76 protein-coding genes and 1 pseudogene are annotated in these 109,185 nt (G+C 70.0%); 41 read left to right on the top strand and 36 right to left on the bottom strand.

Translation table 11 applies throughout. The features are described 5' to 3' along the window. Positions 1-86: 86 nt before the first annotated feature. The 3 genes from FMQ63_RS13045 to FMQ63_RS13035 all read right to left on the bottom strand — a co-directional run bounded on the left by FMQ63_RS13045 (position 87) and on the right by FMQ63_RS13035 (position 4,120). Positions 87-980, bottom strand: coding sequence for a biotin-dependent carboxyltransferase family protein (locus FMQ63_RS13045; RefSeq protein WP_011551678.1), 894 nt, complete (start codon positions 978-980; stop codon positions 87-89). Further along, on the bottom strand, positions 977-2,266 hold the full coding sequence (locus tag FMQ63_RS13040) for a LamB/YcsF family protein (protein WP_026113813.1): 1,290 nt from the start codon (positions 2,264-2,266) through the stop codon (positions 977-979). Before FMQ63_RS13040 ends, FMQ63_RS13045 begins: the two co-directional genes overlap by 4 nt. A 252-nt stretch (positions 2,267-2,518) precedes the next feature. Beyond that, positions 2,519-4,120, bottom strand: a complete 1,602-nt coding sequence (locus tag FMQ63_RS13035) for a cytochrome c (RefSeq protein ID WP_020477730.1) — start codon at positions 4,118-4,120, stop codon at positions 2,519-2,521. Positions 4,121-4,259: 139 nt separating this feature from the next. Here FMQ63_RS13035 and FMQ63_RS13030 point away from each other — a divergent pair, with 139 nt between their 5' ends. Then, the gene (locus FMQ63_RS13030) at positions 4,260-5,396 is read left to right on the top strand and encodes an aminotransferase class V-fold PLP-dependent enzyme (RefSeq protein WP_011551681.1); all 1,137 of its coding nucleotides are present in this window, start codon (positions 4,260-4,262) and stop codon (positions 5,394-5,396) included. An 11-nt stretch (positions 5,397-5,407) separates the two neighbouring features. Here FMQ63_RS13030 and cysK read toward each other — a convergent pair whose 3' ends face one another. Both cysK and epsC read right to left on the bottom strand, forming a co-directional pair. Beyond that, positions 5,408-6,328, bottom strand: coding sequence for a cysteine synthase A (gene cysK, locus FMQ63_RS13025; RefSeq protein ID WP_011551682.1), 921 nt, complete (start codon positions 6,326-6,328; stop codon positions 5,408-5,410). Between the two features lie 21 nt (positions 6,329-6,349). Continuing rightward, complete coding sequence (gene epsC / locus FMQ63_RS13020) at positions 6,350-7,195, bottom strand: serine O-acetyltransferase EpsC (RefSeq protein ID WP_011551683.1); 846 nt, start codon at positions 7,193-7,195, stop codon at positions 6,350-6,352. 210 nt (positions 7,196-7,405) lie between these two features. Here epsC and FMQ63_RS13015 point away from each other — a divergent pair, with 210 nt between their 5' ends. After that, a complete protein-coding gene (locus tag FMQ63_RS13015; RefSeq protein ID WP_026113812.1) occupies positions 7,406-9,055 on the top strand; it encodes an AMP-binding protein in 1,650 nt (549 codons plus the stop codon). Here the strand turns inward: FMQ63_RS13015 and FMQ63_RS13010 are convergent. Both FMQ63_RS13010 and FMQ63_RS13005 read right to left on the bottom strand, forming a co-directional pair. Continuing rightward, positions 9,042-9,443 (bottom strand): TfoX/Sxy family protein, encoded by a 402-nt coding sequence (locus tag FMQ63_RS13010; protein WP_011551685.1) that lies wholly within the window; start codon positions 9,441-9,443, stop codon positions 9,042-9,044. The two genes, FMQ63_RS13015 and FMQ63_RS13010, sit on opposite strands and share 14 nt — an antisense overlap. 62 nt (positions 9,444-9,505) lie before the next feature. Then, entirely contained in the window at positions 9,506-10,441 is a 936-nt protein-coding gene (locus FMQ63_RS13005; RefSeq protein WP_011551686.1) for a LysR family transcriptional regulator, read from the bottom strand. A 100-nt stretch (positions 10,442-10,541) separates the two neighbouring features. Between FMQ63_RS13005 and FMQ63_RS13000 the strand changes: the two genes are divergently transcribed. Next, a complete protein-coding gene (locus FMQ63_RS13000) occupies positions 10,542-11,885 on the top strand; it encodes an MFS transporter (RefSeq protein WP_011551687.1) in 1,344 nt (447 codons plus the stop codon). 17 nt (positions 11,886-11,902) lie between these two features. On the opposite strand, the gene FMQ63_RS12995 is transcribed toward FMQ63_RS13000, so the two are convergent. Continuing rightward, on the bottom strand, positions 11,903-13,099 hold the full coding sequence (locus tag FMQ63_RS12995) for a serine/threonine-protein kinase (protein ID WP_020477727.1): 1,197 nt from the start codon (positions 13,097-13,099) through the stop codon (positions 11,903-11,905). A 29-nt stretch (positions 13,100-13,128) separates the two neighbouring features. Continuing rightward, positions 13,129-14,286, bottom strand: coding sequence for an MBL fold hydrolase (locus FMQ63_RS12990; RefSeq protein WP_011551689.1), 1,158 nt, complete (start codon positions 14,284-14,286; stop codon positions 13,129-13,131). Between the two features lie 219 nt (positions 14,287-14,505). Here FMQ63_RS12990 and FMQ63_RS12985 point away from each other — a divergent pair, with 219 nt between their 5' ends. Continuing rightward, complete coding sequence (locus FMQ63_RS12985; RefSeq protein WP_011551690.1) at positions 14,506-14,976, top strand: YqaA family protein; 471 nt, start codon at positions 14,506-14,508, stop codon at positions 14,974-14,976. Between the two features lie 160 nt (positions 14,977-15,136). Then, on the top strand, positions 15,137-16,870 hold the full coding sequence (locus FMQ63_RS12980; protein ID WP_216608478.1) for a lamin tail domain-containing protein: 1,734 nt from the start codon (positions 15,137-15,139) through the stop codon (positions 16,868-16,870). 75 nt (positions 16,871-16,945) lie between these two features. Here the strand turns inward: FMQ63_RS12980 and FMQ63_RS12975 are convergent, their stop codons facing one another. Further along, positions 16,946-18,133, bottom strand: coding sequence for an AI-2E family transporter (locus FMQ63_RS12975; RefSeq protein WP_011551692.1), 1,188 nt, complete (start codon positions 18,131-18,133; stop codon positions 16,946-16,948). A gap of 121 nt (positions 18,134-18,254) precedes the next feature. Here FMQ63_RS12975 and FMQ63_RS12970 point away from each other — a divergent pair, with 121 nt between their 5' ends. Beyond that, positions 18,255-18,671: a hypothetical protein gene (locus FMQ63_RS12970; RefSeq protein ID WP_011551693.1), complete on the top strand. Its 417-nt coding sequence runs from the start codon at positions 18,255-18,257 to the stop codon at positions 18,669-18,671. Position 18,672: 1 nt separating this feature from the next. Here the strand turns inward: FMQ63_RS12970 and FMQ63_RS12965 are convergent, their stop codons facing one another. From FMQ63_RS12965 to FMQ63_RS12955, 3 genes are all read right to left on the bottom strand, one after another. After that, positions 18,673-19,932: a threonine/serine exporter ThrE family protein gene (locus FMQ63_RS12965; RefSeq protein WP_020477726.1), complete on the bottom strand. Its 1,260-nt coding sequence runs from the start codon at positions 19,930-19,932 to the stop codon at positions 18,673-18,675. A 137-nt stretch (positions 19,933-20,069) separates the two neighbouring features. Continuing rightward, the gene (locus FMQ63_RS12960; RefSeq protein ID WP_020477725.1) at positions 20,070-20,291 is read right to left on the bottom strand and encodes a hypothetical protein; all 222 of its coding nucleotides are present in this window, start codon (positions 20,289-20,291) and stop codon (positions 20,070-20,072) included. 14 nt (positions 20,292-20,305) lie between these two features. Then, positions 20,306-20,743 carry a hypothetical protein gene (locus FMQ63_RS12955; RefSeq protein WP_011551696.1) on the bottom strand — a complete coding sequence of 146 codons (438 nt, stop codon included), beginning with the start codon at positions 20,741-20,743 and terminating at the stop codon, positions 20,306-20,308. Between the two features lie 187 nt (positions 20,744-20,930). Here FMQ63_RS12955 and FMQ63_RS12950 point away from each other — a divergent pair, with 187 nt between their 5' ends. After that, complete coding sequence (locus FMQ63_RS12950; RefSeq protein WP_011551697.1) at positions 20,931-21,731, top strand: pseudouridine synthase; 801 nt, start codon at positions 20,931-20,933, stop codon at positions 21,729-21,731. A 32-nt stretch (positions 21,732-21,763) separates the two neighbouring features. Continuing rightward, a complete protein-coding gene (locus tag FMQ63_RS12945; protein ID WP_011551698.1) occupies positions 21,764-23,311 on the top strand; it encodes a hypothetical protein in 1,548 nt (515 codons plus the stop codon). A gap of 18 nt (positions 23,312-23,329) precedes the next feature. Here FMQ63_RS12945 and FMQ63_RS12940 read toward each other — a convergent pair whose 3' ends face one another. The 9 genes from FMQ63_RS12940 to FMQ63_RS12900 form a co-directional block, all read right to left on the bottom strand. Continuing rightward, positions 23,330-24,154, bottom strand: coding sequence for an aminotransferase class IV (locus tag FMQ63_RS12940; RefSeq protein ID WP_011551699.1), 825 nt, complete (start codon positions 24,152-24,154; stop codon positions 23,330-23,332). A 17-nt stretch (positions 24,155-24,171) separates the two neighbouring features. Next, positions 24,172-24,741 (bottom strand): aminodeoxychorismate/anthranilate synthase component II, encoded by a 570-nt coding sequence (locus FMQ63_RS12935; RefSeq protein ID WP_011551700.1) that lies wholly within the window; start codon positions 24,739-24,741, stop codon positions 24,172-24,174. Beyond that, on the bottom strand, positions 24,738-26,192 hold the full coding sequence (locus FMQ63_RS12930) for an anthranilate synthase component I family protein (protein WP_011551701.1): 1,455 nt from the start codon (positions 26,190-26,192) through the stop codon (positions 24,738-24,740). The genes FMQ63_RS12935 and FMQ63_RS12930 overlap by 4 nt, the downstream gene beginning before the upstream one ends. 94 nt (positions 26,193-26,286) lie before the next feature. Continuing rightward, entirely contained in the window at positions 26,287-29,772 is a 3,486-nt protein-coding gene (locus FMQ63_RS12925) for a DUF87 domain-containing protein (protein ID WP_011551702.1), read from the bottom strand. 20 nt (positions 29,773-29,792) lie between these two features. Then, a complete protein-coding gene (locus tag FMQ63_RS12920) occupies positions 29,793-30,794 on the bottom strand; it encodes a hypothetical protein (protein ID WP_020477724.1) in 1,002 nt (333 codons plus the stop codon). After that, positions 30,781-32,004, bottom strand: a complete 1,224-nt coding sequence (locus FMQ63_RS12915; protein WP_011551704.1) for an endonuclease domain-containing protein — start codon at positions 32,002-32,004, stop codon at positions 30,781-30,783. Before FMQ63_RS12915 ends, FMQ63_RS12920 begins: the two co-directional genes overlap by 14 nt. Positions 32,005-32,195: 191 nt before the next feature. Then, complete coding sequence (locus FMQ63_RS12910; protein WP_011551705.1) at positions 32,196-33,773, bottom strand: bifunctional 3-(3-hydroxy-phenyl)propionate/3-hydroxycinnamic acid hydroxylase; 1,578 nt, start codon at positions 33,771-33,773, stop codon at positions 32,196-32,198. Positions 33,774-33,812: 39 nt separating this feature from the next. Next, entirely contained in the window at positions 33,813-34,760 is a 948-nt protein-coding gene (locus tag FMQ63_RS12905; RefSeq protein WP_011551706.1) for an SDR family oxidoreductase, read from the bottom strand. After that, positions 34,757-35,578 (bottom strand): lysophospholipid acyltransferase family protein, encoded by an 822-nt coding sequence (locus FMQ63_RS12900; protein WP_141590145.1) that lies wholly within the window; start codon positions 35,576-35,578, stop codon positions 34,757-34,759. The genes FMQ63_RS12905 and FMQ63_RS12900 overlap by 4 nt, the downstream gene beginning before the upstream one ends. 114 nt (positions 35,579-35,692) lie before the next feature. Between FMQ63_RS12900 and FMQ63_RS12895 the strand changes: the two genes are divergently transcribed. From FMQ63_RS12895 to FMQ63_RS12880, 4 genes are read left to right on the top strand one after another with little or no spacing between them, the layout of a single operon-like run. Then, positions 35,693-36,643 carry an ABC transporter ATP-binding protein gene (locus tag FMQ63_RS12895; protein WP_011551708.1) on the top strand — a complete coding sequence of 317 codons (951 nt, stop codon included), beginning with the start codon at positions 35,693-35,695 and terminating at the stop codon, positions 36,641-36,643. Next, entirely contained in the window at positions 36,643-37,668 is a 1,026-nt protein-coding gene (locus FMQ63_RS12890; RefSeq protein WP_011551709.1) for an ABC transporter permease, read from the top strand. The genes FMQ63_RS12895 and FMQ63_RS12890 overlap by 1 nt, the downstream gene beginning before the upstream one ends. A gap of 14 nt (positions 37,669-37,682) precedes the next feature. After that, a complete protein-coding gene (locus FMQ63_RS12885; RefSeq protein WP_011551710.1) occupies positions 37,683-39,182 on the top strand; it encodes a class I SAM-dependent methyltransferase in 1,500 nt (499 codons plus the stop codon). Between the two features lie 18 nt (positions 39,183-39,200). After that, entirely contained in the window at positions 39,201-40,367 is a 1,167-nt protein-coding gene (locus FMQ63_RS12880) for a pyridoxal phosphate-dependent aminotransferase (RefSeq protein ID WP_011551711.1), read from the top strand. 9 nt (positions 40,368-40,376) lie between these two features. On the opposite strand, the gene FMQ63_RS12875 is transcribed toward FMQ63_RS12880, so the two are convergent. Then, complete coding sequence (locus FMQ63_RS12875; protein WP_011551712.1) at positions 40,377-41,354, bottom strand: fatty acid desaturase; 978 nt, start codon at positions 41,352-41,354, stop codon at positions 40,377-40,379. Positions 41,355-41,468: 114 nt separating this feature from the next. Next, a complete protein-coding gene (locus FMQ63_RS12870; protein WP_026113811.1) occupies positions 41,469-42,971 on the bottom strand; it encodes a class I SAM-dependent methyltransferase in 1,503 nt (500 codons plus the stop codon). Positions 42,972-43,058: 87 nt separating this feature from the next. On the opposite strand from FMQ63_RS12870, the gene FMQ63_RS12865 reads away from it, so the two are divergent. The 4 genes from FMQ63_RS12865 to FMQ63_RS12850 all read left to right on the top strand — a co-directional run bounded on the left by FMQ63_RS12865 (position 43,059) and on the right by FMQ63_RS12850 (position 51,391). After that, on the top strand, positions 43,059-47,171 hold the full coding sequence (locus FMQ63_RS12865; protein WP_176973849.1) for an SDR family NAD(P)-dependent oxidoreductase: 4,113 nt from the start codon (positions 43,059-43,061) through the stop codon (positions 47,169-47,171). Between the two features lie 95 nt (positions 47,172-47,266). Continuing rightward, complete coding sequence (locus FMQ63_RS12860) at positions 47,267-49,315, top strand: FtsX-like permease family protein (protein ID WP_225909796.1); 2,049 nt, start codon at positions 47,267-47,269, stop codon at positions 49,313-49,315. Positions 49,316-49,319: 4 nt separating this feature from the next. Beyond that, positions 49,320-50,612: an ABC transporter permease gene (locus FMQ63_RS12855; RefSeq protein WP_011551716.1), complete on the top strand. Its 1,293-nt coding sequence runs from the start codon at positions 49,320-49,322 to the stop codon at positions 50,610-50,612. After that, positions 50,612-51,391: an outer membrane lipoprotein-sorting protein gene (locus FMQ63_RS12850; RefSeq protein WP_216608476.1), complete on the top strand. Its 780-nt coding sequence runs from the start codon at positions 50,612-50,614 to the stop codon at positions 51,389-51,391. The genes FMQ63_RS12855 and FMQ63_RS12850 overlap by 1 nt, the downstream gene beginning before the upstream one ends. Here FMQ63_RS12850 and FMQ63_RS12845 read toward each other — a convergent pair whose 3' ends face one another. Together FMQ63_RS12845 and FMQ63_RS12840 are read right to left on the bottom strand one after the other, a co-directional pair. After that, positions 51,392-68,188: a non-ribosomal peptide synthetase gene (locus tag FMQ63_RS12845; RefSeq protein ID WP_020477723.1), complete on the bottom strand. Its 16,797-nt coding sequence runs from the start codon at positions 68,186-68,188 to the stop codon at positions 51,392-51,394. It lies immediately after the preceding gene. 28 nt (positions 68,189-68,216) lie between these two features. Beyond that, entirely contained in the window at positions 68,217-70,166 is a 1,950-nt protein-coding gene (locus FMQ63_RS12840; protein WP_228556414.1) for a hypothetical protein, read from the bottom strand. Between the two features lie 143 nt (positions 70,167-70,309). Here FMQ63_RS12840 and FMQ63_RS12835 point away from each other — a divergent pair, with 143 nt between their 5' ends. From FMQ63_RS12835 to FMQ63_RS12815, 5 genes are all read left to right on the top strand, one after another. Further along, positions 70,310-70,480, top strand: a complete 171-nt coding sequence (locus FMQ63_RS12835) for a Xan family putative trans-acting RiPP leader peptide (RefSeq protein ID WP_011551720.1) — start codon at positions 70,310-70,312, stop codon at positions 70,478-70,480. Between the two features lie 5 nt (positions 70,481-70,485). After that, positions 70,486-71,484, top strand: coding sequence for an aromatic ring-hydroxylating dioxygenase subunit alpha (locus FMQ63_RS12830; protein ID WP_011551721.1), 999 nt, complete (start codon positions 70,486-70,488; stop codon positions 71,482-71,484). Between the two features lie 14 nt (positions 71,485-71,498). Further along, the gene (locus tag FMQ63_RS12825; RefSeq protein ID WP_011551722.1) at positions 71,499-72,473 is read left to right on the top strand and encodes a c-type cytochrome; all 975 of its coding nucleotides are present in this window, start codon (positions 71,499-71,501) and stop codon (positions 72,471-72,473) included. A 105-nt stretch (positions 72,474-72,578) separates the two neighbouring features. Beyond that, entirely contained in the window at positions 72,579-74,462 is a 1,884-nt protein-coding gene (locus tag FMQ63_RS12820) for a hypothetical protein (RefSeq protein ID WP_225909798.1), read from the top strand. A 17-nt stretch (positions 74,463-74,479) separates the two neighbouring features. Next, complete coding sequence (locus FMQ63_RS12815) at positions 74,480-75,577, top strand: hypothetical protein (protein WP_020477722.1); 1,098 nt, start codon at positions 74,480-74,482, stop codon at positions 75,575-75,577. 22 nt (positions 75,578-75,599) lie between these two features. Here the strand turns inward: FMQ63_RS12815 and FMQ63_RS12810 are convergent, their stop codons facing one another. Continuing rightward, positions 75,600-76,877, bottom strand: coding sequence for a TldD/PmbA family protein (locus FMQ63_RS12810; protein WP_216608474.1), 1,278 nt, complete (start codon positions 76,875-76,877; stop codon positions 75,600-75,602). Positions 76,878-77,170: 293 nt separating this feature from the next. Between FMQ63_RS12810 and FMQ63_RS12805 the strand changes: the two genes are divergently transcribed. The 4 genes from FMQ63_RS12805 to FMQ63_RS12790 all read left to right on the top strand — a co-directional run bounded on the left by FMQ63_RS12805 (position 77,171) and on the right by FMQ63_RS12790 (position 80,146). Beyond that, the gene (locus tag FMQ63_RS12805) at positions 77,171-78,517 is read left to right on the top strand and encodes a metallopeptidase TldD-related protein (RefSeq protein ID WP_228556413.1); all 1,347 of its coding nucleotides are present in this window, start codon (positions 77,171-77,173) and stop codon (positions 78,515-78,517) included. Between the two features lie 168 nt (positions 78,518-78,685). After that, positions 78,686-79,330 (top strand): hypothetical protein, encoded by a 645-nt coding sequence (locus tag FMQ63_RS12800; RefSeq protein WP_026113810.1) that lies wholly within the window; start codon positions 78,686-78,688, stop codon positions 79,328-79,330. 351 nt (positions 79,331-79,681) lie between these two features. Next, entirely contained in the window at positions 79,682-79,888 is a 207-nt protein-coding gene (locus FMQ63_RS12795) for a cold-shock protein (protein WP_011551728.1), read from the top strand. A 75-nt stretch (positions 79,889-79,963) separates the two neighbouring features. Next, positions 79,964-80,146, top strand: a complete 183-nt coding sequence (locus tag FMQ63_RS12790; protein ID WP_011551729.1) for a hypothetical protein — start codon at positions 79,964-79,966, stop codon at positions 80,144-80,146. A gap of 138 nt (positions 80,147-80,284) precedes the next feature. Here FMQ63_RS12790 and FMQ63_RS12785 read toward each other — a convergent pair whose 3' ends face one another. Further along, entirely contained in the window at positions 80,285-80,929 is a 645-nt protein-coding gene (locus FMQ63_RS12785; RefSeq protein ID WP_011551730.1) for a YafY family protein, read from the bottom strand. 138 nt (positions 80,930-81,067) lie between these two features. Here FMQ63_RS12785 and FMQ63_RS12780 point away from each other — a divergent pair, with 138 nt between their 5' ends. Next, complete coding sequence (locus FMQ63_RS12780; RefSeq protein WP_011551731.1) at positions 81,068-83,482, top strand: DNA polymerase domain-containing protein; 2,415 nt, start codon at positions 81,068-81,070, stop codon at positions 83,480-83,482. Positions 83,483-83,498: 16 nt separating this feature from the next. Here the strand turns inward: FMQ63_RS12780 and FMQ63_RS12775 are convergent, their stop codons facing one another. Then, positions 83,499-84,383 carry a hypothetical protein gene (locus FMQ63_RS12775; RefSeq protein ID WP_011551732.1) on the bottom strand — a complete coding sequence of 295 codons (885 nt, stop codon included), beginning with the start codon at positions 84,381-84,383 and terminating at the stop codon, positions 83,499-83,501. Continuing rightward, positions 84,380-84,598, bottom strand: coding sequence for a hypothetical protein (locus FMQ63_RS12770; protein WP_002639318.1), 219 nt, complete (start codon positions 84,596-84,598; stop codon positions 84,380-84,382). The genes FMQ63_RS12775 and FMQ63_RS12770 overlap by 4 nt, the downstream gene beginning before the upstream one ends. A 317-nt stretch (positions 84,599-84,915) precedes the next feature. On the opposite strand from FMQ63_RS12770, the gene FMQ63_RS12765 reads away from it, so the two are divergent. The 3 genes from FMQ63_RS12765 (at position 84,916) to FMQ63_RS12755 (ending at position 88,498) form a co-directional block, all read left to right on the top strand. After that, complete coding sequence (locus tag FMQ63_RS12765; protein WP_228556412.1) at positions 84,916-85,500, top strand: hypothetical protein; 585 nt, start codon at positions 84,916-84,918, stop codon at positions 85,498-85,500. A 127-nt stretch (positions 85,501-85,627) separates the two neighbouring features. Beyond that, on the top strand, positions 85,628-87,064 hold the full coding sequence (locus tag FMQ63_RS12760) for a pitrilysin family protein (RefSeq protein WP_011551734.1): 1,437 nt from the start codon (positions 85,628-85,630) through the stop codon (positions 87,062-87,064). Positions 87,065-87,076: 12 nt separating this feature from the next. Further along, on the top strand, positions 87,077-88,498 hold the full coding sequence (locus FMQ63_RS12755) for a pitrilysin family protein (protein WP_011551735.1): 1,422 nt from the start codon (positions 87,077-87,079) through the stop codon (positions 88,496-88,498). Between the two features lie 54 nt (positions 88,499-88,552). Here FMQ63_RS12755 and FMQ63_RS12750 read toward each other — a convergent pair whose 3' ends face one another. Next, on the bottom strand, positions 88,553-89,206 hold the full coding sequence (locus tag FMQ63_RS12750) for a hypothetical protein (protein ID WP_020477719.1): 654 nt from the start codon (positions 89,204-89,206) through the stop codon (positions 88,553-88,555). A gap of 61 nt (positions 89,207-89,267) precedes the next feature. Between FMQ63_RS12750 and FMQ63_RS12745 the strand changes: the two genes are divergently transcribed. Then, complete coding sequence (locus tag FMQ63_RS12745; protein WP_011551737.1) at positions 89,268-89,879, top strand: hypothetical protein; 612 nt, start codon at positions 89,268-89,270, stop codon at positions 89,877-89,879. A gap of 43 nt (positions 89,880-89,922) precedes the next feature. Next, a complete protein-coding gene (locus FMQ63_RS12740) occupies positions 89,923-90,471 on the top strand; it encodes an SMI1/KNR4 family protein (RefSeq protein WP_011551738.1) in 549 nt (182 codons plus the stop codon). A 51-nt stretch (positions 90,472-90,522) separates the two neighbouring features. Here FMQ63_RS12740 and FMQ63_RS12735 read toward each other — a convergent pair whose 3' ends face one another. The 3 genes from FMQ63_RS12735 to FMQ63_RS12725 all read right to left on the bottom strand — a co-directional run bounded on the left by FMQ63_RS12735 (position 90,523) and on the right by FMQ63_RS12725 (position 95,508). After that, positions 90,523-90,960, bottom strand: coding sequence for a hypothetical protein (locus tag FMQ63_RS12735; protein WP_228556411.1), 438 nt, complete (start codon positions 90,958-90,960; stop codon positions 90,523-90,525). 686 nt (positions 90,961-91,646) lie between these two features. Further along, complete coding sequence (locus FMQ63_RS12730) at positions 91,647-93,566, bottom strand: glycosyl hydrolase family 18 protein (protein WP_225909799.1); 1,920 nt, start codon at positions 93,564-93,566, stop codon at positions 91,647-91,649. 430 nt (positions 93,567-93,996) lie between these two features. Continuing rightward, positions 93,997-95,508 (bottom strand): right-handed parallel beta-helix repeat-containing protein, encoded by a 1,512-nt coding sequence (locus FMQ63_RS12725; protein WP_216608472.1) that lies wholly within the window; start codon positions 95,506-95,508, stop codon positions 93,997-93,999. Positions 95,509-95,964: 456 nt separating this feature from the next. Here FMQ63_RS12725 and FMQ63_RS12720 point away from each other — a divergent pair, with 456 nt between their 5' ends. Next, the gene (locus FMQ63_RS12720) at positions 95,965-98,565 is read left to right on the top strand and encodes a right-handed parallel beta-helix repeat-containing protein (RefSeq protein WP_225909800.1); all 2,601 of its coding nucleotides are present in this window, start codon (positions 95,965-95,967) and stop codon (positions 98,563-98,565) included. Positions 98,566-98,606: 41 nt separating this feature from the next. Then, on the top strand, positions 98,607-99,236 hold the full coding sequence (locus FMQ63_RS12715; protein ID WP_011551744.1) for a GNAT family N-acetyltransferase: 630 nt from the start codon (positions 98,607-98,609) through the stop codon (positions 99,234-99,236). 9 nt (positions 99,237-99,245) lie between these two features. On the opposite strand, the gene FMQ63_RS12710 is transcribed toward FMQ63_RS12715, so the two are convergent. Both FMQ63_RS12710 and FMQ63_RS12705 read right to left on the bottom strand, forming a co-directional pair. Continuing rightward, a complete protein-coding gene (locus FMQ63_RS12710) occupies positions 99,246-99,428 on the bottom strand; it encodes a hypothetical protein (protein ID WP_020477716.1) in 183 nt (60 codons plus the stop codon). Positions 99,429-99,558: 130 nt separating this feature from the next. After that, positions 99,559-101,526, bottom strand: coding sequence for an APC family permease (locus tag FMQ63_RS12705; RefSeq protein WP_011551747.1), 1,968 nt, complete (start codon positions 101,524-101,526; stop codon positions 99,559-99,561). Between the two features lie 211 nt (positions 101,527-101,737). Between FMQ63_RS12705 and FMQ63_RS12700 the strand changes: the two genes are divergently transcribed. The 8 genes and pseudogenes from FMQ63_RS12700 to FMQ63_RS12665 form a co-directional block, all read left to right on the top strand. After that, positions 101,738-102,091 (top strand): NAD(P)-dependent oxidoreductase, encoded by a 354-nt coding sequence (locus FMQ63_RS12700; RefSeq protein WP_011551749.1) that lies wholly within the window; start codon positions 101,738-101,740, stop codon positions 102,089-102,091. Next, on the top strand, positions 102,088-103,188 hold the full coding sequence (locus tag FMQ63_RS12695; protein ID WP_011551750.1) for an NAD-dependent epimerase/dehydratase family protein: 1,101 nt from the start codon (positions 102,088-102,090) through the stop codon (positions 103,186-103,188). Before FMQ63_RS12700 ends, FMQ63_RS12695 begins: the two co-directional genes overlap by 4 nt. Positions 103,189-103,335: 147 nt before the next feature. After that, entirely contained in the window at positions 103,336-105,408 is a 2,073-nt protein-coding gene (locus FMQ63_RS12690; RefSeq protein ID WP_011551751.1) for a glycosyltransferase family 39 protein, read from the top strand. Between the two features lie 327 nt (positions 105,409-105,735). Next, a complete protein-coding gene (locus FMQ63_RS12685; protein WP_011551752.1) occupies positions 105,736-106,695 on the top strand; it encodes a hypothetical protein in 960 nt (319 codons plus the stop codon). A gap of 53 nt (positions 106,696-106,748) precedes the next feature. Next, entirely contained in the window at positions 106,749-107,294 is a 546-nt protein-coding gene (locus FMQ63_RS12680) for a hypothetical protein (RefSeq protein WP_011551753.1), read from the top strand. 76 nt (positions 107,295-107,370) lie between these two features. After that, entirely contained in the window at positions 107,371-107,826 is a 456-nt protein-coding gene (locus FMQ63_RS12675) for an Rrf2 family transcriptional regulator (RefSeq protein ID WP_011551754.1), read from the top strand. 54 nt (positions 107,827-107,880) lie between these two features. After that, on the top strand, positions 107,881-108,837 hold the full coding sequence (locus FMQ63_RS12670; protein ID WP_011551755.1) for an alpha/beta fold hydrolase: 957 nt from the start codon (positions 107,881-107,883) through the stop codon (positions 108,835-108,837). 73 nt (positions 108,838-108,910) lie between these two features. Continuing rightward, a pseudogene (locus FMQ63_RS12665) lies at positions 108,911-109,185 on the top strand (lysoplasmalogenase); the annotation flags it as partial.

The following is a 109,185-nucleotide window of genomic DNA, read 5'->3' as shown; positions in this document are numbered from 1 at the left end:
GGGGCGCGGAAACCGATTTTTGGGGGACTCATCTTCTCCAGTATCGGTTGAAACCGGAAAAAGTTGCGTCCCCTGGATGCTGGAACTCAGGGGGGCGGGGTCGGCCTTCCACCGACACCGAAGTGCTCCGCGTGGTGCCGCCACGCTTCCCGTGCCTCTTCCAGGCTCACTTCCTGGAACCGGACAGCGGCTCCTGGACGGCGGGCGCACAGCCGTCCCCAATCGGCGCGAATGACTGTCGCGATGAGTGGATAGCCACCTGTCGTCGGATGGTCGGGGCCCAGCACGATGGGCGTTCCTGAAAGCGTCACCTGGATGGCCCCACGAACCATGGGGCGCGACGTGCCCGTGCCTTCGTCGCCATGGGTGAGCGATGGCCCTTGGAGCCGCATCCCCACACGGTCGGTGGCGGCGGACACGGTGAAGGCGCCCGACAGCAGGGTGGCCACGGTTGCGGGTCCGAAGCGGCGGTTGTCCGGTCCGAGCGTCACGCGGATGGGCGCCGCTGCATCCAGTGACGCACCGGGCGCTCGTGCCTCGGCGCGCTCGTTCGTGTCACCCAGGGGCAGGCTGTCTCCCGAACGCAGCAGGCGGCCTTCGTGTCCGCCCAGGCGCGCGACCAGCAGTGTGCCGCGTCCTCCCAGCACTTCCGGCACGGCGAGCCCGCCGTCCACCGCGACATAGCGCACGCTCGTCGACTCGGGCGCGGGGACGGTGAGGCGCTCTCCATCCGCCAGCGCGAAGGCGTGTCCGCCCATGGACACGCGAACGCTTCGGCCTCGGGCGCGCAGCTCCAACCGACCGAAGGCTTCCAGCGCCGCCGTTCCACTCGCGTTGCCCACGGCGAGATTGGCCAGGGCGAGCAGCTCCGGGACCAGCGGTCCTCCCGGAGGCACGCCGTGGTGCATCTTCCCCGGCCGTCCCGCGTCCTGCACCGTGACGGGCGCACCCACGCCCGTGATGTCCAGCCAGCCCGTCATCGGTCCACCCGCTTGAAGCGCACCCGGTCCCCGAGCTGAAGCACCGAGCCCTCCTCGGGTGTGAAGGCGGTGAAGTCCAGCGCGGTGCCGATGAGGTTCCAGCCTCCAGGTGATGCGAAGGGATACACCCCCGTGCGCCCACCCGCGATTCCCACCGCGAGGGCAGGCACTCGCGTGCGGGGCGTGGCCAGCCTGGGGACCGCGATGCTCGGGTCGACTTCGCCCAGATAGGCAAACCCGGGGAGGAATCCCACGCAGCGCACCGTGTACTCGCGCGCGGTGTGGCGCCGCGCCACTTCGTCCTCGGTGAGGCCCGCGCGTTCCGCCACTGCGTGCAAGTCCTGCCCGTCGTAGCGCACGGAGATGGTCGTGAGGGGCCGGCCGGCCACTGGGGCGGGGATGCGCAGCAACCGCGCCAGCGCGAGCCGAGGCTCCTCGGGTGGCGCATCCGGGGCGAAGTACACGCAGGCGTGCTCCTCGGTGATGACGGCGTCGAGGACGCCGGGCATGGCACAGAGGGCCTCGCGCGTGGCGCGTCGCTCCAGTCCCTCGGGAAGGACCAGTCGCAGGGCGCCTTCACCCAGAGGCTCGGCGCGAAGCGCGAGCGCGTCCAAGGTGGCGCGGACCTCGCGCGCCAGCTCCACCGCGCCGGGCGTGTCGCCGTGAACGCAGACGGTGTCCACGCTGCCGCTGGTGGCCAGGCGCACGGTGTTGGCCCGCGCCTGGGCGTGGTCGGTCAGCACCGCGCCGGGCTGTCCTCGGGGAATCAGCGAGCCGTCTGGCCGGGTGCCTCGGTCCGCGAAGCCTTCGCGGGCGTAGGCCAGACCCGCCGCCAGGGCCGCGTCGTGCAGCGCGCCCGTGCCGGGGCCAATGAAGGTGACGGCGGTCCCCAGCGCTTCCACGATGCCCGCCACCACCGCGCGGGCCAGGGCCGGTGTTGCATTGGCCGCGTGGTACAGGGCGCCGTGGGGCTTGGCGTACGCCACGGGCAGATGACGGTCAGCCGCCAGCTTTGCGAGCCGGCCGCACTGCGCGGCCACTTGCGCCCGGAGGTGCTCCGGCGTGACGTCGAGCGCGCGGCGGCCGAAGCCCTCTCGGTCCTCGTAGGACGGGTGCGCGCCCACGCGCGTGCCGTGCCGCTCGCACCGCTCCAGCGCCCGGCGCATGGAGGCATCGTCCCCGGCATGCCCGCCGCAAGCGATGTTCGCCACATGGGCCAGCGCGTAGAGCTGTTCGTCTTCACCAGGAAGCTCACCCAGGTCGACGTTGAGGAGGCACTCCGTCATGCGGCGCACCGTACGCGAGCGGCGGCGCGGGTGCAGCCGTCCCTGTAGCCGGAGACGCTGGCGTGCCAGCCGACGGTGCGCTGGGAAGTCCCACGCACCACCCCGGGGCTGGGGCCGGTTGGCACCGGGGTGGTACGCGCCCAGCGGGTGCCTCGACGAGGTGCCCGCTGAGAACTTCCAGACGGGATACGCCAGCAGGGGTTTTCCTCGGTCATTTCCGGGTCGTTTTTTCCGCGTGCGTCGGGGCGCGGCTCAGCGCGAGGTGGAGGGCAGCGTGGCCAGGCCTCCCGCCTTCACCCAGCGCACCAGCGCACGCGCGGTCTTCTCGTCAATCAACTCCGCGTAGGTGGGCATGGGCGTGCCGGGGAGGAACTGCTCGGGGTTTCGCACCCATCGGACCAGCTCGGCCTCGCTGCGCGAGGAGACCTTGGCGAGCCGGTCGTGATACCGCGCGCCAGGCGCGTGGCAGCTCGCGCAGCCGAGCTTCACGAAGAGGGCGGGGGCGTCCACCTTGGGCGCAGCGGGGCGCGGCTTACGGGTGGGGGTGGGCTTGCTGGCCAGCGTCGAGGGACCGGCCGCAGCGGTGTTGGCCGCATCGTGTTTCGCGGACGGTGCCGATGCCGCGCTCTTGTCGGTGGCTCCGGGCGCTGTGTGCATCGCCGAGCCGGAAGCGGTCGCCGAGGCCGAAGACGTCACTGCGGCATGGGCGTCTTCTCCCCGTGTGCCCTCATGGTTGGCCGGAGGTTGCGCGGGGGAAACCAGCGGACCCGAGGTTTCTTCCCCTGCTCCCTTCACGGAGGAGCTGGCGTTGGGAACAGCTCCCGTGCGCGTCTCATCGGGCGCGCTGGCCTGCACCGCATCAGGGAGTGCCTCCGCGCTCTGCTCCTCCATCTCCTCCGCGCCCCAGTCCGGGCGGACTGACTCCGCGGTGAGCCGCGGCCGCGCGCCCTTCACCGCGTTCTTCCTGTGCGGCACCGAGCGCAGATAGTCGTAGAGCGCTCGCGCCTCCACCTCGTCCATGCCCCGGAAGCGAGGCATGGGCGAGCGCAGCACGGAGCCATCCGGTGCCAGTCCGTCACGCACCGCGCGGGTGAAGTCCTCCAGCGTCCAATGCGCCAGCCCCGTCTCGTGGAACGTGATGTTGCTGGAATGAACGTTCCTTCCCTCCGGGTCGACGAACGCCATGCCTCCCGCGAACACGTCATCGCCCTCCGTCTTCCGAGGACTGAAGCCATCCGTGTGACACGAGGCGCAGTCATAGACGTCATGCGCCATGTAGTGGCCGTACTCCCGGGTCGCCGCCTTGGGCGGCACGGGGATGCCCGAGGCGGGCCGTTCCACTGGCTCATTCCCGGTGATGAAGCGGAAGCCAATACCGCCGAAGAAGCTGAACTTCGACAGGGGCGCGGGCACTGAATCCGGCGTGAAGAGCGGGTGCCCGGAGCGCATGAAGCCCAGCACCGCCGCCAGGTCCGCGTCGCCCATGCCGTAGCTGGGCATCACCATCAACCGCCCGTCGCGGCTCACGGCGTAGCGGATGGCTCGCGCCAGCGCTTCATCCGTCATGGCGCCGATGCCCGCCTCGGCATGTGATGTGAGATTCGCCGCGTAGAAGCGCCCCATGTACGAGGGCAGTTCGCGCAGCGGCGCGCCCGATGCCGTCTCCGCGTCGCCCCCTCGGTGACATGACTCGCAGCTTGCGTGGAAGATGGCGGCCCCTCGCTCCAGGGCGGCGGGGGACATGTCCGCGCGGATGGGCGGGTAGGGGGCATGAACGGTTCCCGCGCAGCCCGCCAGCAGGGCGGCGCCCACGAACAACGTGTTCCTCATGGCGTCCAGGATGGTGCGGCGCATGGGTCCTCCGCGGCGAGCAGGACCCGACGCATATCGCATCCCAAGGTGGGACGGAAAAACCACCGCGTCTGTCCACGGCGGACACCCGGCCTTCACGAAGTACGGCGCGGCGCGGCGACGTGGCTACACTCCGGGCACCATGACGCGCTCGCTCGAGTCCTACCGAGACCTCTTCCCCGTGCTGAAGGAGCAGCTCTACCTCAACCACGCCGGTGTGGCTCCCACCAGCCTGCGCGCCGCCGAGGCCGTGCGCGGGTGGATGGAGGACATCGTCCACCACGGCATCAAGCACGAGCGCGGCTGGGAGGCCCACTGCGAGCGCGTGCGGGGCCTGGCCGCCCGCCTCATCAACGCCGAGCCCGGCGAGATTGCCTTCGTGCGCAACACCAGCCACGGCCTGGGCCTGGTGGCCGAGGGGCTGGACTGGACGCCCGGCGACGAGGTCGTCGTCGCATCCTCGTTGGAGTACCCCTCCAACGTCTATCCCTGGCTGCACCTGAAGGACCGCGGCGTCACCGTGCGCGAAATCCAGACGCCCGAAGGGGGCGTCACGCCGGAAGCCGTGGCCGCCGCGCTCACCCCGAGCACCCGGCTGGTGGCGGTCTCCTCCGTGCAGTTCGCCACCGGCTACCGCACGGACCTGGATGCGGTGGGCGCCCTGTGCGAGCGGGCGGGCGTTCTGTTCTGCGTGGACGGCATCCAGAGCGTGGGCTGCATCCCCGTGGACGTGAAGAAGAGCCGCATCCACTTCCTCAGCGCGGACAGCCACAAGTGGATGCTGGGCATCGCCGGCATCGGCTTCCTCTACGTGGCCAAGGACGTCCTGCCCAGGCTGCGGCCCGTGCTGGTGGGCTGGCGCAGCACCACCGACGCCTGGAACTTCAACCGCAGCCACTTCGAGCTGCGCCCGGACGCGGGCAAGCTGGAGGAGGGCAGCGCCGCGTACACCGGCATCTACGCCCTGGGCGCCGCGCTGGAGCTGCTGCACGAGGTGGGGGTGGACGCCATCTCCGCGCGCATCCGCGAACTGCTGGGCCAACTGGAGACAGGGCTGCGTGGGCTGGGCTGCGACGTGGGGCCCGCGCCGGAGCACCGGGCGGGCATCCTCACGTTCCTGCCTCCGGAGGGCGAGGCCCGCGCGCTCGGCGCGTGGCTCGCCGGACGAGAGGTGGCCCTCTCGGTGCGCCGCGGGCGCGTCCGCCTCTCACCCCACTTCTACAACCTGCCCGAGGAGATGGACCGGTTGGTGGAGCTGGTGCGGACGCACCGCGGCTGAGGGCCCCGGGACTACTGGGCCGGGAAGAGCGGCTCGATGGAGAGGTAGCGCTCGCCCGTGTCGTAGTTGAAGGCGAGCACGCGGCTGCCGTCGGTCATCTCGCCCAGCTTCTGATTCACGGCGGACAGCGCGGCGCCGGTGGAGATGCCCACGAAGATGCCCTCCTCACGCGCGGCGCGGCGGGTGAACTCGAAGGCGTCCTCCTCGGTCACCTGAATGGCGCCGTCCAGCGCGTCCTTGTGCAGGTTCTTCGGGATGAAGCCGGCGCCAATGCCCTGGATGGGGTGCGGGCCCGGCTGGCCGCCGCTGATGACGGGCGACTTGGTGGGCTCCACGGCGAAGACCTTCAGCTTCGGCCAGACCTTCTTCAGCTCCTCGGCGCACGCGGTGATGTGCCCGCCGGTGCCCACGCCGGTGATGAGGTAGTCCAGCCCTTCCGGGAAGTCCTTGAGGATTTCCTGCACCGTCGTGCGGCGGTGGACCTCGATGTTGGCCTCGTTCTCGAACTGCTGCGGCATCCACGAGTTGGGCACCTGCGACAGCAGTTCATTGGCGCGAGCGATGGCGCCCTTCATGCCCTGCGCGCGCGGGGTCAGCTCGAAGGTGGCGCCGTAGGCGGCCATCAGCCGGCGGCGCTCGACGCTCATGGACTCCGGCATGACGAGCACCAGCTTGTAGCCCTTCACCGCCGCCACCATGGCCAGGCCGATGCCGGTGTTGCCGCTGGTCGGCTCGATGATGACGCTGTCCTTCTTGAGCAGGCCGCGCTGCTCCGCGTCCTCAATCATGGACAACGCGATGCGGTCCTTGATGCTGCCGCCCGGGTTGGCGCGCTCGAGCTTCATATGGACCGTCACGCGGGACGGAAACAGCCGGTTGATGCGCACGTGCGGCGTGTTTCCGATGGTCTCCAGGATGTTGTTCACCTTCATGTCGGGGGCCTCGTCGGTGGGTCAGATGTGGAATTCGAGTGCGTCCAGCGAGCCATTCTCGCCGCGCTGACGCACCTCGCTGCGGCGGGTAACCACGGATTGAGAAGGGATGCTCTGCGTGAGCCAGGCGTTGCCGGCGATGATGCTGCCCCGGCCCACCACGGTTTCTCCGCCCAGGATGGTGGCGTTGGCGTACACCACCACGTCGTCCTCGATGGTGGGGTGACGCTTCTTGTCCGTCAGCCCCTTCTCCACGACGAGCGCGCCCAGGGTGACGCCCTGATAGATTTTGACGTTGTCGCCAATGAGCGTCGTCTCACCGATGACGACGCCAGTGCCATGGTCGATGACGAAGCGCCGGCCAATGGTGGCACCCGGGTGGATGTCCACGCCGGTTCGCTGGTGCGCGTACTCCGTGAGCAAGCGAGGCAGCAGCGGGAAGCCCAGGGCGTGCAGCGCGTTGGCCACCCGGTAGATGGCGATGGCGGTGAAGCCCGGGTAGGTGAGGATGACCTCGTCCACGGTGCGCGCGGCCGGGTCCGCCTCGAAGATGGCGTCCGCGTCCTGTCGCAGCCAGTCATAGAGGCCGGGCAGCCGCTCCATGAAGCGCGCCGGCAAGTCCCGTTCAATGCCCGGGTACAGGGGCGCCAGCGTGTCCCGGATGCGGTGGAGGCTGGCCTCCACGGTGGTGACGTCGCGGTGGACGGCCGCGGCCGTACACTCCAGGCGCTCGGCGAAGTGGGGGAAGAGCAGGCCGAGCACCTGGCCTACGAATTCGGGGGCAGCGCGCCGTACGTCCGCAGGGAAGCAGTGTCGCTGCCGGGCTTCCAGCAGGGCCGCGACCAGCCTGGCGTTGGAGTCATCCATGAGTCCCGGTTTCTAACGCGGTGCGTGGGCTGGCTGCACGGCGTAATGGCTGATTTCAGGGCTGACTGTCGTTTCCCAGGAGGGGACTGGCCCCCCGGGGGCCCTCGCTGGCAGTGCATGCCGCCTTCCCCCATGCCCCCCTGCCACGCGCTGGACAGCGGTGGTTCGCGGCGCTTGCCGCGTGTCCGCCTGGGCGGGACGATGACGCCCATGTCCCAAAACCCGGTCCCTTCCTACGCCCATGGCACCAGCACCACCCCGCTGCTGGGGGAGACGATTGGCCAGAACCTGCGCCGCACCGTCGAGCGCCACGGCGACCGGGAGGCCCTGGTGGTGGCGTCCCAGGGGTTTCGGGCCACGTATCAACAGCTCTGGGCGCTCACCTCGCAGGTGGCCCGGGGGCTGATGGCCCTGGGCGTTCAGAAGGGGGACCGGGTGGGGCTCTGGTCACCCAACCGCTTCGAATGGGTGGCCGTCCAGTACGCCACGGCCCGTATCGGCGCCATCCTGGTCAACATCAACCCGGCCTACCGCACCTCGGAGCTGGAGTACGCCCTCAACCAGTCCGGCACCAAGGTGCTGCTCCACGCACGGGGCTTCCGGCAGACGGACTACCGGGGCATGGTGAAAGAGGTCCGGCCGCGCTGTGCCGGCCTGGCGGCGGCGCTCGTCCTGGAGGACGACTGGCAGCGGCTGCTCGATGGCGCGGAGGATGTTTCGGAGGACGCGTTGGCCGCCCGCGAGGCGTCGCTCCAGTTCGATGACGCCATCAACATCCAATACACGTCGGGAACGACAGGCTTCCCGAAGGGCGCCACGCTGTCGCACCACAATGTCTTGAACAACGGCTTCTTCATCGGGGAGGCCCTTCGCTACGGCCCCGAGGACCGGGTGTGCATCCCGGTGCCGTTCTACCACTGCTTCGGCATGGTGATTGGCAACCTGGCCTGTACCAGCCACGGCGCCACCATGGTGATTCCCGCCGAGGCGTTCGACCCGCTGACGGTGCTCCAGACGGTGCAGGCCGAGCGCTGCACGTCGCTGTACGGCGTGCCCACGATGTTCATCGCGGAGCTGGACCATCCGCGCTTCGGTGAGTTCGATTTGTCGACGCTGCGCACCGGTGTCATGGCGGGCTCGCCGTGCCCGGTGGAGGTGATGAAGCAGGTGCAGTCGCGCATGCACATGCGCGAGGTGACCATCTGCTACGGCATGACGGAGACGTCGCCGGTGTCCACGCAGAGCGCGCTGGACGAGCCGCTGGACAAGCGCGTGTCCACCGTGGGGCGCGTGCATCCGCACCTGGAGGTCAAGGTCATCGACGCGGGCTCGGGTGAGGTGGTTCCTCGCGGCTCGCCGGGCGAGCTGTGCACGCGTGGGTACAGCGTCATGCTGGGGTACTGGGCCAACCCCGAGGCCACCGCCGCGGCCGTGGACGCCGCCGGGTGGATGCACACGGGCGACCTCGCGGTGATGGACGACGAGGGCTACGTGAAGGTGGTGGGCCGCATCAAGGACACCATCATCCGGGGCGGTGAGAACATCTCCCCGCGCGAGGTCGAGGAGTTCCTCCACGCGCACCCGGGCGTCAGCGAGACGCAAGTCATTGGCGTGCCGAGCAAGAGGTACGGCGAGGAGGTCATGGCCTGGGTGCGGGTGAAGCCCGGCGCGACGCTCACCGCCGAGGAGCTGACCCGGTTCTGCGCGGGCCGCATCGCGTCCTTCAAGATTCCCCGCTACTTCAAGTTCGTGGACGCGTTCCCGATGACGGTGACGGGCAAGGTGCAGAAGTTCAAGATGCGCGAGGCGTCCGTCGTGGAGCTGGGGCTGGAGGACGCCGCGGCCATCAAGACGGCTTGACGCGCGAGGTGCGCTTCTTCGCCGGTGCCTTCTTTCGTGCCGTCTTCTGGGCCTTCTTCAACGCGGCCCGGTTCGCCGCGTCCACGGCCTTCCGGGCCCAGGGCAGGAGCGCGTAGGCGTCATCCGCCGCGTCCGCGGGCGGCGTCCAATAGCCCATCTCCACCGGGGTCTTCATGCCTTCGTAGATGAACGGCCGGCATCCGGCGGCCTGGAAGTCCGGCTTGGTGACGTCATCCACCTTCAGGAACAACTGACCGCCGCCGATGAGCCCGAACATCCGTCCGCCGAGGTAGAGCCCCCAGCCGCCGAACATCGACCGGGACTTCACGGGCCCCAGCTTCTCCAGCAGTTCCACCGTGTACTCAACGAAGCTGTCCGTCCGGGCCATCGTGCGTCTCCGTGTCCCGATGGGCCTCGCCTCGTGAAGACGGCGCCATCGGCCGCGGCACGCTAGCGCACCCGAGCGCCTGGAGCCGCCTTCCTCGTGCCCCAGGGTTCGGGCATGGCGCGCACGCTCTCCACGATGAAGGACTTGAGCGCCCGCGCCGCGGCCGTGAGGTAGCCCTCTCCCCGGTGTATCAGCGCCACCTGCCGCTTCACCCCGGCGCGCGCCAGGGGCACCACATCGAAGCCCTGGGCATGGTGGTCTCGGGCCATCAACTGCGGCACCATCGCCACGCCCAGGCCGCGCTCCACCATGCGGCGCATGGCCTCCGCGTTGTCCGTCTCCACCGCCAGGCGGGGTGTCACGCCCCGCGCCTCACAGGCGGCCTCCATCGCTCGGGTGCCGCTCATGCCGGGGATGACGACCCAGGGCTCTTCCACGGCCTCGTCCATCGTCACGGGCTTGCCTGACTTCGTCAGCCGGTGTCCACGCGGGACGGCGAGCACCAGGGACTCCTCCCACAGTCGCTGCGCCACCAGGTCCGCGCGCCGCACGGGGAGGGAGAGGATGGCCAGGTCCAGGGCGCCGCGTGCCACGCCTTCCTCCATGGCCGGTGCCAGTCCCTCGCTCAGCCGAGGCCGGACCTCCGGGAACTGGCGCGCGAAGGCCGGGATGATGTCCGGCAGCAGGTACGCCCCCACGGTATGCAGCGTGCCGAGCGACACCACGCCGTGTGGCGTCCCCGACAGCCGCTCCAGCTCCGAGGTGCCCGCCGTCAGTGCGTCCAGGGCGCGCTGGGCATGAGGCAGGAAGCGCTCTCCCGCGTCTGTCAGCACCGTGCCCCCTGGCGTGCGGACGAGCAAGCGCGTGCCCAGGGCGGCCTCGAGTGATTGGAGCTGCCGGGAGAGGCCGGACTGGGACAGACCCAGCCCACGCGCGGCGGTGGCCAGGCGTCCCGCCCGGGCGACTTCGAGGAAGGCTCGGAGCTGTTCGGAGGTCATGCGGATTCCGCAAAAAGCCTATGCGGAAGATGCGGTTTCCGCATGGGGGCCTGGGGCGTACAGAGAGGTAATGGACGGAAGCGGCGTCACAGCGGAGCCCATGGTCAGCGCGCGTCCAGGCGTGGCGCGGCGGACAGCGACAGGCGCGGTGTTGCTGGCCCTGGTGGTCAGCGCGTTCGAAGGCACCGTCGTGACGAGTGCCATGCCCACCATCACCCGGGAGCTGGGAGGTCAGCACCTCTACTCGTGGGTGTTCTCCGCCTTCCTCTTTGCCTCCACCGTCGGCGTGCTCGTCTCCGGGAAGCTGGCGGACCGGCTGGGACGCAAGCCCGTCTTCTTCTCGGGCATGGGGTTGTTCCTGGTGGGCTCCGCGCTGTGTGGCCTGGCGGACTCGGTGCCGGGGCTCATTGCCTTCCGGGTCATCCAGGGCTTGGGCGCGGGCGCGTTGCAGCCCACCACGCTCACCATCTCCGCCGACCTCTACACGCTGCGTGAGCGCGTCGCCGTGCAGGGGCTGTTCACAGGGGCCTGGGGCGCGGGCAACGTCGTGGGGCCGCTCATTGGCGGCTGGCTGGTGATGCACGCCTCGTGGCGCTGGGTGTTCCTGGTCAACGTGCCGGTGGGCCTGTTCGCCGCGGCGCTGCTGTACCTCTCCTACCGCGACCCGCCTCGCCGTCCGGAGGTCCGCATGGACCGGTGGGGGCCCGTGCTCGCGGGCTCCTCGGCGGCGCTGCTCCTCTTCTCGTTGGAGCCGGGGGCCGCGAGCCTGCGGTGGGCCTGCGCGCTGGCCGCCGTGGGCGCGGGCTGGCTGCTGGTGTGGCAGCAACGCACGACGGTGTCTCCGTTGCTTCCGGCGGAGTTGCTGAGAGATCGCGCGGTGCTCAGCGGCATCGTGGGCGGCATCGCGGGCGGCTCGCTGCTGTACAGCATGGCCGCGTGGGTGCCGTTGTGGATGACGGAGCAAGGCGGTCACACGCCACTGGCGGCGGGACTGGCGCTGCTGCCGATGCTGCTGGGCTGGTCCGTGGGCTCCACCTTCGGCGTGAAGCTGCTGGTGCGCGGAGGCATGCGACTGAGCGCCGGCGTGGGCTTCGCGGTGGCGGCGCTGGGGGCCGGGTGGCTGTCATTGGCCGCCGCACGGGGCTGGGGTGTGCCCGCGGCGCTGATGGGGCTGGCGGTGCTCGGCCTGGGGCTGGGGCCCGCCGCCAGCACGTCGCTGATTGGACCGCAGTCCCGCGCGCCCTGGCACCACCGGGGCATCGTCACCAGCGCGCTCTACGCCACGCGGCTTCTGGGCGGCTCACTGGCGGTGGCGTTGCTCGCGCTGGCCAGCGGGCACTTCGCCCTGCAGTTCGGCATCGCCGCTGGACTCACGGCCGTCGCGGCGCTCGGGTTGGCGCTGTTGGCTCCGGGCAGGACGGAGCCAGCGGCATCGGGGGCGTGACAGCGGGCACGTTTCTCTCAGCCCGTGCCGCCTCCCGGGCCCGGTGCTCGGGCGCGCGCGAGGGGCGGCGCCGGTGCTCGTGCCGCCACCGACGCATCACCATTCAGTGCGTGGGGCCACAGCTTCGCCAGCGCGGTGCGGAGCTCGGCAGCGGACCGGTAGCGGTCGTCGGGGCGTTTCTCCAGCAGCCGCAGCACGACGCGCTCGAAGGGCTCCGGCAGCGCCGGTCGCAATGTGCGCGGCGGGACGGGGCGCTCCTGGACGTGCAGGAACATCAGCGGCACGGGCTCCGGGTGGCGGAACGGAAGCTGTCCGGTGAACAGCTCGTAGGCCACCACGCCGAGCGCGTACAGGTCCGTGGCGGGTGACACCGCGGGGTTGCCCGTCACCTGCTCGGGAGCCATGTACTCCGGCGTGCCGAGCACCGCGCCCTGGGCCGTCGTCCCCATGACGTGCGTGCTCTTGGCGAGCCCGAAGTCCATCAGCTTGAGCACGCCGGTGCGGGTGATGAAGAGGTTGGCGGGCTTCACGTCGCGGTGGAGCACGCCCCGGCCGTGCGCGTGTTCCAGCGCCACCGTCGCGTGGGTGAGCCAGCGCAGCGCCTCCGCCAACGTGGCGCGCCGCTCCAGCAGCCGCTGACGCAAATCCACGCCATCCAGCAACTCCACGGTGAGGAAGTGCCGCTCGCCGTCCACGCCCGCATCGAAGACACGCAGGATGTTGACGTGCTCCAGCGCCCGGGCGTGCTCCACCTCCTGGCGGAAGCGCGCCACCATCGCGGCATCCGCATGGGGCACCGCGAGGACCTTGAGGGCCACGCGCATGTCCTGGTGGAGGTCGGTGGCCTCGTACACGGTAGAGCTGCCCCCGGCGCCCAGCCAGCGCTCCACGCGGTATCGCTGGGCCACCGTCTGGCCGGGCACCAGGCCTCGCACGACGCTGGAGGGCGCGGGCACCACGATGCCCTGGAGCATCGTGCCGTGCGGCGACATGGGCGTCACTGGCCGCAGGGTCTCCCCGAGCGACAGGGCCGGTGGTGGCGTCACCGGATGGAATGTCGCGTCGGGAGGGGTTTCCATCCGCTGCGGGACAGGGGGGAGGCCGGCGCGGGGCGGCGGCTTCACGATGGCCGGCGGCGGAGTCACCCGCAATTGCGGCTCCGGCGCGGCACCCCCCAGGTACGCCACGCCTTCTTCGTCGTCGGTCGAGTGCACCTCGGCCTCCCTCGTCTGCGTCGTCGCTGTCAGGGGTCGAGCAGCGAAACGTGGGACGGTGCCCCCACGCCCTCGATGTCCAGGTGCGGCGTGGGCAGGTTGTACTCGGCCGCGGCGCTGGTGGCCTCGACGATGATGGGGCCGGCAATCTCCGGCGGCTCGCCGTGGCACAGCAGGTCCACCACGTGCTCCAGCGTCCACTTGCCCAGGCGGCTCACCACCAGCCGCGTGCCGTCGTACTGCGCTGTGTCCGACAGCTCCGGGCTCGCGGCCAGCTTGGCCTCCACGGAGTCACCCAGGTAGCCGCGCGCCAGCGACACCACCCGGTCCAGCACGGCATTCCAGGCCTGCAGGTGCGTGCGGTCCTGGGCCTCGTCCATGATGTCCAGGCCCACCTGGAGCTTCTCCATCCGGTCCAGGAACTGCTGCACCAGCGGCCCCCGGATGATGCGGCCGTGCTGCGGCGCAATCATCTCCACGCCCGGCTCCAGCTTGCGGATGGCCGCCACCGTGCGTTGCAGCGCGGAGTTCACCGGCATGTAGATTTGATGGAAGGCGCGGATGCCCGCCCAGTCGGATTCGTCCGCCCAGATGCCCTTGGCGTTGGAGTCGGTGAGCCCGCCAAAGAGGTCTCCGGTGAAGAGCACGCGCGTCTGCGGGTCATAGAGCATGACGGCGCCGCGGAAGTGGCAGAAGGGCGAGGGAACCGGCAGCAACCGGTGGCCCGTGGGCACGCTGAGGCCCTGCGCGAACTTCTCCGTGGGGATGAAGCGGTGGCGCGGCAGGTTCTGGTGGACGATGAGCCGCCAGGTGTCCTCCGAGCACAGCAGCCCGGCCCGGGGCGCGTAGCGCGCGGAGATGATGCTCGCCGACGAGCCCACGTCCGGGTCCTGGTGGTTGATGAACATGGCCGACAGCCGCTCCATGCCACCAATGAGCGACGTCACCTTGGTGTGGATGGTGGAGAAGTCGCTGCTCGAGCCCGGGTCGATGAGGAGGTTGAACTCCGTGGGCCGCTGCGTCTTCTTGTCCGTACCGCGGAAGCGCAGCAGGTAGGGGTTGGCGTAGAAGATGTTGCCGGGCTCGCGCTTGCCCACCCAGAACGTCTCGGGGGCAATCTCCACCGGCACGAGGCGGAGGTCGGAGCTCTGGCTCGGGCTTGGGACTGGGGCGATGGTGCTGCTCATGGGCGCGGCGTTCCTTCCCTTTCGGGTGTATGCCCCTCCCCTTAGCAAGCGCTGCGCCGTGGCCTTTTCTCCCCTGGGGCACCTGTCCGCGGGCGGGGATGGGGCGCAATCCTTGCGCGCGGGTGGGAGGGGGCGCAGGTCTTGCGCCCTGGGTGTCTGAATGCGTGCGCCGCGGCGGTGGGCATGGCAGGCTTGGGGCCTCTCACCTTCGAATCGTTGATGCCCGACCCGTCCGTACTCGCCACCTGGGGCCTCCCGGGGTTGTTCCTCGTCGCGATGCTTGCGGGCTCCGTGGTTCCAGTGCCGTCGGAGGCGCTGCTGGCCGCGCTCGTCTACGGCGGGACGGCGCCCGTTACCGCCATCGGAGTGGCCACCACGGGCAACGTGCTGGGCGCGCTGTCGCTCTACGTGCTGGGCCGGTGGGTGGCGGGTGGTGGTGGAGGCGCCTTGGGGCGCTGGTACGCGCGGCGCCGTGAGAAGGAGGGGCCTCGCATGCAGCGCGTGGAGGCCTGGACGCGGAAGTGGGGCGCGCCCGCGCTCATCATGTCCTGGATGCCCGTGGTGGGTGACGCGTTCGTCATCGCCGGCGGCATGCTGGGGGTGCGCCCGCTGCCTTTCGTCTTCTTCGTCACGCTCGGCAAGGGCCTTCGTTATCTCGCCGTCGCCCTGTCCGCCGCCGCCACGCTGTAGTGCCCGTCCCAGACGGTTTCACCGATGTTTCACGCAACGTGTCTGCGTTCCGCTCGATAAAGGAAACGGGTGAGCATCGCATTCCCTGTGAATCGGGTAGCGTGTGGATGTCTCATCCGACCACTCAACAGCTCCTTGTCAGGGGGCAGGACCGGACATCATGCGTGACGACGCAACTCCTTCAAGCCATGTGCAGTCGAACTGGCGGCGACATGTCGCCGCGCTGTTGCTGGCGGTGCTCGCGGCGTGTGGTGGCGAGGACACGGCGCTGGAGTCCGTGGGGCTCGACGGCGCGGAAGTCGGGCAGCGGCAGGACGCGCTGGGTGAGGTCCGTCTTCGCCTGGTGGCGGCCAACACGTCCAGCGGCAACGGGCAGGACTACGACCCGGGCCACGGCATCCGCATCTTCCAGGGCACGGACGCCGACGTGGTGATGATTCAGGAGTTCAACTACAAGTCGAACTCCGCGGCGGACATCCGTGGCTTCGTGGACACGACGTTCGGCACGCAGTTCCACTACTACCGCGAGGGTGGGGCGCAGATTCCCAACGGCATCATCAGCCGCTACCCCATCATCGCCTCGGGCGAGTGGGATGACCCGTACGTCTCCAACCGCGACTTCGCCTGGGCGCGCATCGACGTGCCGGGCCCGAAGGACCTCTGGGCGGTGAGCGTGCACTTCCTCACCACGGGCAGCAGCAACCGCAACTCGGAGGCCAGCAATCTGGTCAGCCGCATCAAGGCCAACATCCCCGCGGGCGACTACCTCGTCATCGGCGGAGACTTGAACACCGGCAGCCGCAACGAGTCCGCATTCAGCACGCTGTCCCAGGTGGTGCGCACGGCGGGCCCGCACCCGGCGGACAAGAATGGCAACACCAACACCAACGCGGGCCGCAACGCCCCGTATGACCACGTGCTGGTGGACAGCGACCTGTTCGCGTACCAGACGCCCGTTGTCATCGGTGGCAGCACCTTCACCAACGGCCTGGTGGTGGATACGCGCGTCTACTCGCCGCTGAGCGACATCGCGCCCGCGCTGTCCGGTGACAGCGGGGCCTCTGGCATGCAGCACATGGCCGTCATCAAGGACTTCCTCATCCCGGGCGACAGCTCGCCCGGCAACAATGCCTCCGTCACGGTGACGTCGCCCAACGGCGGTGAGAGCTGGGCGGGCGGGAGCGTGCGCGACATCACCTGGACGTCGACCAGCGTCACGAACGTGAAGCTGGAGTACACGCTCAATGGCAGCACCTGGAGCACGCTGGCCGCCAGCACGGCCGCCTCCGCGGGCAGCTACGCGTGGACGGTGCCGTCCAGCGCCACCACCACCGCGCAGGTCCGCATCAGCGACGCGTCCAACGCGAGCGTCAGCGACCTCAGCAACGCGGCCTTCACCATCACCACGGTGCCGACGGGCGGCACGGGCAAGGTCATCATCAACGAGGTGATGGTCAACGAGCCGGGCTCGAACGTCGCGGGCGAGTTCGTGGAGTTGGTGAACACGGGCACCGGGGCGGTGGACCTGAGCGGGTGGACGGTGTCCGACGCGGCCAGCCTGCGTCACACCTTCCCCGGTGGCACCTCGCTGGCGGCGGGCGGCGTCATCGTGGTGTTCGGCGGCGCGGCGGGCATCCCGGCCGGCACGCCCAACGCGGTGTCCGCCTCCACGGGCACGCTGGGCCTGTCCAACAGCGGTGACACCGTCACCGTGAAGACGGCGACTGGCACGGTGGTGGAGTCCGCGGTGTTGTCCTCCGGTGTGAGTGGCACGGATGGCGTGTCCGCCAACCGCAGCCCGGACCTGGGCGCCACGGCGACCTTCGTGCTGCACACCAGCCTGTCCAGCCTGCAGTCCTCGCCGGGCCGTCGCGTCAACGGCTCGGCGTTCTGAGCCTCCCCGCTTGAAGTGTCGCGGCCCTGCTTCCCGTTCGCGCGGGAAGCAGGGCCGTGTTGTTTCAGCGGAGCCTCAGTGGTTCTCCGGCGGCGTGGGCGACAGGGGCACGCGCTCGCGCGTCTCCGCCGACAGCACGGACGGGCGGATGATGAGGCTTTCGTCGCCGCTCGGACCTCCGGGCGTGGCCGGGTCTCCGGGGCGCGGCGTGGGCCGGCCGTAGTCGCGCTCGTAGATGCGCAGCAGGGCCAGGAAGAAGGCCACGATGAGGGGCCCCAACAGCAGGCCCACCGTGCCAAACGCGGCCAGGCCTCCGAGCAGCGCGAAGAAGACGATGGCCGCGTGCTGGTGCATGCCGCGCCTGGCCAGCAGCGGCTTCACGATGTTGTCCACCAGCCCCACCACCACCGTGCCCCAGATGGCGAGGAACAGCGCCGCCCACGGGTGGCCGCTGAAGAACATCAGCGCCGCGGCGACCAGCACCACGATGGCGGCGCCCACGGCGGGGATGAGCGCCATGAAGAACGCCACGCCCGCGAAGAAGAGCGCCGCGGGGACGCGGGCGATGAGGAAACCGACGAGCGCCGCCGCCGCCTGCACGCCCGCGGTGGCCACCGACGAGACGAGCACCGCCACGGAGACGCTGCGGAACTCCCGCAGGATTTCACGCGTCTGGCCGCGCCGCAGGGGCGAGACGCTCTCCACCCAACTCACCAGCCGCGCGCCCTCCGTCAGCAGGAAGAAGAGGGCGATGAGCATCATCACCGTCTGGAACGCGATGGAGCCCGTCGCGGCCACCGCGCCGGTGACGGCCCGCGCCGCTGTGCCGCCCTGGGTGCTCACCTGCTGCTGGAGCGTCTCGTCGAGCTGGGCCTGCTCCAGGGGGATGCGCTCCAGCAGCCTCTCTACCGGGCCTCGCACGGGGCTGGGAATCTTGCCAATCAGTCCTTCCACCCCTTCCCGCTGCACCGTGTCAGAGACGAACTTCACGCCGTCCGACACCTCGGTGACGATGAAGGCCGTGAGACCACCCAGGGGGAGGAGCAGGGCCAGGATGACTCCCGAGACGATGACCCCCGCCGCCAGGTTGTTGTGTCCGCGGAGCTTCCGGCTCAGCCGCGAGTAGAGGCCGTAGAAGGTTCCCGCGAGCACCGCCGCCAGGAAGAAGGCCTTGGCGAACGGGCGGACAACCAGGGCGAGCAGGATGATGGAAAGGATGATGAGGCCAGTGAACACCCGCCGGGCGGTCTGCTCGGTTGCCATACCCGTCAAGGTAGGGCGGCCATCACAGAAGGGTAGGGACGGGAGGCGCTTTTGCCTGCCCGCCTGCTGTCCTGCCAAGAAGGCTTGGGCCCGGCCCCAGGGCGGCTAGAGTGGCCGCGCCATGCCGCCCTTCGAATCCACCCAATTCACTGTCTGGCTGCTCCAGGCGCTCTGCGCCGTCTTCCTGGCCATCCTCTTCCTCCAGTCTGGCCTCGACAAGGTCATCGACTGGAAGGGCAACCTGGGCTGGCTCACGGGCCACTTTTCCAAGAGCCCCCTGCGCGGCGTGGTGCCGCTGATGCTGGCCACCGTCACCGTGCTGGAGCTGGCGGCGGGCGCGCTCAGCGCCGCGGGGCTGGTGTCGCTGGTGGCCACGGGCAGCGCGACGCTGGCCTTCTGGGGCGCGCTGCTCTCCGCGGTGTCGCTGGTGGCGCTCTTCTTCGGCCAGCGGCTGGCGAAGGACTACGCCGGCGCGGGCGGACTGGTGCACTACTTCCTGCTGACGCTGGTGGCGGTGTACGTCACCCGCCTGGGCTGAGTCAGAGCACCTTGCGCGTGGGGACCAGGGCGTTGGCGGACAGCAGTCCGGCCACCAACGCCACGGCCACCATCAGCATGGAGAAGGCCGTGTCCACGCCGGCCACCACGTCCCGCTCCAGCAGGGATGACAGGCTGCGGAAGCCCACACTGCCGGGCACCAGGAGCATGAGCCCGGGCACCAGCGTGGTGATGGAGGGCTTGTTGCGCAGCCGGGCCAGCGCGTTGCTGCCCATGGCCAGCAGCAGCGCGCCCACGAAGGCGCCCAACTGAGCCCCCAGCAGCAGCGAGCCCAGACGGGCCCCCGCGAAGGCGAAGGTGCAGGCTCCGGCAATCCAGCCCCAATCCCTGGGGCGCGCGCGGAAGAGCACGCACACCGCGAAGATGGCCACCAGCAGCATGGGCAACTGAGTCCAGTCCGGCAGCGCGGGCGGCAGCGGCGCCACGGGCGGCTCGGGCAGCACCACCGACAGCCGGCTGCCCAGGGCCACGCCGAAGCCCAACTGGAGGAAGACGAGCGCCGCCGCCGTGAGCCGTGAGGTGCCGGAGATGAGGTTGCGGGTGGCCAGCTCGTTGATGGCCACCGTCAGGGACAGGCCGGGGAGCAGGACGATGAGGCCCGCCAGCGTGGCCACCTGCGCGGACAGCGGCCCCATCAGGCTCGCGGCCAGCGCGGCGACGGCGGAGGACAGGATGGCGGCCACCGGCTCCAACACCCGGGCCGTGGAGGGCTGCTTCCGGGTGAGCACGTTCAGGGTGCCGATTAGCAGGCTGCTGAACGCGGCCACCGCCATCTCCTTGAGGCCTCCGCCGAACAACCGCCCCGCGGCGCCGCCCGCGAGCGTCCAGCACAGGAGCTGGAGCGCGGGGCCGAAGCGCTCGGGCTGCGCGAGGATGGCGTCCACGCGCTGGGCCCCTTCCGTCGGGGGCACCTGACCGTGGATGACGTCGTCCGCCAACGTGTCCAGCAGCGTCAGCCGCTCCAGGTCCATGTCCCCCGGTTCCACGCGGATGAGCGAGGTGCGCAGCGCCTCCGGCGGCCCGAAGGACGAGAAGATGGACGTGGGGGTGGAGAAGAAGCGCCCCTCCAGTCCGAAGCGCTCCGACACCCGCTGCATCAGCAGCTCCAGGCGATGCGCGGGCGTGCCGTAGCGGTGCAGCGCCTCGCCCAGCCGGATGGTGAAGGCGACGGCGGGGCCCGGCGGCGGGGGATGACTGACGGCGGTGCGGAGTTCAGGAGGGACGGCCACGGCGGCGCACATGGCAGAGGCTTCAGGCTGAGTCAAACGGCAGTGGGCACACCCCTGGTTCCAGGGGCGCAGCCCACCTGCCTGGGCCCGGCGCCTCGCACCTTCAACGTCGCGGGTTCAGGTCCGCCTCCTCCTGGGAGTTCCGCCCATCAGCGCGTTTTTCCTGAATCCTCCAAGCGGGTCGTTTCGATGTGGCTCGCGGTGACGCTGGAGGTGTCGGACGCTTCCTGATTCGAGCGCCCTGTGCCGCCAGGCGCTTGCTGTCCCTCCTCCCGCAGCTCGGCGCGGACCCGTCGGCGTGCCTGCTCGGTGAACTCGGAGAAGAGCGCTCCGAAGCCGTCTGCGTCCCGGTGGGGAATCGTGGGTTCCATTCTGGGCGCTTCCCTCAAGACTTGATGAGCCGGCCGAGGACGAAGCCCGCGGCCACGCACCCCGCGATGAAGAGTCCGGGCCGCTCGCGGACCTGTGTCTGGGCATCCGCGAGCAGCTCTTCGGTGGTTTCGTTCTCCAGCCGGTCGGACGTGCGGCGAAGCAGTCCCGCCGCGCTGCCAAGCAGCGGCCGCGCCACTTTCGCCTCCTCCCTGCCCGAGATGCTCTCCAGCGTGGAAACGAGTCCCCGCATTCCCTTGGCCACGTCACCCCGGCGGCTCTCCACCTGTTGGTAGACGCGCTTCTTCGCGGCGCTGCCCAATTGCTTCGCCTGCTCCTTGCCGGCCTGCGCGATTCCGGAGGTGCCGGGCTCGCCACGGGCGATGCGAGAGCCCTCTTTCGAGCGCTGCCCGTACCCGCTGCCTTGGATGCTGCCGTCAATGACGCTTCCCATGCTGACTCCTTCAGGTTCCGAGGGGGGGAAACTGTCGCGAGGGCTTCACAGGTCATCGTCCCCGCGTGCCTTCGCCTCAGAAGGTAGACATGCTGCATGGCTGGCCTGGACGGAGCCTGGTACGCAGGCAGGGTGGGCGGTGGAGGGCGCGGGCGAAGGTGGGTGGAATGAGAGAGGACGTGGGTGGATGGCGCGGAAGCAGCGGACCCCGAGGTGGCTGGAAGCGGCACGCCGGAGGGGGCCGGAGGACGTGCAACCCTCCGGAAGGTCGGACTGGTTGGCGAGGGCCCTGGGGAAGGCCGGAGTGATGCCTCGCGCCCAGGCGGAAGCGGCCATCCGTGAGGGACGGGTGACGCTCGATGGGCGGGTGGAGCACGAGCCCTTCGCGCCGGTGCGTCCGGAGATGGAAGTGCGGGTGGACGGGCTGGTGCGGAACCTGGAGGCGCCCGTGTTGACGCTGATGTTCCACAAGCCAGCGGGGCTGGTGGTGCACGGCTCGGACGCGGAGGGCGTGGGCACCGTGTTCGAGTGTCTGCGTGAGCGGCTCACCCAACCGCTGCGCGACTATGAGTGGCTCGCGGTGGGCCGTCTGGACCGGGACACCACGGGGTTGCTGCTCTTCACCAACGACGAACGTCTGGTCCAACACGGGACGTCGCCCGAGCGGCACCTGCCCAAGCGCTACGTGGCGGGCGTGGTGGGGCCGCCACCGGAGGATGCGCTCCGCCGGCTGCGTGAGGGCCTGGTGCTGGAGGACGGCCCGACGCGGCCCGCGGGTGCCCGGCTGCGCGCGCCGGACGTGGTGGAGCTCACCCTGACGGAAGGGCGCAACCACCAGGTGAAGCGGATGCTGGCGGCGGTGGGACATCCGGTGCGGACCCTGCACCGCGAGGCCGTGGGCGGCGTGACGCTGGACGTGCCCGAGGGCGCGTGGCGGTTGCTGACGGACGAGGAAGTGTCCCAGGGGTTGTCCTTCTCCGTCTCCTGAGGCCGCACCCGCCGCGTGTAGACTCCGGGGCCATGGACGATTCCGTGGCCCGTGCGCGTGGCGGCTTCCCCGCACGGGCCTTCTGGCTCGGTGTCTTCGGCGTCACGGCGGCCTTCAGCCTCTTCTGCCTGGGCGTCGAGTACACGCCGGACTCGCTGCACTACCTCTCCGTGGCGCGTGGGCTGCTGTCGGGCTCGGGGCTGTCGGGCACGCTGCTCGCGGTGGACACGGCCATGCCCCGGCCGTTGGACTTGTGGCCGCCCCTGTTTCCCATGGCCTGGGCCGCCCTGTTGTGGCTGGGGCCGGATGCGGCGGTCATCACCCTTCACCTGCTGTGCTTCGCCGTGCTCGCCGCGGCGCTCTTCTCCATGGCTCCCGAGGGACAGGGCGCGCGCTACATCTGGACGTGCGCGGTGCTCATCGTCCTCTACCGTCCCTTCGGGCACGTGGCGGCGGCGGCGTGGTCCGAGCCCTTGTGCGTCGCATTGCTCGCGCTCGCCCTGGCGCGGGAGGTCCGGGGCGCGGACAGTGTCGGCCGTTCCTTCCTGGTGGGGGCGCTGCTGGGCCTGGCGGTGCTGACTCGCTACGCGGCGCTGTTCGTCCTGCCCGGGCTCCTGTTGTGGCGCTTCGTCCGGGCGCGTGAGGCGGGGGTACCGCGGCGGCATGTCGTGCATGCACTGGCGCTGGGTGCGGGGCTCGGACTCGTGGTGGCGCCGTGGTTCGTCCGGAACGGTGTGTTGTTCGGCCGCGCCATGGGGCCGCCGAGGGCACCACGTGGCGCGGGGCTCTTGTCCTCGCTGCTCAGTGGGGTGGAGACCCTGTTGGGGGAGGCGTCCTTCGGCGCGTTCGGTGTGCTCTGCGTGGCGGCCACGGTGTGGCTGCTGATGCCCGCGCTGCGCGGTGTTCGGGGGGAGCGCCCGCCGGATGCATCGCTGGAGCGGCTGCGGCCCGCGGCGCTGATGGCCGTGTCGTATGTCGTGGGCCTGTTCTGGACGGCCACCCGCACGCAGATGGACACGCTGGATGGCCGGCTGCTGGCGCCGCTGGGCGTGGGGCTGGTGCCGGTGACGGCGGCGGTGTTGGTGTCGCTCGTGGAGCGTTCCCGGTTGATGTCACCTCCGGTGCTCATCATCACTGGCGTGGTGGTGGTGGCGGGACACCTCTGGGCGCCGCTGCACGCGCGCGTCCGTCAGCCCCGGCTAGGGCTGCAACACCTTCGCGAGCGCGTTGCCCCGCTGCCGGCGTGGGTAGAGGCCCACGTCACCGAGCGGGACCTGCTCCTGGGGCCGCAGCTCTGGTGGGGCCATCCCTTCTCACGTGCCCCCGTGGTAGCGGATGGCTACCCCGAGCGAGGTTTCCTGACGCGGCAGACATTGGGGGCCTACCTGCTGCGGCACGGCGCCGCCTACGAGCGTTTCTTCTGGTTCGATACCAGGCCTCCGCCTGTCGACGCGGCTGCCTTCGAGGCCGTCGAGGTCGCCCGGTTGGAGACGAACGCCTACTGGTCCACCGTCTGGGAAATCCGTCCCGTGGGCCGCGCGACTCCCGTGGACGGACGCGAGGCGATACCCGCGCCGTAGGCATCCGCCGCGTGGGCCTCAGCGCTCGCGCGCCGCGACGGCCTCGACGAGGCTCCGGATGCCCTGTGCCAGCGCCAGGCTGGTGGGGAGCGGCCGGCCGAGGAGGCTCGGTACACCGGTGGCCACCTGGGCGGAGTTGGTGAAGACGCAGGCGCTCACCTGCGCGAGCTGGGCGAACGAGACAGGCCGCTCCACGATGGGCAGCGTCCCCACATGTCCGGCCTCCAGAAGCACTTCGCGGATGATGCCGGGGAGACACGGCGCGGACAGAGGCGGCGTGACGAGTACCCCACCGCACTGGAAGAAGACGTTGGCCGTGGGCAGCTCGCAGACCTCGCCGGCCTCATTGCCGAGCAGGGGCAGGCGCTCCATCACACTGAACTGCCGGAAGTAGGCGAGGCCCTTGTGATTCAGCGTGGGCTCGCCGCGGCGGTATGCCCCCGGCTCCTGACTGTCCAGGGCCCGTCCCTCGCGGTGCATCCGCTCCAGGTCTGGGGCGTGCTCGCGGAAGGTGAGCAGCACCCGGCCATCACTTGCCGACAACTTGCCCACACCTCGAAACGCGGGGCCCATCGCGGCGTCGGCTCGCAGGCAGCGCTCAATCGCTTCGCGCACCGCGGCTTTCGCGAGGTGCTCCGACGGTGGCGTGCGGACGGCGCCGGGGAAGGCGGCCAGGCTCGCGCGCAGCCGCGCCAGGTGCCGGGCGAGGAACCAGGGCTCGCCGGCCTCGATGCGGAAGGTGGTGAAGAAGCCCGCGCCGAAGAAGAAGCCCTGCGCGAAGTCCCGCAGGTGCAGTTCTTCCCAGCGCCGTACCTCACCGTCCACCGCGACCGTGGAGAACATGGCGGCCTCCTGTGCGCTCAGTGCGCCGGCTCCAGGAAGTTGGCGAGCAGTTGGGGCCCCTGGGGCGTGAGGAACGATTCGGGGTGGAACTGGACGCCTTCCAGGCGCGGCAGCTCGCGGTGCTTGAGGCCCATGATGAGCCCATCCTGCCACGCCGTCACCTCCAGGCACGCCGGCAGGCTCTCCGCGTCCACGACCAGGGAGTGATAACGGGCCGCGGTGAAGGGGGCGGGCAGTCCTCGGAAGACGCCCTGGCCCGAGTGCTCGATGGTCGCCGTCTTGCCGTGCACGGGCACCGGTGCGCGCACCACCTTCGCGCCGAACACCTGGCCCAGGCACTGATGCCCCAAGCACACCCCGAGCACGGGCACCCGCCCGCCCAGGGCCCGGATGACGTCCATGGACACGCCCGCTTCGTGGGGCGTGCAGGGACCGGGCGAGATGAGGATGTGGTCGGGCCGGAGCGCTTCGACCTGCGCGACAGTGATGGCGTCATTGCGCACCACCTTCAGCTCGGCGCCCTGGGCACCCAGCGCCTGCACGAGGTTGAAGGTGAAGGAATCGAAGTTGTCGATGACGAGAATCATCCCGGCCTCCCCACCGATGCCAGGGCCAGGAGCTGCGAGCGCGCCTTGTTGAGCGTCTCCTTGTATTCCTGTCGGGGCTGCGAGTCGTGGACGATGCCGCCTCCCACCTGCGCGTAGGCCTGGCCGTCCTTCACCACCAGCGTGCGGATGACGATGTTCAAATCCAAATCACCCGTGAAGGACAGGTACCCCAGCGAGCCCGTATAGAGCCCGCGCGCATGTGGCTCCAGCTCGGTGATGATTTGCATCGTGCGTATCTTCGGCACGCCCGTAATCGTCCCGCCTGGGAAGAGCGCGCCCACCACGTCCAGCGGCTCCACGCCCGGCGCGAGCTGGCCGACGACCTCCGATTCAATGTGGAGGACGTGGGCGTACTCGACGATGTCCATCAGCTTCGTCACCTCGACCGAGCCATAGGTGCACACCCGGCCCAGGTCGTTGCGCTCCAGGTCCACCAGCATGGCGTGCTCGGCGCGCTCCTTCTCGTTGGTGCGCAGCTCGTGGACGAAGCGCGCTTCCTCTTCGGGCGTGCCCCGTCGGCGCGTTCCGGCGATGGGCCGCGTGGTGGCTCGGCCGTTCTCCACACGCACCAGCCGCTCCGGTGAGGCGCTGACGACGTGGAAGCCGTCACCTTCGAGATAGCTGGCGAAGTGGACGGGGTTGATGGCGGACAGCGTCTCGTAGAGCGCGAGCGGCTCACCGGGAAAGTCCACCTCCAGCCGCTGCGAGAGATTGACCTGATACGTGTCACCGGCGCGGATGTACTCGCGCACGCGCTCGACTGCGTCCAGGTAAGCATCGAGGGTGAAGTTGGAGCGATACGCCGAGGTGGGCCCATCCATCGCGGGTGGCACGCGTGGCGCCGTGGGCGTCGCGGTGCGGACGTGGACCTCCAACGCGTCCAACCTGCGCTCACAGTCCTCCCAGTCCGAGCCCGTGGCCACCAGGAGCAATTGGCCCTCGTGGTGGTCCACCGTCAGGAAGGTGTCGATGAATGACAGGTCGATTTCGGGCAGGTGCAGGTCGTCCCGTGGGTGCCGGGGCAGGGACTCGAAACAGTGCGCGGCCTCGTAGCCGAAGAAGCCCACCGCGCCGCCGCAGAAGAGCGGCATTCCGGGATGACGCACGCCACGCCACCGGCGCAGCAGCGAGCGCAGCACCTCCTGCGGCGTACCCTGCTGGAGCGCGCCATCAATGAAGCACTGTCCCTCTTTCGCGGTGAAACGCAGGAAGGGCTTCGCGCCGAGGAACGAATAGCGCCCCTCGGCGCTGACCCGGGTGCTCTCCAGCAGGAACCGGCTTTCCGCTGGGAGGGCTCGCAGGAGGTCCACGGGACGCAGCGCCCCGAGCGGGAGCCGCCGCACCACGGGCACCTGGTTGTAGCCCTGGGCCACGAACGTCTCGAAGGACGTCCGGTCCGGGAAGCGCGTGGGGGAGGGCGGGCGGCTCATGTCGAGGCGCTTGATACCAGGAACGTTCCGTCCAGTTCGAGTCGTCCATGGCCCCCCGGGCAGGGGGGGCCGGTGGAATGAACGTTCCGTGCGGTCAGCGTGAGCCGCGTTCCAGCGTGCGGCGTGCCTCCTTGAGGATTTCGTCCTCGGAGAGCTGGTCGGTGCGAATCGCGGAGCGGTCCGCCTTCAGTTGCTGGACCTTCCCTTCGCGCAGGACATGGAACTGGCCCGGCTTCTGGCCGGGGAGGCGGGTTTCGGCATCGATGCGGGCCTCGGTGAACATGGGCTTGAGCTTCTTCAGGGCGTTGTCTTCCTTCACCCCGCCGACGAACCAGGTGCGCACGTTCTCCCGGCACTTGTAGTCCAGGTCTCCCGGGCTCTGCGTACCCAGCATGACGCCCACGCCCGCCGAGCGCGCGCGCTTGAGCAGGTTCTCCATCGGCTGCTTCGTCGCGGGCTTGCTCGTCGCGGGCAGATAGATGTCGGCTTCGTCGAAGAGCATGACGGCCTGGAGCCTGGAGGCGGGGTGCTGGCTGGTCCAGCGGTTCGCCTCCAGCAGCAGTTGAGACACCCAGAAGCGGACGCGGCTGAGGTCTCCCAGGTACTTGGTGCTGATGATGCTCAGGCGCGTCTTGCCCGGTGTGCTCGCGGCGCCGAGCCCCAGCAGTTCGCTGATGTCCAGACGTTCTCCACCCGTTGCCAGCAGGGGGCGGAGGTCGAGCCGGAGCACTTCGAGGTCCTGGGCGAGCTTGGCGAACGTCTTGGTTGGCAGGCCCCCCGTTTCCTGCCGGAGCGACTCGTCCTGCTCCGCGACGAACTTCTGGACCATCTCCAGGGTCAGTTCAGTGCCCGGAGGCCGCTGGACCAACAGGCGCAAGGCCTGCGTGAGCAGCGCCCGGGCTGCCTTGTCATTGGGGCTGGTCTTGTATTCGAGCATGCCCGCGATGGCGTCCGCGGCCTGCTGCACACCTTGCTCACGCTCTTCCGGCGACAGGCTTTCAAGGCCGCGTGGAATCACAGGGATGGCCAGCGGCCGCCCGTCGGAGCGGCCCGGCGTGTAGAGCGCGACCTCGACGCGCTCGCGCAGCAGGCGGCGCCGCTCGATGAGGGCGGGGTCGTCCAGATGTTCCTCCCAGGAGAGGTCACGTGCGTACGCGGCGAGGTCCCCCTTCCGGTCGACGAGGATGGCGGGCACACCGCGGAGGAGCAGTTGCTCCAGGACGTTGAGCGCCAGCGTCGTCTTGCCGCTTCCCGTGGTGCCGAGGAAGGCGCTGTGGCGGGTCAGCTCGGACGGGTCCACGGTCACCACCTGGCTGAACACACCTTCCGAGGAGCCAATCCGCAGCGGTCCTGTGAGTGTTTCCGGGGGACGTGGGGAGGGCGTCGGAGCGGCGGGGCTCGCGTTGCCCCTGAATCCGATGGGGGGCTTCATTCCCTGGGGCGGTGTCATGGTGCGGCCCGTCAGCATCGGCGATTCGATGGTGATGTCCTGCAACGGGTCATCCGAAAGGGATTCGGCCCGGCCTTGCCTGGCCCGCTGGGCGGCGATGGGCTCGCGGGCGGAGCGCACGCCTCTCGCCTCCAGTGCGCTCGTTTCGGCGCGGGCCGGAGGGGTGGACTTCGCTCCCGAGAGGACTTGGGCCGGGACAGGCGTTCCATACGGCAACGTCGGTGGGCTGTTGAACAGCTCCGTCTGTGCCTTGGTTGCGGTGCTCCGGGCTCCGACATTGCCCATCGGGACACCCGTGCCACCCTTGGGCGGGGCGTCCGGCTTCTCCAGCCCCAGGATGTCGCTCACGGACTTGAGCCGGGTGATGGGGCGAGCCGTCCGGCTCCATTCCAGGAGGGCGGCTTCACCCGCATGCCTCTCACGGAAATTGCGCAGGGCCATGAGGTCCCGAAGCTCCGTGTCTCCGACGACGACCCGGCGTCCGCCCTTGCGGAGCAGCGCGCCCAATTGCTCGGCGACGACACCGCCGGGGCGGGCTGGAGGGAAGTCGGTGGTCCGCACCACCACAGGTGTCTTTCCCGCGGCTTTCTTGAGCGCTTCGGTCATCTGCCTGCCGAGGCCGCCGCCACGCGAGTCCCGCTCACACAGCGCGACGAGGAGCTTGCTTCCCTCCGGGTGGACCTGGACGTCCAGCATCTCCTTGTCCTTGGGCTTGACGTCGAAGCGCTTCGCGTCTCCGAGCTCCTTGCCGCCGGCTTCAATGGCCCAGGCCAGCAGTTCCGCGACACGCGCGGGCTCTTCGGGTGGGTCAATTCGCAGGGTGGCGCGGAAGTCCGTCCACAGTTGGTCCATATCCAGCTTGGAGACTTGCTGCTGCTGAGCCAAAGGTGTCTTCGCCACGCCCGGGCCCTGGGGACGTTGCAGCGGGAAGTTGGCGGGCAGCTTGCCGTCCTGGATGGCGCGGTCGCGGTAGCGGCGGCACTCATCCAGGACATCGCGTGCGCGGTGGCCGCCCAGCGCGTCGAAGCCGTTCGCCGGAATGGGCCAGGTCGGGTCCGACGGGGAGACCGCGAAGCCTCGCTGTTCAAACAGGTCATGAAGTCGCCGCGCCGCGAGGTCCCTGGCCGTTTCGGCCGTCACGGTCCGCTCCAGCGTCACGGGCTCGGGGTCGTTCTCGATGCGATCCACCGTTCCCTGGTTGAGCAGGGGCTTCATCTTCGCCCAGTAGTCGGCGAGGCAGCAGAAGACCACGACCGCGCGAGGCACCTTGCTCGCGATGGCCGCCAGGCTGTTCATCGCGCGCCGGAAGGAGTTCTCCATCTGTGGGCGCTGCTCGAAGTCGCTGACGTCCTCGACCTGGTCGACGCAGAGCACGAGCGCCTGGCCCAGGCCGCCCATCAGTCGCCCCAGGTGTTCCACCATCCGCGCCGGCGCATCGTCGGCGGTCCGGGGGATGAGGTTGCCAATGACGCGCTGGTCCGCCTCGGACAGTTCCTCGCAGCGCAGCCAGTGGAAGATGCGGCGATTGAGCCGAGGGTCTCTTCGATGCAGGTAGATGAGGGCGCGCAGCAGGTCGACTTCCACTTCCCGGAAGCGAGGGTCCAGCAGCAGCTCGTCCGCCACTGCCCGGATGGTGCCGTGCAGCTCTTCATCCTCCAGAATCTTCTCGTCCTGCAGGTGCAGTACGAATGCGCTGTTGCACTGGGCCATGAGCGCGTCCGACAGGTGCATCAGCCCGCTGTCGTCATCGCCTCCCGCCCGAATGAACGGCTTGTCCAGGGAATCGATGAGGTTGGACAGGATGTAGCGGTCGTACTGGGTCGCATCGACGGTCATCGGCATGTAGCCGACGAAGCCCTTCCGCTGACCATGCGCGAGGTTGCGGAAGGCGCGCACCAGGTGCGTCTTGCCGCTGCCTGATTCGCCGAGCAGGAGCAGCAGCTTTCCGGCGCTCGGGGGCGTGTCCGAGGACGCCTTGTCGAGCAGCCGCTTGAAGGAGCGGCGAGCCGGCGCGTTGAGGGCCTCCACGTCGAATGGGTCCGCCTGCCAGATGTGCTGGCCCTGTTCGACGCTGGTGAAGACCTCGCGAGAGTCATCAAGGAAGATATCGAGGCGGGGGTCGTTGGCCACGGGGCGCTCCTGGGTTCGGGCTAGACGACGACGAAGTGGAAGCTGGCGCCGAAGGACCGGACCTCGGAATCGGCGACGTCATTCGGATCCATGGCGGACACGAGGTCCGCGCGCGTCAGTGACAACAGGCGGGTTCGGTTGGCCTCCAGGAGCGCCGCGTCGAATGCCTCGCGGGTGCTCCACTCCGGCTGGAGGGCCTTCCACACGTGGGAGATGAAGACCTTGTTCTCGCCAAAGCGGCCCGTGGGGAGGGCGCGGGCGACCGACAGCACGCGCTCGGCGAAGGCCGCCGGAGAGGGAGGGGCGTCTGGACTCGTGGATGCACGGTCCGCCGGCGCGTCCTCGGAGGCGTCGGCGTCCTGCGCAACAGCCCACCGTCGCATCAGGGACAGGCGCACGGCCTCCGCATCCACGCGGGGGGCGCCCGCCGCACGCGCCGCAAGCTGCTCCACGCCCTTGCGCGGGTCCATCGTTTTCGCGTCCAGCATCTTCCCGAGCAGGTGGGCCTGCACCGCGCCCAGGGTGAAGGGCCGGTCCGTCTCGACGCCGAGCTGCCGCCACAACAACCGGTCCCGCGTCTGCGCCAGGGTGAGGCCTTCCTCGGTGTCCAGCCCATGCTGGCGCTGAAGCGCGGCGGCGCGCACGCCGTCGGCACCCTTCATCCGCGCCAACACCGCCTTCGATGGCCGCAGGTCCAAGCTGCGCGCCACCAGGTGCGTGGCCTTCAGCCTCTTCCACGTCAGCCCGCGCGGCGGCTGGTCCAATTGGAGGAAGCGCAGCACCTCTGTCCGGCCCTTGGGCGTCAGCTCCAAGCCGCTGCGCCCGCGCACCGCCACGGTTCCTCCGCCCAGCAGCGCCTCCATGAGCGCCTCGAAACGGAGCTTCCATTCCGCACGGCTGAGCTGATGCTCCACGAAGGGCCGGAGTGCATCCTCCAACTCCTTGCGCGTACCGCGCCGCTCGCTGCGCGTCATGAGCCAGGACAAGGCAATGCCTGACAGCCGGTGGTCAGCGCTTCCCATTCGATGCTTCCTTCCCGCTGAGCTCACCCCTGCGGGTGGCAATCAACGTGTCGAGGGTTTCAAGAATCTCTTCCAGTCGCGTCACCACGTCGTCCGCGAGGAAGCGGACCACCCAGTAGCCCGAGCACTGGAGCGCAACGTCTTTGCGCCGGTCTCGGCGGAAGCCGTCGGGGCTGCGGAAGTGGAAGTAGCCGTCGATTTCCACAGCCAGCTTCAGCTCCGTGCAGAGCAGGTCCACTTCCAGCCTCCGGCCACCTCCGACCGGATCCACATGGCCATTGAGGACGAAGAGGCCTCGAGTGGAGGCATGGTCCTGGAGCCGGGCGTGCAGGAACTTCTCCGCCTCGCTCCGGGCGCGGCCATTGGCGTCCCGGTAGGCCGAGGCGATGGTGCGCACCGCCGAGTCGTAGAGCGCGACGACCTGTTCGGACGAGCCTTCCTGCCGGAGCCGGGCGCGCGTGGACGCCACCGCGGCCTCGGGGAACTCGCGGGTGTCTTCGTCGAGCTCCGGCTCGGCTAGGTCCAGCCGGCCTTCCCGCAGCATGGCGAGGATGTGGGACTCCTCCCTCCGGAGGTGCTCGGCGAGCCCCTCGGCGGTGAGCACGCAGCCCGTCGTGAGCGCGGGGGCCGCGGTGCACAGGGCCGCGGCGGTGCGGAGCGCCCGGAAGTCAGAGGGACCGGCCCGCACGCGCAGGGCCGGCGTGCTTCCGGCGGGGACCAATGCCATCAGCGTTTGGAGGGCCGGCAGCGGCGCGCGCGCAATGGCCTGGCTCACCGCGTCTGGAAGCACACCGGACGGCGGCGGGGCCGGGCTCTCCAGCAGGGCTCGGCACAGCTCCCAGGTGGCGGACTGTCCCTGCGGGGGCGTCAGGCCTTCCAGCAACACGCGCCGCTGGTGCGCCGTCTTGCCTTGGAACTGGAGCGTCCGTGCCTGGTTCTGGGGCTGGGAGCGAACGACGAACACCTCCGCGTCACCCATCAGGTCCCGTTCCCTGGCGAGCGCCGCCGCCCACGCGGAGACGACAGCGCGCACGTCATCCCCGTCCACGACAACGACACTCAAGCCCCGGCGCTGAATCCACTCCGTCCAGACGGTCAGCGCCCGCTCCGGCGGCCCGACGAGCGTGCTCAGCGTTGCAATGCCTTGCGCGCGTCTCCGGGCATGCCGGTCCAGTGAGCCGAGAAGCGCTGCATCCAATGGTGGGTGCAAGCCATTTCCCCCGAGGTCGCGCGATGGTCTGCCTTCGCGGAGGGTTGGAAGCCTGCTCCTCTCATGGACTTCGATGCAACCCCCTGGGGAGGTGTGGACAGCTGAGAGTGATTGTGCTTGGGCGAGTCAGAGATTGCATCCCGAGGTCTTCCGGACCCCGTGCTCGCAATGTCTGTCGTCTGTGCAACGGCTCAGGCCTCTTCCACGCCCAGCGCCGCGCGCAGCTCGGGCATCCGGGCCAGGGGCACCGCGCCGAAGACGAAGCGGTCCGGCCGCACCACGGCCACGTCGGCGCCGTGCTCTCGGAACCACTCGGACAGCCTGCCGGTGTGGTCCTCCACGCTGTTGTCGCCCAGGCCCGGGACACCCGCGGAGCGCACGGTGACGGCGCGGGCCCCCAGGGATTCGGCCAGCTCACGGGCCACCTCCGTCCCCGGGCTGCCGCCCCGGCTCAGCACGGCGAAGCCGGAGCCCAGGCTGTCATCCAACAGGTGTTCCTCACCGGACGCACGACGCACGCGCGGTTGGGGAAGGTAGCTGCCTTCAGCGGCCTTCCGACCCGAGCGGCGGCCGCCCAGCATCCAGCCTTCCTCGATGGCGGGCGCCGGCTTGAAGCGGAATCCCTCCACGAAGCGGCGCGCGGCCGGAACGGCCTGGAGGCCCCGGAGCACGGTGTCACGTACCCAGGCCATGGGCGTGCTGCGCGCGGTGAACACGGAGCCCAGCCGCGCGGTGGCTTCCAGCAAGGCGCGCACGTGCGGACGGCGCTCCACGGCGTAGGTGTCCAGCAGCGCCTCGGGGGCGCGGCCCTGGAGGACCCACGCCAGCTTCCACGCGAGGTTCGCCGCGTCGCGCAGCCCGGACACCAGGCCCTGACCCAGGAAGGGCGGCAACAGGTGGGCCGCGTCTCCCGCCAGGAAGGTGCGGCCCACGCGCCAGCGCTGCGCCACCACCGAATGAAAGCTATAGAGCTGCGCTCGCTCCACCGTCACCCGGTCTGGATTCACATAAGGCCCAATCAGACGGCGAATCGTGCCGGGCTGCGTCATCTCCTCGCCCGTCTCGCCCAGGCGCAGGCGGAACTCCCAGCGGAACCGCCCCACGGGACCACGCCCGACGAAGCCGGGGCGGACCGGGTCGCAGACGACATGACATTCGGCGGGGGCGTCTTCCTCGGCCACGGTGCCGGAGATGGCAATCCACGGCTCCTGGCCGCCGCGGCCTTCCATGGGGATGCCCAACAGCGCGCGCACCGTGCTCCGCCCACCGTCACAGGCCACCAGGTAGCGGGCGCGCACCCCGTGCCGGACTCCGGACGTGAGGTACCGCACGGTGACGCCCGCGCCGTCCTGTTCCAGTGATTCCACCTCGGTGCCCGTGCGCAGCTCAGCGGCGGGGAAGCGGGAGAGCCCCTCGCGCAGCGCCTTCTCCAGGAGCGGCTGGTGGAAGAACCAGATGGGCGCGTGGCCGTAGCCGAAGTCCACCTGACCCAGTTGGACCTGGGCAATGGGTTGGCCGCCCACGCCGGTGAAGGTGACGTGGCGGCCCTGGCGCAGGTCGGGCTTCAGCACGTCGAGCAGCCCCGCGGCCTGGTAGATGCGCAGGGCCTCGTCGTCACAGGAGAAGGCCCGGGGTTGGCCATGCGGCGCGGCCTCCCGTTCGAGGACGAGCACGCGCACGCCCTGGAGTCCCAGGAGGTTGGCGGTGAGCACACCCACCGGCCCGCCTCCCGCGATGACCACATCCACTTCCTCGATGTCGGCCGACATGGACTTCCCCCCGGAAGCAGGTCCGCTGCGGGGAGAAGTCTAACGTCCTTGGCCCCCCGCGGGGAGGATGGGCGAGGATTCGCGGAAGATGCGCAGCGAGTCCGCCACGCTGTGGCGGTATTCGAAGCCCGTGGCGTCCAGGAAGCGGCGGTTGTCCACGACGATGGGGAAGCGCAGGTGGTCCAAAGCGCCCATTGACAGGCGGGGGAGGCCGGCCCGGCCCAGCAGCATCGATAGCAGCGGCGCGGGCAAAGGCACCGCCCTGCGCCCTGTCTCCCGGACGATGACGGACAGCGGAATCGGCGGAGGGCCCGCCACGTTGAAGAGTCCCCGGACCTGCTTCTCCAGCGCCAGCGTCAACGCTGTCACCACGTCTTCCTCCTGGAGGACGTGGAACAGGGGGTCGTACCCGAGCACCAGCGGCACGCGACGGCCCTTGAGGAAGGAGGACAGCGTGCCGGTGCCGGGGGCCCCCAGGGTGTAGGGCAGCCGCAGCACGGCCGTCGTCATCTTCGGCAGGCGCCACAGCGCGGTGGCCGCGTACAGGTCGGCGGCCACCAGGTCCGCCAGCTCCGGAATGGCCTCCAGCGCGCGAGGCGGCTCGTCCTCGGAGTGGTACAGCGGCGAGTCCGGCGCCGCGCCGTAGAAGGTGTGCCGCCCCACGAAGAGCATCTGCTTCACGCCATGGGCCGCGCAGTGGTCGAACACCGCCTTGGTGCCGTCCAGGTTGATTCGCCCGCGCTCCTTGCCCGGCACCGTGAAGGCGGTGACGGTGGCCATGTGCACCACGGCTTCGGGACGCCAGCGGCGGAAGACGTCCTCCGCGGCGCGCTTGCGCACATCGCCCCGGTAGACCTGGATGCCGGCCTCTTTGGCCTCGGCCCAGGGGCGGGTGTCGATGCCCGCCACCTGATGCCCGCGCGCGTGCAGGTGCAGCGCGAGCTGGCGGGCAATGCCTCCGGAGATGCCTGGAATCAGCACCCTCATGGCAACAGGTTCCTCCCAATCCGCCGGCTGTGCCGCTGCGCGCGGCCGCGCTCGATGAGCCCCGCGATGCGCTGCTTCACCTTCTCCACATAGCCCTCGATGACGTGGTCCTCTTCGTCCCCCGTGCCATGGAAGACGAGCGGCTCGCCGTAATGGATTTCCAACTGCACCGGCAACGGCAGCGGCAACAGGTAGGGCGTCAACGGGACGTAGGGCACGCCGAGCAGCTTCCCCAGCGTGTACGCGTTGAACACCGTGGGGACGGCCGAGCCGCCGCCCAGGAACGCGAAGGGGATGATGGGCGAGCGCGTCTGCAACGCCAAGCGGACGAAGCCGGTGCCGAAGTCCACCAGCGAGTAGCGCTCGTTGTAGAGCTTGGCCGTGCCGCGCGCGCCCTCGGGGAAGATCATCAGCAGCCGGTCATCCTCCAGCAGCCGCTTGGCGTGCTCGGGCAGCCCGATGAACTGTCCGGTGCGGCTGGCCCACAGCGAGGACACGGGGAAGTTGTGGAGGAAGCGCTCCACCATGCCCTGCGCCAGCCGGGGCGGGTCCATCTCCAACATGGTGGACGTCAGGACCATGGCCCCGTCCACCGCCACGCCGCCGGAGTGGTTGCCCACCAGCATTCCGCGGCCCCGCGGGGGGATGTGCTCTACCCCGTAACAGCGCACGCGGAAGTAGTAGCGGTAGATGGCGCCAAAGACGCGCAGCGCATGTTTCACGTGAGACTTGGAGATGCCGTACGGGTCGACGCCGTATTCGTTGAAAGGCAGTTCCAGCCGGTCCACCCGGGCTTCCAATGAGTCGGTCAGGGCCACGGGGGCACCGTACCACCCCGACGTGCCCGGCCCCGCCGCTTTCCACACCGGGTTGGTTGGGCACCCGCCGGGTGTTGAGCGATACTCGCCCGCGCGCCCCCCAGCCCCCCATTCATGACACACCAGGACGAGCTCGCCATCGAGGTGAAGGGATTGGTCAAACGTTTCGGCGACGTCACCGCCGTGGACGGAATCGACCTGGACATCCGCCGTGGCGAGTGCGTGGGCCTCCTGGGCCCCAACGGCGCGGGCAAGACGACGACCGTGGAAATCCTCGAGGGCCTCCAGACGGCCACCTCGGGGGAGGTGCGGCTCCTGGGGTTGCGCTGGGAGACGGACGCGCCGGTGCTGCGGGAGCGCATTGGGATGACGCTCCAGGAGACGCGGCTGGTGGACCAGCTCACGGTGGAGGAGATGGTGCGTTTGTTCACCTCCTTCTACCCACGCCCCCTGGAGGTCGAGGCGCTCATCGGGCTGGTGCAACTGGGCGAGAAGCGCCATGCCCGGGTGGGCAAGCTGTCCGGCGGCCAGAAGCAGCGGCTGGCCTTGGCGCTGGGCTTGGCGGGCGACCCGGACGTGCTCTTCCTGGACGAGCCCACCACCGGATTGGACCCCCAGTCGCGCCGCGCCTTGTGGGACGTGGTGGCGCAGCTCAAGGCGCGCGGGCGCACCGTGGTGTTGACCACGCATTACATGGATGAGGCCGAAGTGCTGTGCGACCGGCTGGTCATCATCGACCGGGGCCGGGTGATTGCGCGCGGGACGCCGCGGGACATCATCACCTCGCTGGGCGCGGAGCAGGTCATCGAGTTGGAGGCGGAGCCCTCGCCGGACCTGGAGCGGTTGCGCCCGCTGCCGTCGGTGGTGGCCGCCCAGCGGCACGCTGGCCGCATCACCCTGCGGGTGCGGGAGCTGCACCTGGCGCTGCCGGAGGTGCTGCGCGAGGTGGCGGCGGGGGGCGGCCAGTTGCTGCACCTGTCCACCCGGCGCCCCACGCTGGATGATGTCTTCATCGACATGACGGGCCGCTCCCTGCGCGAGTCCGCGGAAGAGAAGGCGGCCTGATGAACGCCCTGGGCCAGTTGGTGTTGATGCGGCTGCGCATGTTGATGCGGCAGCCGGAGGTGCTGTTCTGGACGTTCATCTTCCCCGTCGTCACCTCGCTGTTCCTGGGGCTGGCGTTCCGGAATGACTCCCTGGGCCCGGTGCGTGTGGCCGTGGCGGAGGGGGCGGGCGCGCCGGCGCTGATGGCGAAGCTGGAGGGCGTGCCGGAGCTGTCGGCCGAGGTCGTGGACGAAGCGTCCGCCCGGCGGCGGCTGGCGCGCGGGCAGCTCTCCCTGGTGCTGCTGCCGGGCGCGGTGCCCGAGGCGCTGGTGGACCCCAGCCAGGCGGAGGGCCGCACCGCGCGGCTCCTGGTGGAGCAGGCGCTCGCCGCGCCGGAAGACGCCGCGCGTCCCGCCGTGGTGAAGGCCACGCCGGTGTCGGAGCCGGGAAACCGCTACGTCGACTTCCTCATCCCCGGCCTGCTGGGCCTGTCGTTGATGTCCAGCAGCCTGTGGGTGGTGGCGGGCTCGCTGGTGGCGATGCGCGGAGGCAAGCTGCTGAAGCGGCTGGCCGCGACGCCCATGCGGCGCTCCCAGTTCTTCCTGTCCTACATGCTGGCGCGCGCGGGGTTCGCGCTGGCGGAAATCCTCTTCTTCTGTGCCTTCGCGCGCTGGCTCTTCGGCGTGCCGATGTTCGGCAGCTACTTCACATTGACGCTGGTGGGGCTCGCGGGGGCGCTGTGCTTCGCCGCGCTCGGCGTGCTGGTGGCCAGCCGGGCGCGGACGGAGGAGGCGGTGGGCGGGCTCGTCAACCTCGTCTCGCTGCCGATGATGTTCGTCTCCGGCGTCTTCTTTGCGGCCGGAAACTTCCCCTCTTGGTTGCAGCCGGTCATCCGCGCCTTGCCGCTCACGGCCATCAATGACTCGCTGCGGGCTGTCATGCTGGAGGGCGCGGGCCTGGCTTCACTGGGTGCGCCCATGTTGGTGCTGGCCGCGTGGACCGTGGTGCCGCTGCTGCTGGCTCTTCGTTGGTTCCGCTGGACGTAAAGGAGCGCTGCTTCGTGTCACAGCCCGTTTCCGCGCCGTCCCCCGCCTTCGTTCAGCAGCTCAACTTCCACGCGCGAGACGCCAGCAACGAAGCGGCGGCACTTCAGGCAGCCTTCGCGCTCGGCCTCTTCGGACACCTCCCGGAGACGGGCTCGGGCGAGCCGGTGTCCCTGGAGACGCTCGCGAAGCGGGTGGGCGGCACCTGGCGGGGGACGCGCTCCGTCGTCGAGCCGCTGGTCGCGCTGGGCTTCGTCCACCTGGAGGAGGGGCGGGGGTATTCGCTGCGCGCCTCGACTGTGGCCTTCCTCCGGGACGAGGCGTTCACCACGAGGCTGAAGGAGGCGCGGCGGTGGTGGCATCCGCTGGCGCTTCTGTCCCAGGCCGTGCGCGGTGGTGGTCCCGTGGAGTGGGGCGGGGAGTCGTGGGACGTGCTCGGATGGTACCGCGCGCTGTTCCTGTCGCCCGCGCCATCCATCCCGAGCGCCGAGGCCCGGGACTTCCATGACCGCTTCGCCCGCAACCCCGCGCGCACGCTGGCGTTGGTGACGGCCGCGGAGCTGGACGTGCTGGTGAAGCTGGTGCGCGGGCCTGTGCCGCTGGAGGTGCTGGCGCGGGAAGTGGGCGCGTCGGCGGAGGCGCTGGAGGTGTTGCTGGGCGCGTTGGCGGCGATGGGCATCGTCCAGGCACAGGAGACAGGCTGGGGCTTCACGGAGGCCGCGGGCCGGGCGCTGGACGCCCAGAGCCTTCCGTACTTCCAGCGAGCGCTGCCGGCGACCATGGCCTACTGGGAGGCGCTGGGGCACCTGGATGAGGCGGTGCGCGAGCAGCGCTTCCGGTTGGACTTGCGTGACCCGGAGACGGCGCGGCGCATCTACCAGGAGAACGCTTCACGCATCTCCAGCATCTTCGCCTCGCACCTGCGGCTGAGCCGGCAGGCCGCGACGCTGGTGCGGTCGATGCGGCCATTGGCACAGGCGCGCGTGTTGGACGTCGGCACGGGCTCGGGCGTGTGGGGCGCGGCCTTCGGGTTGGCGGACCCCACCACGCACGTCACGTACCTGGATTCGCCGCACGTGCTGGACGCGGTGCGCCCCCATCTGGCGAAGCTGAAGCTGGAGGCCCGCTCCGAGCTGTGGGCGGGAGACTGTCTCTCGGTGGACTACGGCGAGTCCCGCTACGACGTCATCCTGCTGCCACAAATCATCCCCGCGCTGCCGCCCTCGGAGCTCCCGAGCTTCTTCGCCCGGCTGGCTCGGGCGTTGCGTCCCGGCGGGCTGCTGCTCATCTCCGGCTACCTGCTGACGGACCGGCGCGACGGCCCGCTGGACGCGCTCTACTTCGCGCTGCGCCGATACGTGACGAACGAGGGGGACGTGCTGTCCCTGCCGGAGTTCCGTGCGCTGCTGGGGCCGGTGGGCCTCACGGACGCCCGCGGCTTCGACATGCCCATTCAGCAGGTCGTCATCGCTCATCGGGGGGACGTCGCGTGGCCGGACGTCGCCCCCTCCGCCTGATTCCTTTTCGGGAGCATCATGGAACCGCTGCGCACCTTCTTCATGGAGGACTACCTGGAGGGCTCGCGCTTCACCGCGCGCTTCAACCTGGGGGAGTCCGGTGGACGCCCCGTCACCGTGGGCGAGCTGCTCCTCGGCTCGGGCGTCAGCGCCGAGCGCGCCGCCGAGGTGTTCCTCTCCACGCCTTTGAATGACAGCCCCAACTGGGGCCGCGCGGACCTGCGCGACGCGGTGGCGGCCATGCACCCGGGCGCCACGCGGGACAACGTCCTCATCACCACTGGCACCAGCGAGGCGTTGCTGCTGCTGTTCCGCCAGCTCCGCCCGCGCAAGGTGGCCCTGGCGTGGCCGGCGTTCCAGCTCCTCTACGAGCTGCCCCAGCGTCAGGGCGCGGAGGTGGTGCGGTTGCCCGTGAAATGGGACGCGAACGGCGTGCCGTCCGTGGACGCGGACCTGTGGCTGGAGCGGCTGGAGCGCGAGCAGCCCGACACCGTCATCATCAACAACCCGCACAATCCCAGCGGCCTGGTGCTGACGGCGGAACTGCTGTCGGCGGTGGAGCGCTGGGCGGAGCGGACGGGCGCCACGGTGGTGGGGGACGAGCACTACCGCTTCCTGTCCTCGGAGACGTCCGTGCTGGGCGCGTCCGTGTACCGGCCGGGCTCGCGGCACTTCGTCACCGGCTCCTTCATCAAGTGCCTGGGCTGCCCGGGGCTGCGCATCGGCTGGACGGTGGGCGACACGGCCATGCTGTCGCGGATGCAGAACGAGAAGAACTACACGACGCACACGGTGAATCCGGTGACGGAGTGGGTGGCGCGCGAGGTGCTGCGGGATTTGGACAGTCCTGCGTTGCGCCGCGCTCGGGAGGACTGGCTGCGCAATCGCGCCACGCTCTCTGCTTTCCTGGAGCGCTCGCGCGGTGTCTATGGCGTCGCGCCCCAGGGCGGGCTCGTCACCTGCATCGGCCTGCGGGAGGCTCGGGACGACGCCAGCGCGGAGACGCTGCTCAAGGCCCTGTCGGATGTGGGCGTGTTCGTCCTGCCGCTGAGCGCCATGGAGGCGGGCTCGCCGGACGGAGCACATCCGCTGGAGCGCGGGCACGGTTTCCGGTTGGGACTGGGCATCGCGCCGGAGCGTTTCTCCGAGGCGCTGGACGCCATCGAGCGCGCCACCGCGCGCTGAGCGCCCGCGCTACCGCGTCAGGGACGCGAAGGCATGCTCGCGCGCGGCATAGTCCGCGTCGCGCAGCAGCAGTTGGTGCACGCGCCCCTGGAAGGGCGTGGGCACCGCGGGGAAGAGGTGGTGCGTGAGGTGGTACTCGTCGTTGCGCGGGAAGACGAGCCGGTTGAGCCAGCCCCACGCGAAGACGTGATTGCGGGAACGGTGGAACTCATCCGCGGAGGAGATGATGCCCGCGTGGTCCACCGCGTCCGACCAGTAGCGGATGACCTGGTAGGCGACGAAGTAGGGGATGACGTAGGCGCGCAGGAACACGTCCCAGCCCACGACGAAGTGCGCCACGGCGAGCAGGCCGCCGATGAAGCTCCAGCGCAGCAGCGTCACCCAGACCGGGTCCTCGCGGTGGAATAACACCGGGCGGATGAAGGCGGGCAGGTGGATGAGCAGCAGGGGGCGCAGCAGGTGTGACTTCACGAAGGGCTGGTCCGGGTCCGCGAAGCCGAAGCGGCGGCGCGGCTGGAAGTCCAGGTCCTTCTCCGCGTCACCCAGGTGGAGATGGTGACTGAAGTGGTCCCTGCGATACGGGTCCAGGGCCGTCAGGTCGAGCACCGCCAGCAGGTGTCCCAGGTTCCGGTTGTGGCGCTTGCCGCGCACGAGCATGCCGTGACACGCCTCATGGAGCATGTTGCCCACCGCGCGAAAGCGCGTCGCGATGAGGAAGGCCAGCAGCGGGTACACGAGCCAGGCGGCACGTGGTGCGTGTGGCAGCAACAGCTCGAAGGCCGCCGCGGCGGCCACGGCCAGGCCCAGGTGCAGCGCCAGATGGGCCAGCGCGCCGGGCACGGAGTGCGCGTGGTAGCCGAGCGTGGCGACCTCTCGTGCGTATTCGGCGCGCAGCCTCGCGGCGACGGAGGTCGGGCGCACGCCACGCACGGGCCGGGCGGCCGGGGACGGCAGGGCGTCGCTGTCCTCCTGCGGCGCGGCGCTCACGGGAGACCTTTCGGGGCGAGGGGGCGGACTGGGGGAACGCTAACCGGGCACCCTTCTCCGGGCAAGGCGAGGGGCGGGAGATGTATCGCGCTGTGTCAGATGTATCGCGCTGTGTCAGACAGAAGGCGGTCGGGGCGGTGGGGCCAGCGCGGTGGGCAGGGCCACGCCGTCTCGCGCGGCGAACACCAGTTCCTGGGTGGGAAGGGGGATGCAGACGGAGGTGGTGAGGCCCACGTCCGCGAGCAGCTTCGCGTACTCGGACGCGGACAGCAGGTCGCCCTCGTTCGTCATGAAGCGACGGAAGCCGAAGTAGAGGTGGTCCAGGGGGCCGTCGCGGCGCTCGTTGAGCACGTACTCGGCGATGACGAGGATGCCGTCCGGACGCAGTGCCCGGGCCACGCGCGCGAAGATGTCTGGGACGTCCTTCGGGCTCAGCACGTTGAGCACCTGGGGGAGGATGATGACGTCGAAGTCCGCGGCGCCGAAGTCCTGGGTGAAGAGGTTCCCTGGCCAGAAGCGCGCCCGGTCCGCGACCTCCAGCTTCGCGACGTTGCGGCGCACCTGCTCCAGCACGATGGCCTGGTCGAAGTACGTGACGTGTGTGGAGGACGACGTGCGCGCGAAGGCCGCGCCCCACACGCCCGAGCCGGTGCCGATGTCCAGCACCGCGGCGCCCTCCAGCGGACGCACGCCCGCGAGCGTGGCCGCGGCGCGGCGGCTGAGTTGGAAGTGGGTGGCGAACACGGCGGTGATTTGCTGGGAGTTGTCCGCGTAGAAGCGCCCGCTCACCTCGGGGTCCTTCAGGTCGAGCACGTAGCGCTCGTGACGCACCGTCTCGTCCAGGCGTCCGAGGGCCTCCCAGTACCGCGCGGACACGGACAGCGAGCGCACCAGGTAGGCCAGGGCCTTTCCTTCCAGCAGTGTCTTCGCCTCAGGTGTCAGCGCCCACCCATCCTCCTGACGCCGCGTCATTCCCAGCACGGCCAGCGCTTCCAGCAGCACCCCGGGGGCACGCGTGGACGTGGACTCGCCCAGCGCCTGCTCCGTGCGGACGTCCTCGGCGAGCGCCGCCAACAACCCGCTCTGTCCCGCGGCCAGGAGAACCTGGGTACGCAGGCCGCTGCGGGTGAAGCGGTCGAAGAAGTCCTCGTGCGCGGGAGTGGCGAACGGCGTGGGCGCCACCAGTCGCTCGCGGAGGTGGCTGAGGACGTCCCAGCGCTGTCCCTCGAAGTCCACCGGCTCGCCGGACTTCACGGCGTCGGCCAGCAACCCCATGGGGCCCCACCAGGGGAGCTCGGCTTGAAGCTGCTGGCGGAAGGCCGAGTCGCCCAGGAGGGTGGCGGTGTGGGGCGCGAGGCTGAAGCGGCGCGTGTCGTCCATGCGGACGAAGTCCAGGCACACCAACAGCTCCAGCAGTGAGCGGAGTCCTCGCGCGGAACAGCCGAGCCGCTCCGCCAGCGTCTCCACCGGCAGTGGTTCACCTCTGCCCTCCACGGTGAGTGCGTCGAAGAGCCCCACCCGGAGCGCTGTCTGGAAGAGGGCGGACTCGTTGGAGGCGTTGCGCGCCCAGAAGTGGAGTGACTGTGCGAGGGAGACGGGCTCGTGGGGGGCGGCCATGAACCCACAGCTTGTTCCCACCCGTCCTCCGGGTGCAACCCGGCTCCCTCGCGGCGGGGCCGGGAGCGGCTCTGATACGCTTGAGACATGGAATCACGCGCGTCGATGGTGCAACTCGTCGAGGAGTTCCTGCGTGCGGAAGCGCGCGTCCGTGACGTCTGGGTGTCGCCCGAAGTGGCCTGGGTGGTGCCTCGGCGCGCGGTGCGAGCGGCTGAACTGGACGCACTGCTTCACGAGCGCCTGGGGCCGGATGTTCCCGCCGTGGCGCTGGTGGACGCGCTGCCCCGGCTCGACTCCGGCGATGTGGACGCGGCGGCGCTGCGCCAGAGCATGCCGCCCGTGCCCGCGAGGCTTCAGGCCCTGGAGGACGCGCTCCGGCAACAGGGCATCGAGGCGGTGGCGCTCGTGGGGACCCGGCGGGACGGGGAGGTCCACACGCCGCTGGACGCCTTGCTTCCCGCCGCGCTGCGACTGAAGGCGGGGGGCGTGGCGCCCGTGTCTTCGGCTCAGGCTCCGGCGCGGATTGATGCGGGAGGCCGGCCTTCCCTCATCGATTCAGGACCGCGCAGCATGCCCGCGGGAGCGCCGCGGACGCTCGTCGAACTGCTCCAGCAGGCCGTGGCGCACGCTCCCGGTCATGTCATCACCTTCATCGACGTACAGGGGCAGCGGGAGACGCTGACGTTCGCCGCGCTCTGGGACGAGGCGCTCCGGCTGTGGGGAGGTCTGCGGGCGCGGGGCGCGAAGACGGGTGACAGGGTGATGCTCGCGATGGAGCGCCCGGGCGACTTCGTGCGTGGCTTCTGGGCCTGCACGCTCGGCGGCGTGGTGCCGGTGCCGCTGGCGCTGCCGGCGTCGCTGGAGCGCTCGCAGCCTGGCGTCGCGCGGCTCATCTCGGTGTCGGAGCGGTTGGGAACACCGTGGCTGCTCACGGAGGCGAGGGCCACGGCGCCGCTGTCGGAGGCGGGGCTGCGCGCCCTGTCGCTGCAATCCCTGTCGGGCGCGGAGCCGGGGCCCCTCGCGGCCGTGGACCCGGAGGCGCCCGCCATCCTCTCCTTCACGTCTGGGAGCACCGGGCGTCCCAAGGGCGTGGTGTTGAAGCACGCCAACCTGATGGCGATGGGCGAGGGGATGGTGGCCGGCGGTTGGTACCTGCCTGGGGACGTGGGCGTGAGCTGGATGCCCTTGGACCACGTGGCGGGGACGAGCTACCCCCACCTGCTCGCGCTGCGCACCCGCACGCCCCATGTGCTGGTGGCGCGCGACTACGTCCTGGCGGACGTGCTGCGCTGGCTGGATTTGCTCTCGGAGTTCGGCGGGACGATGAGCTGGGCCCCCAACTTCGCCTACGGCCTGGTGGCGGATCGGCTGGAGCGCGAGGAGCGCCGCGCGTGGCGGCTGGAGCAGGTGCGGGTGCTGGCCTCTGGTGGCGAGTCCGTGCTGCCCGCGACGCTCCGGCGCTTCTCCGAGCCCCTGCGCGACAGCGGACTGCGCGAGGACGCGGTGTGCCCGGCCTGGGGCATGGCGGAGACGTCGTCCTTCTTCTCGATGACGCGGGGCGTGCGGACCCATCCCGTGGAAGCGGCGACGGAGCTGGGACCGCCTCCGGTGGGCGCGGCCCTGCGTGTGGTGGACGACACCGACGCGGTGGTTCCCGAAGGTCAGGTCGGCCACCTGCAGGCCCGGGGTGAGCAGGTGCTGTCCGGCTACCTGGATGACGCGGAACTCAACGCGCGCTCCTTCACGGCTGATGGCTGGTTTCGCACCGGGGACATGGCCGTGATTCAGGACGGGCAGATGTCCATCGCGGGGCGCCAGAAGGAGGTCCTCATCCTCCACGGCAACAACGTCTACCCGCAGGACATCGAGGAGGTGGTGGAGTCGGTGCCTGGCGTGCTGCCGTCGTACACCGTGGCCTGCCCGACGCGGAGCGGTGCGGCACAGACGGATGAACTGGCTGTCTGCTTCGTGCCCACGCCGGATGCGCCGCCGCTGGCGGAGTTGCTGCGGAGCATCCGGGAGAAGGTGGGCCGGGTGCTCGGCTTCCATGTCGCGCACCTGTTGCCCCTGGCGCGCGAGCAGGTGCCGCGCACGGAGCTGGGGAAGCGGGGTCGCACCGAATTGCGGCGCCGTTTCGAGGCGGGCGAGCTGGGGGCCGAGTATCACCGCTCGCTGAGCGTCCTGGGCGGACCCGCCACGATGCCGCCGTGCCTGGCGGTGTCCCGGTGGGTGCCTCGGCCGCTGGCGACCAGGGTGGGAACACGCGGTGCCGTGGTCGTCATCGCGGACGAAGCCTTCGCCGGGGCATTGCGCGAACAGGCCGACGGCTACGAGGTGGTGCGGGTGGCGCCGGAGGCGAGCGGTGAGCTCGTTCGTGCCATTGAGGCCCTTGCGGAGCGCAGTGTGCCCTGTGGCGACGTGGTGGTGCTGCTGCCGGAGGCGCAGGAGGTGCCCGCGGTCCGTGAGTCTGTGCTTCGCGGGGAGATGACGGCTGCGGATGGGCGCTTCCAGGACGCTGCCGCCAGAGCGCCTGGCGGAGGCGTGTCCGGGGGCGTTGCCGCACCTGACCAGGGCACGGCCTCGGACGGCGCGATGCAGGCGGCGCCGGTCGCGCATCTGGCTGTGCCGGTTCAAGGCACGGCCTCGGATGCCGTGCCGCAAGCGGCGGTGGCCTCTCGCATGGCGCCACTGCTTCATGCGCTCCAGTCCCTGGCCAGGCGAGGCGAGGGCGCTCCGGTCGTGCGCGTGCTCGCGGTGCTTCCGGAGTCGGGAGGGGACGACGCGGCTTCGCTGGCTGCCTTGCTGACGCCGGGCCTGCTCTGGACCGCTGCGGCGGAGGTTCCGGGGCTGGAAGCGCGGGTGGCATGGACGCCACCGGATGCATCCGCCACCGCCCATGCTGTCGCCCGCGAACTCGCCTCCCAGGATGCCGCGCGCGAGGTGGCGTGGCGGGAAGGCACGCGTTGGGAGCGCGTCTTCACCCCATGGACGCCGCCACCGCTCGCGGCGCCCCAGCGCCTCAAGCGGGGAGGGCTCTACCTGGTAACAGGCGCGCTCGGTGGCCTGGGACGTGAGTGGGCACGTCAGCTGCGGCAGGGCCTGGACGCCCGGCTGCTGCTCGTGGGGCGGCGCCCTCATGGTCCCGAGGCAAGGGCGCTGGAGTCCGAGCTGGGCACCGCGAAGTATGTCTCCGTGGACGTCACGAACGAGGTCGCGCTTCGGAATGCCGTGCGCGACGCGGAGGCGCACTTCGGTCAGTCGCTCGACGGCGCCTTCCACTTCGCGGGCACGCTGACGCCCGTCGCGTTGGAGCACGAGACGCCGGAGACACTGGTACAAGGCGCCGCCGCACATGCACTGGGCGCGAGGGCCATCGCGACCGTCTTGAAGGACAGGCCCCAAGCCGTCTGCGTCTTCGCGGCGTCGTTGATGGGAACGCTGGGCGCGGGCCGCCACGCGGCCTACTGCGCTGGCACGGCCTTCCTCGAACGGTTCGCCGAGCGGCTGACCGCACAGGGCCGCCACGCGGTGGCGGTATCGCTGAGCCAGGTGCGGGAGACGGGGCTCGCGCGCTCACTGGGGGCCGCGCCGCCGGGGTACCGGGTGCTGGAGCCATCCCAGGCCCTGGCCTCCGTGGCCTTGGCGGTGGAGCACATGCCCGCGCACCTGCTGTCAGGCGTGGTGGGGGCGGCCTGGCCCTGGCGTCAGGCGGGATTGGGCGAGGGGCAGGGCCTGGACGCGGCCCATGTCTTCCTGGTGCAGCGGCCGGGAGACGTCCCGCCCGAGGGACTCTCCGACGCGGTACTCCATTCCCTGCCGGAATGGCCCTGCCGAGCGGACGGCGCGGTGGACCGTGAGGCCCTGGCCGCCGACCTCTCCGGGGCGGGGGACGGAGCCGCCGCCGGGCCATTCGAGACGGTGGTGATGGACGCCTTCCACGAGGTGCTCGGAGCCCAGGGCGTGGGCGTCGGTTCTGACTTCTTCACGCTGGGCGGCAGCTCGCTCCAGGCCACCCGGGTGGTGGCGCGCATCAACGAGCGCACCGGCCTGCAACTGCGCGAGGTGGCCCTGTTCGAGCACCCCACGGCCACGGCGTTGGCGGAGCACGTGCGGCGCGTGGTGGACCTGACGCAGTTGGACATCTCGGTGCTCAGCGACGCGCAGGTGGACCTGCTCCTGCGCGTGCTGGAGCCCACGTGAGCGAGAGGCGGTAGTCCCTCCGCCCCGTCCGTTGTAGCGTCCAACGACCCGGGCATGTGTCTTGTCCGGGCATGGCACCGGACCGAGGAGTCTGCGTGACGCTGTGGTCGCTCACTGTTCAAGGTGTGCTGGCCCGCCCCCGAAGCTGGGTGGTGGGGCTGCTGGCGGCAGGCGCGGCGGCGCTGCTGACGCCGGGTGTGTCGTTGATGGGTAGCATCCATGACGGCACGCGGCGAAGTCTCATCGAGAGCGGCGCGGGGGACCTCCAGGTCTACGCCGCCGCCTCCACGGGAACGCCCCAGGTCGTGGTGGGGCCAGGGGGCGTCCCGGACCTGCAACCCATTCCGGACTACGGCGCCCTGGAGCCGCGGCTGCGCGACCTCCCCGGCATCCAGGAGGTGGTGCCGCTGGAGCTGGGCATGGGCGCTGTGTTCCGTGGCAACGCCCTGGATGAAAAGCTGGCGGTGTTGCGCGAGGCGGCGCGGGCGCCGGCCTCCGAGGAACGGGACGCACGGCTGCGCCGTCTGGGCGAGGACCTGCGGCTGACGCTGGCGCGGGTGGCGCGCAACGCGGATCGCCGGAGCGAGGCCTTCGCGGAAGAGCCCGCCTTCGCGGATGACCTGCGCGTGCTGCGGGACGCGGCCGAGCCCGCCTTCTGGGAGCGGCTCACCGAGGACCCACAGGGCCTGCTGGAGGTGTTGGAGAACCGCGTGGCGCGGCAAGCGGGCGAGGGTGAAGAGCTTCCGGTGGACTACCTGGGCACGGACGTGGCGCGCTTCGCCCGGGCCTTCCCGCGCTTCGAGCTCGTCTCCGGGCAGCTTCCTCCGCCAGGGACGCGGGGCCTCGTCATGGGGCACGCGACGTACGAGCAGCACTTCAAGCACCCCATCGCCGTGCGCATGGACACGCTGCGCCGCGAGCGCGAGCGGGGCCTCACGTTGGCGGAGGACGAGCAGCTGCGCACGCTGGTGGAGCGCAACGTCGCGGAGGTGCCGGACCTGGTGGCTCGCCTGGACATCGAGCGCGCCACGGCGCTCCAGGCCGGACTGGCCCGCGTGCTGGGCGAGCCGGGCGAACTGGAGGCCCTGCTGGCGCGCTTCCTCTCGGTGGACGACGCCAACTTCGACACCCGCTTCGGACAGTTCTACGGGGAGCTGGCGCCCTCGCTGCCGCTGTACCGGCTCAAGCCCGGGGACGTGCTGTCACTGAAGACGCCGCTGGAGAGTGGCACCGCCGTGCCAGTGCGAGTCTTCGGCATCTTCCGCTTCCGGGGCCTGGGCGGCGACGACGGCCGGGTCAACACCATGAGCGTGGTGGACCTCGTCACGGCGCGGCACCTGTCTGGCCGCTTCACCCAGGCACAGCAGGACGAGGCGCGGGCGCTGTTCGAGACCTTTGGCATGGAAGGGGAGGCCATGGCGCCCCCCGAGTCCCTGGACGCCTTCCATCCGCCTGACATCGTGGACGCGGAGGCGCAGACGGCGCACACCGAACAGGCCCCGGTCTTCGAGCGTGCTCGGGCCCTGCCGGAGACCTTCTCCGAGGACGAGCTCTCACGCGGCACGGTGTTGCAGGCCGCGGTGGTGCTGGCGCCCGGCGCCTCCGCCGAGGACGTCGCGGCCCGCATGCGCGCGCTGCCCGGTGGTGAAGCGCTGGCCACGGTGGGTTGGCAGGAGGCGGGTGGGTTGCTGGGCGGTCTGGTGGTGATGCTCCAGGCGGTGCTGCTGCTCTTCGCGCTGTTGATGTCCTCCTTCGTCGCGCTGGTCGCCGCTGGAACGCTGCTGCTGCTGGCGCGGGAACGCGTGGCGGAGGTCGGCACGCTGCGCGCGGTGGGAATGCAACGTCGCGAGGTCTTCACCTCGCTGCTGCTGGAAGGGTCGCTGCTGGGCGGTATCGGCAGCGTCCTGGGCGCGGTGCTGGGCGCGGCGTTGTTGTGGCTTGCGACCGGAGACGGCGTGGCGGTGGAGGATGGCTCCCTGCAGTTCTTCCTGGGCGGCCCCGTGCTGCGTCCAGCGCTGGCGCTGGGCGGAACCGTGGCCGTGGTGGTGGCGGTGACGGCCGTGGTGCTGCTGGCGACACTGGTACCGGCCTGGCGAGGCAGCGCGGTGGAGCCCATCGAAGCCATGCGGAAGGGCGAGGGCTGAACCGATGCGCGCACTTCTCCAGATTGCCTTCCGAAATCTCCTGGCCCACCGCGAGCGGGGACTGTTGCTGCTCATCGTGCTCGCGGGCGCCAGCGCCGTGCTGGTGGGCGTGATGTCCGTGAGCGCGGGCGTCGCCCGGGCGCAGCGCGAGGCCGTGAGGACCTTCCTCGCGGGCGACCTCAACGTCGGGGGCTACTTCAAGGAGCATCCCGACTCCATCTTCCCCGTGGTGGGTGACACCTCGCGGGTCCGCTCCGTCCTCCAGCCGCACGTGCCCGCGGAGTGCCAGGTGCGCGAGCGGGGCCGGGGCTCGGCCACCGCGGGTGCGGGACGGCACCGGGTGCGCTCGTACCTGATGAGCCTGGACGTCGCGGCCGAGGGCAACGCGGGCTTCCGGGTGCGCACCGGTTCGCTGGAAGCCCTCGCGAAGCCACGCACGGTGGCGCTGTCCACGTCGCTGGCGGAGCGGCTCCAGGTGGAGGTGGGCGAGCTGGCCACGCTCTTCGTGCAGATGCCGGGCGGCAAGCGCAACGCGGTGGACGTGGAGGTGGTGGCCCTGCTGGAGCGCGCGGGTGTCCTGGGCGAGTCCGCGGGGTTGCTGGTGTCCAACGCGATGCTGCGCGAGCTGTATGGCTTCCGTCCGGACTCGGCCAGCGTGATTCAGCTCCTCTGCGGCGACGGCACGGAGCTGGAGCCGCTGGCGGGGACGCTGCGTGGCGCGCTCCAGAAGGCCGGCTACGAGGTGCTGCCGCCCGCGCACGAGGCCTACGGCGACAAGCTGGGGCCCCTGCTGCGCGAGGGCTGGGCGGGCCAGAAGCTGGACGTGAGTACCTGGGAGGACGAGGCGGCCTTCCTCGACTTCGTGGGGCAGGGCCTGGGGCTGCTGCTGGTGCTGGTCGGCGCGGTGGTGTTCGGCGTCGTGGTGGTGGGGCTCTTCGTCTCGCTCAACGTGTCGGTCCGCGAGCGCACGCGGGAGATTGGAACGCTGCGCGCCATGGGCATGCAGCGCCGCTCGCTGGTGGCCGCCTTCATGCTGGAGGGGCTGCTGGTGGGGTGGGCGGCCTCGCTCGTGGGCGCTGGCATGGCGGCGGGGCTGGGGGTGCTCCTGCGCGACGTGCTGCCAGTGCCGGACGCGCTCTCCACCCTGTTCTTCAGCGGCACGTTGCCGCTGGCGCCCACCTTGGGGCACGTGGTGGCCGCGGTGCTCCTGGTGACGCTGGGCGCGGGCCTGGCTTCCATCGTCCCGGCTTTCCGGGCCGCTTCGCTTCCTCCTCGTTCCGCCATGGAGTCCTTGTGATGAACGCACGACGCCCGCTGTCCGTCCTGTTGCTCGGCTGGACCCTGCTGCTTCCGGCGGTGGCGCTCGCGGAGGCCGAGCCCAAGCTGGCGCCCGATGCCCTGCTGCGCCACATCGACGAGAAGATGTCCTTCACCAGCGACTACAAGGGCGTCATCCGCCTCTATGAGACGCGCAAGGATGGCGCCAAGCGGGCCATGGAGGTCCACGTCTACCGGCGCGAGGCCGACAATGACTTGCTCTTCCTCTCCACCAAGCCGCGGCACCTCGCGGGCATGGGGACGCTGCGCATCGGCCGCAACCTGTGGGACTACGAGGCGACGACGGGCTCGTGGCGGCGCAACACCCAGCGCACCAACCTGCTCAACACCTTCACCTGCGAGGCGGACTTCGACCGCTCGCGGCTGGCCGAGGACTACGCCGGCAAGGACGAGGGCGACGACACCGTCAACGGCGTGGCGTACCGCAAGCTGCTGCTGACGGCGAAGAACGACCAGGTGACGTTCCCGCTGATGCGCATCTGGGTGGACCCGCAGAACAACATCGTCAAGAAGGTGGGCTACACCGCGTCCGGCCGCACGCTGCGCACCGACATCGTGCGCAGCTACCAGCGCATCAAGGACCCGCTCTCCGGCAAGCATGTCCTCCACTACAAGGAAGTGCTGGAGACGGAGGAGCAGGAAGGCACGCAGATGGTGGTCCGCTACGACGAGGTGGTGTTGGCGCCGCTGGACGCCAACATCTTCACCAAGGCGTGGCTGGAGAGCCGCCTGCGCTGACTAGCCTCCCTGCCGCTTCAGCACCTCCAGGAGGTGGTTCGCCAACTCCTGGACGCAGGGCTGCTGGAGCGTGCCGAAGTGGGAACTGGGCAGCGGCACCACGTCGAGCTGCTCGCGCGTCAGGTGCCGCTCCCATCCCAGCGTGTCCCCGTGCAGGGCCCGTGACGGCGCGCTCGTGAAGAGCTGCACCCGGGCGCGCACGGACGGCACCTTCCAGCCCACCACCTGCGGCACCAGCACCTCGCCCAGCACGTGCCAGATGCGGCGCAGGTCGGCGGCGCGAGAGTGGGGGGCCAGCATGCCCAGCTCGCGGCCCAGCGCCGTCACCCGCTCCCAGCGCGCGGCGTCGTCCAGCGGGGCCAGCTCCGCCTCCAGCGCGGCGTCCAGGACGCCGAACTCCTCCGCCATGGAGCGCACCGGGTCCTCCGCCGACCCCTGAGGCCCTTCCACCGCGGGCAGGGCATCCACCAGGGCCAGTAGCTCCACGGTTTCGCCCTGCGCCTCCAGCGCCGCCGCGACGCCCAGCGCCGGGTAGCCGCCGAACGAGTAGCCCGCGAAGCGGTAGGGGCCGTGTGGCTGCACTGCTTGGATGTCCCGCACGTACGCGGCGATGCGCGCGTCGAAGGTGGCGTGGCCGTGCTTCGACTGCGTCTCGGGGGCCTGGACGCCGTAGCACCGCAGGCCGGGCTCCAGCAGCGGGGTGAGGTTCCGGTAGTAGTGCAGCTCGCCGTCGGCGGGGTGGAACACGAAGAAGGGCGGCGCGGACTTCGGCGTCTGCTTGCCGGATAGGGACACCACGCTGGAGCGCGGAGGGCCCTCGGCCAACAGCTCGTGCACGGCATCGGCCGTCTCACGGAACACCGGATACTGGAAGAGCGTGGCCAGGGGGACGGGCACGCCCAGCTCCTCCTCCAGCCGGCTCAGCAGCCGCATCGCGAGGATGGAGTCGCCGCCCACCTGGAAGAAGTCATCGCCCGCGCCGATGTCCGTGCGTCCCAGCACCTCGCGCCACAGCCGCTCCATCGCCATCTCCAGCGTGGTGCGGAAGGGCGTCTCCAGGTGCTCGCCCGGAGTCTCCTGCGCAGGCGGCACGGCGGGCTGCGCGGACAGGTCTGGCAGTGCCTGCCGGTCCACCTTGCCGTTGGCGTTGATGGGCAGCGCCTCCAGGACGACGAGGGCCGCGGGCACCATGTACGACGGGAGCCGCGCCGCGACGTGCTCACGGAGCGCGTCCGCGCGCACATGCTGGGGCGGTGCCTGGAGGAACGCTTGGAGCTGCGTCTGCCCGGAGCCGCCGGCGCGGGCCAGCACCACGGCTTCCTCGACGCCTGGGAACTGACGCAAGCAGGCCTCGATTTCGGCCAGCTCGACGCGGAAGCCTCGAATCTTGATTTGATGGTCCGCGCGGCCGAGGAAGCGCAGCCGCCCGTCCGGCAGCATCCGGGCCAGGTCACCCGTGTGGTACATGCGCGCGCCGGGCTCGGTGGCGAAGGGGTCGGGGATGAAGCGCTCGGCCGTCATGTCCGGAGCGCCCAGGTAGCCCCGAGCCGGCGCCGCGCCGCCGATGTACACGCGTCCGGGCAGCCCCGGCAGCACCGGCTCCAGGTGCTCGTCGAGCAGGTGGATGCGCACGCGCGAGATGGGCCGACCGATGGGGAAGGTGGCGTCGGTGCCCAGTCCCTCGGCGCCCGGGATGTCACAGGTTGCGGAGGTAATCGTGCACTCGGTGGGGCCGTAGACGTTGAGCCACGGCGCATGGCCACCACCCACGCGCACCCAGGCTTCATACGTCTCGCGCTTGAGCACGTCGCCACCGGGCGCCAGCAGGCGCAGCCGCGCGGGCACTCGCTGGCCGTGGGATTCCATCTGGCGAATCCACTCCTCGATGTACGTGGGGGGCAGACTGATGAGGGTGATGTCCGTCTCCTCCAGGTACGGCGTCATGACGTGCGCGGGCACCAGTCCGCTGCGCATCACCACCGTGGCGCCCACCACGAGCGGCGGATAGAGGTCCTCCGCCGCCGCGTCGAAGCTGAGCGGCGCGAACTGGAGCATCCTGTCGCCCGGGCGCAAGCCGAAGCGCGCGGCTAGGGCGACGTTGTGGTTCACCACGCTGCGGTGCTCCACCATGACGCCCTTGGGCTCGCCGGTGGAGCCGGACGTGAAGACGATGTACGCCACTTGCGAGGCCGCGACGTGCCGGGGACCGGGCTCCAGGTCCTCGGCGATGTGCGCGGGCTGGGGCGGAACCTCCACGTCGGGCACCAGGCCCGCGTGCGCCTCCAGCGCTTCCGCATCCACCCACAGCCGCTGCACCCCTGAGCGCGTCAGCACCGAGCGCTTGCGAGGCTCCGGCCACCCCGCGTCCAGCGGGACGTAGGAGCCGCCCGCCTTGAGGATGCCCAGCAGCGCGGCCATGCCCTGGTTGGAGGGCTCCATCACCACGCCCACGCGCTCTTCTGGCTGAATGCCCCGGGAGAGCAGGCGCGCGGCCAGCGCGTTGGCGCGGGCGTTGAGCTCCGCGTAGCTCCACGTCGAATCGCCATGGGCCACGGCGGGGGCGTGTGGCGAGCGGCGCACCTGCGCCTCGAAGAGCGTGTGGATGCAGGCGCCCTCAGGAATGTCCTGCGGGCCTCCATCCAATGTGGCCAGCACCTGCGCACGCTGCTGCGAGGACAGCAGGGACAGCCGGGCCAGAGGCGCGTCCGGTGTGCGCACGGCCTCGGTGAGCAGTTGCTCGAAGGCGCGGGCCATGTGCTGTGCCGTGGCGGAGGTGAAGAGGGCGCTGTCGGTGGCGAGGAAGCCCAGCGTTCCGCCCTCGGGCCGTTCGATGAGGTGCAGCACCACGTCGTAGGCGGGGAAGATGCTCTCGCCGTCCAGGTACGTGGTACCCAGTCCGTTGAAGGACAGGGACGCGGGGCTGTCCAGCAGCAGCAGGGCCTGGGCCAGCGGCGGCGCGGTGCGAGGCGCATCCGGCTGCACCGCGTCCGCGATGCGCTTGAAGGGGACTTCCTGGTTCGCCGTGGCGTGCCCCACCACATCCCAGGCGCGGCGCAGGAGCGCACGGAAGGACGGCGTGCCCGCCACCTCGGTGCACAGCGGGAGCACGTTGGCGAAGTAGCCCACCTGCCGCTCGGCGCCCGGCAGAACGCGGCCCGAGAAGGGTGACGCGACGACGACGTGCGGCTGCGAGCTGAGGCGGTGCAGCCACAGTTGCATCAGCGCGAGCACCGCGGTGAAGGGAGACACGCCCTCGCGCCGGGCCAGCGCGTGGAGCGCTGTCATCGCCTCGGAACTGAGGGACAGGGGCTCCGGCCGCATGTTCGCGTTCAGCGCGGGCGCGCGGCGAGGGAAGTCCAGCGGCAGGTCGAGGACGGACGGCGCGTGTGCCAGCGCGGCCTTCCAGGAGGCCACGGCGGCGTCCACCTCGAGCAGGTGCTCGGGGCTCCGCTGCCAGAGCGCGAAGTCCGCATACGTCCGCGCCGCGGGATGCATCAGCGGCGTGGTTCCGGCCCAGGCCTGGGCGAGTTCCTCCAGGAAGGCCCCCATTCCGATGCCGTCGTTGACCAGATGGCTCATGGACGCGACGAGCACATGGCGCGTGCCACTGGCGTCCAGCCGTGCCAGCTCGAAGCGGTACAGCGGGCCCTGGTCTACGGCGAAGGGCTCGCGGTCATGCCGGGTGGCGATGGCGCGCGCGGCGTCCAGGGCCTCGGCGGCGGACAGGTGAGACAGGTCCGTCTGGACGAGCACCGGCCGGGTGACGGGATGCTCCCGGGTGAAGACCGCTCCGTGCTCCAGTCGGAAGGTGGTGCGCAGCGTGGCGTTGCGCTCCAGCACGGCCTCCAAGGCGGTCTCCAGACACACGACGTCCAGCGTGCCGTCGAGCACCAGCGCGGCGACGACGACGAAGGGCGGCGCCTCCGGGAGCTGCATCGCGTACCAGAGGCGCTCCTGCACCAACGATGCGGGGATGTGCTCCGGCCGCGTCTGGGGCATGGACTCCACGCGCTCCGAGACCTTCGGGGACGCATCGATACGGGCCGCGAGCGCCGCCAGCGTGGGCGTGGCGAACAGCGTGGCCACGGGCAGCTCGACGCCCAACCGCTCCCGGACACGCGAGGCGAGCTGGACGGACAGCAGCGAGTGGCCTCCGAGTTCGAAGAAGTCATCCCGGGCACCCACTCGCTGCACGCCCAGCAGCTCCTCCCAGAGCTGAGCCAGGGCGTGCTCGGTGGGCGTGGACGGCGAAACGAAGTCCTCGTCCGACGCCGCGGGGGCTTCCGGCGCGGGCAGTGCTTCGCGGTCCACCTTGCCATTGGCCGTCAGCGGAAGCTGAGCCAGCGCGACGAGCGCGGAGGGCACCATGTGCGCGGGCAGCCGCTGTGCCAGTGATGCGCGCAGGGGCTCCGTCTCTGGCATCGCGTCGTGGCCGGTGACGTAGCCCACCAGCCGGGGGCCCGTGGTGCCGTCCTCACGGAGGACCACCACCGCGGAAGCGACCCCCGGCAGCTCGATGAGCGCGGCTTCCACCTCGCCCGGCTCCACGCGGTGGCCACGCACCTTCACCTGGAAGTCCACGCGGCCCAGGTACTCCAGCACGTCCGACGGCCGCAGACGCACCCGGTCGCCCGTGCGGTACATCCGCGCACCCGGAACGGAGGAGAATGGGTCCGGCACGAAGCGCTCGGCGGTGAGCTCGGGCCGGCGCCAATACCCACGCGCAACGCCTTCGCCTCCGATGTAGAGCTCGCCAGGGACACCCGCGGGCACCGGCCTGAGGGCGGCGTCCAGGACATAGAGGCGCGTGTTGGCGATGGGGCGGCCAATGGGCACCGCGCCTTCCACCGGCGTGTCCGCCTCCACGGTGTGGACGCAGCAGCCCACCACCGTCTCCGTGGGGCCGTACTCGTTGATGAGCCGCGTGCTCGGCGCGTGCTGCCGCCAGGGCTCCACGGTGGCGGAGGTAAGCGCCTCGCCACCGATGACGAAGGCGCGGGTATGGCCCGCGCGCGCCTCGGGCGGAAGCTGCGCGGCCAGCATCTGCAAGTGGGCAGGCGTCAGCTTCACCAGGCTGAAGTCCGCGCTCGTGCGGAGCGCGGTGGCCAGGCCTTCCACGCCGTCCTCTTCCGGAACGAGCGTCACGGGCCTGCCCGCGGTGAGCGGCAGCAGCAGGCTGGTGACAGTGAGGTCGAAGGCCAGTGAGGAATGAACGGGGGCGCCCGCGCCGTCGTCGACGGCATACGCCTTCCGGGCCCAGTGCAGGTAGTTCACCACGCCCCGGTGCTCCACTAGGACGCCCTTGGGGCGCCCGGTGCTGCCTGAGGTGTAGATGAGGTAGGCGAGGTCCTCCGCCGAAGAGACGGATTCGAGCGGCGCGTCCGACTCACGCCCGGCGGTGCGCTCCCATTCGGAGTCCAGGCACAACACGAGCGCCTGCGAGACGGGCAGCGTGTCCGCCACCGCGTCCTCGGTGACGAGCACGGGCGTGCCGGTGTCCTCCAGCAGGAAGCTCAGCCGGGCGGGAGGCTGGGACGCATCCATCGGAACATAGGCGCCTCCCGCCTTCAGCACGCCGAGCACCGCCACGACCATGTCCACGGAACGGCGGAGGCACAGGCCCACCAGCGTCTGGCTCCGGACGCCCATCCGTCGCAGGTACCGCGCGAGCTGGTTGGCACGTGCATCCAGTTGGCCGTAGGTCATCACGTCCCCGTCGTTCAGGACGGCGGGGGCATCCGGCGCGCGCGCGGCCTGGGCCTCGAACAGCGCATGGACGGTGTGCTCGCGCGGGAAGTCCGCGCCAGTGTCGTTCCACGTCCGGAGCAGGTGCTCTCGCTCACTCGCGGGCAGCAGCTCCAGCGCGGACACTGCGGTGTCCGGCGCTTCCAGCGCGTGCTGGAGCAACCGGACGTAATGTCCCATGAGTCGCCGTGCGGTGGTGGGCTCGAACAGCTCGGTGCCGTAGCGCAGCGCCAGGGTGTAGCCGGTGGGGGATTCAGCGACCCACAGCGATAGGTCGAACGGACTGGTGAGCAGTTCCGGCTGGAGCGGTCGGGCGCGCAGGTCCGGGAAGGCGTCCGCCATCGTGCGGTCCGCGCGCACCAGGTCGAACATCACCTGGAACAGCGGCGAGTGCCCGGCGGAGCGCTCCACGCCCAACGCCTGGACGACCCGGTCCAGCGGGACGTCCTGGTGCGCCAGCGCTTCCAGCGTGGTGGCGCGCACGCGGGCCACCAGCGAGGTGAAGGACGCATCCGGCGCCACGGGCGTGCGCAGCGCCACGGTGTTGAGCATCAGCCCGACCACACCCTCCAGCGCTGGATGCGTGCGCCCGGAGACAGGCGTGCCGACGCAGAAGTCCACCTGGCCGGAGTAGCGGTGGAGCAGCGCCGAGAACGCGGACAGCAGCACCATGTACGGCGTTGCCTGGTGCTCGCGGCAGAAGGACTGGAGCGCGCGCACCGTGTCGGCGGACAGGGCGTGGCCCTGGGTGATGGCGCCCGTGAGCAGTGGCGATGCGGGCCGAGGCTTGTCCGGGGTCAGCCGCAGCAGGCCGGGCACGCCTTCGAGCTTCTGCTTCCAGTAGGTGAGCTGGGCTTCGTCCCGTTCCCGAGCAGGAGGGGTGCGCAGCCACGCGGCGATGTCCGCATGCTCCAGCCGGGGCGTCGGCAGCGTGGGCGTGCGGCGTTGATGGAACGCCGCGTAGGCTTCGCCCAGCTCGCGCACCAGGACATCCAGCGACAGCCCGTCCACCACGAGGTGATGGAAGGCGAGCAGCAGGACGTGCTGCTCCGGCGCCGTGCGCAGCAGCCTGAAACGATAGAGCGGGCCGCGCGCCAGGTCGAAGGATGCGTGAACCGCGTCCCGGGCCCACTGCGCCGCGGACGGCGCTTCTTCCACCTCCAGCACGCGCGGAGGCACGGGGCACAGCACGGGCGCCGGAAGGCCGTCGCGCGCGGGCACGGCGAGCCGCAGCACCGGATGCCTCGTCACCAGCCAGCGCAATGCGTCTTCCATCGCCGCCGCGTCCAGAGGGCCGTCCAGCTCCACCGCCTCCGCGAGGTGATAGGCGCTGGTGCCCGGATGGAGTTGCTGCACGAACCACAGCCGCTCCTGCGTGGGAGACAGGACCAACGCGGCGTCCGCTGGACGCGGCACGGGCGCGGGGAGCGGGGCCGCGCCGTCACGCCGCGTCTCCAACTCGCGCGCGAGGCCCGCGACGGTGGGCTCGGTGAAGAACGCCTGGAGTGGGAACTCCACGTCGAACGCCTGTCGCACTCGCGCCACCAGCCGCGTGGCGGCCAGCGAGTGACCTCCGATGTGGAAGAAGTCGTCCTCGCGCCGCACCTGCAGCAGGCCCAGCACCTGGCAGAACAGCAGGGCGAGTAGCTCCTCGACGGCGCCACGGGGACGCGCTTCGGGCGCGGCCTCCGGCTCGATGTCCGGGATGGGCAGGGCCGCCAGTGCCTTGCGGTCCACCTTGCCACTGGTCGTCATCGGCAGGGCGGTCAGCACCGTGAAGCGCGAGGGCACCAGGGCCTCGGGCAGCGCGCGCGACAGTCCTTCGCGGAGCCGGGACTCGACGCCGGCAGCCGTGCCTTCCAGAACGAGGAACGCCTCCAGGCGTGCATCTCGCTGAGTGCCGCGCACCACCACCGATGCCTGCCTCACACCGGGCTGGCGCAGGAGGGCGGCCTCCACTTCCTCCAGCTCCACGCGGACGCCGCGCACCTTCACCTGGAAGTCGGTGCGCCCCAGGAAGCCGAGCGAGCCATCACCGTTCCACCGCACCCGGTCACCCGTGCGGTACAGGCGGCCACCCTCCCTGCCGGAGAAGGCGTCTGGGATGAATCGCTCGGCGGTGAGGTCCGGCCGGTCGCGGTAGCCACGGCCCAGACAGGTACCTCCGATGTAGAGCTCGCCAGGGACTCCCGGCGGCACCGGAGCGCCGTTCGCATCCAGGACGTACAGCCGGCACCGGTCCAGCGGACGGCCCAGGCGCACGGGACGGTCGGGCAGCGTGATTTCCGCCGCGACGTTGATGCTCGTCTCCGTGGGGCCATAGGTGTTGACCAGCCGCGTGTGGGTGAGCGCGAGCTGCCGCACCAACGGGTCTGGCAGCACCTCGCCGCCAGTCACGAGCACCTTGAGCGAGCGGAACGCCTCCGCCGCACGGGGCTCCTCCAGCGCGGTGGCCAGCGAGGACGGCGTGATGACGACGTGGGTGATGCCGTGACCGAGGATGTCGCGGCCCAGCCCAAGTGGGCCCACTTCGCGCAGCACGGTGCGCGCGCCACGGGTGATGCTGAAGAGCAGCTCCTCCAGGTGGATGTCGAAGGACAGGCTTCCCGACGACGCCCAGCAGTCTCCCGGCTGTGTGGCGTAGTACGTGTCGAACGCCGCGAAGCAGTGGACGACGTTGCGGTGGGTGAGCTCCACGCCCTTGGGCTCGCCAGTGGAGCCGGACGTGTAGAGCAGATAGGCGAGGTGCTCGGCGCGCGGGGGGCGGGGGACGGCCACCACGTCTCCACGCACGTCGGGCGACACGAGGGGAACCCCAGGCTCCACGCCCGCGAAGAGTCCCGGGCGGCTGACAACGAGCCGTGCGCGGGCCTGGCGCAGCAGCGCCGCGCGGCGAGCCGGTGGATGCGACGCCTCCAGGGGAAGGCAGCCCGCTCCACTGATGAAGATGGCGACCAGGGACACCACCGCGTCCAGCGAGCGCTCCAGGCACAGGCCCACCACGGCTTCGGGCCCCGCGCCCGCGGCGGTCAGGTGTGCCGCGAGCCTCGACGCCCGGGTGTGCAGCTCCCGGAACGTGAGCGTACCTTCCGGCGCCACCACCGCTGGCGCGTCCGGCGTGCGGGCCACCTGGGCCTCGATGAGGGACACGATGGTCCCCTCCGAGTCGAAGGGGCGCTCGGTGGCGTTGAAGCCTTGGAGCACCTGCTCGCGTTCGGTGGCGGAGAGCAGGGACAGCTCACCCACGGACGTGCGAGGCGCGGCCACCGCGTGGGACAGGAGTTGCACGTAGTGGTTGCGCAGCCGCTCCACGGTGCCGGGCTCGAACAGGTCGGTGCTGTACTGGAAGTAGACCTCGAAGCCCTCGCCCACTTCGATGGCGGTGAGGAAGAGGTCGACCTCACACGTCCACGTCTCGATGGGGACGCGCCGTGCCCCCAGGGCATGGAAGCCACTGGCGGCGGACAGCTCGGTGCGGTGCAGGTCGAACATCACCTGCACGAGCGGCGCGTGCCCCGGGCTGCGCTCCACGCCCACTGCGCGCACCAGTTGCTCGAAGGGCACGTCCTGATGCGAGAGCGCGTCCAGCGTGGTGGCGCGGACCTGGGCAAGGAGCGAGGCGAAGGAGGTGGACGCGTCCACTTGCGTGCGCAGAGGCACGGTGTTGGCGAGCAGACCCACGACGCCTTCGAGCGAAGGATGGGTGCGGCCGGAGACGGGCGTGCCGACGCAGAAGTCGTCCTGCTGGGAGTAGCGGTACAGCAGCGCGGCGAACGCGGCGTACAGCACCGTGAACGGCGTGACCTGCTGTTGCCGGCACAACGCTCGCAGGCTCTCGGAGAGAGACGGCGGCAGCGGGTGGTAGCCGGTGTTGTCGCCCCGGTGCGTGAGGACGGCGGGGCGCGGCTTGTCGGTGGGGAGCTGGAGCAGCTCCGGCGCATCGGAGAGCCGCTGCTTCCAGTAGTCGAGCTGAGCCGTGTCGCGAGCGCGGACAGGCTCGGAGCGCTGCCAACTGGCCACATCCACGTAGTGCAGCGCGACCGGGGCCAGCGTGGGCGCATGGCCCTGCTGGAAGGCGGAATACGCCTCGCCCAGTTCGCGCATGAGCAGGCCCGCGGACAGTGCGTCGCTCACCAGATGGTGGAACACGACGACCAGCACATGCCGCGCTTGCTCGGCTTCGAGCAGCAGGAATCGATACAGCGGACCGTGCTCCACATCGAACGGCCGATTGCCTTCTTCCGTCAGGCGCCGAGCCTGACGGGCCTGGGCGTCCGCACCCGGCGCCAGGGGCTCCACCTGGAGCACGCTGGCGGGGACCGGGGACACGCTCGCCTGCGGCTGACCCTGTCGTGAGGACACGGTGGTGCGCAGCACCGGATGGCGCTCCAGCAGCCACTTCGCTGCCGCATCCAGCGCGGCCACGTCCACCGAGCCCGTCCACTCCGCGGCCTGTCCGACGACATGCGCTCCGGAGTCCGGCTGGAGCTGATGGATGAACCAGAGGCGCTCCTGAGCCTGGGAGAGCGAAGGCGCCGAGTCAGAAGGCGTCGGAGGAGGAAGCGAGGAGACGTCGCGCTGAAGCGAAGCGACTTCCAGCGCAAGGCCCGCGACGGAAGGGGAGGTGAAGAGGGAGGAGAGGGGAAGCTGAATGCCCAGGGAGTGGCGGACGCGAGCCACCAGCCGGGTGGCGGAGAGCGAATGGCCACCGAGGTGGAAGAAGCTGGCCTCCCGCTCGATGCGCTCGAGGCCGAGGACCTGGCAGAAGAGCTGAGCAAGCAGCTCCTCTTGGGGCCCGCGAGGAGGCCCACCCTCGGAGCGGGAAGGGGCCTCGTCGAGAGGAATCGCGGCGAGGGCCTTGCGGTCGAGCTTGCCGGTGGAGGTGAGCGGAAGCTGGGCGCGAAGGACCCAGCGAGAGGGAAGCATGAAGGCCGGGAGGAGACGAGCGAGGGCGGCCTGGAGGGAGTGGACGTCGGTGTCGGGAGAAGCGGGGACGACCCAGGCGGCGAGCCAGGAGTCGGAGGGCCCGCGTCGTTGGACGGTGACGGCGGCGGAGCGGACGCCGGGGAGCGAGGCGAGGGCGGCCTCGACTTCGCCCAACTCGATGCGCATGCCGCGCACCTTCACCTGGAAGTCGACGCGGCCCAGGAAGCCCAGTGTTCCGTCGGCATTCCAGCGGCCCCGATCTCCCGTCCGGTAGAGGCGGGCGCCCGGCATGGTGCTGAAGGGATGCGGGATGAAGCGCTCGGCGGTGAGGTCCGCGCGTCCCACGTAGCCGCGACCGACGCCCGTACCGCCGATGTAGAGCTCACCCGGGACACCCGGAGGCAGCGGCTGGAGCGCGTCATCCAGGACGTACACCTCCAAGTTGGCCTTGGGCGTGCCGATGGGCGTGCTGGCGCTCGCGGGCGGTGCGTGCATGCGCCAGAGTGTGGCGGTGTCCGCGCACTCGGCGGGGCCGTAGGCGTTGACCAGTGGCAGGCCGGGGTGGCGCTCGAACCACGCACGACAGGTCGAAGGCGGCAGGGCTTCGCCAATGGTGAGCATCTGGCGAAGGGCGGGCAGCGGCGCTTCTCCAGGCTCTTCGAGCAGGGCCTGGAGCAGCGAGGGCACCAGCTCCACGGTGGTGGCCCCCGCTTGCTGCAAGGCCGCGATGAGCCGGGCGGGCTCACGCACCACGTCGTCATCCACGACGTAGGTCGTCCCTCCGGCGGCCAGCGCTCCCAGCATCTGCCAGATGGAGATGTCAAAGGAGAGCGGCGCCGTCTGCGCGAGCACGTCGGACGCGCCAAGTTGCAGCGAGTGCTGCATGCCCAGCAGGTGGTTGAGCATGCCGCGGTGGTCCACCATGACGCCCTTGGGCGTGCCGGTGGAGCCGGAGGTGAAGAGGACGTAGGCCAGCGAGTCCGGCGTCGTGAAGGGAGGCAACGGCGCGTCAGACTCGGCCTCCAGGTTCTGGAGCGACAGCACGCGCGGCCGATGCTCGAGCGGAATCTCCGCGAGCACCTCGGTGAGCAGCGCCTCGATAGGGCCCAGGGGAAGGACGAAGGGCGCGCGGCTCTCCATCAGCAGCCGTGCGAGGCGCGCCGCGGGCAGTTGCGCGTCCAGCGGGAGGTAGGCGGCACCGGCCTTGTGCAGCGACAGCAGCGCGCGAACGGTGGCCTCGGAGCGGCGGCCGAGGACGGCCACCACGGACTCGTGCCCAACGCCCTGGGCGCGCAGCGTGCGCGCGGCGCGAAGACTCAGGGCCTCCAGTTGCGCGTAGGTCCACTGCGCGTCGGCGGAGGCAAGCGCCAGCCGTTCGGGCGTGTTGCGCGCATGGGCGCTGATGCGCTCAGGCAGGCAGGTGTCCAGGTCGAAAGCCAGCGGCGCGGGACGGGCGTGGCGAAGCACCAGCGCCTGCTCGTCGGACGACAGCAAGGATAGCCGCGACAGCGGCAGATGCGGTTCGGCCAGCGCCTGGGTGAGCAGACGCTGATAGTGCTCCATCATCCGTCGAGCGGTCTCCGGTTCGAACAGCTCGCCGCTGTAGCGGAGGAAGAGCTCGAAGCTCCCTGCCTGCTCGATGACGCTCAACGCGAGGTCGAACGGGCTGGCGCGAATGTCGACGGGAACCGGGCGCGCATCCAGCCCCGTGAATGCATCCGCGAGCGAACCCTGCACCCGGTGCAGGTCGAACATCACCTGGTACAGGGGCGCATGACTGAGGCTGCGCTCCACGCCGAGCGCATGGACCAGTTGCTCGAAGGGCACGTCCTGATGAGAGAGCGCATCCAGCGTGGTGGCGCGGACCTGGGCAAGGAGCGAAGCGAAGGAGGTGGACGCATCCACCTGCGTGCGCAGAGGCACGGTGTTGGCGAGCAGTCCCACGACACCTTCGAGTGAAGGGTGGGTGCGGCCGGAGACGGGCGTGCCGACGCAGAAGTCGTCCTGTTGAGAGTAGCGGTACAGCAGCGCGGCGAACGCGGCGTACAGCACCATGAACGGCGTGGCTTCGTGTTCACGGCAAGCGCGCTGCACGGTGTCCGTCAGCGCGGCAGGCAGTGCCTGGGTCCCCGTGGAGGCGCCCTGGTGCGTGAGGACGGCGGGGCGCGGCTTGTCGGTGGGAAGCTGGAGAAGCCCCGGCGTGCCGGAGAGCCGCTGCTTCCAGTAGTCGAGCTGGGCCGTGTCGCGCGCATGGACAGGCTCGGAGCGCTGCCAACTGGCCACGTCCGCGTAGTGCAGCGCCACCGGGGCCAGCGTGGGCGCATGACCCTGCTGGAAGGCGGCATACACTTCACCCAGTTCGCGCAGCAGGATGTCCAGCGAGAGGCCGTCCACCACCAGGTGATGGAACACGGCCAGCAGCACGTGCCGGTCCTCCCCTACGTCGAGCAGCAGAAAGCGGTACAGCGGTCCTTGCTCCAGCGAGAAGGGCCGCCACGACTCCTGCTGAAGCCGAAGCTGCAGTGCCTCGGGGGCCGCGCGCAGCGCTTCCATTTGAAGCACACGCACGGGAACGGAGGACACCTCGACGCGCGCCTGTCCCTGCTGTGACACCACGGTGGTGCGAAGCACGGGATGGCGTTCCAGCAGCCACCGCACCGCCGCATCCAGCGCGTCGGCGCTCACCGTGCCGCGAAGCTCGACGGCCTGGGGGATGTGGTAGGCGCCCGAGCCCGGCTGGAGCTGATGGATGAACCAGAGGCGCTCCTGAGCCTGGGAGAGCGAAGGCGCCGAGTCAGAAGGCGTCGGAGGAGGAAGCGAGGAGGCGTCGCGCTGAAGCGAAGCGACTTCCAACGCGAGGCCCGCGACGGAAGGGGAGGTGAAGAGGGAGGAGAGGGGAAGCTGAACACCCAGGGCGTGACGGGCGCGGGCCACCAGCCGGGTGGCGGAGAGCGAGTGGCCACCGAGGTGGAAGAAGCTGGCCTCCCGCTCGATGCGCTCGAGGCCGAGGACCTGGCAGAAGAGTTGAGCAAGCAGCTCCTCCAGGGGCCCGCGAGGAGGCCCACCCTCGGAGAGGGAAGGGGCTTCGTCGAGAGGAATCGCGGCGAGGGCCTTGCGGTCGAGCTTGCCGGTGGAGGTGAGAGGAAGCTGGGCCCGAAGGACCCAGCGAGAGGGAAGCATGAAGGCCGGGAGGAGACGAGCGAGGGCGGCCTGGAGGGAGTGGACGTCGGCGTCGGGAGAAGCGGGGACGACCCAGGCGGCGAGCCAGGAGTCAGAGGGCCCGCGTCGCTGAACGGTGACAGCGGCGGAGCGGACGCCGGGGAGCGACGCGAGGGCGGCTTCGACCTCGCCCAACTCGATGCGCATGCCGCGCACCTTCACCTGGAGGTCGGCGCGAGAGACGAACTGGAGCACGCCGTCCGGCAACCAGCGCCCCAGGTCTCCCGAGCGGTAGAGGCGCGCGCCCGGCGTGGCGCTGAAAGGGTGCGGAACGAAGCGCTCGGCGGTGAGGTCCGCGCGTCCCACGTACCCACGGGCCACGCCCAGGCCGCCCAGGTACAACTCGCCCACGATGCCGACCGGAACGGGCTGGAGGGCGTCGTCCAGCACGTACACCTCCATGTTGGCCTTGGGCGTGCCAATGGGGGTGAAGCTGCCTTCGGGGGGCTCGTTGATGAAGTGGAGGCTGGCGACGTCCGAGCTCTCCGTCGGGCCGTAGGCGTCCGCCATCCGGCAGCCTGGGCAGCGCTCCAGCCAGGTCCGGCACAGCGCGGGCGGGACGGGCTCGCCGCCGAGCACCACCCAGCGCATGTCCGGGAAGTCCTGCTCTGGGCGAGCGCCCTCCAGGATGGCCTGGAGGACGGAGGGCACCATCTCCATGACGGTGGCGCGGCCCTGCTCCAGCGCGTCGGCGAGCCGGGGCGGATCCCTCATCACGTCGTCTTCGATGAGGTACGTGGTGCCGCCACCGGGCAGCGCGCCCAACATCTGCCAGATGGAGATGTCGAAGCTGAGCGCGGCAATCTGGGCCACGACGTCATACCCGTCCAGGCCCAGCGCCTCGCGCATGCCCAGCAGGTGGTTGAGCATGCCGCGGTGGTCCACCATGACGCCCTTGGGTGTGCCGGTGGAGCCGGAGGTGAAGAGGACGTAGGCCAGCGAGTCCGGCGTGGCACGCGGCGGCAGCCGCTCCGCGCTCTGTGACTCGAGTCCCTCCAGCGACAGCACCCGAGGCCGCCGGGCTTCGGGAACGCCCGCGAGCACCTCTGACAGCAAGGCCTCGTCCGTGTCGAGCGGAAGCACGAACGGCGCGCGGCTCTCCTCCAGGAGTCGGGCCAGCCGAGCCGCGGGGAGCTGCGCGTCCAGCGGAAGGTATGCGCCCCCCGCCTTGTGAATGGACATCAGCGCGCGCACGGTGGCTTCGCTGCGGCGCCCGAGCACGGCCACCACGGACTCCAGGCCGACACCCTGGGCCACCAACCGTCGCGCGGCGCGGTTGGTGTGGGCTTCCAGCTCCGCATAAGTCCACCGAGCACTGGAGGACGACAGGGCCACCTGGTCCGGCGTGCGCGCGGCCTGGGCGGAGAAGTGCTCGGGGAAGGCGGCTTCCAGTGGGAAGGGCCGGCGCGGCGGGTTCGAATCCGCCAGCACGCGGGCGCGCTCCGCATCAGGCAGCAGCGACAGCGCATCCACGCGCGTGTCCGGCGCGCGCAGCGCATGCGTGAGGAGCTGGAGATAGTGGCCCAGCATCCGCCGCACCGTGGTGGCCTCGAAGAGGTCGGTGCTGTAGCGGGCGAACAGCTCGAAGCCGGACGCGCTCTCGAAGAGCGTGACGTGCAGGTCGAACTCGCACGCGCCCGTGTCCATGGGGAGGTCGCGGGCCTCGGGGAAGGCGCCCGCCAGGGAATGCTCCACGCGGTATAGGTCGAACATCACCTGGAACAGCGGGGAGTGGCTGAGGCTCCGCTCCACGCCCAGGGCCTGCACCAACCGCTCGAAGGGAAGGGCCTGGTGGCCCAGCGCATCCAGCGTGGTGGCGCGAACCTGGTCGAGGAGCGCGGTGAAGGCATCCGCCGCGGTGACGCGCGTGCGCAGCACCACCGTGTTGACGAACAGGCCGACCAGCCCCTCCATGGACGGGTGCGTGCGCCCGGAGACGGGCGTGCCGACGCAGAAGTCGTCCTGCCGCGAGTACCGGTACAGCAGCGCCGCGAAGGCCGCGTACAGCGTCATGAACGGCGACACCTGCCGTTCGCGGCTGAAGGCGCGCAGCGCGCCCGTGAGCGAGGAGGGGAGGGCGATGGGTTCCGTCAGCGCCCCCCGGTCCGACCGCCGGGCGGGCCGAGGCTTGTCGATGGGCAGCTCCAGCCCCTGCACGGCGCCTTCGAGCTGCCGCTTCCAGAAGGCCATCAGCTCCGGTTCATTCGCGGCGGCGTCGGGCGTGTGCTGCCACGCGGCGGCATCCGCGTACTCCAGCGGGAGCGCCGTCAGCGCGGGGACTTCACCGCGGGCGTGCGCGGCATGAAGCACACCCAGTTCGCGCATCAACACGTTGATGGACGCGCCGTCGGTGACGAGGTGGTGGAACACCAGGACCAGCACCTGCCGCTGGCTGGAGAGGTTCAGCAGCCGGAAGCGGTACAGCGGCCCCTGCTCCAGGTCGAACGGCCGAGAGGCTTCTTCGCGCAGCCTGCGCGAAAGCCAGGCCTCGCTCGCGCCCGTCGCATCCTCCACGTCGAGGACGCGCTCGGGCAGGTCCAGGTAGCGCACCTGGGGACGGCCGCCCTCGGCGGGGAAGCGGGCTCGCAGCAGGGGATGGCGCGACAGCAGGGCTCGCAGCGCCGCGTCGAGCGCGCTCGCGTCCACGGGGGACTCCAGCATCGCGGCCCACGGCACCACGTAGGTCGCGGTGTCGGGGCGGAGCTGGTGCAGGAACCACATGCGCTCCTGCGCGGGCGACAGCACGTCGGTCGTCCCCGCCGGGCGGCGCGAGGGGCCCACCACGTTCCGCTGTGGCGAGGAGGGCGCGGCGCTCCCCGTGCCGGGGTTCTTGCGCTGCTCCAGCAACTTGCGCAATTGCTCGCGCTTCGCGGCGGCGAGGGAGTCGGAGTCGGATCGCGAGGTCATGAAGTCGGATTCCGGAAGGCCCGGTGGGCTAGATGCGAACGTAGAGGCTCACGCCCGCGCGGAAGACGCCCAGCCCCGAACCGGAAATGGTGGGGTCCGCGGGGAGGCTCTCGAAGCGGAACTCGCTGCCACGTTCACCGTAGGGCACCTCGACGAAGGTCTGGACGAAGATGTCCCGGATGTCGAAGGGCGATGAGTTGAAGGCCAGCCGTGACAGGTACGACGCATCCTGCACGTTGGCGATGGTGGTGAAGATGAGCGACAGCTGGGACACGCCGCGCCGGCCGATATTGACCTGCCCCAGTGCGTAGTAGCGGCCATGGAAGAGCGGCCGGAAGTCTCCCTGCGAACTCAGCCAGGGCAGGAAGGCGCGGTCGTCGTAGCCCAGCGGGTTGTGGAAGCCCTCCACCCGGATGACGGCGCGGTAGAGCTCGGCGAAGTTGAACGTGGCCGAAACGCCCGCGCTGACCAGCAGCTTGCGTCCCTCCAGCGTGCGCTCCACGAAGCTGTCGCCATCACGGGCCCAGAGCCGCGTGTTGCCGTCGCCCACCCAGGCCACCTCGGCGTTGAAGTCCAGCAGGCCCAGCGCCATCGTCGCGTCCAGGCCGTACCGGGGCCGGCGCGACTGGTCGAACACCGCCGTCGCGGCGATTTCGCCCGTGCCCACCGCCATCTCCGCGCGCACGCCACCGCCGTAGCGCACCCGCCGGAGGTCCTCGCTGACGTCCTCCACGTTGGCGGTACCCAGGAGCGACAGGTTGGCGGCCATGGCCTCCCACGGCACCGTGAGGCGGACCATGTCGACGCCCGTGCGCAGGTCGAAGATGTTGAGCGGATCCGGGTTGGGCGCCTGCAGGAAGTCGGTCGGGTTCCAGATTTGCGAGCTGCCCCAGCGAATCTCCTGGCGCCCGGCGGTGACGAACAGCCGTTGGGCGACGTCGAACTTCAGCCACATCTGCCCCAGCACGGCGGCGGGTCCGTTCGCCTCCGTGGACAGCGGGTCATACGCCAGCCGGCCCATCATGAAGCCGCGCACGTGCTTCGACGGCGTCGCGTCCAGGTAGATGTCCGCGAGTGCGGGCAGGACGGGCTGGTACGACGTCTTCCCCTGGGAGCGCAGCCCCGTCAGCTCCGCGCGCTGGAAGTAGATGCCGCCCACCGCGAGCACGTCCTGCTGACGCTCCTGCGCCGTCTCATGCCAGGGGTCCGCGGCCTCGCCTTCCGGGCCCTGCCAGCCCTCCACGATGGCGCCCGATGGACCGGCCGGCCGAGGCGCGGGAGCGGGAGCGGGAGCGTCCAGCAGGTCCTCGAAACCGTCGGGCGCACCGGCCCCGCTCGGGTCCACGGCGGCGGTGGCGAGCCCGGAGGCGGAGTCCGTGTCGGGCGGCAGCGTCCCCGTGGCGGGCGTCGCCCTCGGGACGTCGAACGCCGCCGCGGCCGGCACGGTGGCGCCTTCACTCCCGGCCGAAGCCATGGATCCTCGTGCCGGGGCCGGGCTCGCGGAGGCCAGGGGCTCGCTGTAGCGCATCGACTTCACGCGCCGCTGCTTGTCGAGGAGCACGCTCAGCCCGCGCGCGCGGTAGTGCCACCAGCGCTGGCGCGCGGGCGCGGCTTCCTCCTCGTGACAGTCCGGGCCTCCCTCCGAGGCCTTCGCCGCGCCACACGCGGGGCCGTACAGCGCGACGAGCCCCGCCTGCGTCGGCGGCTTCGTGGGCACCACCTCGACGCGGCGCAGCACGCCCTGCCGGGCGTCGAAGTGGAAGCGCGTGCTCCGGGTGCCTCCCGGCGCGGCCTTGCGCTGGTACGTCAGCACCACCGCGCCGTCCTCGTGGACCTGCCGGGTGGGCGGGCCAAAGGAGAGCAGGACCTGCTGGAGCGTCGTCGTGCCCGGCTCCGTGCCGTTCCAGGGCTCGGCGGACACGGTAAGACTCCAGAGCAGGATGGCCGCGGCCAGGGCTCGAACGGGCAAGGGGGGCATCATCACAGGGGCCCCCTGAGCGTATACGAGTCTCAATCAGCGATACATGTGTCGAAAAATTCTTAAGAAAGGGGACTCCGGATTGACAGGCCCCCCAGACAGCCGGACACAATCGCGCCCCCACCCCCGACTCAGGAGGCCTCATGGCTCCGGAAGAGACCCTGTCCGCAGCGCCCGCCCACTCCGAGCCCGCCACTTCCGAGGCGGCGCACAGCGAGGTCTCCGCCGCGCCCGAGAAGCTGGATGAGATCGAGGAGATCGACTTCCTGCTCGAGGAGATCGAGAGCAAGATTGCTCCGCTCGCGCTGGCTTGAGGGTCGTGCGTTCCTACGTTGACGCCTTCTCTCCGTACTGGCACCCGGTCGCCTTCTCCAGCGAGCTGACGGCCGTTCCACTCCCCGTGCATTTGCTGGGGACGGAGCTGGTGCTGTGGCGGACGGGCTCGGGCGTGGCCGTGACGCACCGGCGATGTGCACACCGGGGCGCCGACCTCAGCGTGGGCGTCGTCACCCCGGAAGGGCTGCGCTGCGGCTTCCATGGCTGGACCTACGGCTCGGACGGACGCTGTGTGCGGGTGCCGTCACAGCCCGCCGCGCCCATTCCCGCCCGGGCACGCGTCTCCGCCTTCCAGGCCACGGAGCGGTACGGCCTCGTCTGGGTCTGCCTGTCCCCGGAGCCCGCCGCGCCGCTGCCGGAGTGGCCGGAGCTGGAGGACGGCGCCCTGGCCACCGTGCCACTGCCGGTGCTGGAGTGGGACGTCGCCGCGGGCCGGATGATTGAGGTCGTCCTGGACGTGGCGCACCTGTCCTTCGTGCACGAAGGCACCTTCGGCAACCCGGAGCAGCCGGAAGTGCTTCCCTATGAAGTGGAGCGGCGCGCCACCGGCGTCGGCGCGCGCATCGTCTATCCAGCGCTGGCTCCGGCGACGGATGGCATGCCGCCCCGGGTGGATCGCACCACGCTCACCTACGACGTGACGCTGCCCTTCGCCGCGAAGCTGGCCTTCAAGCCCACGCTCTTCTACGTCCACACCGTCTACGCCATCGCCTCTCCGCTCTCCGAGGAGAAGATGCGGTGCTTCTACTTCGCCTCGTACCACCCCCGGCTGCGCAACCACTTCCCGGACATGTTCGTGAAGAGTGAGCTGGCCATCCTGGAGCAGGACCGGCGCACGCTGGAGGGCGTGCGTCCCCGGGCCCAGCCCCTGGACTTCGCCAGCGAGGTCCACACACCCGCGGACCGCCTGCCCATCGAATACCGCCGGGGTGTCATCGCCCTGCGGCTGGGCAAGCCCGTGGACGGACCCGCCCCGGAATGAGGACCCACACCCCCATGCGCTCCCATCTCCTGTTCCTGCTGCTGGCGCTGAGCGCCTGTCAGCGCAACGAATCGCCGCCGCCACCCGCGAAGGCTCCGGCCGCATCCGCGCCGTCGCCTCGTGCTCCCGCCGTCCCGGCCGTCACCGCGTCCGCGGACGCGGCGAAGCTGGAGCGGGGCCGGTACCTCGTGGAGAACGTGCTCGCCTGTGGCTCCTGCCACACGCCGCGCGACTGGGCTCGGTATGGAGGCCCCGCCTCCGGGCCCGCGCTCTCCGGCGCCTGCTGGGATGACGCGGCCTGGGAGCTGCCCGGTCGCGTCTGCGCGCCCAACATCACCTCCGATCCCGAGCACGGCATCGGCCGCTGGACGGATGAGGAGCTGATGCGCGCGCTGCGCGACGGCACCGGGCGCGATGGGAAGACGCTCTTCCCACTCATGCCGTTCCTCCTCTACCGCGAGCTGTCGGACGCGGACGCCCATGCCGTGATTGCCTGGCTGCGTCAGGCCCCGGCCACCCCGCGCGCTTCGGCCCGCTCGGTCATCCCGGACGAGGTGTACGCGCAGTACAAGGACATGGCCGCGCCCATGAAGACGGCCGTGCCGGAGCCCGCCGCAGATGACGTCTCTCGCGGTCGCTACCTGGCCACCATGGCGCAGTGCGCCGCGTGTCACGCGGGCATGGACGAGGCGGGCACGCCCTTCGTGGGAGGACGTCCGCTGCCCACGCCGCACGGCCCGGAAGTCGTATCCAATCTCACGCCGCATGCACACGGACTGGGCGCCGTGGACGAAGCAGCCTTCGTCGCCCGCTTCACCGCCTTCAAGGACCTGGCACCCGCGCCCGCGCGGGCGGGCCAGGTGAACAAGCTCACCATGCCCTGGGGTTTCTTCGCCGGACTGGCGGAGGCGGACCTCAAGGCCCTCTACCGTTACCTGCGCACGGTGCCCGCCGTGGCCCCCGCCGCGCCGTCCGCGTCTGGCAAATGACCCATTCTGGCGCCACCTGGGAGCGTCCGGTAGACTCCCAGCGCGTCCCCTGAAAGCCCATCGTTGCGCGCCCTTCCCCCAGGGGCGCGCGTGACGCGTGCCCCCATGAAATCTCTTTTCAAGCGACTGCTCCTGTCCGTGCTGGTGTGCTCCGCCGGCTGCGACGTCTTCAACATCGGCGACGCCGAAGGGACCCGTGGCCGCGGCGCGAGGGCGTTCGACCCGTATTCGAGCTCGGCCTCCGGCGCCATCTCCCTGTCCCTGCTGTACTTCAATGGCTGCGCCATCCTGCCCACCGGTGAGCCGGTGTCGGCCGGCTCGCTGGACCTGCCGGACTATCCGGCCACCTGCGAGGCCATGAACAGGATGGGCCAGCAGGTGCCGCCCTCGGCGCGGTTCGAGGTGACGCCGGGCGTCAGCTACTTCATCCGCGAGTTCACCGCGGTGGACGCCGTCTCCGACGTCCACACCGACTTCAAGAACCAGCACGCCCCGTCCTTCTGGATGCGCAAGGAGTCGCGCTTCAAGGACCTGGACTGGTCGGGCGTGACGGTGGGCCGGGACGAGTGGACGAACGACTTCGACTCCACCTTTCAGCGCGAGACGTACTACGAGAACGCCGCGTGGATGCGCTCGCTGGACGACACCTTCCTCATCGAGGTGCTCGACGCGGACGGCGCCGTGCGCACCTCCATCACCTACAGCCGCCGTGACTTCATGGGTGAGGGCGCCACCACGGGCCGCACGCGCGCCAGCTGGCTGGTGGCGGACCTGGCGCGGCCTCGCTTCCCGGGAGACCCGGAGGTGAGCCTGCTGCCGGACGGCACCGAGCCCACCTACAAGACGATGGTGAAGGCGTCCTTCTCCGGCGCCACCAACCCGTTCAAGACGCTGACCATGCCGCAGCTCTCCGGCGAGGGACTCATCCGCGTCACTTGGAGCCAGCTGCCCCTCAAGCCCTTCCTCTTCCCCATCGTCTTCGCGCCCGAGGCGGAGCGCCCGGCCACCTGCTACCGGCTGGATGAAAGCGGGCTGGCCACCGATGAACAGGTGCCTTGTGGCTTCGGCCTGACGCAGGCGGTGCGCGTCAACCGCCCGACCAACGGCAGCTACTTCATGCCCGGTGACTCGGTGGACTTCATGGTGTCGCTGCGCGACGGGGACGGCAACGGCCTGCATCCGCGCAACCGGATGCCCAGCTACAACGAGTACATGGGCGAGTCCTCCAACGGCCTCGCGTACTTCAACGAGGAGATGCTGCTGACCTACCGCGAGGCCAGCTCCTCGGAGTCCGGCTTCAAGGTGGTGGGCCCGCTGCAGGACCTGCAGGTGTCGCGCGGTTCCTACACGCTGCCGTACTTCTCCTTCCCGCTGTTCAGCGAGCCGCACTTCTACCTGCCGCCCGGCTCCAACCAGCTCGCGGGCGGCGGTGATGCCCAGCCGCCCACGCACTACTCGGTGACGCTGCCGCCGAACGCGAAGGCGGGCACCTACGCCATCATCCTCAAGGGGCACCGCACCTTCATGGGCGAGCGCCTCAACCGGCTGGACCCCTTCTTCTTCCAGGTGGGCCAGGCCCAGCCCACCACCTACCCGGGCCGCGTGGGCAACTGCCAGGTGTGCCACAACGGGGTGAACTCGCTCTCCAACGTGCACCACGGCATGTCCGTGGACCACGTGGAGGCGTGCAAGACGTGCCACATCGAGGAGGGCTACGGCTACCTGCCGGACATCATCCACCGCATCCACAACAGCTCGCGCAAGTACAACCAGAACAAGGGTGACTGCACCATGTGTCACCTGACGCGGGAGAGCACGCTGTGGCCCAGCCTGATGAGCTGCAATGGCTGCCACGTGGCATCGCACGGCACGGAGTACTTCGACCTTCGCTTCGAGCCCATGCAGAACACGCCCAACGGCTACGGCAACTGCGCCGAATCGTGCCACGTCACCACGCCGCCGGCCGAGCACATCCTCCCGCCCCGCTGAGCCCTCAGAGGAACGCCATGAAGGTTCGCTCTCTCATTGCCTCGACCCTGTCCGCCGCCGTGCTGAGCGCGTGCGCTGATAGCAGTGCACCGCCTCCACCCAAGCTGGACGCCGAGGCGCCCTACACCGACCTGCCCGACCGGCGGGTGCCCGTCTCCGGCGTCATCTTCGATCCGGAGGCGATGTTCTATACCTTCGTCATGTGGCCGCCCGACCCGGAGGACCCGGAGGCCGGGCCGCCGCTGCCGGCGCTGCTGTATGGCATGCCCACGGTGATGCGCGCGTCCGTGTGGGGCGCGCAGGTCAGCATGGTGGGGCCCACCGGCGAGGTGGTCGACACCAGCGGCCCCGCGATGCCGCCCTGGGGCAACTTCCAGACGGAAGGCATTCCCTCCGACCCGACGGTGCCGTACCTCATGCGCGCCGAGCCCGCGCCCGGGCTCTCCGTGGGGGCCGCCGACATGTTCCCGGAGGAGGAGGGCCACGCGCCCATCCCCGCGGTGCCGTACTACGCCACCACCAGCCTGCGGCCCATCGCGGCCACCGGGACGCAGTGCCTCATCCAGTCGCCGGCCATCGTGGGCGAGGCGGGCGCGCTCGGCGCGCTGGCGCAGGTGATTTCCGAGGAGACGGGGACGTCCGTCTCCCCGGCCAGCCTGGCGGATGCCTCGTCGGGCCGCTCGGTGGCGCTGCTGTGGGTCTACTCGCCCAGCCCGGTGCTGGACGCGTTCCTGTTCCCCAGCGGTGACATCGCGGCGGAGACGACGGCGGGCACGCTGTACGCCATCGACTGGGCGCCGCCGGGCTCGTTCCCGGGCCAGACGGAGATGGGCTACTTCGCCATCCCCGGCGGCATGAGCAGCCTGGGCTACTACGCCCTGGTGGTGCAGCCGGGCGCCCCGAGCGCGCTGACGGTGAGCTTCGTGGACACCCTGGAGGACGAGGAGGAGGGCCGGCCCTGGGAGGTGCCTCCCTTCTTCGTCGAGGGCCTGCCGCCGGGAGTGTCCTTCACGCGCCTGTTCGCCATGGAGGCCTCGCCGCCCGTGGAGGAGAACCCCTACGAGGAGCCCGCGCCGCCGCCGGACTTCGGCTTTCTCTGCTACCCGGAGGGGTGACGCACCCAGGCGCCCACGGCGCTCACCGCGAGGGCTCCACCGTGAGCCCGCGGAAGCGCACCGTGGGCTGCCCGAAGGACACCGGAAGCGGGCCATGGTCCAGCTTCCGGCAGCCGCGCGTGGCGAAGAGGTTCTTCGTGTCCGCGCCCACCGCGTCGATGGCGGCCAGCGCCTCCAGCCCGTTGCCCCGGAGGATGCCGGGGCCCACGCGGCGCCCAGGCCGGCCGTTTCGAATTTCCCGCGCCTCCACGATGTAGAAGCTGAAGTCGCCTGACAGCAGGTCCATCTGCCGGGGCGTGAGGTGCTGCACCAGCAGCCCGTGCGGAATGTCCGCCATCAGCGCCTCCAGGTGTCCCTGGTGCGCGTCCACGCGCGTGTGGGCCATGCGAGGCAGGGGCGGGTGCCGGTAGCTGACGCGCCGCCCGTGTCCGTTGGGCGCGCGGCCCAGCGCGGCGGCGCTGCGAGCATCCAGCAGGGGCGCGTCCACCCGGCCCTCGCGGATGAGTGTCACCGGGAGCGCGGCGTGGCCTTCATCGTCCCAGGCGAAGCCGAGCGCGCCGTGGCCGTCCGTCGGGTCGTCCGAGACGCTGAGGTGCGCACCAGCCACCTGCTGCCCCAGCCGCCGCGCCAGGTATGAGCCGCCGCGCGCGACGACGTCTCCCTCCAGGGGATGTCCGCACACCTCGTGGAAGAAGCAGCCGGAGGCGGCGCCTGGTGGAAAGACGATGGGCAGCACGTCGCGGGGGCAGGGCACCATGGGTGTTGTGTCCCGCAGCTCCCGCGCCATGCTCTCCACGAGCGCTTCCAACGAGGGCAGCGCGGTGCGTGCCCCGGTGACGTCCGGCCAGGCGGCGCAGCGCCACAGTTCTGCCATGCCCGCGCCGGTGTCGTGGAAGGCCTTCACTTCGAGCAGGGCATGGCGCTGGTGGTCTTCTCTCTGGTGCGCGTCGCTGGCGGACAGCGTGCGCCGCTCCACTTCGCGCAGCAGCACGTCCAGGTGCTGGGCGCCCGCGGCCCGCGCTGTCGCCTCCAGTTGGCGGACGAGCGACACCATGGCCTCCGTGTCGCTCGCGAGCCGGGGCTCGGCGTCGAGCAGGGGACGGGCCTGGTATGCCAGCGCCTCCGGCATGAGGCCGTGCTTCCATCGGGCGCCAGCCACCTGGGCCCATTGCCAGGCCATACTGTCCGGGGTGGTCTGCCCCATGGACCAGCCCTGGTCGAGCACGGGGGGGATGACGCGGAGCCCGGAACGCTGGTGGAGGACCTCGGTGACTTCGCGCCGCTCCACGAACCAATCCAAGCGAGTGTCCTCCGGCCGGGCACCACGCGGGCTGGCCGTGGCGTCGGTGACGCCCACCGTGAAACGGCGGGCACAGGTTCAGGAGCATACGCCAGACGGCGAGGCGGACCCATGCACGCGCCTGGATTGCGTGCACGCACGGACGGACGGTTGAACCACCGATACGGAATCCGCGCGACAACGCGGAGCGTCCCCACGCGAGGACGGAGACCGGTATCCTCACGAGCAGTCCCAGCGTGTGTCGGCGGAGGCAGTGGATGCGGGGCGGTTCCGGTTCCGAGGAGGACAGCGGGGTGGCGGCATACGCGGGCCTTCAGCCTCGCGAATGGCTGACGTCCGCTGGCGAAGCGCTGGAGGGCTTCACGCGGCACCACGCACCCTCGCAGGCCGAGCTGTTCCTCGCCGCGGAGCGCAGGCTGTCGTTCGAATACGACGCCGGGACGGGGCGCTCCATCGTCAACCAGGGGGAGACCATGGATGCCATGGCGCGCGTGAGCTGGGACGCGCGGCAGGGCATGTTGACCGCGCCGGTGGGTGAGACAGGCGCGCTGCCGCTGCTCCTGGAGCGCACCGCGCGACAGGCCACTTCAGGACGTGCGAGTCCGCTGCCAGAGCTTCCAGCTCAGAGCGATTCCCCGAGTGTCTCGAGTCCTCCTCCGCTCCAGCCGGAGCGCGCGGCGCGCCGGATGAAACACTTCATCGAGACCGCCGTGCCCCCTGGCAGCGTCGTGCAGGCCGCGCTGCTCACCCAGGTGTCCACGTGGCGCGCCCTGGTGCGCGCAAGTGGCGCGCGCCGTGCTCGCACGGAATGGCGCGAGGAACTGTTCGTGCGCTGTGAGACGCCGCGAGGCGCCGTGGTGGATGCGGTGGCGTTTCCCGAAACAGCGGCGGACGACACGGTCATCATTCCGCTGCGCCATCGACTCGCGGAGGCTGTAGCTGCCCTCACGGGCCCCGCGGAGTCGCTGGACCGCGACCTCCCCCTGGTGCTGCGGCCGGCGGTGGCCGCGCCTCTCGCGGCGGGGCTCATCTGGTTGCTACGGGGCGACGTGGCCGCGGCCACACCCGCCCTGGCCCGGGCCGTGGGGCGCAAGTTGTTCCCCTCGGTCCTGAGCGTGGTGGACGACCCGAACCACCCCACGGGCACGCGGCGCGTATCCATGGATGATGAAGGACTCTCCACAGACACGCTGTCGCTGGTCGACGCGGGCGTGCTGCGAGGCTTCCTTCACGCCTCCGACACCGCATCGCGGCTCGGCGCGCCGCTCAACGGGCGTGGCTTCCGCACCAGCATGTCACCACCCACGCCCGAAGCCGTGAATCCCTTCCTCGTGCCCGGTGAGACCGCCGTGCTCCCCGCGCACTACACGGAACTCGTCGCGCGCGTGGAGACCTTCACCACCATGCCGCGTCCCGGCACCGTCACGTTGGTGGCGGGCGGCTGGGAGGTACGCGACGGCCGTCGTGTGCGCCGCATCGCTCCGGTGGAACTGGAGCTCCCCGTGCTGGAGACCTTCCGCGCGCTGCGCGGCGTGGGGACGGACCTGACCTTTTTCCCCACCGCCGAGGGCTGTGGCACGCCGACGCTCGTCTTCCCGCCCCTGCTGTCGGGTGCCCAGGGAGGGCAGGCGGCCAGGTGAAGTCCACGTCCCTTGGGGCGGCGCGGGGCCAGCCAGGCGACGCGGGCCCGCCTGCCCTGCGAGCAGGACGCGCGCTGTCTTCGAATCCGGTGCATGCTGCGCGCACGACGCTGGGCCGCCGGTACGAGGCCCCCGGGCCCAGGGAGGCGGCGTCACGGGAGGACACGGATGTCGGGTCAGTCGCTGGCGGCGAAGATGCTGGAAGGGGCGCGGGAGTGGGCGAAGCGATTGCCGAATGCGCTCTCCAACGACATGGCGGTGGACGTGAGCCGCAGGCGGGTGCGCCTGTCGCATGCACGCGTGGAGACCGTGGTGAGCCAGCTTCTGGCCCGGCTGAAGAACTTCGAGCTGCGCGAGTGGTCCTCGCGGGAGAACGTCTATGACATCCGCTTCTCCGTGCACGGCTGGAAGCTGCGCGTGGAGACGGCGCTGGAGCGCGTGGAGCTGGCCTCCGGGCGCTACCGGCTGTGGTTGAAGACGCCGGGCGTGGTGGCGCTGGAGGAGTCCCGCACGGCTTCGTCGCTGATGATGGGCGTGCTTCGCGCCGGGGCGGGCCGGGCCGCGATGCGGGTGTTGGCGGAGCGGCTGCTGCCTCCCGGCATTCGTTGGGACGGTCAGGTGTTACAAGTGGAAGGGCCGTTGCCCGAAGAGGGCGTGCTGCCTGCCCGGCTGTTCGATTCGGCCTCCCTGGCCATGACCGCCGAGCATCAGTCCGAGGGCCTGTGGCTGGCCGCCGAGGCCTGGCCCGGGCTCATGGACCTGCTCCAGGTGGTGTTTGGCACGGAACTTCCGCGGACGCCCCCCGGCGCCTAGCGGGCAGGCCAGGAAGCCAGCCCCTGGCTGCTCCTTGTTCCGGGAGGGCGGGGGGCCCAGTGGTGTCCAGGAATGTGCCCTCCAGGGCGCTCCCCAGGGGCCGCGGGCGCCCCCACATTGAAGGAACGTCCGACGGTGAAGGGGCGTCAGACGATTTTCGGGGCGTGGTGCCACGAGTCAAGGGGCTGGAATTCTTCGGTTCTACGCCACGTTTCCTTCACGCGGCGAACAGCCGGTGGAGATTCGGGGCCTTCCACATTCGACATTGGCCCCTCGACAGGCTAGAGGCTGCCTGTCTCGCTCTATGGGACGGGCTGCGGTCTCGCGCCGCACGCAGAAAGAAGAAGAAACATGGCAACTGGCACCGTGAAATGGTTCAACGACGCGAAGGGCTTTGGCTTTATCGCCCAGGACGACGGTGGGGCCGACGTGTTCTGCCACCACACCGCCATCCAGACGGATGGCTTCCGTACCCTGGCCGAAGGCCAGAAGGTGGAGTTCGAGACCCGGAAGGGCCCCAAGGGCCTCCAGGCCGAGAACGTCCGCGTCGTCGGCTGAGAGCTCAGGCTCAGCACCATCAGCCCGGTCTCCTCACTGCGAGGCCGGGCTTTTGTTTTCAGCGAGGGAGGCTCAATGCAAGGCAGATCCACGAAGCGCCAGAAAGAGCAGGCGCGCAAGCAGCACCAGCAGGAGAAGAACGCGAAGCGCGAGGAGCGCAAGAAGGTCAAGTCCGAGCGCGGGCCGCGTCAGCCGGGTGAGGTCGACCCCGATATCGCGGACATCATCCCCGGTCCCCAGCCGCCGCTGGAGATTTGAGCCCAGTATCGTGCCGCCTGGGCTTGCCACGCAGTCAGTGGTGCCCAGGGCAACCTTCCGGGACGGCGCCCCCGCCCCCGGGAGGACGCAGTAGCCACTTCCCCTCACGTCAACGCAGCCAGCGCTCCTGGGCCGCCTTCACGGTCCGGCGGCGCGCAGCACCTCGGCGCGGGTGATGTGGTCCAGGCGGAAGTGGCGGCGCTCCCCGGTGGTGAGGTCCTCCCCGTCGACGCGTGTCTCGTGCCGGTTCATGATGACGGACATCACCCGCACGTCGCGGACCGTCTCCAGGAAGTTGCTGTCGACGTAGGTGATGCGCAACGGCTGCTGCTCGAACCACGCCCGCTCCAATGCTTCCCGGACGGGCTTCTTGCTCGGCAGTGACGGCACGCCGATGAACGCCAACTCCCTCAGCCGGGTGAGCAGCTCGCGCTGGGCGGAGGTGGAGAGCGCCGCGCGCACCTTGTCCAGCGCCGACTCCAGCGTGCCCGCGAAGGGCATCAGCCGCATGTCGATGGCGAAGCGCCCCAGCGCGACGACGAGCGCTGCCTCGCGCGCGGTGAAGTTCACCGGCGGCAGGCTGTAGCTGCGATCCAACGCGTAGCCACCGCCACGGCCGCGCTCGGCGGACACCGGCATCGACGAGGCACGCAGGGAATCCAGGTCCCGGTAGATGGTCCGCACCGTGACGCCGAACCGCTCGGCGAGCACTTCCGCCGTGACACCGGTACGGCGGCCCCGGAGGTATTCGGCGAGGGCGAAGAGACGCTCGGTGCGCTGCATGGAGAGGAAACCTGACATACCACTGTCACTCTCCTCCCTCAAGATGACGTGATGTCCCTGGAGCAACGTGCCTTGCATCCCACGCCGCGAGCGGCTTGCATCGCGCGCGTTCGCGGCACTTCCGCCCGGAGGGACTCCATGGAGGACGAGTGGCTCTGGGGCTGGGACCCCACGCCGGGCATCGTCTCCGTGTGGGCGGAGCCCGACGGCCGCGCCTTCGTCTGGCGCCGCGTCCCCAAGACGGGGGAGCTGCTTCGCGAGGACGTGCGCTTCCGCCCGTGGTTGCTGCTCGCGTCCCTGGAGGACCTGGCGCACCTGGGGCCTCGGCTGCGTCCGGAGTCGGATGGCCCCGCGCGCTACCGGGTGACGTGGCAGGAACTCGAAGGGCCCGGTGCGTTGCGCTACCTGGTCCGCGGAGATGACGGCCGCGCGCTCACCAGCGCGGTGCTGGAAGGCGCGTCACGCCGCCTGGGCCAGCCGGTGAGTCACCTGAAGGAGCTGGGCGCGAACACGGTGCTCGCGCTGCCTCCGGAGGAGCAGTACCTCACGATGTCGGGCCGCACGTATTTCCGCGACCTCGCCTTCGATGCGCTGCGCCGCATGCAGTTCGACCTGGAGACCACCGGGTTGGACCCGGCGCATCACCGCGTCTTCCTGGTGGCGCTGCGAGGCCCGGACGGCGCGACGGAGACACTCGAAGCCCAGGGGGATGACGACTCGGCGGAGGCGGACCTGCTCTACCACCTGGCGGAGCGCGTGCGCGCCTGGGACCCCGACGTCATCGAGAACCACAACCTGCACGGCTTCGACCTGCCGTTCCTCGCGCGGCGAGCCAGGCACCTGGGGGTGTCATTGGCGCTGGGCCGCGCGGGGGCACCGGGCTTGCGGCACCGCCCGTCCGCCAGGGGGGCCGCGCTGGGACGGCCCGTGCCCGGCGCGCCTCCGGATGCGATGCGCCGTGCGCGCTACACCGTGCCCGGCCGTGAGTTCATCGACACGCTGGACGCGGTGCTGCGGCATGACTTCTCCACGAGGGATTTGCCGGGCCATGGCCTCAAGGCCGTCGCGAAGCACCTGGGCCTGGCGGGGCCCGAGCGCGAGCACATCCCCGGTGCCCGCGTATATGACGTCTTCCGCACGGACCCGGCGCGCGTGCGGCGCTATGCGCGTGATGACGTGACGGAGGCGGGCGGCCTCGCGAGGCTGCTCGGGGGCGCGGCCTTTGCGCTCGCACGCATGGCGCCCCGCCGCTACGAGCGGCTGGCGGACGCGGGGCCGGCCACCGGCGTGTTGGACCCGCTGCTCGTCCGGGCCTATCTCCGGGAGGGCGCGGCGCTGCCCGCGCACCAGGAGGGGGATGGCACGCCGCACAGCGGCGCGGCGCTCCACCTGTTCGCCACGGGCGTGGCCCGGCGCATCGTGAAGGCGGACGTCGCCAGCCTCTATCCCTCCCTGATGCGCCAGTACCGGATTGGCCCCAAGCGGGACAGGCTGGGCGTGCTGCTGGCGTTGGTGGACCGCCTGGTGGACCAGCGGCTGGCGGCGAAGGGCAGGGCGCGTGCCGCGGCGCCTGGCTCGCAGGAGCGCTTCACGAACGAGGCGCTGTCGGCGGCGATGAAAATCGTCGTCAACTCCGCCTACGGCTATCTGGGCGCGGTGGGGCTCACGCGCTTCTCGGACGTGCACGCGGCCAACGAGGTGACGCGCCAGGGCCGCGAGGTGCTGGGCCTCCTCTGCCGGGAGCTGGCTCGCCGGGGCGTCACGCTGCTGGAGGCGGACACCGACGGCGTGTACTTCGCCGTCCCGGAGGACTGGCGGGAGGCCGACGAGCGCCGGGTCGTCTCGGAGGTCGCCGCGCTGCTGCCGCCCCGCGTGCAACTGGAGTTCGACGGGCGCTACGCCGCCATGCTGTCGCACGAACCGAAGAACTACGCGCTCCAGCCGTATGACGGACCGCTGGTGCTCCGGGGCGTGGCCTTCCGCTCCAGCCGCGCGGAGCCCTTCGGAGAGGCCTTCCTGCGCCGCGCGTTGCGCTGTCTCCTGGCGGAAGACATCCCGGGCGTTCGTGAGGTGTACGTCGCGACGGTGATGGCCCTGCGCCGCCGGGAGCTGCCCACGCCGGAGGTCTGCGCGCACGTCCGCCTGACGAAGACGGGCGCCCAGTACCTCGCCCTCCGGCCCCGCCGGCGCGAGCTCCCCTACGAGGCCATGCTGGCCAGCGGCCGGAAGGAATGGCCTTTGGGTGAGCAGGTCCGCGTCTACCGCGCCGTGGGAGGCCGGGCGGGCCTGCTCCCCATTCCGGAGGCGGATGACCCGGGCACGGCGCGGCCCCTGTCACGCGAGGAGGACCCGCGCGACTACGACGTGGAGTACTACGTGCGGCTCCTGCGTGAGACGTTCGCCGCGCGACTGGTGCGCGCGCTGACGCCAGAGGACTTCCGGACCGTGTTCGACGACCCTGGCCAGCCCTCCCTCTTCGCGCCCTCGCTCGAGGACGCGAAGCCCATTCTCACGGTGCTGACGGAGCCGGCGGCCGCCCTGGAAGGGGCGTAGCCGCGCGCGCGACGGCTCAGGACACCCCGGCGTGCGTTTGGGCAGCGACGGGGGACTGCTGCGGCGCCAGGGCGGTGCGCTGCAGCCAGCCCGCGAGTCCCAGGAGCACCAGGCCCGACGTGCGCAGCGTACGGAGCAACTCCGCGTTCTGCGCCGCGTCTCCGGGCAGCAGGGGCCCCAGCCACACGCGGGCGTCGTAGAAGAGCCACATGGCGCCAGAGACGCCCATGGCCCACCACACCCAGGCCAGCCGTCCGCCGCGCAGCATGTACGCGACGCCCAGGATGGGGGCCACCAGCAGGATGGTCGTCATGTCGGCCAGCGTCGACGCCAGGCTGATGACGGCGGACATGGTGCTGATGGCGTCCGTGCCCAGGTGGCGGACCTCGGTGGCCAGCACGGGCACGCCCACGGCCAGCGCGGCCACGGCCGTTCCCACCCACAGCGCGTTGGAGCGGACGCTGGACGGCGGCTGGAGTCCGGACTGCCGGTACGTCATCGCCAGCAGGATGAGCGCGTACGTCGTGCTGACGTTCGCCAGCACGACGACGAGCATGCGGACGGGCAGCAGCGGTGACTGGGTGAAGGGCACGTCCGGCACCGCGTGGAGCCAGTAGCTGCGCAGCGCGGTGCTGACCAGCGACAGGAGCGCGCCCGCGGCCAGGCCGCCCCACACCTTGCGCAGGTAGTCGCCCTGGGCGAACGAACGGGCCGCCGCCAGCGTCCCGAGCACGGCCAGCACGCCGCTGCCCCAACCGGCGACGTCATGCACGAGCGAGAGCGAACGCGGCGCGTCCAGCGCGGAGGCCGCCGCGAAGGCGTGCGCCAACTGGAGCACGAGCACCGCGCCGAACCAGGGCACGATGCTTCCGGCCGCACGGCCCGTCGACTGAGTACTCATCGCAGCTTCTCCAAGGAGGCGGAAATCTCCGCCAGGATGACCTTCGCGTGCAGGGCGCCGATGAAGGTGTTCAGCATGGGCTTGAGGCCTTCGAGCAACTGCGGGAGGTCTTCTCGCTTGAGCTGCTCGGGGGGCCGCTTGAGGGTCCGCAGGGCGGCGGTCTGGATGGCCATCTTCGCGGTGAACCCGCCAAGGAGCGGTTCCAGGTGTCGCACGAGCGTGTCGTGCCAGCCGGCGGGGGAGGTCTGGGAGGTCGAAGGGAGAATCGCGCCACCTCCTGGTGGAAACCTGGAGCGTAGGCAGATTCCAGCCCGCACACGAGGGGCACACCCTGTCTGGCCATGCGGAATCCCTCTCGTTATGCAGGTTTTTCTTTGAGAACATGGAGTTGAGCCGGGCCCGGCGGGCGGGAGCTGCCGTGCTGACTGTTTTTCCCGGAGGTGACGCGCCGGCGTCGCCCCCTAGAATGCGCCGGCTCGTTCCGCGAGACCCCATGAACGCCCCACATCTTCGTGATGCCCCGTCGCCCTCCGTGACAGCCGTCCCCCGTCCGCATGCCGTTCGAGCGCCCGCGCCGCGGAGATACTGGGACTGGCTCAAGATGGGGCTGGGGGCCCTGCTGGCCCTGTGGGGGGCGAACCTCGTCTTCGTCGGCGCGCTGGGCGTGATGGTGGGCGCCGTGCAAAGCGTCTCTCCGGACGAGGGGAAGACGACCTCGGATGGCGTGGGCATCCTGCTGGTAGCGGCGGTGTTCGTCGCCGTGGGCCGCTTCGCGTGGAAGAAGGGGCTGTCTCCCTTCCGGACCGCGCGCCGCCACGAGCAGTTGCTGGGCTTCATCCGCGCGCAGACGCGCATCCGCGTCAGTGACGTGGCCTCGCAGTTCCGGCTCCCGGAGGAGGAGGTCGCGGCGATGCTCACCACGCTCATCGCCCGTCACGAGGTGGACCTCGTCTACCTCGCCGACTCGCGTGTTTACCTTCACCGCGAAGCTTTGGAGCGGGGGAAGAACGTGGCCTTGCGTTGTCCTTCGTGTGATGCCCCCGTGAGTGCGGAGGCCGTCCAGCCGGGGGACAAGGTGGATTGCTCCTACTGCGCCGCGCCATTCCTCGTGACGTAGGACAACAGACCTTCCCTTTCGGTGCGTTCGGGTTGCCGGGACCCTGAATCTTTGGCAATCGGAAGGCGCACAGCGCCGTAGTGGCTCCGTCATTCGACGAGATGCCAGGTCATCCAGGGGAGGTCCGATGAGGAAAGTATTCGGAGCGGTAGCACTGGCCGCGTTCACCGGCTGCGCGACCACGCAGGAAGCCCAGAAGCCGGAGACACCGCCCGCCGTCGAAGCGGCGAAGGTGGAAGCTCCCGCCGAACAGCCGAAGCTTCAGGTCCCCGTGGATTACTACAAGCTCGACAACGGCTTGAAGGTGGTCCTCTCGCGCGACAGCTCGGCGCCCAAGGCCGTCGTCGCCGTCTATTACAACATCGGCTTCCGCATCGAGCCGAAGGACCGCACCGGGTTCGCGCACCTGTTCGAGCACATGATGTTCCAGGGCTCGACGAACCTCGGGAAGATGGAGTTCATCCGCCTCATCCAGAAGAACGGCGGCGTGCTCAACGGCTCCACCCGCTTCGACTTCACCAACTACTTTGAAGTCATCCCCTCCAACGCGCTGGAGCCCATCCTCTGGGCTGAGGCCGACCGCATGCGCGGGCTCGACGTGACGGAGGAGAACCTGAAGAACCAGCAGGGCGTGGTGACGAACGAGGTGAAGGTCAACGTCCTCAACCAGCCTTATGGCGGCTTCCCGTGGCTGGACATGCCGCAGGTGGCGAACACCAACTGGTACAACGCCCACAACTTCTACGGCGACTTGAAGGACCTGGAGGCCGCCTCGCTGGAGGACGTGCGCGCCTTCTTCAAGACGTACTACGCGCCCAGCAACGCCGCGCTGGTCATCGTCGGTGACTTCGAGCCGGAGCAGGTGAAGGGCTGGATTCAGAAGTACTTCGGGCCGCTGCCCACCGTGGCGCAGCCGTCGAAGCCGGACATCTCCGAGCCCCGCCAGACGAAGGAGAAGCGCCACGACAAGCAGGACAAGCTGGCGCAGCGTCCGGCGCTCGCGGTGGGCTACCACATGCCCGACGTGGGCACGCCCGAGTACTTCGCCATGGCGCTGGTCGACGAGGTCCTCCTGCAAGGCAACGATAGCGCGCTCTACCAGCAGCTCGTGCAGAAGAAGGGCCTGACGGGCGAGGTCTCCGGCGGGGTGAACCAGCTGGGCAACCACTGGAACTACAACGGCCCCATGCAGTGGACCGCGTACCTGTTCCATGACGCGGACACGACGACGGAGACCCTCCTCGCGGAGATCGACGGCGTGGTGGCGCAGCTGCAGAATCAGCCCATCGACGCGGCGACGCTGGAGCGGGCGCGGGTGAAGGCGCGCTCGGGGCTGTACGGGCAGTTGGAGGGCTTCCTCGGCTTCGGCCGCGCGGACCTGCTGGCGTCCTTCGCGCTCTTCTTCGACGACCCGGCGCGCATCAACCGGCTGGAGACGGAGCTGATGAAGGTGACGCCGGAGCTCATCCAGAAGACGGCGAAGGAGTATCTGCGCCGTGAGAACCGCACCGTGTTGACGGTGACGCCCGCCACGGCGCCCGCCACCAAGACGCAGGCCCCCTGAGGACACGCACCCATGACCACGCACTCAATTCGCACCCGCCTTGTCGCGCCCGCGCTGATGGTGCTCGGGATGCTGTCCACGCCTGCCTTCGCGGCCGCTCCCGCCTCGGCGCCCACCAAGGAAGCGCCTCCGGCCGCCGCCGCGCCCAAGCCCTTCAAAGTCCCCGTCCGCACGGAGTTCACGCTCGACAACGGGCTGGAAGTCTCGCTGCTGCCCTACGGCGACATGCCGAAGGTCGCCATCCAACTGGCCATCGACACCGGCAACATCCACGAGAAGGCCACGGAGACGTGGCTGGCGGACCTGACGGGAAAGCTGCTGTCGGAGGGCACCACCACCCGTTCCGCGGAGCAGCTTGCCCAGGCGGCCGCGCAGCTGGGTGGTTCGCTCAACATCGGCACGACGATGGACCAGACCTATGTCGGTCTGGAGGTCCTCTCCGAGTCGGCGCCGGACGCCGTGGCCCTCATCGCGGACGTCATCCAGAACCCGGCCTTCCCGCCGGCGGAGGTCGAGCGCGTCAAGGGCGACCTCGTGCGGGAGATGGCCATCTACAAGAGCCGGCCGGGTACGCTCGCCGACGAGCGGCTGCTCCAGTCGCTCTACGGTGACCACCCGTATGGCCGCTACTTCCCGCCGGAGGCCCAGCTCAAGGGCTACACGCCGGAGGCCGTCCGCGCGCACTACGACGCCAACATCGGCGCGGCCCGGGCGCGGCTGTACGTCGTCGGCCGGTTCGAGCCGGCGCCGGTGGAAAAGGCCATCCGGGACGCGTTCACCGGCTGGAAGGCCGGCGCGGCGCGCCTCCGGAACGTGCCCAAGCAGAAGGTGGCGAAGGCGGTCCAGTTCATCGACCGCCCCGGCTCGGTGCAGTCCACGGTGCGCGTGGCGGTGAAGGGCCTGCCGCCCTCCAGCCCGGACTACGTCAAGCAGACGGTGATGAACACGCTGCTCGGTGGCTACTTCAGCTCGCGCATCACCGCGAACATCCGCGAGGCGAAGGGCTACACGTATTCGCCCTACAGCGATGTGTCCACGCACCTGGAGGACGCCTACTGGGTGCAGAACGCGGACGTGACGACGGCCGTCACGGGCGAGTCGCTGAAGGAGATCCTCAAGGAGGTGGCCACCCTGCGCAAGACGCCGCCGCCCGCGGACGAGCTGAGCGCTGTCCAGAGCTATCTGGCGGGCTCCTTCCTGCTCCAGAACTCGTCGCGCAGCGGCATCATCTACCAGCTCCGCTTCGTGGACCTGCACGGCCTGCCTGATTCGTATCTGCAGAACTACGTGCAGTCGGTGATGGCCGTCACGCCGGAGCAGGTGCAGCAGCTGGCCGCGAAGATGCTGACGCGTGAGGCGATGACCTTCATCGTCGTGGGCGACCAGAAGTTGGTGGCGCCGCAGCTGAAGGTCGTATCCCCCGCGCTGAAGTGAGTCCTGGGAGGGCGGAGGCCACACCTGGGCCTCCGCCTTCCTCCCACGGTGTCCCTACTCGGGGCGGGCTGTGACGCCGTCCGGGTAGAGCGACTCGGGGGCGAGCTGGCACGTGTGCCGGACGTAGTGCTCGAGCCAATCCAGGAACGTCGTGAAGGTGGCGCCGTGCGCCGTCTGCTGTTCGGCCCAGACGAACTGCCCCGAGTCCTGGAGCTGGGCCCACGTCAGGTCTCCCATGTGGTTGAGGACGATGACGGGGGCCGTCAACGCACCTCCGCTCGCCGCGACACACCACTGAGCGTCCCGGGGCAGCACGTCACACGTCGCGAGGGCGTAGAGGTGCGTGGTGGACAGGGGGCGATTGCCCAGCGTCACGTCCGTGGGAATGCGGACCCAGCGCGTTTCTTCCAGCACCTCGTCCGGTGAGTACACCCGGAAGTTGGCGGGCAGGGGCGTCCAGGCGCCGCCATCATCCCAGTCGCGGAACTCGACGCGCGCGAAGGCGCAGCGCCGCCAGAATTCGCGGAGCCCCGCGGGCAGCACGGGCCTTCCGTTGGACGACGGGATGCCGAGCAGCTCCGGCACCAGGTCGATGTCTTCGTCCGGTACGGGAGGGCCCAGGACGAGCCTTCCTCCAAATCCCTTCGCCCAGGCCTCCACGCTCTCCAGTAGCTCCCGGTAACGCGATTGCAGCGCCTGCTCGTGCATGGGCCGCAGCCTACGTCTGGAGCATTGAGAGTCCAGGTTCACCGTGCCTTGATGCGCGGCCATGTCCCTGCTCGATGACTTGCTCAAGAAAGGCTCGCTCCACACGCCCTGCGGCACGGCGGCGCGGCGGGCCGCGCTCAAGGCGAAGCTGACGAACTCCGGCGCCACGGAGGTGGTGTCCGGAGACTTGAAGCTCTCCGAGGGGGATGACCGCGTCCTGGAAGCGTCACGCGTCGTGGTGAAGGGGAACCTGGTCCTGGAGGACCAGTCCCGGCTGCTCGTCGCGGGTGACCTGGAGGTGGAGGGCAGCATCATCCACGAGGGCTTCGACTACGCGCTGCTCTTCACGGGCGGCGCGCTCTCCGCGAAGAACCTGCTCTTCCACGGTGAACTGGTGTCGCTGGGCCCCATCACCGTGCAGCAGGTGGCGTGGACCTACTACAACGACTACTCGACCTACTCGGATTCCCTGAAGGCGAGAATCGTCGTGGCGGCTGACCGCTTCGACGCGGTGGATGACGTGCAGGCGGACCACCACTTCAATGGACACCCCAGTGACATTCGTGAGGCGCTGGCGAAGCAGCTGAGCGCGGACGTGGTGGACGCCGACGGCGACTGGTCCTACGAAGAAATCGCGAAGCACCTTCTTCGCGGGCGAGCCCTGCTTCGCTGAAGGGGCTTGGCGGGGCACACGGATTCGCTAGCGTGCGCGCATCATGGCCAATACGTCGAATGAGAATGCGGTGGCGGAAGCAGTGAAGCGGCTCAAGTCCCTGGCGGAGGAGATCGAGGACATGAGCATCGAGTTCTCCACGCCCGTGACTGCCGACGAGGTGGCGCAGCTGGAGAAGAAGTTCAAGCTGAAGCTGCCTCCCAGCTACGTGCACTTCATCAGCACCTACGGCACCTTCAAGGTGCTGCACGGTGGGCGGGAGCTCATCGGCATGGAGGAGCCGGGCTTCCTGCGTGCGGCGGCGCCGGACCCGTCGGACGCGGTCAACGGTGACGACCCGGAGGTGGAGGAGGCCATCAACCAGGCCCTGTTCTTCCAGCGCGCGGATGACGACGCGGTGGACAACTTCTGGTGCTTCAACCCGCGCGACGTCACGCCGGAAGGCGAGCTGGGCGTCGTGGGCTACTACCACGACGAGGCCTTCGACCTTTCCCCGCGCCTGGGAACGGAGGACGCCGAGCACTTCCGGGATTTCTCGGCGCACATCGTCAGGGTCATCGACGCGCTCATCGAGAACTTCGCGGAAGCGTAAGGCGCGGCGGAAGCCCGTGTTGCTGCACGGGCTTCGTCGAGGCTCCGTGACTCAGAGGCAGTTGCCCAGACCTTCGTAGAGGGGGGTCTGGGTGCGCGGCAGCGTGGCGTAGAGCGGAGACGTGCCCGCGAGCGCTGTCAGGAACTCCTGAATCGTGGTGCGCGGGGCGACAGGCACCTGGCAGGCCCAGGTCCGCGCATCCACCGTCACCGAACCCGTCGCCGGGTCGACTTCCTCGTTGCTGGCGGCGAAGACCCAGACGCACTGGCCCATCCGGCCCGTCAGGGCATTCACGGAGCAGCGGAAGCGCAGCGACTCGATGTTGCTGTATTCGCCCTCGCAGAACGTGTCGCCGCAGATGTCATCGAAGTTCTGCTTCAGCGAGGCCCGGAGCTGGTACCACGCCTCGATGTCCGCCTTCGACGTCAGGTAGGCGGAGACGTCCACATACGAGTTGGCGATGGTGTCCCCGGACGCCAGGGCAGACATCGGCGCAAGAAAAGACAGACTCAGGGCGGCAATGGAAAACGGGGAGGAGAGGGGCATGCGGCCTATTTAGTCCTTCCTCCACGTTTGCGAATCCACCCCCCATGGGCTGACACGGAGTTTTGACTGCACTCCGATAGGAATTCTCCAATCCTGGCACCCCGGCCGAAGCCCAGACCTTGTGGGCCAGGGCCTCGGCCGGGGGAGGGCCGCCTCAGTCCTTCTTCAGCTAGAGGAGCTCCCAGCCGCCGTCCGGATGGAGATTCATCGGGTTCGCGGTGCCGACGTCGAGCGCCTTCTTGCCGCTCACCAGCGTGCGAACGCCGTCATTCATGTCGTTGCCCAAGCCCCTCAGCGATTCGGCCACCGCGCTCTTTCTGCCCCCAGGTGCTGCCCTGGTGCTCGCGATGCCCGCTGTAGACAGTCACGCCTCCATCGTGGGCAGCCATGAGCAATCGGGGTGCCGTTCCAAAGGTGTCGGTGGGAAGATTCGTGTCCCCGTCGCGGGGGCAGGCGAGCACGGCGCTCGCGCCCCCGGGAACAGGTGTCATGGTGTCTCGTCAATGCCCGTGCGTGTCGGCAGTGGCCGTCGCTTCTCACGGGGGGCGTTTTGACGCCCCAGGTAGGGCACTTCTTGTGGAGTCATGGGCCGCGCTGCGTGCACAGCGCGGTCCCTTGCCCTCTCCGGGTCATGGCAGGAAGGCGTTCTTCACCGCGTCGAGCAGCGGATTGGCGCCAGTCTGTGGGTCGGTGCATCCCTGGTTGATGGTCCAGATGATGGTGCCACCGTATCCGTTGTCATGGGCGAAGGCGCCCTTGGCGGCAATGGTTTGCGGTGAGTCATACGAAATCCACCGCACCGTGCCGTCCTCCACGGGGACGTCGAAGGTGACGTAGCTGGCCTTCGCCGCCTCGTCCCAGTGGTAGACGCCCGTCGCCGACAACTGGAGAATCTTGCTGTATGTGAAGGAATTGTCGCTGCCCACGTAGTCAGACCAGTCCGTGTACGGCTGATACGGGCCGGTGATGTTCCGCCACGCCATGCCATAGAACGGGATGCCCATGCCCAGCTTGTTCTTGGGGATGCCCGCGTTGGCCCAGGCGCTGAGGCTGGAGGAGACGGACGTGGGGTGGTTGCCCGCCTCGCCCGTGAGCGCGGAGGTGTACCAGGACAGCCAGCCGCCCCAGGGGCCCGTCATCTCGTAGGTCATCACGTTCATCTGGTCCAGGTAGGGGACCAGGTTGGTGAACCACGGGTCCGCATCCTCGGGGAAGTTGCTGTTGACCCAGCCGATGGGCATGGTGAGCAGCATCTGCGGCCGGGCCGCGCGCAGCGCCTGTATCAGCGCGAGCAACGCCGGCTTGTCCACCTGTTCCACCGGCTCCCAGTCGATATCCAGGCCGTCATAGCCAAAGGTATCCATCGCGTTGAGCAGGTTCTGGACGAACTGGGCGCGGTTCGCGTTGGACGCCGCGCCCACCCAGCCGTCGTGCTCACCCGCGCCGCCCACCATGATGATGGCCTTGCGTCCGGCTGCGTGCGCCCGCGTGGACAGTGTCCGCGCGATGGCCGGGCCATTCGAGTTGTCGAACTGGGTGTTCACGGTCCCATCCGGATTGGGAGTGACGCGGCCAACGAGGATGTGCGTGAGCGCGGAGAAGTCCACCTTCTCCGGCGGGTACATGTCGGCGTTCCAGCCGGTGTAGTAGCCCGACACCCACGTGCCGCTCGGCGGCGGGGGCGTGTTCGGGACGGTGACGGTGGCCACCGCCGATTTCGTGGGATCCGCCTGGCTCGTCGCGACCACGTGGTAGGTGCCCGCGATGGCCGGAGCGGTGTACAGGCCCGCCGGCGTGACGGTGCCTCCCGCCGCGCCCTCCTGCACGGACCACGTCACCGCCGTGTTGGTGCTGCCCGTCACCGTGGCAGTGAAGGCCTGCGTCCCCCCGGCCGGAACCGTGGCGGAGGTGGGGGTGATGGCCACCTCCACGGGCGGAGGCGGCGTGGCCATGCCACGCACGCCCAGCTCGTCGAAGTAGAGCGTGGGCAGGCTCAGTCCCAGGCCTTCCTGGAGAACCAGGCCCGTCAGCCGTGCTCCCTGTGGCGCCAGGAGGGAGATGGGAACGGTGCACGTCACCCAGGTGTTGGCGCGGATGCGGCCTCCGGTGCAGTACGGCCCCAGCTCGGTGCCAGGCGTGAAGGCGCCATTCACCACGGCCCGGGTCAGCACCACCGCGTTGTTGCCGCCCGTCCCGCCATGCACGCGCAGGGTGAGCGTCATGCCCGCGTTCGAGGTGATCGGCGATGTATTGAAATACAGCGCCTCCCAGGCGCGCATCGTCACGGAGATGGAGTAGCGCCCCACTGCGACAGGGGAGGTGTTGGTGAGCGAGTGGGGGGCCCAGGAGTAGTCCTGCCACGGTGCTTCCATGGCATCGCGGTAGATCCAACTCGTCGTGACGGGGACCAGCTCGGGGGGCTCGCCTCCGTCCCCGCCAACCACTGCCGCGGGAGGCCTTGCTTCCGCCTGGGCGGCCCAGGCCGCGCTGCCACCAGAAGCCAGGACCATGGCCATCCATGAAACCAACAATACGACCAACCGGTTCATTCGCTTCTCCTGTCGAGGCCCGATGGGATTACTCACTCACTCACTCACTCACTCACTCGCGGTGAGCCGTGCTACACGGTTTCGTTGCCTGACTGAGATTGACGGGCCTCGAGCAACCTGGGGGAGGAGCCCTGCATGGCAAAGCCCTCCCCAAGGTCGCCTCAATCACTGTCGATGCAACAGTTGAAGCATGTTTGTCTGTGGGATGTCTCGGAATCTGCATCCGAGCGCCGAACAGGCGCCTCGCGGGACCAGGGAGGCGGTGACATTCCCTCAGTCGGCCCAGCGCAGCGACTGCTTTCGAACAGGGCCACGCGAGGTCGCCTCGTTCCGGGATGTATTGATGGTGAGTTGTATTTGTATGTCTATTGCTGCCAACGGCCCGGGTGGCCAGCGCGTGGGCGCGCCTTCTGGCCACCCGGGCATCCCGTCAGTGTTGCAGCTCCAGCCGTAGGGCGCCGGCGGGCGGTGGCGCCGATTCCAGGGGGATGAAGACCTGCTGCGTCTGGCCTTGTGTCCAGTCCGAATTCCAGACGAAGACGGTGACGCTGCCCGGCGTGGGGGCTCGGAAGTAGAAGCGGCCCTGAGCCTGGGGGTTCCCCAGGTCGAGCGTCGTCACCGCGGGGCCCGCGCAGGCGGGGTCGGCGTAGAACTGGATGCCGGGGGAGGCCGGACCCGCTGAGGTGATGTTGAAGCCCGTCGTGGTGGGAACGACCAGGTTCCCGCTCACGTCCTGGGTCTGGACGATGAGCGGGCCGGAGCAGAGGCCCACGGGGACCTGCCGAGGCGGATTGAGGAAGGCGAGGCTTGCTGCCGGACCCGCGAGCACATCCACGGCGAAGGTGGAGCCGGGGAGGGTGGCCGGGTCATACCCCGCGCCGGTGATGATGTTGGAGTGAATGACATTGCCCGTTCCCAGGTCCGAGATTCCGGCCTGGTAGACGTAGCCATTCGTCACCCCGTCGAAGTGGAGCACGTTGTCCACGACCTGGATGTTCGTCAGCACCGCCGGAGGGCTTTGATCCGCGTTGCCCTGGGACAGGTAGACGCCGATGTCGTTGTTGAAAAGTTGGTTGCCTTGAATGAGGACGTCCGTGGACAGCGGGCCTCCGTACATCGGCCCTCCGTAGACGAGGATGCCGCTGGCGACGCCCTCGCCGGTGTAGGAGTGCCCGGAGATGAGGTTGTTGACAATGCTTCCGGTGGCCCCGAGCCCGACCTGGATGCCAGACTGGGCGACGTTGCCGATGGGCCCCGAGCCCACCACCCGGTTGTTGGTGATGTCCACCACGACATCGCCAACCGCCACGACGCCGGCCTTCTGGTATCCCAGCAGGAGATTGTTCTGGACACCGACGTGTTGCGTCGGGCTCAACGGGCCCTGGTTGCGAATCAGGATGCCGGTGCCCTCCTGGCAGCCTCCGGTTCCGTCTCCCTGGCGGATGTTGAAAATCTGGGTGTTGATGACGGAGCCCGTCGCATTGTCGAACCGGATGCCCACGAGCGCGTCATCCCCCGTGTCGCAGACGTCCGTGAGCCCTTTCAACATGAGCCTGAGGTTCATGTAGAACGCGCTGCTGCCGCAGTTGCGCGCGATGGGGCCCTTGAAATGGTCTCCAGGGGGGTCCAGCGCGATGATGAAGTGCCCAGCCCCATCCAGGAGGTACCCATCCGGAATGCGCAGGGTGGAGTAGGTGGCGCAGTTGCCCGCCAGCGTCAGAACGTTTCCGTTCTGGAAGACAGGGCAGGGAATGTACCCGCAGGTGGGGTCCTGGAAGCCCTCTTGGGGGGATTCCGTGCTCAGCGCTGCCGTGTGGACGTCCTCACTGGGGCTGTTGTGGACTTCTTCGTGACTGGGTTCCTCGCCCGAGCACCCCACCACTGGCAGTGACAGGGTTCCAACCAGAAGACTTCCGAAACATCGCCATCGATTTCGACTCATGAACGCTCCTCTCTCTGAGCGGGTGCTCAGTGAGAGGGACTCGATAGTGTGAAGTCGTGCAGCGTCATATGGACTCCACGGATGGCGATGGCGCTGGATGTGGATAGTCGCCCCTGCCCGGGTCCAGGTGAGATGTCCAGGAGGTGGTGGATGTGATTGGCGCGCGACGGAACGCGGGTGGGGCAAAGGTAGGATGGCGCCCCGGGAACCGCGCGCCGGGCCAGGGCGTGGCGCTGGGGGCGGGCCTTCAGTCGGGCCGCTCGAGCATGGGGGACAGGCCCTGGCAACGCTTGACGCGGTGCCGCGAGCGTCCACGTCGCGCAGTTGACGGGAGGGTGCCCCGCAGGGGGGCTCCCTGGAAGGTCCGCTGACGCGTTGCATGGGAGGCAGGGGCCTCGCGCCGCCGGGAGGCTCCCGGTAACGTTTCGAATACCATTCCCGCCGGAGGATGCCGTCATGACGTTCTTGGACACGCAGAACCCCTGGCGCCTCGCGGGCGTGTTGTTGCTACTCGTCACGGCGGGGTGTCACCTGGATGACCCGCAGCCCATCCAACTGGAGCCCTCCGCGTCGGCGCGGGTGGTGGTGGTGCTGCCACGCACGCTGACGCCCGGGCCCGTCACGGAGGTCCGTGCCACGCTCAGACCCGTGGGAGGAGAAGAAGCGGGCGCGGTGCTCTCTGGCGGCGACGGCCTGTGGCAGGGGCTGGTGCGGCGGATTGCCTCTGGACGAGCGGCTGAGGCGAGCGCGACCGTCCGAGGTGATGGCGGTGAGGTGCTGGCGCACATCGACGTCCCGAACGTGGTGATAGGTGCGCACCGGACGGCGCTGGTCGTCCTGGTCCCGCGAGCCCCCGTCTCCGGCGTTCCCGGAGCGCCGTTCATTGACGCGGTAGTGGGCTCGTTGGCGGAGGTCCGGCCCGAAGGGCAGGTGGCGCTGCGCGCGGTGGCGGAGGCCGCGTCCGGGGATGGGGCGCTCACGTATGCCTGGCGGGCCTCGGCTGGAAGCTTCAGCGACGCCAGCGCCGTGGCGCCCGTCTGGACGGCGCCAGAGGCGTCCGGCTTCGTGACCTTGACGCTCCTGGTGACGAACGCGGTGGGCCAGGGGGCCACGCTGGACTTCCCCGTGCGAGTGGCCCGGGACCATGGCTTCGGAGCGGACAGCGTGGCCGCCTTCAATCGCTGGCCGTTGATGGTGGAGCTGGGCTCCCTCCCTTCTGGCGAGGTCCAGTATGGCGACTCCCTGCAACTCCAGGCGGAAGGCCGGGACGAAGACGGAGACACGCTCACCTACGCATGGACGGCCAGTTGCGAAGGCACCTTCGATGACGCGAGCGCGCGGTCGCCTCGCTTCACGCCGTCCACGCCGCCCTCGGGAGCCTGTGGCGCGTGCCAGTTCCACGTCACGATGCGGGATGGCCGAGGCGGTGAGCACGTCGGCTTGGTGGACGTATGTGTGGTGCAGCGGCTGCCGCCCATCATCGTCTCCACGGCCCAATCTCGGACGGAGGCCGTGAGCGCGGAGCCCGTCCTGCTCCAGGCGGTGGCGGAGGACCCGCGCGGCGAGGCTCTCACCTTCCAGTGGTCCGCGAACACCGGCCTCCTGGGAACCGCCACCCAGGACGGGACGCGGAGCGAGGTGCCCTGGTCCGCGCTGTCCTGTATCCCGGCGGGTGTGGAGCCCTCCGTGCGGCTCACCGTCACGAATGTCTCGGGGATGAGCGCGACGCACGTGTTCCGGATTCGGTGGGATGACCGGCGCTGTGGGGCGTTTCCTCCCTGCTCCGCCCGGTGGGAGAACGACCGCGTGACGTTGACGGCGGACTGCACGACGGAGGGCACGCTGTACATCCCGGACGGAGTCACCTTCGACGGCGCCGGGCACGTGGTGACTGCGGTGGACCCCGAAGGCGGCCGCTTCCAGGGTGCCGTGCTTCGCAACCGGGGAGACACGGCCCACGTCCACGACGTGACGGTGGCGGCGCGCGGCCTGTCGGACCTGGCGTGTGATGCGGGCGAGGCCGGCTTGAGTGGCATCCGATTCATCGGGGCGAGCGGTTCCATCACCGATAGCGAAGTGCGCGCGCTGCACCAGGGCGCGGGCGAGAGCGGTTGCCAGGAGGGCGTGGCCATCGAGGTACGAAACGCCCAGGACGCGTCCCGCGTGGTTCAGGTGGAGGTCCTGCGCAACCACGCCGTGGGCTACCAGAAGGGGGGCATCGTGGCCTCGGGCCGGGTGGACGTGGCCGTGGAGGGCAACGTGGTGGAGGGCGGCGGTCCGTCGGCCGTCATCGCCAGGAATGGCATCCAGTTGAGCTTCGGCGCCACGGGACAGGTGCTGGGCAACCGCGTCACCGGCAACGTCTATACGGGGACCGGCTATGTGGCGGCCGGCATCCTCGTCGCGGGTGGGGCCTACTACGGCGGCCCGGTGTGCGAGGACGTCCTCATCCAGGGCAACACGCTGGAGGCGAACGACATTGGCATCGACCTGTCGCAAGCGGAGGCGGACGGCGGGCCGCTGGCGCAATCCTCACGGTTGCTCGTGGTGGAGAACACGTTGAGCCACGGCGTGGTGGCGAACGGCGTGCCGTACCAGGCGGCCATCTCGGACCTGGGCGGGGCCAACGTCATCAGCCGCAACCGCATCAGTGGCGCGGGCTATGCCAGGGAGACCCTGCCGGGCTCCACGTTCGACGTGGACGTGGTGGCGGCTGCGGCGGCGCAGGTGGCCTTCCTGACACCCCAGCAAGACGTGGCGGCGGGCGCGTGCTCCGAGGCGTTGGTGGTGCAGAGTCAGGACGCCATGGGCAATCTGTCCGCCCTGGCTTCGTCCCTGCTGGTGGTGGAGGCACAGGGGAATGTTGGCGGGGTGACCTTCTTCCGGGACGCGGCGTGTACGCAGGCCCTGGTGCCTCTGAATGGCAGCGGCGCCATGGACCTGGAGGGACCGCAGCAGGAAGCGGTGTTCTATTTCCGCGCGGAACAGTCAGGAGCCCTGGAGGTACGGGTTCGAGGCGACGGGGTGAGTGCCTCCCAGATGCACGTGGTGCGGTAGACGGGACGGGGTGCGTCGAGGTCTACTTCCACTGGTTCGTCATGACTCCGACTCCCTTCGGGCCCGCATACACCCTCCAGACAGCACGAACCCTGCTCCGCTGCTGGTCACCCGCTGACGCCGCGCGTGCGCTCCGCGCCATCGACGCCAGCCTCGACCACCTGCGCCCCTGGTTGGACTGGGCGCGGCACTACCCCATCAGCGTGGAGCAGCAGGCCGCCGTCCTGCGGCGCTTTCGCGGGAGCTTCGACCTGGGACAGGACTTCACCTATGCCGTGTTCGACCGGGGTGGGACGGAGGTCCTGGGCGGCTGCGGGCTGCATCCTCGTGTGGGCGAGGGGGGCCGGGAGATAGGGTATTGGATTGCGGCCCAGCACGCCGGTCAGGGGCTCGCGACCGAAGTGGCGGCGGCGCTCGTCCGGGTCGCGTTCGAACTGGATGGCCTGCGCCGGGTGGAGATTCACTGCGACCCGCTCAACGTGCCGAGCGCCGCGGTGGCCCGCAAGCTGGGCTTTACCCACGAAGGCACCTTGCGACAGCGCCTCCAGGCCGCTGACGGCTCGTGGCGCGACGTCATGCTCTGGACCCTCCTGGCGGAGGACTACCGGGCCAGCCCCGCCGCCGCGAGCGACCTGGAAGCGTTCGACGTGCTGGGGCAGAAGCTGCTGTAGTCCCTCTGCTCAGGGGGCCTTGTCCTCGCGCTCCGGCGCTCCTTCCAGCGGTTCATTCGCGGGCTGGCGAATCAAGACGCCCACCCTCGTGTTCCGGGGCGAGCCCAGGTCGACAGGGCCTCCTGGGATGCCCAACTGCACGTAGCTGCAGCCGAACAGCGCGAAGAGCGGAATGATGGCCAGACGGCGCATGGGCGGACCTCCGTGAGCGACGGGCCCATTCAACCGCGTGCCGCGTGTGGGATTCCAGGGCCGAGTGGAGGGCGTGTCGAGCGGCACACGGGGCCCACGCCGGGCGAGGTCAGATTCGACGGGGGCTACGTCATTCCCACGGATGATGCGAGCACGCTGGGGCGCCGCGACAAGAACCTGGTCGTCCGCATGCAGAACCTCGTCGGAGGCGTCTCTTCCGGCCCGACGGCTCGCGCAGGTACCAGGGCGTGTTGATGACGACGATGTGGGGCCCTCCGCGAACCAGGAGCATCATCTTCAACAGCGTGGCGGTGTGGCTGGGGATGATGAAGTGGTGCCATCGGCGCTCGACGAGCTCTGGCACCAGCACCGCGATGAACCGGCCCGGATGCTCCGCGGCGAGCTTCCGGACGTAGCCCAGCAACGGGTCCACGACCTGGCGGTAGGTCGGCACGAGCACGTCCAGTCGTGGCACCGGCCGTCCGGCCTTCCGAAGGGGCGCGGCCACCTGCCACTCCCAGCGCTGCACCAATTGCTCCTGGGCGTCCGGTTGTCCTCGGACCTGCACGGCGTACACATCCGGGGACATGGACAGGGCCAGCCGCAGGCCCTTCTGCGCCACCCGGTCCAGGCGCCGGAGGGGCACCACCACCACGGGCGCGGCGAGCGGCTGCACGGGAATGGGGTGGGGCGTCTCGGTGGCGGCGTGGATGCGCTCGGCGTGGCGCCGCGAGGTCCGGAGCAGCACGTAGGTCAGGGGAATGAAGACGACGGTCAGCCAGGCGCCCTCCTCGAACTTGGCCGTCGCCACCACGGCCAGCGCCAGGGCGGTGCAGGCCGCGCCCACGCCATTCACCCACTGGAACCTCCGCGCGCCGCGTCCGCTCATGCGCCGCCAGTGCATGACCATGCCGAGCTGGGACAAGGTGAAGGCGGACAGCGCCCCCACCGCGAACAGTGGGATGAGGTGGTCCGTCACGCCGTTGAACAGGACCAGAAGCACGGCGGCCAGCAGGGACAGGGTGACGATGCCCGTGGAATACACGAGGCGCTGGCCCACGTGGGCGAAGGCCGGAGGCAGGTTGCTGTCGAGCGCCAGCGCGCGGCACAGGCGGGGGAAGTCCGCGAAGCTCGTGTTGGCGGACAGGCAGAGCACACAGACGATGGCCGCCAGCGCCACGTAGTAGAAGACGCCGCGCCCGGTGATGGCGGCCACGACCTGGGACAGCACGCTCTGGTAGCCGGCCTGGCCCGGCGCGGTCGCGCCAATGTCATAGGCGTGGCTCATCCACGCCACGCCGCAGAGCAGCATCACCAGGATGCTCACGATGCCCAGCAACGTCCGGCGCGCGTTGCGCACGCGGGGTTCGCGGAAGATGGGCACGCCGTTGCTGACGGCCTCGATGCCCGTCATCGCCGTGCAGCCGTTCGCGAAGGCATGCATCAACAGCCAGAGGCTCGCCATGGCCGTGCTCTCCGGGAGCCGGGGCGGGGCGACGACGGGCACGGGGCTGCCATTGGACGTGAGCACCTTCCAGATGCCGATGAGCAGGGTGATGCCCAGGCAGCCGACGAACAGGTAGGTCGGTAGCAGGAAGGCCGAGCCCGCGGTGCGGATGCCTCGCAGGTTCACGACCATGATGAAGCCGAGCAGCAGCAGGCACAGGAGCAGGGTGTGGGGAAACAGGCTGGGGATGGCGGAGACGAGCGCGCCCACGCCGGCGGAAATGGCCACCGCGACGTTGAGTACGTAATCCAACGCCAGCGCGGAGGCCGCGAGCAGCGCGGGCCTCACGCCCAGGTTGGCGCGGGCCACGGAGAACGAGCCGCCGCCGTCGGGATACGCGGCGATGGTCTGCCGGTAGGAGAACTGCACCACGAGCAGCAGCGCGACGATGATGCCGGTGAGCAGGCCGATGTACCGCGGCCCGGCGCTGCCCAGCACGAGCATGGCGGTGAGCGCGGCCTCGGGCCCGTAGGCCGCGGAGGCCAACGCGTCCAGCCCGAGCACGGGGATGCCTGTCAGCGGACCAATCCTCTCCTCTTCCGCTCGCTCGTTCGGAATGGGCCTGCCGAACAGGACCCGCCACAAGGACATGCCTGAAAGGTAGTGCCGCGTCTCCGGGGGCTTCGACAGGCGACGGGCCTTGCGCCCGGCCTTACTTGGAAAGTTCCTGCGTGCTGCGCACCCTCGTCATGGATTCCCCCCTGCATCACGGAGGCGCCATGACCCCGTCCGAGTTGACGGCCGAGCAGCTTCAACACCTGGTGCATTCGCTGGGTGACTGGTTTCACGACATCTCGTCAACGTGCGTGACGTAGCGAACGCCTGCGCGCTGGCGCTCGACGCGCGGGGGGCGGACTCGCACGTCCTCAACGTGGGCAGTGGACAGTCCATCACCGTGAATGAAGTGGCCCTGACGCTCGCGGAGGTGATGGGCCGCCTTGGCCTCCGCCCCGCGGTGACGGGTCGCTATCGCATGGGCGACATCCGTCACTGCTTCGCGGACATCTCCCTGGCGTGTGAGTTGCTGGGGTACGCACCCCGGGTTTCCTTCCACGACGGGCTCGCGGAGCTGTCGTCGTGGCTCGAGGACCAGGTGGCGACGGACCGCGTGGCGGAGGCGCGCGCGGAACTCGAGACGCGAGGGCTGACCGTATGAGCGCGGCGGAACCTTGGAAGGTGGAGGGGGGCAGGACGGTCATCTTCGGCGGCGCCGGCTTCATCGGCTCCAACCTGGCGGACCACTACCTGTCCGCGGGGCGGACCGTGCGCGTCGTCGATAACCTGACGCGCCCCGGGGTGGTGCACAACCTGCGTTGGCTCCAGGCCCGGCATGGCGCCCGGCTGGAGGTGGTGACGGCGGACGTACGGGACGCCCATGCGGTGAAGCAATCCGTCGTTGGCGCCAGCGAGGTCTTCCACTTCGCGGCCCAGGGGGCTGTCACCACCAGCCTGGAGACGCCCGTCACCGACTTCGAGGTCAACGCGGGCGGCACCCTGAACGTGCTGGAGGCGCTGCGCGCCATGGAGCGGCCTGCCTCGCTCGTCTTCACCTCCACCAACAAGGTCTACGGTTGCACGCCGGGCGTGGAGTTCGTCCAGAAGCCCAGCCGCTACGCGCCTCGGGACGCGGGCCTGCGCGGTCACGGCGTGGGGGAGGACTGCCCGGTGGACTTCGAGAGCCCCGATGGCTGCTCCAAGGGCGCGGCGGACCAGTACGTGCTCGACTACGCGCGGGCTTACGGGCTGAGGACGGTGGTGTTCCGGATGAGCTGCATCTACGGCCCCCGGCAGTTCGGCACCGAGGACCAGGGCTGGGTGGCGCACTTCCTCCTGTGCATGCTCGAAGGCCGGCCCCTCACGCTCTACGGAGATGGCAAGCAGGTACGCGACATCCTCGATGTGGGGGACCTGGTGCGCGCGCTCGGCCTGGCGCAGCAGCACATCGGACGGCTCAAGGGGCAGGCCTTCAACATTGGCGGCGGCCCGTCGCGGACAGTGAGCCTGTTGGACTTGCTGGGGCTCATCTCTCAGCGCACCGGTCTGCGGCCCGCGCTCCAGTTCGAGGATGGGCGGACGGGGGACCCGCGCTACTACGTCTCCGACCCCCGCAAGTTCCAGGCAGCCACGGGGTGGGCGCCCCAGGTGGGAATCGCCGAGGGCGTGGACCGGCTCCACGACTGGCTGCGGACCCTGATGCTCGAGCGGCCAGTGGCGTCCGGGCAGGGAGGGGCGCGTGAAGTCCTCGTAGGCTAGAGGGCGCGCCGTCCGCCGTGTGCTGACGTGCTCGACCCGCGGCTCGCCTGGAGCGAGGGCGTCACCTACATCGGCATCGGGCGCGACTGACGCACGGCTCCAAGTGGCTCTGGCGTGCTTGGGGTGCTATCCCCACGCATCGCCCCGATGAGCACCGACGCCCCGACTGCCGCCGCGCCCCCCGATGTCTTTCAAAGGCGTCTCGATGGACTGCTCATCGTGGCGCTCGTCGTCTGGGGATTGGCCCAACTGGCGCCTCACCTGGCGCACCCGGCCATCTACATCTGGGACGAGGCGATGCACCAGGCCGCCGCGCGCGGCACGCACGAAACCTTCTTCACGCCGCACATCTACAAGGACCCGGTCTTCCCCGCGGACCCGCGCCACTGGTGGGCCGCGCACGTGTGGATGCACAAGCCCACGGGGCCCTTCTGGTTCGGCGCGTTGATGATGCACGTGGTGGGCGTGACGCCGCTGGCGTTGCGGCTGGCCTCGCTCCTGGGGCACCTGGCCGCGGCGGTGTCCATCTACCTCATCGCGCGCAGGCCCGCCGGGCGCTTCTGGGCCGTGCTGGGGGCGGCGGGCTTCCTCGCCATGCCCTTTGGCTGGCAGCTCGTCCAGGGGCGCATCTTCGGCGATGTGACGGATTGCACCCTGACGGGCTGCAACGCCGTCGCGGTGGCGCTCCTGTTCCACGCCACGCGCCAGGGCTCCTGGCGGTGGGGGCTGGCGGCAGGGGCGGCCGTGGGGCTGGGCTTCCTTTGCAAGACGGGGCTCGCGCTGACGCCCCTGGGCATCGCGGCGACGCTGTGGGCGCTCGGCCGGCTGCGCTTCTGTCCGGGGCCGAGGTTCAGCACGGTGGTGGCCATGGTGGGCATGGCCGTGCTCCTGGCCGCGCCGTGGAGCTTCTACTCCGCATGGCGCTGGCCGGAGCTGCATGACTTGGAGGCGCGGGTGACGCGCGCCCACCTCTTCGCCGACCCGACGGTGGACGTGGGGCCCTGGCACCGGCCGGTGGATGCCCTCTTGAATGAGGTCAACACCCAGAGCCTGGCGCCGCTGCCCGCGGTGTTGCCGCTGCTCGCCTTCGTGTGGCTGCTGGTGCGCGCGGTGCGCCGGCGGGAGCTGGAGGTGGTGGGGCTCGCGTTGTGGGTGGGGGCCACCTGGCTCGTGTTGTCACTGAGCGTGGTGAAGGTCCCCGCCATTGCCTGGGGCGCGGTGCCCGCCGTCCTGGCCGCATTGGCCATCGCGGGCGCGGATGCCCGGCGCCACCCTGCGCTCGCGGCGGCGCTCCTGGCGGCGGTCGCCACGCCGTGGTTCGTCAAGCACCTGCCGGTGCTCGGTGCTGTCCGCGCCGTGCTCCCCACGGTGCTGGTGCAGACGCGCGCCCGGCCCGGGCTCGCCGAGGGGCTGGTCGTGGCCGCCGCGGCGGCGCTGCTCGTCGCGCTCGTGTGCTGGCGCCTGCCGCGGAAGCTGTCCTGGGCGCCCCTGGGGCTGGGGCTCCTGGCCTCGGGCGTGCTCGCGTGGCTGCTGGCCGTCACCTTTCCGGTGGCGAAGGCAGACTACCAGGCCAGGCATCTGGATGACCTGTACGTCACCTACTCCCGCGAGGTGGGGCGCGCGCTCGACCAGCAGACGCCGGCGCGCAGTGTCCTCTTCCTCGCGCAGGACTCGGACGTGCCCGGCTCCATGGAGTACCTGAGCCTCATGTTCTGGAGCAACCGCATGGCGTACCGGCGGCCGCCCGACGTCGTGAGTGCTCGCAAGCACGGCTATCACCCCTACCTCGTCTCGCCGCTCGCGGAGCACTACGCCCCCGTTCCCGGTGTGCCTCCGGATGCCGCGCTGCGAGCCTATGACCTGGAGGCACCCCGGTCCGAACCCGCGCCACTGCCTGATGGGGTCATGCCGCTGGCCTTCCGTGAGAAGGACATGGAGGTGCTGGGCGTCGCGGCGGGCCACGCGGGTGGGGGCCGTGACCGGTATGCCTTCTACGTCCGCGCCCAGGGCGTGCCTCGCGCGCTGCGCGTCGTCTTCCACGGACCGGGCGGAAGCGTGGAGCGCATGCTGGAGCCCGGCGCCGCGCTGCGGCAGCCCGCCACGCTGCGGCGCGCCAACTGGTTCATCGTGCCCGTGCTGGGGCCTCCCAGCGCCGGCGTGACGCATCTGGAACTGGGCGCCAACGGCCAGCGGGTGACGTTCTCCCGCCCGGGCGCCTGAGGAAAAAGCGTCGCAACGCCCCGCGGGGCCAATGCCTGTCGGGTGCAGGGAACTTCACTGCCGAGGCATCTCGCGGGACATGGGAAGCGTTCGCCCAGGTCAGCAGGGCGTGCGGACGGTCGCGGGTGGGGCAATTACCCTCCTCCCAGAGCCCCGATGTTGCTTCATGTCCGCCGGCGCGGTCCCCACTGTGGGATGTGATTTTCCATTCGACGGGAGGAAGGGCGTAACACCTACCTCCCATGGGGAATCCTTGTGTCAGGGGCTTGTCGCCCCGCGTCTTCCCAGACGTGGCACAAACGGTGAAATCCGCCGCGTCCGAGCCTGGTGCTCATGAACGAGGTCGGAACAATGCGGATGAAGCAGAAGAAGCAGTGGGTTTCCGCGGTATGTGCGGTGGTGGTCGGCGGGAGCGGAGTCGCGAATGCCCACGACCTGATTTGCGAAAAGAAGGTCAATGGCGAGTCGGTGGTGGTGGCGGATGATTATCCCTACACCGCGAACTACACCTTCAAGGTCACCAACGTCCACCCGACGTTGCCGTCCATCTTGTTGACGGCGACCGATGACGTGCTGTCGAGCGAGGGCTTCACGTTCTCGCCGCCGCCGCCGGTGAGCATTCCTGTCAATGGTTCGCTGACGTCGGACTTCGCGCTGCATATCGGCAGCTATGACGAGTGCGTGACCATTGCCGCGCAGGATGGCGTGGCGGACAACCACATCGACAACACGTTCACGGTGACGTTCGACTTGGGCTCCGCCATGTGCTCGGCGCGCCTGACGTGTGAGCGGGAAGAGCCGCCTCCCGTCGAGTGCACCGGCCCGACGCGGACGCTCGGCTTCTACAAGAACCGTATCCTGACGGTCACGCAGTGCCTGGCGCAGGGGCCCATCGACCTGGGCGCCATCGGGACCATCACCACGCTGCCCGCCGCGGAAGGCATCCTGTGGGGCAGCCCGGCCATGTACCCGGCGGGAGGGATGCGCAGCCAGCTGGACCGGCTCCGCTTCCTGCTCGCGCGCCAGACGCTGGTGGGCATCTGCAACCAGCGCCTGTTCGGCGCGACGCCCGACCCGACGTCGCTCCTGACGGATGCGGTTGCGGCCCTGAACACCACCCAGTGCGATGTCATCTCGGGCCTCATCGACCCCGTGGACGCCTTCAACAACGGTTGCGACTCGCTCCCGCTCCCGCCCGGCTTCATCCCCGGTCCGTCGACGCCCCAGGCCGCTGAGGCGATCGCCGTCGACCCGACCTCCAACTCCGGCCAGAGCTGCTCGCCCTGAGCCGTTCCCAACTCACTCCAAGACACCCTTCAAATCTCAAGGAAAGACACGCCATGAAGAAGACCATGTTGTCCACGTGTGTTTGCGCGGCCCTCGCCCTGACAGCCTGCGGTGGGGGCAGTGATCGGCTCGACTCCGTCCAGGGCGAGCCACCCGCTCCGTCCGGTCCGGTCCAGACGGAGGATGGGCAGCGCTTCGAGCTGCGGCTCCGCGGCTCGGCGGCGGAAGGCTACGACAAGCTGGAGCTCCCCATCGGTGCTGTTCGCGTCACCGCGAATGGGGCTCCGCTCAAGGTGGAGTTGGTGCAAGACAGCGCGGATGTGGCCCGTGCCGACCATGCGCACCTGGTGGCCTACTTCTACGTGCCGGAAGGCGCGGATCGCGTCCGCGTGACGCTCCAACTGGAGGGGCTCGGCGGCTATGCCCGGGCGGAGGGCTCCGGCTTCGTCGACGCCAGCGTCGCCCCGGTGACCTTCGAGGCGCCCGTGCACGAACTGGCGCTGCGTGGCCGCGCGGTGGTGCAGCTCGATGTGGCTCGCTCCATCATGGACATGGGGAGCCACCGCCTGCTGCTCCCGAACGGCGTCGTCAACTACTGAGTCACGACACCCCACCCAGCCACCCCACCTGCAGAATCGCTTGACTGGCCGCGTCTCACGCCACATATGAAGTGGCATGAGACGCGACAGTCGGCTCTCCGTCGCCTTGCATGTCCTCCTTCACATGGAGGACATGGGCCCCGTGGTGACGTCAGAGGCGATGGGGCGGCTGCTGAAGGCCAATCCCGTGGTGGTCCGGCGGACAATGGCCGGACTTCGGGAGGCAGGCATCCTCACCTCGGTGAAGGGGCACGGGGGAGGATGGTCGCTGGCGCGCACGCTCGACACCGTGACGTTGGGGGACGTGTACGAAGCGCTCGGAACACCGGGGCTCTTCAGTATCGGTCCCCATGATGAAAGTCCGGGCTGTCTCGTGGAGCAGGCCGTCAATGATGCGCTGGGAAAGGCGCTGGACCAGGCCGCGGCGCTGCTCATGCAACACCTTCGAAGCACGTCCGTGGCGGACCTGGGACGCGGCGTTCGCCGCCGTCACGCTCGTGCCGCGAAGCGGCGCGTCAAGCCTCGTGCCTGACGCGCCTGGCGCGATTGTGCGCCCCCACCGTACCGTCACCTCTGGAGCACACCCATGGCTGACATCACGCATCGAACCGTAAAGACGAATGGCATCAACCTGCACCTCGCGGAGGCGGGTTCAGGGCCGCTCGTGTTGCTCCTGCATGGTTGGCCGGAGTCCTGGTACTCGTGGCGCCATCAGCTTCCGGCGTTGGCGGCGGCGGGGTACCACGCGGTGGCCCCAGACGTCCGTGGCTACGGCCAGAGCGACAAGCCGGAGGCCATCGAGGCGTACAGCATGAAGCAGTTGGTGGGTGATGCGGTTGGCCTGCTGGATGCGCTGGGGGAGAGGACGGCCATCGTCATCGGCCACGACTGGGGCTCGGCGATTGCCTGGAACTGTGCCGCCCTGCATCCCGACCGCTTCCGCGCGGTGGTGGGAATGAGCGTTCCCCATCTGGGGCGCGCGCCCATGCCGCCCATGCAGTTGTTTCAGCGCATGTTCGGTGAGAAGTGGTTCTACATCCTCTACTTCCAGGAGCCCGGCGTGGCCGAGGCCGAGTTCGAGGCGGACGTCCCGAGGACGGTCCGGGCGATTCTCACGGGCACCCCCGGCTTCGATGTGACGAATCCCGCCGTGCTGGCGAAGAAGAAGGGGGAAGGCTTCCTCGCGAGGCTCGACGTACCTGAGACGTTGCCCGGCTGGCTCACCGAGGCGGACGTCGCGTACTTCGCGAAGGAGCTCGCCGGCAGTGGATTCCGGGGCGGGCTCAATCGCTACCGCAACATGGACCGGGACTGGCACGAACTGCCGGAGCTGGCGACGGCGGTCATCTCGCAGCCGGCCCTCTACATCGTCGGAGAGAAGGACCCGGTGCGTGCCTTCTCTCCCGTTGACCCGATGAAGGCCCTGGTGCCGAACCTGGCCGACATCCACGTCATTCCCGGCGCGGGTCATTGGGTTCAGCAGGAGCACGCCGCCGAGGTGAATGCCGCGCTGCTGGCCTTCCTGAAGAAGCTGCCGGCCTGAGCCGCGCCCTCCATATGTTTTCGGCACGCGGACCGCGGAGTTCCACACCTGTGGCCGGTGCGGCGTCGTTCCCGTGGTGACCAGCCTCATCGACGGCCAGCTCTACGCGGTCGTCAATGTCCACGCGTTCGAGGGTAGCGGCCCGGCGCGGATTCTCCGCAGCTCGGGCCGCTTCGACGACGAGGATGCCGCGGCGCGGCTCGCGCGCCGGAAGCGCAACTGGATTGCCAACGCGGAGATTCCGGAGTCGCCGCGTCCCTGCGCGTCACGGCCGGGCGGCCGGGGTATGGTGCCGCCCATGCGCAGCGCGTCTGGCAGTGCGACGAAGTTCCTCGCGGCGGTGGGGGT

Origin of the sequence: Myxococcus sp. CA005, from assembly GCF_006518205.1 — a bacterium.
Taxonomy (GTDB): Bacteria; Myxococcota; Myxococcia; order Myxococcales; family Myxococcaceae; genus Myxococcus; species Myxococcus xanthus.
The sequence above is the reverse complement of the archived record's forward strand: the minus strand, read 5'-3'. Positions and strand labels throughout refer to the sequence as shown.

What these genes read in the sequence shown, in the direction of transcription:
- FMQ63_RS12955 (WP_011551696.1), bottom strand. Translation starts at nt 20,743, where the DNA reads ATGGGAAGCGTCATTGACGGCAGCATCCAAGGCAGCGGGTACGGGCAG.
- FMQ63_RS13000 (WP_011551687.1), top strand. Translation starts at nt 10,542, where the DNA reads ATGGTCAGCGCGCGTCCAGGCGTGGCGCGGCGGACAGCGACAGGCGCG.
- FMQ63_RS12675 (WP_011551754.1), top strand. Translation starts at nt 107,371, where the DNA reads ATGAGACGCGACAGTCGGCTCTCCGTCGCCTTGCATGTCCTCCTTCAC.
- FMQ63_RS12890 (WP_011551709.1), top strand. Translation starts at nt 36,643, where the DNA reads ATGAACGCCCTGGGCCAGTTGGTGTTGATGCGGCTGCGCATGTTGATG.
- FMQ63_RS12680 (WP_011551753.1), top strand. Translation starts at nt 106,749, where the DNA reads ATGAAGAAGACCATGTTGTCCACGTGTGTTTGCGCGGCCCTCGCCCTG.
- FMQ63_RS12740 (WP_011551738.1), top strand. Translation starts at nt 89,923, where the DNA reads ATGGCCAATACGTCGAATGAGAATGCGGTGGCGGAAGCAGTGAAGCGG.
- FMQ63_RS13045 (WP_011551678.1), bottom strand. Translation starts at nt 980, where the DNA reads ATGACGGGCTGGCTGGACATCACGGGCGTGGGTGCGCCCGTCACGGTG.
- FMQ63_RS12840 (WP_228556414.1), bottom strand. Translation starts at nt 70,166, where the DNA reads ATGCCCCCCTTGCCCGTTCGAGCCCTGGCCGCGGCCATCCTGCTCTGG.
- FMQ63_RS13040 (WP_026113813.1), bottom strand. Translation starts at nt 2,266, where the DNA reads ATGACGGAGTGCCTCCTCAACGTCGACCTGGGTGAGCTTCCTGGTGAA.
- FMQ63_RS12780 (WP_011551731.1), top strand. Translation starts at nt 81,068, where the DNA reads ATGGAGGACGAGTGGCTCTGGGGCTGGGACCCCACGCCGGGCATCGTC.
- FMQ63_RS12865 (WP_176973849.1), top strand. Translation starts at nt 43,059, where the DNA reads ATGGAATCACGCGCGTCGATGGTGCAACTCGTCGAGGAGTTCCTGCGT.
- FMQ63_RS13035 (WP_020477730.1), bottom strand. Translation starts at nt 4,120, where the DNA reads ATGCGCCGCACCATCCTGGACGCCATGAGGAACACGTTGTTCGTGGGC.
- FMQ63_RS12975 (WP_011551692.1), bottom strand. Translation starts at nt 18,133, where the DNA reads ATGGCAACCGAGCAGACCGCCCGGCGGGTGTTCACTGGCCTCATCATC.
- FMQ63_RS12870 (WP_026113811.1), bottom strand. Translation starts at nt 42,971, where the DNA reads ATGGCCGCCCCCCACGAGCCCGTCTCCCTCGCACAGTCACTCCACTTC.
- FMQ63_RS12715 (WP_011551744.1), top strand. Translation starts at nt 98,607, where the DNA reads ATGACTCCGACTCCCTTCGGGCCCGCATACACCCTCCAGACAGCACGA.
- FMQ63_RS12850 (WP_216608476.1), top strand. Translation starts at nt 50,612, where the DNA reads ATGAACGCACGACGCCCGCTGTCCGTCCTGTTGCTCGGCTGGACCCTG.
- FMQ63_RS12985 (WP_011551690.1), top strand. Translation starts at nt 14,506, where the DNA reads ATGCCCGACCCGTCCGTACTCGCCACCTGGGGCCTCCCGGGGTTGTTC.
- FMQ63_RS12825 (WP_011551722.1), top strand. Translation starts at nt 71,499, where the DNA reads ATGCGCTCCCATCTCCTGTTCCTGCTGCTGGCGCTGAGCGCCTGTCAG.
- FMQ63_RS12855 (WP_011551716.1), top strand. Translation starts at nt 49,320, where the DNA reads ATGCGCGCACTTCTCCAGATTGCCTTCCGAAATCTCCTGGCCCACCGC.
- FMQ63_RS12945 (WP_011551698.1), top strand. Translation starts at nt 21,764, where the DNA reads ATGGACGATTCCGTGGCCCGTGCGCGTGGCGGCTTCCCCGCACGGGCC.
- FMQ63_RS12935 (WP_011551700.1), bottom strand. Translation starts at nt 24,741, where the DNA reads ATGATTCTCGTCATCGACAACTTCGATTCCTTCACCTTCAACCTCGTG.
- FMQ63_RS12970 (WP_011551693.1), top strand. Translation starts at nt 18,255, where the DNA reads ATGCCGCCCTTCGAATCCACCCAATTCACTGTCTGGCTGCTCCAGGCG.
- FMQ63_RS12750 (WP_020477719.1), bottom strand. Translation starts at nt 89,206, where the DNA reads ATGCACGAGCAGGCGCTGCAATCGCGTTACCGGGAGCTACTGGAGAGC.
- FMQ63_RS12775 (WP_011551732.1), bottom strand. Translation starts at nt 84,383, where the DNA reads ATGAGTACTCAGTCGACGGGCCGTGCGGCCGGAAGCATCGTGCCCTGG.
- FMQ63_RS13030 (WP_011551681.1), top strand. Translation starts at nt 4,260, where the DNA reads ATGACGCGCTCGCTCGAGTCCTACCGAGACCTCTTCCCCGTGCTGAAG.
- FMQ63_RS12880 (WP_011551711.1), top strand. Translation starts at nt 39,201, where the DNA reads ATGGAACCGCTGCGCACCTTCTTCATGGAGGACTACCTGGAGGGCTCG.
- FMQ63_RS12895 (WP_011551708.1), top strand. Translation starts at nt 35,693, where the DNA reads ATGACACACCAGGACGAGCTCGCCATCGAGGTGAAGGGATTGGTCAAA.
- FMQ63_RS12920 (WP_020477724.1), bottom strand. Translation starts at nt 30,794, where the DNA reads ATGGGAAGCGCTGACCACCGGCTGTCAGGCATTGCCTTGTCCTGGCTC.
- FMQ63_RS12845 (WP_020477723.1), bottom strand. Translation starts at nt 68,188, where the DNA reads ATGACCTCGCGATCCGACTCCGACTCCCTCGCCGCCGCGAAGCGCGAG.
- FMQ63_RS12670 (WP_011551755.1), top strand. Translation starts at nt 107,881, where the DNA reads ATGGCTGACATCACGCATCGAACCGTAAAGACGAATGGCATCAACCTG.
- FMQ63_RS12800 (WP_026113810.1), top strand. Translation starts at nt 78,686, where the DNA reads ATGTCGGGTCAGTCGCTGGCGGCGAAGATGCTGGAAGGGGCGCGGGAG.
- FMQ63_RS13005 (WP_011551686.1), bottom strand. Translation starts at nt 10,441, where the DNA reads ATGACCTCCGAACAGCTCCGAGCCTTCCTCGAAGTCGCCCGGGCGGGA.
- FMQ63_RS12960 (WP_020477725.1), bottom strand. Translation starts at nt 20,291, where the DNA reads ATGGAACCCACGATTCCCCACCGGGACGCAGACGGCTTCGGAGCGCTC.
- FMQ63_RS13010 (WP_011551685.1), bottom strand. Translation starts at nt 9,443, where the DNA reads ATGGCCCGGACGGACAGCTTCGTTGAGTACACGGTGGAACTGCTGGAG.
- FMQ63_RS12790 (WP_011551729.1), top strand. Translation starts at nt 79,964, where the DNA reads ATGCAAGGCAGATCCACGAAGCGCCAGAAAGAGCAGGCGCGCAAGCAG.
- FMQ63_RS12795 (WP_011551728.1), top strand. Translation starts at nt 79,682, where the DNA reads ATGGCAACTGGCACCGTGAAATGGTTCAACGACGCGAAGGGCTTTGGC.
- FMQ63_RS12950 (WP_011551697.1), top strand. Translation starts at nt 20,931, where the DNA reads ATGGCGCGGAAGCAGCGGACCCCGAGGTGGCTGGAAGCGGCACGCCGG.
- FMQ63_RS12980 (WP_216608478.1), top strand. Translation starts at nt 15,137, where the DNA reads ATGCGTGACGACGCAACTCCTTCAAGCCATGTGCAGTCGAACTGGCGG.
- FMQ63_RS12905 (WP_011551706.1), bottom strand. Translation starts at nt 34,760, where the DNA reads ATGAGGGTGCTGATTCCAGGCATCTCCGGAGGCATTGCCCGCCAGCTC.
- FMQ63_RS12730 (WP_225909799.1), bottom strand. Translation starts at nt 93,566, where the DNA reads ATGAACCGGTTGGTCGTATTGTTGGTTTCATGGATGGCCATGGTCCTG.
- FMQ63_RS12940 (WP_011551699.1), bottom strand. Translation starts at nt 24,154, where the DNA reads ATGTTCTCCACGGTCGCGGTGGACGGTGAGGTACGGCGCTGGGAAGAA.
- FMQ63_RS12910 (WP_011551705.1), bottom strand. Translation starts at nt 33,773, where the DNA reads ATGTCGGCCGACATCGAGGAAGTGGATGTGGTCATCGCGGGAGGCGGG.
- FMQ63_RS12820 (WP_225909798.1), top strand. Translation starts at nt 72,579, where the DNA reads ATGAAATCTCTTTTCAAGCGACTGCTCCTGTCCGTGCTGGTGTGCTCC.
- FMQ63_RS12745 (WP_011551737.1), top strand. Translation starts at nt 89,268, where the DNA reads ATGTCCCTGCTCGATGACTTGCTCAAGAAAGGCTCGCTCCACACGCCC.
- FMQ63_RS12690 (WP_011551751.1), top strand. Translation starts at nt 103,336, where the DNA reads ATGAGCACCGACGCCCCGACTGCCGCCGCGCCCCCCGATGTCTTTCAA.
- epsC (WP_011551683.1), bottom strand. Translation starts at nt 7,195, where the DNA reads ATGGATGACTCCAACGCCAGGCTGGTCGCGGCCCTGCTGGAAGCCCGG.
- FMQ63_RS13015 (WP_026113812.1), top strand. Translation starts at nt 7,406, where the DNA reads ATGTCCCAAAACCCGGTCCCTTCCTACGCCCATGGCACCAGCACCACC.
- FMQ63_RS12755 (WP_011551735.1), top strand. Translation starts at nt 87,077, where the DNA reads ATGACCACGCACTCAATTCGCACCCGCCTTGTCGCGCCCGCGCTGATG.
- FMQ63_RS12815 (WP_020477722.1), top strand. Translation starts at nt 74,480, where the DNA reads ATGAAGGTTCGCTCTCTCATTGCCTCGACCCTGTCCGCCGCCGTGCTG.
- FMQ63_RS12760 (WP_011551734.1), top strand. Translation starts at nt 85,628, where the DNA reads ATGAGGAAAGTATTCGGAGCGGTAGCACTGGCCGCGTTCACCGGCTGC.
- cysK (WP_011551682.1), bottom strand. Translation starts at nt 6,328, where the DNA reads ATGAAGGTGAACAACATCCTGGAGACCATCGGAAACACGCCGCACGTG.
- FMQ63_RS12930 (WP_011551701.1), bottom strand. Translation starts at nt 26,192, where the DNA reads ATGAGCCGCCCGCCCTCCCCCACGCGCTTCCCGGACCGGACGTCCTTC.
- FMQ63_RS12835 (WP_011551720.1), top strand. Translation starts at nt 70,310, where the DNA reads ATGGCTCCGGAAGAGACCCTGTCCGCAGCGCCCGCCCACTCCGAGCCC.
- FMQ63_RS12785 (WP_011551730.1), bottom strand. Translation starts at nt 80,929, where the DNA reads ATGCAGCGCACCGAGCGTCTCTTCGCCCTCGCCGAATACCTCCGGGGC.
- FMQ63_RS12965 (WP_020477726.1), bottom strand. Translation starts at nt 19,932, where the DNA reads ATGTGCGCCGCCGTGGCCGTCCCTCCTGAACTCCGCACCGCCGTCAGT.
- FMQ63_RS12710 (WP_020477716.1), bottom strand. Translation starts at nt 99,428, where the DNA reads ATGCGCCGTCTGGCCATCATTCCGCTCTTCGCGCTGTTCGGCTGCAGC.
- FMQ63_RS12725 (WP_216608472.1), bottom strand. Translation starts at nt 95,508, where the DNA reads ATGAGTCGAAATCGATGGCGATGTTTCGGAAGTCTTCTGGTTGGAACC.
- FMQ63_RS12990 (WP_011551689.1), bottom strand. Translation starts at nt 14,286, where the DNA reads ATGAGCAGCACCATCGCCCCAGTCCCAAGCCCGAGCCAGAGCTCCGAC.
- FMQ63_RS12695 (WP_011551750.1), top strand. Translation starts at nt 102,088, where the DNA reads ATGAGCGCGGCGGAACCTTGGAAGGTGGAGGGGGGCAGGACGGTCATC.
- FMQ63_RS12705 (WP_011551747.1), bottom strand. Translation starts at nt 101,526, where the DNA reads ATGTCCTTGTGGCGGGTCCTGTTCGGCAGGCCCATTCCGAACGAGCGA.
- FMQ63_RS12735 (WP_228556411.1), bottom strand. Translation starts at nt 90,960, where the DNA reads ATGTCTGCCCTGGCGTCCGGGGACACCATCGCCAACTCGTATGTGGAC.
- FMQ63_RS12720 (WP_225909800.1), top strand. Translation starts at nt 95,965, where the DNA reads ATGACGTTCTTGGACACGCAGAACCCCTGGCGCCTCGCGGGCGTGTTG.